The sequence below is a fragment of the Bombilactobacillus sp. ESL1097 genome, from assembly GCF_058107205.1.
The window spans coordinates 1-115343 of record NZ_JBYLUB010000002.1; the positions used below are offsets into that span (position 1 = coordinate 1).

Annotated in this window: 111 protein-coding genes, 1 tRNA gene, 3 rRNA genes, 1 pseudogene and 1 riboswitch (1 of these 117 running past the window's edge); of the genes and pseudogenes, 80 read left to right on the plus strand and 36 right to left on the minus strand. The window is 39.1% G+C overall.

The genetic code is table 11. From position 1 onward, the window contains the following. Together AC3B6D_RS04205 and AC3B6D_RS04210 are read right to left on the minus strand one after the other, a co-directional pair. Nucleotides 1-539, minus strand: a 539-nt coding sequence (locus AC3B6D_RS04205) for an alpha/beta hydrolase (protein ID WP_489775002.1), incomplete at its 3' end; no start/stop codon positions are given. After that, nucleotides 536-1183 carry an HAD hydrolase-like protein gene (locus AC3B6D_RS04210; RefSeq protein ID WP_489775003.1) on the minus strand — a complete coding sequence of 216 codons (648 nt, stop codon included), beginning with the start codon at nt 1181-1183 and terminating at the stop codon, nt 536-538. The genes AC3B6D_RS04205 and AC3B6D_RS04210, both read right to left, overlap by 4 nt. A 73-nt stretch (nt 1184-1256) precedes the next feature. Between AC3B6D_RS04210 and AC3B6D_RS04215 the strand changes: the two genes are divergently transcribed. Genes AC3B6D_RS04215 through AC3B6D_RS04225 form a run of 3 tightly spaced genes read left to right on the plus strand, consistent with a single transcriptional unit; the run spans nt 1257 to nt 3350 of the window. Continuing rightward, nucleotides 1257-2309: an HAD-IC family P-type ATPase gene (locus AC3B6D_RS04215; RefSeq protein WP_489775004.1), complete on the plus strand. Its 1053-nt coding sequence runs from the start codon at nt 1257-1259 to the stop codon at nt 2307-2309. Next, nucleotides 2303-2893 (plus strand): HAD family hydrolase, encoded by a 591-nt coding sequence (locus AC3B6D_RS04220; RefSeq protein ID WP_489775306.1) that lies wholly within the window; start codon nt 2303-2305, stop codon nt 2891-2893. The genes AC3B6D_RS04215 and AC3B6D_RS04220 overlap by 7 nt, the downstream gene beginning before the upstream one ends. Continuing rightward, entirely contained in the window at nt 2883-3350 is a 468-nt protein-coding gene (locus AC3B6D_RS04225; RefSeq protein WP_489775005.1) for a hypothetical protein, read from the plus strand. The genes AC3B6D_RS04220 and AC3B6D_RS04225 overlap by 11 nt, the downstream gene beginning before the upstream one ends. A gap of 383 nt (nt 3351-3733) precedes the next feature. Here AC3B6D_RS04225 and AC3B6D_RS04230 read toward each other — a convergent pair whose 3' ends face one another. Together AC3B6D_RS04230 and AC3B6D_RS04235 are read right to left on the minus strand one after the other, a co-directional pair. Next, entirely contained in the window at nt 3734-4132 is a 399-nt protein-coding gene (locus tag AC3B6D_RS04230; protein ID WP_489775006.1) for a YueI family protein, read from the minus strand. A gap of 17 nt (nt 4133-4149) precedes the next feature. After that, nucleotides 4150-4887: a glycosyltransferase family 2 protein gene (locus AC3B6D_RS04235; protein ID WP_489775007.1), complete on the minus strand. Its 738-nt coding sequence runs from the start codon at nt 4885-4887 to the stop codon at nt 4150-4152. A 59-nt stretch (nt 4888-4946) separates the two neighbouring features. On the opposite strand from AC3B6D_RS04235, the gene AC3B6D_RS04240 reads away from it, so the two are divergent. Continuing rightward, entirely contained in the window at nt 4947-5720 is a 774-nt protein-coding gene (locus tag AC3B6D_RS04240; protein WP_489775008.1) for a tyrosine-protein phosphatase, read from the plus strand. A gap of 55 nt (nt 5721-5775) precedes the next feature. On the opposite strand, the gene AC3B6D_RS04245 is transcribed toward AC3B6D_RS04240, so the two are convergent. From AC3B6D_RS04245 to AC3B6D_RS04260, 4 genes are all read right to left on the minus strand, one after another. Next, nucleotides 5776-6336: a substrate-binding domain-containing protein gene (locus AC3B6D_RS04245; protein WP_489775009.1), complete on the minus strand. Its 561-nt coding sequence runs from the start codon at nt 6334-6336 to the stop codon at nt 5776-5778. Then, a complete protein-coding gene (locus AC3B6D_RS04250) occupies nt 6240-6854 on the minus strand; it encodes a LacI family DNA-binding transcriptional regulator (RefSeq protein WP_489775010.1) in 615 nt (204 codons plus the stop codon). Before AC3B6D_RS04250 ends, AC3B6D_RS04245 begins: the two co-directional genes overlap by 97 nt. A gap of 120 nt (nt 6855-6974) precedes the next feature. After that, on the minus strand, nt 6975-8228 hold the full coding sequence (locus AC3B6D_RS04255) for a glycoside hydrolase family 32 protein (protein ID WP_489775011.1): 1254 nt from the start codon (nt 8226-8228) through the stop codon (nt 6975-6977). Between the two features lie 101 nt (nt 8229-8329). Continuing rightward, the gene (locus AC3B6D_RS04260; protein ID WP_489775012.1) at nt 8330-8464 is read right to left on the minus strand and encodes a hypothetical protein; all 135 of its coding nucleotides are present in this window, start codon (nt 8462-8464) and stop codon (nt 8330-8332) included. 39 nt (nt 8465-8503) lie between these two features. On the opposite strand from AC3B6D_RS04260, the pseudogene AC3B6D_RS04265 reads away from it, so the two are divergent. The 12 genes and pseudogenes from AC3B6D_RS04265 to AC3B6D_RS04320 all read left to right on the plus strand — a co-directional run. Further along, nucleotides 8504-10237 (plus strand): annotated as a pseudogene (locus AC3B6D_RS04265) (DNA gyrase subunit B); the annotation flags it as partial. Nucleotides 10238-10256: 19 nt separating this feature from the next. Then, nucleotides 10257-12728 carry a DNA gyrase subunit A gene (gene gyrA, locus AC3B6D_RS04270; RefSeq protein ID WP_489756885.1) on the plus strand — a complete coding sequence of 824 codons (2472 nt, stop codon included), beginning with the start codon at nt 10257-10259 and terminating at the stop codon, nt 12726-12728. A gap of 184 nt (nt 12729-12912) precedes the next feature. After that, a complete protein-coding gene (rpsF, locus tag AC3B6D_RS04275) occupies nt 12913-13209 on the plus strand; it encodes a 30S ribosomal protein S6 (RefSeq protein ID WP_489756884.1) in 297 nt (98 codons plus the stop codon). Nucleotides 13210-13242: 33 nt separating this feature from the next. Further along, nucleotides 13243-13755 carry a single-stranded DNA-binding protein gene (ssb, locus tag AC3B6D_RS04280; RefSeq protein WP_489756883.1) on the plus strand — a complete coding sequence of 171 codons (513 nt, stop codon included), beginning with the start codon at nt 13243-13245 and terminating at the stop codon, nt 13753-13755. A 31-nt stretch (nt 13756-13786) separates the two neighbouring features. Continuing rightward, nucleotides 13787-14023, plus strand: a complete 237-nt coding sequence (gene rpsR, locus AC3B6D_RS04285) for a 30S ribosomal protein S18 (protein WP_489754979.1) — start codon at nt 13787-13789, stop codon at nt 14021-14023. A 99-nt stretch (nt 14024-14122) separates the two neighbouring features. Then, nucleotides 14123-16156: a DHH family phosphoesterase gene (locus tag AC3B6D_RS04290; RefSeq protein ID WP_489756882.1), complete on the plus strand. Its 2034-nt coding sequence runs from the start codon at nt 14123-14125 to the stop codon at nt 16154-16156. Nucleotides 16157-16169: 13 nt separating this feature from the next. After that, nucleotides 16170-16622 carry a 50S ribosomal protein L9 gene (rplI, locus tag AC3B6D_RS04295; protein WP_489756881.1) on the plus strand — a complete coding sequence of 151 codons (453 nt, stop codon included), beginning with the start codon at nt 16170-16172 and terminating at the stop codon, nt 16620-16622. Nucleotides 16623-16938: 316 nt separating this feature from the next. Further along, nucleotides 16939-17376: a CidA/LrgA family protein gene (locus tag AC3B6D_RS04300; protein WP_489756880.1), complete on the plus strand. Its 438-nt coding sequence runs from the start codon at nt 16939-16941 to the stop codon at nt 17374-17376. Then, nucleotides 17376-18104 carry an LrgB family protein gene (locus AC3B6D_RS04305; RefSeq protein ID WP_489757696.1) on the plus strand — a complete coding sequence of 243 codons (729 nt, stop codon included), beginning with the start codon at nt 17376-17378 and terminating at the stop codon, nt 18102-18104. The genes AC3B6D_RS04300 and AC3B6D_RS04305 overlap by 1 nt, the downstream gene beginning before the upstream one ends. 179 nt (nt 18105-18283) lie before the next feature. Beyond that, nucleotides 18284-19660: a replicative DNA helicase gene (gene dnaB / locus AC3B6D_RS04310; RefSeq protein ID WP_489756879.1), complete on the plus strand. Its 1377-nt coding sequence runs from the start codon at nt 18284-18286 to the stop codon at nt 19658-19660. Between the two features lie 3 nt (nt 19661-19663). Continuing rightward, a complete protein-coding gene (locus AC3B6D_RS04315) occupies nt 19664-20812 on the plus strand; it encodes a hypothetical protein (RefSeq protein WP_489774638.1) in 1149 nt (382 codons plus the stop codon). A 69-nt stretch (nt 20813-20881) separates the two neighbouring features. Next, entirely contained in the window at nt 20882-22165 is a 1284-nt protein-coding gene (locus tag AC3B6D_RS04320; protein ID WP_489775013.1) for an adenylosuccinate synthase, read from the plus strand. A 112-nt stretch (nt 22166-22277) separates the two neighbouring features. On the opposite strand, the gene AC3B6D_RS04325 is transcribed toward AC3B6D_RS04320, so the two are convergent. Further along, nucleotides 22278-23198 carry a hypothetical protein gene (locus AC3B6D_RS04325; protein WP_489756876.1) on the minus strand — a complete coding sequence of 307 codons (921 nt, stop codon included), beginning with the start codon at nt 23196-23198 and terminating at the stop codon, nt 22278-22280. Between the two features lie 45 nt (nt 23199-23243). On the opposite strand from AC3B6D_RS04325, the gene AC3B6D_RS04330 reads away from it, so the two are divergent. Together AC3B6D_RS04330 and AC3B6D_RS04335 are read left to right on the plus strand one after the other, a co-directional pair. Continuing rightward, nucleotides 23244-24509 (plus strand): hypothetical protein, encoded by a 1266-nt coding sequence (locus AC3B6D_RS04330; protein WP_489775014.1) that lies wholly within the window; start codon nt 23244-23246, stop codon nt 24507-24509. 12 nt (nt 24510-24521) lie between these two features. Then, nucleotides 24522-27158 (plus strand): transglycosylase domain-containing protein, encoded by a 2637-nt coding sequence (locus AC3B6D_RS04335; protein WP_489756874.1) that lies wholly within the window; start codon nt 24522-24524, stop codon nt 27156-27158. A gap of 132 nt (nt 27159-27290) precedes the next feature. Here AC3B6D_RS04335 and AC3B6D_RS04340 read toward each other — a convergent pair whose 3' ends face one another. After that, nucleotides 27291-28733 (minus strand): APC family permease, encoded by a 1443-nt coding sequence (locus AC3B6D_RS04340; protein WP_489756873.1) that lies wholly within the window; start codon nt 28731-28733, stop codon nt 27291-27293. A gap of 85 nt (nt 28734-28818) precedes the next feature. Here AC3B6D_RS04340 and AC3B6D_RS04345 point away from each other — a divergent pair, with 85 nt between their 5' ends. Then, nucleotides 28819-29238, plus strand: coding sequence for a GtrA family protein (locus AC3B6D_RS04345; RefSeq protein ID WP_489775307.1), 420 nt, complete (start codon nt 28819-28821; stop codon nt 29236-29238). Nucleotides 29239-29251: 13 nt separating this feature from the next. Here the strand turns inward: AC3B6D_RS04345 and AC3B6D_RS04350 are convergent, their stop codons facing one another. Continuing rightward, a complete protein-coding gene (locus AC3B6D_RS04350; protein WP_489756872.1) occupies nt 29252-29692 on the minus strand; it encodes an 8-oxo-dGTP diphosphatase in 441 nt (146 codons plus the stop codon). A gap of 156 nt (nt 29693-29848) precedes the next feature. On the opposite strand from AC3B6D_RS04350, the gene AC3B6D_RS04355 reads away from it, so the two are divergent. After that, nucleotides 29849-31018 carry a pyridoxal phosphate-dependent aminotransferase gene (locus AC3B6D_RS04355; RefSeq protein ID WP_489775015.1) on the plus strand — a complete coding sequence of 390 codons (1170 nt, stop codon included), beginning with the start codon at nt 29849-29851 and terminating at the stop codon, nt 31016-31018. 78 nt (nt 31019-31096) lie between these two features. Here the strand turns inward: AC3B6D_RS04355 and AC3B6D_RS04360 are convergent, their stop codons facing one another. Next, complete coding sequence (locus tag AC3B6D_RS04360; RefSeq protein WP_489775016.1) at nt 31097-33577, minus strand: glycoside hydrolase family 2 TIM barrel-domain containing protein; 2481 nt, start codon at nt 33575-33577, stop codon at nt 31097-31099. 184 nt (nt 33578-33761) lie between these two features. Next, nucleotides 33762-33834 (minus strand) — tRNA-Lys (locus AC3B6D_RS04365). Between the two features lie 122 nt (nt 33835-33956). On the opposite strand from AC3B6D_RS04365, the gene yycF reads away from it, so the two are divergent. The 11 genes from yycF (at nt 33957) to AC3B6D_RS04420 (ending at nt 45198) form a co-directional block, all read left to right on the plus strand. Further along, nucleotides 33957-34682 carry a response regulator YycF gene (yycF, locus tag AC3B6D_RS04370; RefSeq protein WP_489756869.1) on the plus strand — a complete coding sequence of 242 codons (726 nt, stop codon included), beginning with the start codon at nt 33957-33959 and terminating at the stop codon, nt 34680-34682. A 15-nt stretch (nt 34683-34697) separates the two neighbouring features. After that, nucleotides 34698-36572 carry a cell wall metabolism sensor histidine kinase WalK gene (gene walK, locus AC3B6D_RS04375; RefSeq protein WP_489775017.1) on the plus strand — a complete coding sequence of 625 codons (1875 nt, stop codon included), beginning with the start codon at nt 34698-34700 and terminating at the stop codon, nt 36570-36572. After that, nucleotides 36556-37887 carry a YycH family regulatory protein gene (locus tag AC3B6D_RS04380; protein WP_489775018.1) on the plus strand — a complete coding sequence of 444 codons (1332 nt, stop codon included), beginning with the start codon at nt 36556-36558 and terminating at the stop codon, nt 37885-37887. Before walK ends, AC3B6D_RS04380 begins: the two co-directional genes overlap by 17 nt. Nucleotides 37888-37890: 3 nt before the next feature. Next, nucleotides 37891-38730, plus strand: coding sequence for a two-component system regulatory protein YycI (locus tag AC3B6D_RS04385; RefSeq protein WP_489756866.1), 840 nt, complete (start codon nt 37891-37893; stop codon nt 38728-38730). Next, the gene (locus AC3B6D_RS04390) at nt 38720-39508 is read left to right on the plus strand and encodes an MBL fold metallo-hydrolase (protein WP_489769847.1); all 789 of its coding nucleotides are present in this window, start codon (nt 38720-38722) and stop codon (nt 39506-39508) included. The genes AC3B6D_RS04385 and AC3B6D_RS04390 overlap by 11 nt, the downstream gene beginning before the upstream one ends. Before the next feature lie 187 nt (nt 39509-39695). After that, nucleotides 39696-40955 carry a S1C family serine protease gene (locus tag AC3B6D_RS04395; protein WP_489756865.1) on the plus strand — a complete coding sequence of 420 codons (1260 nt, stop codon included), beginning with the start codon at nt 39696-39698 and terminating at the stop codon, nt 40953-40955. Nucleotides 40956-41282: 327 nt separating this feature from the next. Further along, nucleotides 41283-41762, plus strand: a complete 480-nt coding sequence (gene rlmH / locus AC3B6D_RS04400; RefSeq protein ID WP_489756864.1) for a 23S rRNA (pseudouridine(1915)-N(3))-methyltransferase RlmH — start codon at nt 41283-41285, stop codon at nt 41760-41762. A 367-nt stretch (nt 41763-42129) separates the two neighbouring features. Next, nucleotides 42130-42738: an aggregation-promoting factor gene (gene apf, locus AC3B6D_RS04405; RefSeq protein ID WP_489756863.1), complete on the plus strand. Its 609-nt coding sequence runs from the start codon at nt 42130-42132 to the stop codon at nt 42736-42738. 154 nt (nt 42739-42892) lie between these two features. Beyond that, complete coding sequence (locus AC3B6D_RS04410; RefSeq protein ID WP_489769371.1) at nt 42893-43249, plus strand: arsenate reductase family protein; 357 nt, start codon at nt 42893-42895, stop codon at nt 43247-43249. A gap of 108 nt (nt 43250-43357) precedes the next feature. Further along, a complete protein-coding gene (locus AC3B6D_RS04415; RefSeq protein ID WP_489756861.1) occupies nt 43358-44446 on the plus strand; it encodes a YibE/F family protein in 1089 nt (362 codons plus the stop codon). Further along, the gene (locus tag AC3B6D_RS04420) at nt 44443-45198 is read left to right on the plus strand and encodes a YibE/F family protein (RefSeq protein WP_489756860.1); all 756 of its coding nucleotides are present in this window, start codon (nt 44443-44445) and stop codon (nt 45196-45198) included. The genes AC3B6D_RS04415 and AC3B6D_RS04420 overlap by 4 nt, the downstream gene beginning before the upstream one ends. A gap of 150 nt (nt 45199-45348) precedes the next feature. Here AC3B6D_RS04420 and AC3B6D_RS04425 read toward each other — a convergent pair whose 3' ends face one another. The 4 genes from AC3B6D_RS04425 to AC3B6D_RS04440 form a co-directional block, all read right to left on the minus strand. Beyond that, the gene (locus AC3B6D_RS04425) at nt 45349-46209 is read right to left on the minus strand and encodes a helix-turn-helix domain-containing protein (protein ID WP_489756859.1); all 861 of its coding nucleotides are present in this window, start codon (nt 46207-46209) and stop codon (nt 45349-45351) included. Nucleotides 46210-46475: 266 nt separating this feature from the next. Then, nucleotides 46476-48275 (minus strand): heavy metal translocating P-type ATPase, encoded by a 1800-nt coding sequence (locus AC3B6D_RS04430; protein WP_489775019.1) that lies wholly within the window; start codon nt 48273-48275, stop codon nt 46476-46478. A gap of 142 nt (nt 48276-48417) precedes the next feature. Further along, the gene (locus tag AC3B6D_RS04435) at nt 48418-49359 is read right to left on the minus strand and encodes a nucleoside hydrolase (protein WP_489775020.1); all 942 of its coding nucleotides are present in this window, start codon (nt 49357-49359) and stop codon (nt 48418-48420) included. Then, complete coding sequence (locus tag AC3B6D_RS04440) at nt 49352-49807, minus strand: MarR family winged helix-turn-helix transcriptional regulator (protein ID WP_489756856.1); 456 nt, start codon at nt 49805-49807, stop codon at nt 49352-49354. The genes AC3B6D_RS04435 and AC3B6D_RS04440 overlap by 8 nt, the downstream gene beginning before the upstream one ends. Before the next feature lie 147 nt (nt 49808-49954). Between AC3B6D_RS04440 and AC3B6D_RS04445 the strand changes: the two genes are divergently transcribed. Both AC3B6D_RS04445 and AC3B6D_RS04450 read left to right on the plus strand, forming a co-directional pair. Then, nucleotides 49955-50809: a CAP domain-containing protein gene (locus AC3B6D_RS04445; RefSeq protein ID WP_489769376.1), complete on the plus strand. Its 855-nt coding sequence runs from the start codon at nt 49955-49957 to the stop codon at nt 50807-50809. A gap of 125 nt (nt 50810-50934) precedes the next feature. Then, nucleotides 50935-51087 (plus strand): hypothetical protein, encoded by a 153-nt coding sequence (locus tag AC3B6D_RS04450; protein ID WP_489756854.1) that lies wholly within the window; start codon nt 50935-50937, stop codon nt 51085-51087. A 73-nt stretch (nt 51088-51160) separates the two neighbouring features. Here the strand turns inward: AC3B6D_RS04450 and AC3B6D_RS04455 are convergent, their stop codons facing one another. The 4 genes from AC3B6D_RS04455 to AC3B6D_RS04470 form a co-directional block, all read right to left on the minus strand. Further along, nucleotides 51161-52825: a glycoside hydrolase family 13 protein gene (locus AC3B6D_RS04455; protein WP_489769377.1), complete on the minus strand. Its 1665-nt coding sequence runs from the start codon at nt 52823-52825 to the stop codon at nt 51161-51163. Nucleotides 52826-53315: 490 nt separating this feature from the next. Beyond that, a complete protein-coding gene (locus AC3B6D_RS04460) occupies nt 53316-54311 on the minus strand; it encodes a D-2-hydroxyacid dehydrogenase (RefSeq protein ID WP_489769378.1) in 996 nt (331 codons plus the stop codon). An 89-nt stretch (nt 54312-54400) separates the two neighbouring features. Then, nucleotides 54401-55828, minus strand: coding sequence for a C69 family dipeptidase (locus AC3B6D_RS04465; RefSeq protein WP_489769379.1), 1428 nt, complete (start codon nt 55826-55828; stop codon nt 54401-54403). Nucleotides 55829-56093: 265 nt separating this feature from the next. Beyond that, on the minus strand, nt 56094-56660 hold the full coding sequence (locus AC3B6D_RS04470; protein ID WP_489775021.1) for a hypothetical protein: 567 nt from the start codon (nt 56658-56660) through the stop codon (nt 56094-56096). Between the two features lie 331 nt (nt 56661-56991). Between AC3B6D_RS04470 and AC3B6D_RS04475 the strand changes: the two genes are divergently transcribed. The 3 genes from AC3B6D_RS04475 (at nt 56992) to scrK (ending at nt 60055) form a co-directional block, all read left to right on the plus strand. Beyond that, nucleotides 56992-58320: a GHKL domain-containing protein gene (locus tag AC3B6D_RS04475; protein WP_489775022.1), complete on the plus strand. Its 1329-nt coding sequence runs from the start codon at nt 56992-56994 to the stop codon at nt 58318-58320. Between the two features lie 4 nt (nt 58321-58324). After that, nucleotides 58325-59059: a LytR/AlgR family response regulator transcription factor gene (locus AC3B6D_RS04480; protein ID WP_489775023.1), complete on the plus strand. Its 735-nt coding sequence runs from the start codon at nt 58325-58327 to the stop codon at nt 59057-59059. Nucleotides 59060-59179: 120 nt separating this feature from the next. Beyond that, nucleotides 59180-60055 (plus strand): fructokinase ScrK, encoded by an 876-nt coding sequence (gene scrK / locus AC3B6D_RS04485; protein WP_489775024.1) that lies wholly within the window; start codon nt 59180-59182, stop codon nt 60053-60055. A gap of 76 nt (nt 60056-60131) precedes the next feature. Here scrK and AC3B6D_RS04490 read toward each other — a convergent pair whose 3' ends face one another. Next, complete coding sequence (locus tag AC3B6D_RS04490) at nt 60132-61034, minus strand: LysR family transcriptional regulator (RefSeq protein ID WP_489756846.1); 903 nt, start codon at nt 61032-61034, stop codon at nt 60132-60134. 314 nt (nt 61035-61348) lie between these two features. Here AC3B6D_RS04490 and AC3B6D_RS04495 point away from each other — a divergent pair, with 314 nt between their 5' ends. The 4 genes from AC3B6D_RS04495 to AC3B6D_RS04510 all read left to right on the plus strand — a co-directional run bounded on the left by AC3B6D_RS04495 (nt 61349) and on the right by AC3B6D_RS04510 (nt 65488). Then, nucleotides 61349-61975, plus strand: a complete 627-nt coding sequence (locus AC3B6D_RS04495) for a histidine phosphatase family protein (RefSeq protein ID WP_489769382.1) — start codon at nt 61349-61351, stop codon at nt 61973-61975. Further along, on the plus strand, nt 61962-62534 hold the full coding sequence (locus tag AC3B6D_RS04500) for a DNA-3-methyladenine glycosylase I (protein WP_489775025.1): 573 nt from the start codon (nt 61962-61964) through the stop codon (nt 62532-62534). Before AC3B6D_RS04495 ends, AC3B6D_RS04500 begins: the two co-directional genes overlap by 14 nt. A 227-nt stretch (nt 62535-62761) precedes the next feature. Further along, nucleotides 62762-64168: a DHA2 family efflux MFS transporter permease subunit gene (locus AC3B6D_RS04505; RefSeq protein ID WP_489757693.1), complete on the plus strand. Its 1407-nt coding sequence runs from the start codon at nt 62762-62764 to the stop codon at nt 64166-64168. A gap of 450 nt (nt 64169-64618) precedes the next feature. Next, nucleotides 64619-65488 carry an aldo/keto reductase gene (locus AC3B6D_RS04510; RefSeq protein ID WP_489756843.1) on the plus strand — a complete coding sequence of 290 codons (870 nt, stop codon included), beginning with the start codon at nt 64619-64621 and terminating at the stop codon, nt 65486-65488. Between the two features lie 251 nt (nt 65489-65739). On the opposite strand, the gene AC3B6D_RS04515 is transcribed toward AC3B6D_RS04510, so the two are convergent. The 3 genes from AC3B6D_RS04515 to amaP are packed head-to-tail and all read right to left on the minus strand — an operon-like array spanning nt 65740 to nt 67013. Beyond that, nucleotides 65740-66234, minus strand: coding sequence for an Asp23/Gls24 family envelope stress response protein (locus tag AC3B6D_RS04515; protein ID WP_489756842.1), 495 nt, complete (start codon nt 66232-66234; stop codon nt 65740-65742). Between the two features lie 29 nt (nt 66235-66263). After that, nucleotides 66264-66443: a DUF2273 domain-containing protein gene (locus AC3B6D_RS04520; RefSeq protein ID WP_489756841.1), complete on the minus strand. Its 180-nt coding sequence runs from the start codon at nt 66441-66443 to the stop codon at nt 66264-66266. A gap of 12 nt (nt 66444-66455) precedes the next feature. Beyond that, complete coding sequence (amaP, locus tag AC3B6D_RS04525) at nt 66456-67013, minus strand: alkaline shock response membrane anchor protein AmaP (protein WP_489769384.1); 558 nt, start codon at nt 67011-67013, stop codon at nt 66456-66458. 188 nt (nt 67014-67201) lie between these two features. Here amaP and AC3B6D_RS04530 point away from each other — a divergent pair, with 188 nt between their 5' ends. Beyond that, a complete protein-coding gene (locus AC3B6D_RS04530) occupies nt 67202-67648 on the plus strand; it encodes a pyridoxamine 5'-phosphate oxidase family protein (protein WP_489769385.1) in 447 nt (148 codons plus the stop codon). A 146-nt stretch (nt 67649-67794) separates the two neighbouring features. Here AC3B6D_RS04530 and AC3B6D_RS04535 read toward each other — a convergent pair whose 3' ends face one another. From AC3B6D_RS04535 to AC3B6D_RS04545, 3 genes are read right to left on the minus strand one after another with little or no spacing between them, the layout of a single operon-like run. Beyond that, the gene (locus AC3B6D_RS04535; protein WP_489775026.1) at nt 67795-68937 is read right to left on the minus strand and encodes an ABC transporter permease; all 1143 of its coding nucleotides are present in this window, start codon (nt 68935-68937) and stop codon (nt 67795-67797) included. Continuing rightward, nucleotides 68934-69605: an ABC transporter ATP-binding protein gene (locus tag AC3B6D_RS04540; RefSeq protein ID WP_489756837.1), complete on the minus strand. Its 672-nt coding sequence runs from the start codon at nt 69603-69605 to the stop codon at nt 68934-68936. The genes AC3B6D_RS04535 and AC3B6D_RS04540 overlap by 4 nt, the downstream gene beginning before the upstream one ends. After that, entirely contained in the window at nt 69606-70349 is a 744-nt protein-coding gene (locus AC3B6D_RS04545; protein WP_489775027.1) for a hypothetical protein, read from the minus strand. 523 nt (nt 70350-70872) lie between these two features. On the opposite strand from AC3B6D_RS04545, the gene AC3B6D_RS04550 reads away from it, so the two are divergent. From AC3B6D_RS04550 to AC3B6D_RS04565, 4 genes are all read left to right on the plus strand, one after another. Further along, entirely contained in the window at nt 70873-72312 is a 1440-nt protein-coding gene (locus AC3B6D_RS04550; protein WP_489769386.1) for a 6-phospho-beta-glucosidase, read from the plus strand. A 120-nt stretch (nt 72313-72432) separates the two neighbouring features. Further along, nucleotides 72433-73032: a TetR/AcrR family transcriptional regulator gene (locus AC3B6D_RS04555; RefSeq protein WP_489769387.1), complete on the plus strand. Its 600-nt coding sequence runs from the start codon at nt 72433-72435 to the stop codon at nt 73030-73032. Between the two features lie 64 nt (nt 73033-73096). Next, nucleotides 73097-74254, plus strand: coding sequence for an MFS transporter (locus AC3B6D_RS04560; protein WP_489775028.1), 1158 nt, complete (start codon nt 73097-73099; stop codon nt 74252-74254). A 12-nt stretch (nt 74255-74266) separates the two neighbouring features. Beyond that, nucleotides 74267-74794 carry a flavodoxin gene (locus AC3B6D_RS04565; protein ID WP_489775029.1) on the plus strand — a complete coding sequence of 176 codons (528 nt, stop codon included), beginning with the start codon at nt 74267-74269 and terminating at the stop codon, nt 74792-74794. 112 nt (nt 74795-74906) lie between these two features. Here the strand turns inward: AC3B6D_RS04565 and AC3B6D_RS04570 are convergent, their stop codons facing one another. Continuing rightward, nucleotides 74907-75449 carry a TetR/AcrR family transcriptional regulator gene (locus tag AC3B6D_RS04570; protein ID WP_489769390.1) on the minus strand — a complete coding sequence of 181 codons (543 nt, stop codon included), beginning with the start codon at nt 75447-75449 and terminating at the stop codon, nt 74907-74909. A gap of 122 nt (nt 75450-75571) precedes the next feature. Here AC3B6D_RS04570 and AC3B6D_RS04575 point away from each other — a divergent pair, with 122 nt between their 5' ends. The 5 genes from AC3B6D_RS04575 to AC3B6D_RS04595 all read left to right on the plus strand — a co-directional run bounded on the left by AC3B6D_RS04575 (nt 75572) and on the right by AC3B6D_RS04595 (nt 79208). Then, nucleotides 75572-76360, plus strand: coding sequence for a hypothetical protein (locus AC3B6D_RS04575; RefSeq protein WP_489775030.1), 789 nt, complete (start codon nt 75572-75574; stop codon nt 76358-76360). A 293-nt stretch (nt 76361-76653) separates the two neighbouring features. Beyond that, the gene (locus tag AC3B6D_RS04580; protein ID WP_489775031.1) at nt 76654-77508 is read left to right on the plus strand and encodes an ABC transporter ATP-binding protein; all 855 of its coding nucleotides are present in this window, start codon (nt 76654-76656) and stop codon (nt 77506-77508) included. Next, a complete protein-coding gene (locus AC3B6D_RS04585; RefSeq protein ID WP_489775032.1) occupies nt 77508-78362 on the plus strand; it encodes an ABC transporter permease in 855 nt (284 codons plus the stop codon). The genes AC3B6D_RS04580 and AC3B6D_RS04585 overlap by 1 nt, the downstream gene beginning before the upstream one ends. Before the next feature lie 4 nt (nt 78363-78366). After that, entirely contained in the window at nt 78367-78819 is a 453-nt protein-coding gene (locus AC3B6D_RS04590) for a LytTR family DNA-binding domain-containing protein (RefSeq protein WP_489769394.1), read from the plus strand. Next, nucleotides 78816-79208, plus strand: a complete 393-nt coding sequence (locus AC3B6D_RS04595; RefSeq protein WP_489769395.1) for a DUF3021 family protein — start codon at nt 78816-78818, stop codon at nt 79206-79208. The genes AC3B6D_RS04590 and AC3B6D_RS04595 overlap by 4 nt, the downstream gene beginning before the upstream one ends. 81 nt (nt 79209-79289) lie before the next feature. Here AC3B6D_RS04595 and AC3B6D_RS04600 read toward each other — a convergent pair whose 3' ends face one another. Next, nucleotides 79290-80726, minus strand: coding sequence for a nicotinate phosphoribosyltransferase (locus AC3B6D_RS04600; protein WP_489775308.1), 1437 nt, complete (start codon nt 80724-80726; stop codon nt 79290-79292). Between the two features lie 209 nt (nt 80727-80935). Further along, a riboswitch (M-box (ykoK) riboswitch) is annotated at nt 80936-81098 on the plus strand. 203 nt (nt 81099-81301) lie between these two features. Between AC3B6D_RS04600 and mgtA the strand changes: the two genes are divergently transcribed. Both mgtA and AC3B6D_RS04610 read left to right on the plus strand, forming a co-directional pair. Continuing rightward, nucleotides 81302-83944 (plus strand): magnesium-translocating P-type ATPase, encoded by a 2643-nt coding sequence (mgtA, locus tag AC3B6D_RS04605; RefSeq protein WP_489775033.1) that lies wholly within the window; start codon nt 81302-81304, stop codon nt 83942-83944. After that, nucleotides 83941-84186 (plus strand): hypothetical protein, encoded by a 246-nt coding sequence (locus AC3B6D_RS04610; protein ID WP_489775034.1) that lies wholly within the window; start codon nt 83941-83943, stop codon nt 84184-84186. Before mgtA ends, AC3B6D_RS04610 begins: the two co-directional genes overlap by 4 nt. Before the next feature lie 141 nt (nt 84187-84327). Here AC3B6D_RS04610 and AC3B6D_RS04615 read toward each other — a convergent pair whose 3' ends face one another. After that, entirely contained in the window at nt 84328-84783 is a 456-nt protein-coding gene (locus tag AC3B6D_RS04615; protein WP_489756831.1) for a threonine/serine exporter family protein, read from the minus strand. A gap of 12 nt (nt 84784-84795) precedes the next feature. Then, entirely contained in the window at nt 84796-85545 is a 750-nt protein-coding gene (locus tag AC3B6D_RS04620; RefSeq protein WP_489775035.1) for a threonine/serine exporter family protein, read from the minus strand. 74 nt (nt 85546-85619) lie between these two features. Between AC3B6D_RS04620 and AC3B6D_RS04625 the strand changes: the two genes are divergently transcribed. Continuing rightward, nucleotides 85620-86252, plus strand: a complete 633-nt coding sequence (locus tag AC3B6D_RS04625; protein ID WP_489769400.1) for an NAD-dependent epimerase/dehydratase family protein — start codon at nt 85620-85622, stop codon at nt 86250-86252. 79 nt (nt 86253-86331) lie between these two features. Continuing rightward, a complete protein-coding gene (locus AC3B6D_RS04630) occupies nt 86332-86595 on the plus strand; it encodes a SemiSWEET family transporter (RefSeq protein WP_489756828.1) in 264 nt (87 codons plus the stop codon). Nucleotides 86596-86795: 200 nt separating this feature from the next. Here AC3B6D_RS04630 and AC3B6D_RS04635 read toward each other — a convergent pair whose 3' ends face one another. Continuing rightward, the gene (locus AC3B6D_RS04635) at nt 86796-87551 is read right to left on the minus strand and encodes a biotin--[acetyl-CoA-carboxylase] ligase (protein WP_489769401.1); all 756 of its coding nucleotides are present in this window, start codon (nt 87549-87551) and stop codon (nt 86796-86798) included. 194 nt (nt 87552-87745) lie between these two features. Here AC3B6D_RS04635 and fabZ (AC3B6D_RS04640) point away from each other — a divergent pair, with 194 nt between their 5' ends. The 24 genes from fabZ (AC3B6D_RS04640) to AC3B6D_RS04755 all read left to right on the plus strand — a co-directional run bounded on the left by fabZ (AC3B6D_RS04640) (nt 87746) and on the right by AC3B6D_RS04755 (nt 110754). Continuing rightward, a complete protein-coding gene (gene fabZ, locus AC3B6D_RS04640) occupies nt 87746-88186 on the plus strand; it encodes a 3-hydroxyacyl-ACP dehydratase FabZ (RefSeq protein ID WP_489756826.1) in 441 nt (146 codons plus the stop codon). A 44-nt stretch (nt 88187-88230) separates the two neighbouring features. Next, complete coding sequence (locus AC3B6D_RS04645; protein ID WP_489756825.1) at nt 88231-88692, plus strand: MarR family winged helix-turn-helix transcriptional regulator; 462 nt, start codon at nt 88231-88233, stop codon at nt 88690-88692. A 6-nt stretch (nt 88693-88698) separates the two neighbouring features. Then, the gene (locus AC3B6D_RS04650) at nt 88699-89670 is read left to right on the plus strand and encodes a beta-ketoacyl-ACP synthase III (RefSeq protein WP_489756824.1); all 972 of its coding nucleotides are present in this window, start codon (nt 88699-88701) and stop codon (nt 89668-89670) included. A 26-nt stretch (nt 89671-89696) separates the two neighbouring features. Continuing rightward, the gene (locus tag AC3B6D_RS04655; protein ID WP_489756823.1) at nt 89697-89945 is read left to right on the plus strand and encodes an acyl carrier protein; all 249 of its coding nucleotides are present in this window, start codon (nt 89697-89699) and stop codon (nt 89943-89945) included. Between the two features lie 2 nt (nt 89946-89947). Continuing rightward, nucleotides 89948-90901 (plus strand): enoyl-[acyl-carrier-protein] reductase FabK, encoded by a 954-nt coding sequence (gene fabK / locus AC3B6D_RS04660; RefSeq protein ID WP_489756822.1) that lies wholly within the window; start codon nt 89948-89950, stop codon nt 90899-90901. Nucleotide 90902: 1 nt separating this feature from the next. Continuing rightward, entirely contained in the window at nt 90903-91841 is a 939-nt protein-coding gene (locus AC3B6D_RS04665; RefSeq protein WP_489775036.1) for an ACP S-malonyltransferase, read from the plus strand. Continuing rightward, nucleotides 91841-92575: a 3-oxoacyl-[acyl-carrier-protein] reductase gene (gene fabG / locus AC3B6D_RS04670; RefSeq protein ID WP_489756820.1), complete on the plus strand. Its 735-nt coding sequence runs from the start codon at nt 91841-91843 to the stop codon at nt 92573-92575. The genes AC3B6D_RS04665 and fabG overlap by 1 nt, the downstream gene beginning before the upstream one ends. Before the next feature lie 11 nt (nt 92576-92586). After that, nucleotides 92587-93819, plus strand: coding sequence for a beta-ketoacyl-ACP synthase II (fabF, locus tag AC3B6D_RS04675; protein WP_489769403.1), 1233 nt, complete (start codon nt 92587-92589; stop codon nt 93817-93819). Further along, nucleotides 93820-94245, plus strand: a complete 426-nt coding sequence (locus AC3B6D_RS04680; RefSeq protein WP_489756818.1) for an acetyl-CoA carboxylase biotin carboxyl carrier protein — start codon at nt 93820-93822, stop codon at nt 94243-94245. Nucleotides 94246-94262: 17 nt separating this feature from the next. Then, nucleotides 94263-94709, plus strand: a complete 447-nt coding sequence (gene fabZ / locus AC3B6D_RS04685) for a 3-hydroxyacyl-ACP dehydratase FabZ (protein ID WP_489756817.1) — start codon at nt 94263-94265, stop codon at nt 94707-94709. Between the two features lie 12 nt (nt 94710-94721). Then, on the plus strand, nt 94722-96107 hold the full coding sequence (locus tag AC3B6D_RS04690; RefSeq protein WP_489756816.1) for an acetyl-CoA carboxylase biotin carboxylase subunit: 1386 nt from the start codon (nt 94722-94724) through the stop codon (nt 96105-96107). Continuing rightward, nucleotides 96100-96957, plus strand: a complete 858-nt coding sequence (locus tag AC3B6D_RS04695; RefSeq protein ID WP_489756815.1) for an acetyl-CoA carboxylase carboxyltransferase subunit beta — start codon at nt 96100-96102, stop codon at nt 96955-96957. The genes AC3B6D_RS04690 and AC3B6D_RS04695 overlap by 8 nt, the downstream gene beginning before the upstream one ends. A gap of 16 nt (nt 96958-96973) precedes the next feature. Further along, nucleotides 96974-97717, plus strand: coding sequence for a carboxyltransferase subunit alpha (gene accA / locus AC3B6D_RS04700; RefSeq protein WP_489775309.1), 744 nt, complete (start codon nt 96974-96976; stop codon nt 97715-97717). A 158-nt stretch (nt 97718-97875) separates the two neighbouring features. Next, a complete protein-coding gene (locus AC3B6D_RS04705; RefSeq protein WP_489775037.1) occupies nt 97876-98871 on the plus strand; it encodes a zinc ribbon domain-containing protein in 996 nt (331 codons plus the stop codon). Nucleotides 98872-98941: 70 nt separating this feature from the next. Further along, nucleotides 98942-99628: a response regulator transcription factor gene (locus tag AC3B6D_RS04710; RefSeq protein WP_489769849.1), complete on the plus strand. Its 687-nt coding sequence runs from the start codon at nt 98942-98944 to the stop codon at nt 99626-99628. Nucleotides 99629-99630: 2 nt separating this feature from the next. Beyond that, nucleotides 99631-100674, plus strand: coding sequence for a sensor histidine kinase (locus tag AC3B6D_RS04715; protein WP_489769405.1), 1044 nt, complete (start codon nt 99631-99633; stop codon nt 100672-100674). Further along, the gene (locus AC3B6D_RS04720) at nt 100671-102203 is read left to right on the plus strand and encodes a UDP-N-acetylmuramoyl-L-alanyl-D-glutamate--2,6-diaminopimelate ligase (protein ID WP_489775038.1); all 1533 of its coding nucleotides are present in this window, start codon (nt 100671-100673) and stop codon (nt 102201-102203) included. Before AC3B6D_RS04715 ends, AC3B6D_RS04720 begins: the two co-directional genes overlap by 4 nt. Before the next feature lie 2 nt (nt 102204-102205). Further along, complete coding sequence (locus AC3B6D_RS04725) at nt 102206-102952, plus strand: aspartate/glutamate racemase family protein (protein WP_489775039.1); 747 nt, start codon at nt 102206-102208, stop codon at nt 102950-102952. Nucleotides 102953-103099: 147 nt separating this feature from the next. Beyond that, nucleotides 103100-104227 (plus strand): LCP family protein, encoded by a 1128-nt coding sequence (locus tag AC3B6D_RS04730; protein WP_489756810.1) that lies wholly within the window; start codon nt 103100-103102, stop codon nt 104225-104227. 399 nt (nt 104228-104626) lie between these two features. Then, nucleotides 104627-106193, plus strand: a 16S ribosomal RNA gene (locus AC3B6D_RS04735). A gap of 155 nt (nt 106194-106348) precedes the next feature. Further along, nucleotides 106349-109265, plus strand: a 23S ribosomal RNA gene (locus tag AC3B6D_RS04740). A gap of 73 nt (nt 109266-109338) precedes the next feature. Beyond that, nucleotides 109339-109455, plus strand: a 5S ribosomal RNA gene (gene rrf, locus AC3B6D_RS04745). Together the 16S, 23S and 5S rRNA genes form the textbook arrangement of a ribosomal RNA operon. A gap of 76 nt (nt 109456-109531) precedes the next feature. Then, complete coding sequence (locus tag AC3B6D_RS04750; RefSeq protein WP_489769408.1) at nt 109532-110287, plus strand: threonine/serine exporter family protein; 756 nt, start codon at nt 109532-109534, stop codon at nt 110285-110287. Between the two features lie 17 nt (nt 110288-110304). Then, nucleotides 110305-110754 (plus strand): threonine/serine exporter family protein, encoded by a 450-nt coding sequence (locus tag AC3B6D_RS04755; protein ID WP_489756808.1) that lies wholly within the window; start codon nt 110305-110307, stop codon nt 110752-110754. Nucleotides 110755-110927: 173 nt separating this feature from the next. Here AC3B6D_RS04755 and AC3B6D_RS04760 read toward each other — a convergent pair whose 3' ends face one another. Then, nucleotides 110928-111761, minus strand: coding sequence for an alpha/beta hydrolase (locus AC3B6D_RS04760; RefSeq protein WP_489775040.1), 834 nt, complete (start codon nt 111759-111761; stop codon nt 110928-110930). Beyond that, complete coding sequence (locus AC3B6D_RS04765) at nt 111739-112845, minus strand: hypothetical protein (RefSeq protein ID WP_489775041.1); 1107 nt, start codon at nt 112843-112845, stop codon at nt 111739-111741. The genes AC3B6D_RS04760 and AC3B6D_RS04765 overlap by 23 nt, the downstream gene beginning before the upstream one ends. Nucleotides 112846-112924: 79 nt before the next feature. Between AC3B6D_RS04765 and AC3B6D_RS04770 the strand changes: the two genes are divergently transcribed. Both AC3B6D_RS04770 and AC3B6D_RS04775 read left to right on the plus strand, forming a co-directional pair. After that, the gene (locus tag AC3B6D_RS04770; RefSeq protein ID WP_489775042.1) at nt 112925-114109 is read left to right on the plus strand and encodes an MFS transporter; all 1185 of its coding nucleotides are present in this window, start codon (nt 112925-112927) and stop codon (nt 114107-114109) included. Beyond that, on the plus strand, nt 114110-115051 hold the full coding sequence (locus AC3B6D_RS04775; protein ID WP_489775043.1) for an alpha/beta hydrolase: 942 nt from the start codon (nt 114110-114112) through the stop codon (nt 115049-115051). It begins immediately after the preceding gene. Here the strand turns inward: AC3B6D_RS04775 and AC3B6D_RS04780 are convergent, their stop codons facing one another. Continuing rightward, nucleotides 115052-115343, minus strand: the 3' portion of a protein-coding gene (locus AC3B6D_RS04780) for a GNAT family N-acetyltransferase (protein ID WP_489756803.1). The gene runs 236 nt beyond the window's last position; 292 of the gene's 528 nt are visible here — the last part of the coding sequence; the start codon falls outside the window, past its right edge; it ends in the stop codon at nt 115052-115054.

The window sequence follows — 115343 nt, forward strand, 5'->3', positions numbered from 1 at the left end:
GCAAATTTGACTTGCTGCGGCACGTTTAACCCCAAATAATACATGACCGTGGCCGCACCCATACTAACGCCAAATAAACCAATCTGACTCTGCGTGCCATTTTTACGTAAAATTTGCTGCACCCAGCCTTGATAATCCTTGCGATCTAACCAACCGTAGCCCAAGTATTGGCCACCACTGCGTCCTGAAGCACGATCATCCGGTGCTAAAACATTATAGCCTGCTTGATGGAATAATTTAATATATGCACCCATTGTTAAACTATGAGCCAATAACATCGTTTTCGCAGTCTGAGCAGCTGGATAATAGCGCGCTTTTAAATGAACTCGTGCTTTGTCACTTGTTGTTTGCTGCCAAACTTGCTGCGGCGCTTTTTTGGCCCATAGCTCACTGGTCGTTAATGCTTGACCAGCGTTACGGGCACTGTAGCCCCCCTTTTTAATTGCAAAATTAAACAAATAATAGGCGCCACCCAAATCTGCCGCGAGCAACAACACGACTAAAGTGATCACCAATGCTTTCCAGTGCTTTTTGATCATGCCTGAACCTTCTTCACTAAATCTAACGGTTGCTCAATTAAATCAATGACGCCCGCCTGCTGTAATTCTTGAGCCGTACCAAAACCGTACAATACCCCAATCGTTGCTATTTGATTAGCTTGTGCGCCGAGAACGTCCGTATTACGGTCACCAATCATCAGCGTTTCGGCGGCTGTTAATTGATTATCAGTTAAAGCTTGAGCGATGATCTCTTTTTTAGACATGGTTTCACTCAAATCAGCGCCGTAAATACCATTAAATTGGTCTGTTAAGTTTAATTCTGCTAAAATTTGACGCGCAAAATTCTCCGGTTTGGCTGTTGCCACAAAAAGTTGTTTTCCTAATTGGCGTAATTGTGCTAACATTTCAGTAATCTGCGGATAAAGATTTAATTCTAACCAACCTTTTCGACCATAGTAATCTTGAAAATCTGCAATCAGTTTAGTCGACAATTCACTGTGTGCCGGAATTTGACTGTATTGCGCCAAGCTTTCCATCAAAGGTGGCCCAATGAACTTCCGTAATTGGCTATCAGATGGGACTGCTAAGCCTTCCGTTTGATACGCAAACTTCAAGGAATTCATAATTCCTAAGCCACTATCAACTAGGGTTCCATCTAAATCAAAAAAAATATTTCTTAACAAATTAATTCCTTCTTCACAATTTTTTTACAAAATAAGACTACAATCATTCGTATATCATAATTGAGGTGAACTCATGAAAGGTACTAACGTCCAAACTGGTCTGAGTCAACAACAGGTGCAAGAACAGTGCCAGCATGGCAATACTAATCAGGTCAAAAATCAAAATTCCACACCAATCTCTAAAATTATATCAAAAAATCTGATTACTTTATTTAATCTGGTCAATTTAGTCATTGCCATTTTGATTTTTAGCACTGGTCGTTTCGCTAATCTGTTCTTTTTAGGACCCGTCGTCGCCAATTTTATCATCGGTACATATCAAGAAATCCACGCTAAAAGGCAGTTGGATCATTTAACTTTTTTAAATCGCCAAAAAACCCAAGTTCTCCGTGCTGGACAGCAAACTACGGTCTTTCAAGATGAGTTAGTCTTGCATGATCTCGTAATCTTACAGCGTGGTAACCAAATTCCCGCCGATGGTCGCGTTCGGCAAACCTCCCATTTAGAAGTTGATGAATCTAACCTTACTGGCGAATCAACCCCGGTCATTAAAACCGAAAATGATCAAGTTCTATCCGGCAGTTCCGTTGTTAGTGGCCAGGCCCTGGTTGAATTAACAGCTGTGGGGGAGCAAAGCTTTGCGAATCGCTTAGCCAATTCTGCCAAGCAACAACAACACAATGTTTCACAATTATTAAACATCATCAACCAAATTATCAAAGTTCTCACCTATATCATTGTCCCCTTAGGATTATTGCTCTTTTGGAGCAGTTTTCAGCATTCCCATAATTGGTCAGCGGCCATTTTAGGAACCTCCGCATCCATTATCGGCATGATTCCTCAGGGGCTCGTCTTACTAACTTCTGTGGCCCTGGCCGTTGGCGCGGTTCACTTGAGCCATAAACAAGTCCTGGTCAAATCTATGACGGCGCTCGAATCCTTAGCACGCGTTGATACACTATGCTTAGACAAAACCGGCACCATTACCACGGGCAACCTGCAATTAACTCAAGTAATTGCGGAAAGTTTAACTACGCAACAGTTGTTAGCCATTAGTCAAACTATCGTTCGTGCTACCAATGATTTAACAGCGCAACCACCAATGAAACGGCCCAGGCCATTTTAACAGCGCAAGAACCAGCAGCTGATTTACCAGCCATTGAGAGTATCGTCGCTTTTTCTTCACAACGTAAATGGTCCGCCGTTAATTTAAAACACCAAGGCTCGTTTGCCTTAGGTGCCCCGAATTTTATCTTACATGACACTGACCAAATTAAGCGCGCGCAAACTTATGCGCAACAAGGTTATCGTGTCTTGGCTGTCGTCCATTCACCAAAACTCATTACTGAAACCATTGAACAGCCACAACTCTTAGGCTATCTTTTAATTCAAGATGAAGTGCGACCGACGGCGGCTAATACTTTTCAATATCTTCAAACGCAAGGTGTCGCTTTAAAAATCATTTCTGGCGACGATCCGGCTACCGTTCAAACCATTGCACAACAAGTTAATTTAAGTACCGACATCAAAGCTATTGATATGTCCAGTGTGGCTGTAGACCGTTCCCTCGAAGATTACGGCCAAATTGCCCAAAAATATACTGTTTTCGGGCGTAGGTTTACAACAAAACCAGCACCTTTACCGGAGTCAAAAGCAAAAATTAATCAAAGGTTTACAACAAAACCAGCACCAAATCGCCATGACCGGTGATGGAGTCAACGATGTTTTAGCAATGCGCCAATCGGATTGTGGCATTGCTATTGCGGGCAACAGTGATGCCGCTGAAAGTGCTGCCGACTTTGTTTTATTAAACCAAGATTTTGATTCCATGATTTACGTTCTGAATGAAGGGCGGCGCGTTATTAATAACATTGAACGAGTAGCAGCCTTATATCTGATTAAAACTATGTATTCAGTGCTGTTAACCATTTGTTTTATTGTTATGCGCACCAACTATCCTTTTCATCCGGCACAATTAACGCCGATTAACGCTTTAACCGTAGGAATTCCCACCTTATTTTTAGCCTTGCAGCCCGATTTTCGTCCTCCTGAAGGCCGCTTTTACAAAAATGTTATGCAAGTGGCGTTGCCAGCTGCTTTAGATATTACATTATTTGTAGTCTTACTTGTTTTATTTGGTACTAAGCTGCATTATGGACTTCATTAATCGCGTTAACTCACCCTCCACCTTGGCAGTTTTTGCCGTTAGCATGATCAGTTTTGCTGCATTATGGACTATCTCGCGCCCCATTAATCGCGGTACACTAATTATTTTCACCCTCCTTTTTATCACTAATCTACTCATGTTCATTGGTTGGGGCAAACCTTTTGAGCTGTTGAATTTATTTCACCATCAACAACTTTATTGGAGCTTAATCATCCTGATCACCTTTTATCCGGTATTTAAAATTTTACGTGAATTTCTGGTCCGTTACTGTTTCAAATAATACTGCAACAAAAGTCGCCTAAAAGCTGAGGAACGTTTAAGTAAAAAATTGAAGTTTTACTTTACAAACTGAATGATTAATTTGTTGTTAACCATCATTTAAATTAAATCAGAATTGGGCCTTTAACAGCTTGTTTGGCATCTGCAATCACCAATCCCATTTCTTGATCACCTAATGCTTTAGTGGCGGTTCTCAGATTTTGTTGATTGATAATCGTAAAAGCATAATTTAATTGCACCGCTAGTTTCACTAATGGCTGACGATAACTATGACTCAAACGACCATTAATATACAAACGACCATTAATATACAAATGATACTGCGGATATCTTTGCATGACTTGTTTAACTACTGCCAAATTTTGCACTTGGCGCACTTGTGCTACCGTTAAAGCTAACGCGACTCGCTCTTGAAAATTACCCAAAAATTTACGTTTTTCATCGGGTTTTAGTTGCGGCTTGCCAAAAACATTTTGCTTTAAATAGTCTTCTACACTTGTCATTTCTACACCTAGATTCATCAAAGATGATACTTTTTAACTTGATACAAAGTTTTTAAAATTCGATAATTAGCCTGACCAATACTTTTAACATGCTGCAAGTTATACGTATGGGTTGCACTTTGACCATGTTGCCAGTAATGATACAATGGCGTAGAGTCCACATAAAAGCGACTTGTCAACGCCACGTATTTGATATTAAACACCTGATCTTCCATCAAAGACAAGTCGGGTGCAAAAGTTAAATGATGCTTGCGAATCGTTGTCAGGCGATAAACTTTATTCCAGGTGTAACCCATAACCGAGCCATTTGTCATTTTAGTTATAACTAATTGTGCTTGCGAATAATAAGCTGGGGGCAATGGTTGGATTTTATTGAGGACTTTCTTCGCAGATTCTTTAACAAAACCACACACGGCTAAGTCTAATTGTTGATCCTGAAAGCACGTTAAAAAATAATCGGTAAATTGTGGTTCCAGCCAGTCATCACCATCAATAAAAGTAATTAAGTCCCCCTGTGCTTCTAAGATTCCCCGATTGCGAGCCGCCGAAATGCCTTGATTAGTTGTCTGACTGATTAACCGAAAGTTAGCGTGGTGTTGGACAAACTCTTGGGCAATCGCCACCGTTTGATCAGTGGAAGCATCATTAACCATCAACAATTCAAAATTCTGATTAATTTGTTGAACAATGGACGTTAAACTACGTCGGAGCAATTGTTCTTCGTTATACAAAGGCATCACTAACGTTAATTTCACTATAAACTGTCTCCTAATTTTCAATACCTATATTGTATTAATTTCAGTGAGGATTCTCAATGCAAAGAATTTTTCAATTTTCTAACACTAATAATTTTCGAGAATTGGGCGGTTATCCCACAACCGACCACCGTCACATTCGCTGGCACAAAATTTTGCGCGCCGGTTACTTAAGTGCCTTAACACCGCGTGAATTGCGCTACTTAAAGCATTACGGCTTACGCTACAGTTTTGATTTGCGATCTGAATATGAACGAAAAAATTGGCCGGATCCCGAGACTTCATTTTTAACATTAATTGCCGCACCACTCTATGCAGAACCTTCTAGTACTACTACCGGTGATAAGCTTTATCAAACATTGCCCCCGGACCAACAATTTTCGGGGTTACCCGGCATGTACCAACAAGTTGTCTTAGATCATTATTCCCAACAAGTTTTTTATCATTTTTTCGCGGTTTTATTAGAAAATCATCAGCACCCCAATCAATCCGTTGTCTTCCATTGTTCAGCGGGTAAAGATCGCACAGGCATTTTAGCCATTTTACTACTCCTAGTTTTACAAGTACCCATCGACTATATTACGCAAGATTATCTTCTGACTAATCTCATGTACACCCACGCCACTGATCTAGCTTATTTAGATAATCCTAACGATCAAACTATTCAACAAATGAATTTCACACCCGCGGATCAAGCTGCTGTTGTGGCTATTCAGACGGCCGTAACGGCCGTGTATGGTTCCTGGCCAAAATTTGAACAACAAATTCTGGGTTTAAGCCCTACTAAGAAAGCACTTTTACTTCAGTTATACACTACCAAAGATTCAATATAAAAGAGTCCCTTCATCAAGTTCGTGATCCAGTTACCAATAAATACTGCAACTGTGATCAAATTGAAACTTGTACAAGGGACTCTTTGCCATTGGACGGGCAAAATATATTCCGAATCTGTGGCCTTCCGTGTAATTTTTGGAAACCAGTTTGGCCGGCATGCCATTGGACGGGCAAAATATATTCCGAATCTGTGGCCTGTCCGTGTAATCTTTGCTGTAAAACTTCAACTGCCAGTTGCGCTAATTGAGCAATTGGCTGTACAACAGTCGTTAATTGTGGAAAGAGATTTTGTAATAAAGTAGTGCCATCATAGCCCACTACTAACAAATCGTCAGGTACTCGGCGCCCAAATTCTAAAGCCACTTGGCAAATTAAGATCGCGTCTGTATCATTAGCGGCAAAAATAGCTTCAACATCTGGATGTTCTTGAAAAATCTTTTGAAAAACGCGCCGCTTAGCCGCGGCACTAATATTAAAATCTAGTTCATACGTCACTGGCGTTAACTGATGGTCTTGCATCACTTGTTCATAAGCTCGCCTTCGCTGTTGGGCGGGCGTAGCGAGATCATGGGGACCATTCGTATGAATAATTTTCGTGACGCCTTGATCCAACAAATGTTGGTCTGAAGCAATAATGGGTATGTCGCTAACTGACCGCCGTGAAAGTTGTCTGAAGCAATAATGGGTATGTCATCACTGACAATGCGATCAATCGCCACAATCGGCAAATTTTTTTTCTGATACTGGCTTAAGCCTTGATTATGCGTACCGACAATTAAACCATCCACCTGTTTAATTAATAGTTGATCCAAATAGTCCGCTTCCTTACGCGAATTATTCATCGAATTACCAATTAAAACTTTAAAACCTTGTTGGTATAATTGATTTTCCAAACTCGTAGTCAACTCACCAAAAAAAGGATCCGCCACAGATGGTAATAAAATACCAATCAAGTCCGTTTTATGATGATACAATTGGCGCGCCACAACATTGGGATGATAATCCAATTGATCCATGGCTGCATAAACTTTATCAATCGTCGTTTGACTTAAATAGCCGCGGCGATTCAAGACACGTGAAACCGTCGTTTTTGAAACTCCTGCCAGTTGCGCAACATCCTCTAATTTTGGCACCTAACATTGCTCCCCACTTTTTTAGTTTCATTATAGCTCAACTATTTTGACCAAAAAAGTTGCTATGAAAAAATGGTTAGGATAAAAAGAATGGTTCGTCAATTTCAACAAACAATCTTTTTAATATTGATTCGTGGCTGCTTCCAACTGGTAAACCAAACTATCAGCTACTCCTTGACCGTCAGCTTGCAGTTGAATTACAGGTGCTTGGTTAAAGTAATAACGTTCACTAAAGACCACTTCGCCTTGATTGACAAAAATTTCTAAGGAACTACGATCAACAAAAATTTGTAATTGCAACTGATCACAATTTTGTAATTGACCATAACGAGCCGTTTCGCGGTCGGTGCGACTCACAATTAATTGCTGTTGCTTAACTAAATAAGTGAGCTTTGTTTGGGCAGTAGTGGTGGGATCTTGAAACATAACTTCGATTTTAGTACCCTGAAATTGTACTAGATCTACGTTTAATTGCCATTCCACCGTGGCTTGATCTTGACTAATGATTATTGGCTTTTCACTTAAGGCACAGCTTTGTTGTTGCAATACCTTTTGTCTTAAGGACTGCACTTCTTGAATCGGTCGCATATATAAATGCTCATTTTGCCAAACTAACTCGCGGGGCAAAGTTAACGCTCCCGACCAACCATCAGCTTGTTCTGGCATGTCACTTTCCCACATTGCTAGCCAGCCAACCACAATGCGCCGGCCATCAGGAGCAAGCATCGTTTGCGTCGCATAAAAGTCATGCCCTAAATCTAATTCGTGAAAACCCATCTGGGCAAACTGCGGTGTTTGATAATCTAGCTGACCCGCAAAGTAAACCGTTTGGTGTAAGTTCAAATATTGCTGGTTTTGTGCTTGAATCCCTTGCGGCGAAGTCAACAATAAGTCTTGACCGTTTAAATGAAACAAATCCGGACACTCCCACATATAACCTTCTAGTTGACTATTTTTAGCTTGCGTCAGTGGTCCTAAATAGTCCCAGTCCACTAAATTATCGGAGCGATACAACAATAAGCCAGCCTTAGTTTGCCCACCTAAAATAACATAGTAATGACCGTCATGCTCCCAAACTTTGGGATCGCGAAATTCTTGTGTATTATCGGCTGGCGGTGTAGCAATAACGGGATTATGTTCATATTTGGTAAAATGAATGCCATCAGTGCTATAAGCTAAGTTTTGATTCTGCCAGTAACGATCGGGATCTTTTTCATCATAATAGTTATTACCGGTATAAATTAAATACAAAGTATCATCTTTAACAATCGCACTACCAGAAAAACAACCGTTTTGATCTTCCGCATCGCCTGGTGTTAATGCCACAGGCAAACCAGTGTTTTGATCTTCCGCATCGCCTGGTGTTAATGCCACAGGCAAAGTTTCCCAGTGTAATAAATCCTTACTGCGCGTCCCAAGCGATAACGCTGATTAGTTACTTGTAAAGCTGTCATTTTTTTACCTCAACTTTTAATTTATGAACGAATAAAGGGATCACCGTTAACATCTTGATCATCTTTTTTCAAAACGAAGAATGCATAAATTCCCGCTAACAAAACTGTAATGGCAATCACATGAAAGGTACTACTATAACCAATATGATCGCGCAAGGTTCCTAAGGGGTTGGACAGTAACACTTGACCAATAATGTGGAAGTAGAACCGGATAACAGTATCACGGTCATTGATGATGGTCGGGGGATTCCGGTAGACATTCAACAAAAAACGGGTAAACCCGCTTTGGAAACGGTCTTTAATGTGTTACACGCTGGTGGTAAATTTGGCGGTGGCGGTTATAAAGTCTCGGGTGGTTTGCATGGGGTTGGCGCTTCAGTAGTAAATGCATTAAGTACGCATTTAGATGTTGAAGTGCACCGCAATGGCCAACGCTATTACATGGACTTTGAACGGGGCAAAGTGAAAACGCCAATGAAAGTTTTGGGGGCCATCACTGATGATCGCCCACATGGTACTAAAGTGCATTTTGCACCCGATCCCGACATTTTTACCGAAACGACGGTTTATGATGATCACACCTTAGTGACCCGGATTCGCGAATTAGCCTTTTTGAATAAAGGTTTGAAAATTACGTTTACGGATAAACGGCAAGACACGGCGGAAAAGCTCGAATTCCACTATGAAGGTGGCATTAAGAGTTACGTTGAGTATTTGAACGAAAATAAAGATGTCATTTTTGAAGAACCAATTTATGTCGAAGGCGTTCAAGACGGGATTACTGTGGAGGTTGCTTTACAATATACGGATGATTATCATTCGAATTTAATGACCTTCGCTAACAATATCCATACTTATGAAGGCGGCACACACGAAGCTGGGTTTAAAGCTGCTTTAACCCGGGTGATTAATGATTATGGTCACCGAAATAATTTACTCAAAGACAACGAAAAATTGTCCGGTGATGATGTGCGTGAAGGTATGACAGCCGTGGTCAGCATTAAACATCCGGATCCACAATTTGAAGGCCAAACTAAAACCAAATTGGGCAATTCTGATGCCCGCACAGTTACCGATCGGACTTTTGCTGATCATTTTAATAAGTTTTTGTTGGAACATCCTGCTCAAGCGCGACAAATTATTGATAAAGGAATGTTGGCTTCTAGAGCTCGAGTAGCGGCCAAACGAGCACGTGAAGTAACGCGGAAAAAATCCGGTTTGGAAATTAGTAATCTGCCCGGTAAATTAGCAGACAATACTAGTAAAGATCCAGAAATCTCCGAATTATTTATCGTCGAGGGAGATTCAGCCGGCGGTTCTGCTAAAGAGGGGCGCTCACGCTTAACGCAAGCTATTTTGCCGATTCGCGGTAAAATTTTAAACGTTGAAAAAGCTTCAATGGATCGGATTTTAGCGAATGATGAAATTCGCACTTTGTTTACAGCGATGGGCACGGGTTTTGGTAATGATTTTGATGTTACCAAAGCGCGCTATCATAAATTAATTATCATGACGGATGCCGATGTTGATGGTGCCCATATTCGGACCTTATTGTTGACTTTGTTGTATCGTTATATGCGTCCAATTTTGGAAGCTGGCTATGTCTATATTGCCAAGCCGCCGCTATATCAAGTCAGACAAGGTAAAATGTCGCGTTATATTGATTCAGATGAAGAATTAAAAGATTTTATGGTGACTTTACAGCCAAGTCCTAAACCCGTCATTCAACGGTATAAAGGTCTAGGTGAAATGGATGCTGATCAACTCTGGGAGACGACGATGAATCCCGAAAATCGGCGCTTGGATCGAGTAGCTAGTTCTGATGCAGCTGATGCCGATCGAGTTTTTTCAATGTTGATGGGTAATAAAGTCGAACCACGGCGAGAGTTTATTGAACAAAATGCGCAATATGCAGAGTTAGATTTTTAATTGAGGGAGCTGATAGTGCATGGCAGAAACTGATGATCGCCGTATTCAAACGGTTGACCTATCCAAAACAATGCGGAGTTCATTTTTAGACTACGCAATGAGTGTCATTGTGGCTCGGGCGTTGCCTGATGTCCGTGATGGCTTGAAACCCGTTCACCGGCGAATTCTATATGGAATGAATGAATTAGGTGTTACGCCGGACAAGCCTTATAAAAAATCCGCCCGGATTGTGGGGGATGTAATGGGAAAGTATCATCCCCATGGTGATTCCGCGATTTATGAGTCGATGGTGCGGATGGCGCAAAAATTTAGTTATCGTTATTTGTTAGTGGACGGACACGGTAACTTTGGTTCCGTCGATGGCGATTCTGCGGCCGCAATGCGGTACACCGAAGCAAAAATGAGTAAAATTGCGACCGAAATGTTGCGTGACATTAATAAAGATACCATTGATTTTCAAGAAAATTATGATGGAACTGAACGTGAGCCCGTGGTTTTGCCAGCACGCTTTCCGAACTTATTAGTCAATGGTGCGACGGGGATTGCTGTCGGGATGACAACTAATATTCCGCCTCACAATCTGACTGAGGTTATTAATGGCATTCACATGTTGATGAAAAATCCGGATGTGACTACTGCTGAGTTGATGCAGGCCATTCCTGGACCAGATTTTCCTACTGGCGGTGTGGTAATGGGTAAGTCGGGGATTCGGCATGCCTATGAAACGGGCCGTGGAAATATTGTTTTACGGGCCAAAGTAGAAATTGAAACGCTAAAAAATGGCCGGGAACGATTAATTATCACTGAATTACCCTACATGGTTAATAAAGCTAAGTTAATTGAACGGATAGCTGAATTGGCACGGGATCACCGGATTGAGGGAATTACTAACTTGATCGATGAATCAGATCGCACAGGTATGCGGGTGACGATTGATATTCGTCGCGACATGAGTGCTAATGTTGTTTTAAACAATTTATATAAGATGACCGCCTTACAAACTTCATTTGGTTTTAATATGGTTGCCATTGTCAAAGGTGCGCCGCAAGTCTTATCGTTAAAAGAGATTTTGCAATATTATTTAAAACATCAAGAACAAGTTATTCGTCGGCGTACCCAATTTGAACTCAAGAAAGCGCAAAATCGCGCGCATATTTTAGATGGTTTACGCATTGCGTTAGATCATATTGATGCGGTGATTGAAGTGATCCGCAGTTCTAAAACGGCGGAAATTGCGAAAAGCACTTTGATTACCCAATTTTCTTTGTCTGATAAACAAGCTCAGGCAATTTTAGATATGCGTTTGGTCCGTTTGACTGGCTTAGAACGAGACAAAATTGAAAATGAGTATCAAGATTTGATGACCAAAATTGCTGATTATCAAGATATTTTAGCGAAACCTGAGCGGATTGACGAAATAATTTATCAAGAATTACTGGAAATTCAAAGTAAATATGGTGATGCCCGCCGCACGGAATTATTAGTCGGCGAAGTATTAAGTATTGAAGATGAAGATTTAATTGAAGAAGAAAATGTCTTAATTGTTTTGACTCATAGTGGTTACATCAAGCGGTTGCCCGCCGACGAATTTAAAGTACAAAATCGTGGTGGTCGCGGCATTAAAGGGATGGGCGTCAATGATGATGATTTCATTGAACAATTAATTTATACATCGACGCATGATGTCTTACTCTTCTTCACTGATGCCGGCAAGATTTATCGTTCGAAAGCTTACGAAATTCCTGAATATGGGCGTAGTGCTAAAGGAATTCCGATTATTAATTTACTAGGAATTGATAACGGTGAACAAATTCAGACGGTGGTTCATTTAAAGAAGGATGCTTCTAGTGCGGATCATTATTTATTCTTTGTCACTAAACAAGGAACCGTGAAACGTACAGCTTTAGATGAATTTCAAAATATTCGCAAAAATGGTTTGCGAGCAATTACTTTAAAAGATAATGACTCGTTAGATAATGTAATGCTAACCAATGGTCAGAATAATATTTTGATTGGCACGCATTTAGGCTATGCTGTTGCTTTTGAAGAGAATGCAGTGCGGATCATGGGTCGCACGGCCGCAGGCGTACGGGGTATTCGCTTACGAGAAGAAGATTACGTAGTTGGTTCAGCCATTTTAGCTGAGCAAAGTGATGTATTGGTCATCTCGGAAAATGGTTATGGTAAAAAAACACCGGCCACAGAATATCCAATCAAAGGGCGCGGTGGCAAAGGAATTAAGACTTCGAATGTGACGGCTAAAAATGGTCCGCTAGCAGGAATTACGACCGTTGCTGGAACTGAAGACATGATGGTGGTAACCAATCAAGGCGTCATGATTCGGTTTGCAGTTAATAATGTTTCACAAACCGGCCGGGCCACTTTAGGTGTGCGGTTAATTAAATTGGATGATGGCGCCAAGGTTTCGACAATGACGAAGGTAGATCCTGAACCGGAAGTCACCGAAACTCAGCCAGATTCAGAAAACTAAAAATTCTTAAAGTTTTTAACGTAATCTAAAAGTGCAAGGCGCTTGGAACGTTAAAAACTTTTTTGGTAGTATTTTTTGGTAAATGATGGTAGAATACTATTCTGTGAGTATTACACTTTAAGATAGTTAATACTCCTTGAGAATAATCTATTTATTCTCCATTAGTCCATAAGGAGGTAAAATAATGGCTCAAACACATTATGAAATCACTTATATCATCAAACCGGATATTTCTGAAGAAGATAAGAAGGCCTTGATTGAACGCTTTGATAAGGTTCTCAAAGACAACGGTGCTGATGTATTAGATTCAAAAGATTGGCAAAAACGGCGTTTGGCTTACGAAATTGGTGGTTACAATGAAGGTACTTACCATATCGTTAATGTTAATGCCCAAGACCAAGCAGCGATCAATGAATTTGACCGGTTATCAAAAATTGATGACAGCATCTTACGTCATATGATTATCAAGCGCGAAGATTAATCTGTTGGAGACAGTCAAAAAGGAGACAGGAGTATGATTAATCGTAGTGTATTAGTTGGTCGTTTGACCCGTGACCCTGATTTGCGGTATACAGCTGCAGGAACAGCCGTTGCTACTTTTACCGTTGCTGTTAATCGGCAATTCACCAATTCGAATGGTGAACGGGAAGCTGATTTTATTAATTGTGTGATTTGGCGTAAATCAGCGGAAAATTTTGCTAATTTTACGCATAAGGGCTCATTAGTTGGTATTGATGGGCGCATTCAAACTCGCAATTATGAGAATCAACAAGGACAGCGGGTTTACGTGACCGAAGTTGTAGTGGAGAATTTTGCACTGCTAGAACCGAAATCGGCGAACCACAATAATGGAAATCAAAATCAAACGGTTGAAAATAATACGACTCCTGGACCAAGCAACTCTAATAATAATTTTAATAATTCCAATAATAGAGCTGCCAATAATTCTGCTCCATCAATGGATGAAGATCCATTTGCGGATAATACGCAGTCGATTGATATTTCAGATGATGATTTACCGTTTTAAATTTTGTGAATAATTGAAAGGAGCGTTCAACATGGCACAACAACGTCGTGGTGGCCGTCGTCGCCGGAAGGTTGACTTTATTGCCGCTAACCATATTGAATATATTGATTACAAAGATACAGATTTGCTGAAACGTTTTATTTCGGAACGAGGCAAGATTTTACCTCGTCGAGTAACGGGAACAAGCGCCAAGAATCAACGCCGTTTAACAATTGCGATTAAACGTGCACGAGTAATGGGCTTATTACCATTTGTTGCTGAAGATTAATAAGCTTCAATCCCAAAGAAGTCTACTCAAGGTAGGCTTCTTTTTTAATGTAAACAGTATGTTAAAATATAGCTAAATTCTAGTTACAAGAGGGTAAGTATGAAAAAAAAGAGCGTAGCTAAGAATAGTTTATTAGCTATTAGTCAGCCACTACGTTGGGGGTTAATTGTCGTAGTGGTTTTGGCTTTAATTTTAGTTAGTTTAATTTTTGGAATTAGTCCAGTTTTAGGTTTATTGGTCTTTATTATTTTTACGTTAATTGTCGCCATTGGTTCTTATTTATTACGCAAGTTTGTGGTGCAAACTAATAAATATCTATACGATTTATCATTTCGTGAAAATCGGGGCAAACAAGAAGCTTTGATTAATATTCCCATTGGGATGTTACTGTATGATAACGACAAACAGCGCACGATTGAATGGGTGAATCCTAATTTACAGCGCCATTTTGTTGATAAGGATTTACTAGGACGTAGTTTAAATCAAGTTAATCCAGAATTAATTCAACTGGTCGAAAAAAATGAACAGCAGCAACAAGCTGCGACGTTATTAACTATTGGTCAAACTCAATTTCAAACTTTTGTGCAACCAAATTTTCGCGTAATTTATTTTTTGGATGTTACGCAGTATGTAGCTATTAAGCAAAAGTATGAAGATGAAAAAATTTCGATTGGGCAAGTTTTTATTGATAATTATGATGAGCTTGTGCAAACCATGGCTGATCGGGATCGCTCAGATTTGAATAGTTATTTAACTAATCAATTAACTGATTGGGCTAATCAAAATGAAATGTATTTAAAACGCGTGGCCAGTGACCGTTTTATTGTGGTGGGCTATGTGAATGCGCTAAAGGCCCTGGAAGCTAATAGTTTTTCAATTTTAGATCAAATTCGTAAGACTACTTCGCAGCAAAATGTGCCGTTAACTTTAAGTATTGGCTTTGCCTATGGTAAAGATAACTTGGCCCAACTAGCGTTAGATGCGCAAAAAAATATTGATTTGGCCTTGGGTCGAGGTGGCGATCAAGCAGTTGTACGTGAGGCGGACGAACCGGCACGCTTTTATGGCGGCAACACCAATCCGATGGAAAAAAGGACGCGTGTCCGGGCACGGATGATTAGCCAAGCCTTAAGAGAGTTATTTAACCAAGTTGATGTTATTTATGTGATGGGGCACCAACAACCTGATATGGATTCTTTAGGTGCCTGTTTAGGCATTCATCGAATTGCACAAATGAATAATAAAACTTGTAAAATTGTGATTGATGCTAACGGAGCGCACACAGATGTTGCACGTTTATTGCAATGGATTGAGCAAGACCAGCATTTATCAAATGATTTAATTACGCCGCAACAGGCGTTAGATCAAGCTAATGCGCAAAGTATGTTGATTATGGTCGACTTATCCAAACCATCACGTTCCGCTAGCCCAGAATTGGCGGCGAAGTTAGCCGATCAAACGGTAGTGATTGATCATCATCGGCGTGGTGAAGAATTTCCTGCTAATCCATTACTGGCCTACATTGAGCCTTATGCTTCCTCGGCTAGTGAATTGGTAACTGAAATGATTGAATACCAACCACAAAGCCAACAGTCTTTATCTAAACTAGAAGCGACGGCCATGCTAGCTGGCATTTTTGTCGATACACATTCCTTTTCTTTACGTTCAGGAACACGGACGTTTGATGCGGCCAGTTATTTACGCTCAGTAGGGGCTGACAGCACGAAAATGCAAAATTTACTGAAAGAAAATGTGTCATCCTATATCCAAAGGAACCATTTAATTGATACCGTACAAATGGTGACGCCACAAATTGCCATTTGCACGGGTGAAGAAGATCAAGTTTATGATTCCGTGATTGCGGCACAGGCAGCCGATACTTTATTGACCTTATCAAAAATTGATGCTTCATTTGTGATTACCAAAAGGTCCGATGCCAAAGTAGCAATTTCAGCGCGAAGCTTAGGTGACTTTAATGTGCAAGTCATTATGGAAGAAATGGGTGGTGGCGGTCATTTATCCAATGCGGCAACGCAATTAGCTGATTATACAATTGCTCAGGCTAAGAAAGAATTGATTGCAATTATCCAACAAAAAGTAGAAGATAAACCTAAGCAAGCAGACAATAACTAGGAGGCATGAAAAGATGCGTGTAATTTTCACACAAGATGTTCGCGGTAAGGGTCGACGTGGCGAAGTCAAAGAAGTCGCTGATGGCTACGCGCGCAACTTCTTAATTAAAAACGGTAAAGCTCAAGTCGCCACTGCTAAGGCCATCAGTGAATTGAATGGTAAAAAGCAAGCTGAACAACGAGAAAAAGATGAAGAACAAGCTAGTGCTCAAATGATTAAGACCGTTTTAGAAAAAGATGAAACGGTGGTTGAACTACAATCGAAAGCCGGCAGTGATGGTCGGTTATTTGGGTCAATTCCCAGTAAACAAATTGCGCAAGCTTTAAAACAACAGTACCAAATTGAAATTGATAAGCGCAAAATTGAATTGGCCGAGCCGATTAAAGTTTTAGGTTATATGAATGTACCAGTGAAATTGTATCCAGGGATTGAAGCTTCCATACGGGTGCATGTCAGTGAAAAGTAATATTATTGTTGTAATGTAAATTACAGTATTAGTTGCAGAATTTTTTGAGAAAAATTATAAAGAAACTAGGTTCTTGTGAATTCTAGTTTTTTTAATAGCTCAAAGATGTAAGGGCTTGCAGATTGTGAAGCAATTATCTTGTGAAATACTTGACAAATTCGTGAAAACGTTATAAACCATATGTAGATAGTTTTTAGTTTTGATTAAACTAAAATTTTATCGATTTTGGGAGAAAGAAAGTGATGATGGAACCAATTTATTGTTTAGGTCTCTTAGACAATAAGTGCGATAAATTTTAAGAATAGGTGATGTGAAAATGAAACCAGAAGATAAGAAGCCAAAAGCTGCACCATTATTGATTCAAATGTTAATTTATGCAGCAATTTTGTTTGTATCACAGTGGATTTCTAATATGATGCCAAAATCATTCCCTGTACCAACGCCGGTTATTGGCTTGATTTTGTTATATTTATTATTGACTTGTCATATTATCAAATTAGAGTGGGTTGATTCCTTTGGAAGTGCCATGATTGGTTTAATTGCCTTTTTGTTTGTACCATCCGGAATTTCTCTAGCTGCTAATTTGAACATTATGGCAAATGAAGGTGTCCAATTAGTTATCGTCATTATTTTATCAACAATCGTTTTGTTGGTAGTAACGGCTTATACAACAAGATTGTTATTATGGATCAGTAAAAAGATCAAACATACTGATACAGATACACAAGAACAAGTAGGAGGAGAGAACAAATGATGGCAGAGTTATTATCGAATCCCTTATTTGGTATCTTACTTTCATTGGGAGTTTTTGAAATTGGGCAATACTTATTTAATTTGACTCATGGCTTTTTCTTATTTCAACCGTTGTTTGTAGCGATGGTTTTGGGAATTTTTCTAATTTTCTTGTTAGGAAAAGGCATGGGAATGACGACTGCAGCAGCTTATACGAAATTCTATAAGCCTGGTGGGGATCTAATCTTCTGGTTCTTAACACCTGCCACAATTGCTTTTGCAATTCCGCTTTATAAACGTAATGATGTGTTTAAGAAGAATTGGCTAGTTATTTTATTGAGTTTGTTAATTGGTACCTTTATTTCCTTATTTGTTATTTTGGGAATTTCCAAACTCTTGGGACTCAGTCGGGTCGGCACAGCTTCCATGATGAGTCAATCAGCTACGACTGCGATTGCTTTACCATTGTCAACAGCTATTGGTGGCAACACTGCTGTTACTGCGATGGCATGTATCCTGAACGCCGTTATCATTTATGCTTTAGGTAAATGGTTAGTTAAGTGGTTCAGATTGGAAAGCGACCCCATCGGTGCTGGTTTAGGTATGGGTACTGCTGGACATACCGTTGGTTCTGCTTTTGCCTTGAAATTAGGTTCTGTTCAAGGTGCGATGGCCGCTGTTTCGGTTGTTATCATTGGTATTGTTGATAATATTGCAGTGCCACTGTTTGCACAAATGATGCATCTGTAAACACTAGTTTATAATTTAAATGATAAAACCTTTTCTAGTTAGTTAATTTAAACGTTGGTAACTAGGAAAGGTTTTTTTGTTTACTTTCGATGGTATTTAATGTTATTTTGAATATTTTAAAACATATATTATCCCTATATTATCCGTGGTAAAATTGTAACTAGATATGAGGTTAATTCATGAACGATACAACAATGCAGAGAATTCCACCTAATAATAAAGAGGCTGAACAATCAGTCCTAGGATCGATTCTATTACGTCCAGAAAAAATTGTTGATGCGGCTGAATATTTGACGACTGAGTCTTTCTATTATCATGCGCATCAGTTAATTTTTGCTGTCATGTTGGAATTAAATGAAGCAGACCAGGCAATTGATGTCGTGACTGTTAAAAATCAACTTGAAGCTAAAAATCAGTTAGCAGATATTGGCGGCGTTAATTATTTAGGGGATTTGGCAACAACCGTCCCCACCGCCGCCAATATTGTTTATTATGCCAAAATTGTGGCTGATAAAGCCGTATTACGGCAGTTGATTAATACGGCAACTGATATTGTGGCCCAAAGTTTTGATGAGCAAGATACTGATGTGGCGAACGTCTTGGACAATGCCGAGCGAGCTATTATGGAAGTCGGCGAAAGCCAGAATAATAACGGCTTTAAAAAATTAGCCGATGTTTTAAATGATACGATTGAAAATATTGACCAGTTAGCTCAAGAAGATTCACAAGTGACGGGGTTAGCTACCGGATACAGTGAATTAGATAGTATGACTGCTGGTTTACATGCTGATGAATTAACTATTTTGGCTGCCCGTCCTGGCGTCGGCAAAACGGCTTTTGCACTCAACGTCGCGGAAAATGTGGCAGTTCATAGTCAGCAAACGGTGGCCATTTTTAGTTTGGAAATGGGAGCTGACCAATTAGCTAGCCGATTATTATGTGCTCAAGGGAGCATTGATGCAAATCATTTGCGCACCGGAACTTTGAACGATGACGAATGGCAAAATTTAATTGTGGCCATGGGTATTTTGTCCAAAACCGATATTTATATTGACGATACTCCAGGAATTAAGATGGCAGAAATTCGAGCTAAGTGTCGCCGCTTGGTTAAAGAGACGGGAAATATTGGTTTAATTATTATTGATTATTTACAGCTAATTGAAGGAACTGGTCAAGAGAATCGGCAGCAAGAAGTTTCGACGATTTCACGACAATTAAAAAAACTAGCGAAAGAATTACATGTACCAGTTATTGCTTTATCACAACTATCACGGGGGGTAGAGCAACGACAAGATAAGCGACCGGTTTTATCAGATATTCGTGAATCTGGTTCCATTGAACAAGATGCGGATGTGGTCGCCTTCCTGTATCGTGATGATTATTATAACGATGGTGCTGATGACGAGGAAGGTAGCGAAGCTAGTGATGATACTAACGCTGGTGAAGTGGAAGTGATCATTGGCAAAAATCGCTCCGGTCCGCGTGGTACAGTGAAGTTATTATTTGTGAAATCATATAATAAGTTTGCTGCAATTTCACCACTGACAGAAGGTTAATTCATGAGTAAAGTACAACAACTGCAACAAGCACAACAAAATCAGCAAATTGTCGATCTGTTTATTCGCCAAACGGGTGACATTTATACTGGTTTTGTCACCGCGTTAGATCATAAGTGGGTCATTGTGCATACCTATAATGATTATGGCTTACTTGATGGTTATGTCTTATTAAAGATTAGTGGCATTGCGTCTATAACCACGGAAGGATTGGATTTAAAGCGGCTGAAACGGCGGATTGATTTAACGGCTACTAATAAGATACATTGGGCAAAAGAACTGGCAGTGCCGCAGTTTGCTGCAAATAATTTGATTCAGCAATTATTGGACTTTTTGCAGCGTCAGCAACAAGCTATTTTGGTAATTTTGGCAGGTTCTAATCGTTATTTGCAAGTGAAGTTACAGGACTTTCGGCAACAACAATTGCACTTGCAACTACTAGATTCCTTTAATTTTGCTAAAATTGGGCAAAATTTAACCGTTGATTTAGAGCACGTTGTTGCCTTGGAATTTGTCGGCGCCCAGTTACAATTAGCCAGTACAATGTTTCAAACGCAGCATTTACAACACACACCTTCGGTTTTGGTGAAAAATAATCCGGAACTAAGGCCAATCTTACAACGCTACCAGCAACAGCAACAATTAATTTTGTTGTACTGTTCCAAAAGTGCGGATGTATTTTTTGCTGGACAAATTATGCAACTAGATCAGCAATTTTTGGTCATGAAATTATTAGATCATTTGGGCTGTTTTGGTGGCTATGCTTTAATTAACCTGCAGGATATTGATTTTGTTTCTCCGAATTGCGATTATTTACAAATGCTGATTCTATATTTTAATTATCAGCGCCAGCACAAAACTTTAGTGCAACCTGTTTTAGATGATCAATGGCAATTTGGAGCTGATTTTGTGGAAAGTGCCTTGCAAAGGTTAGTGCAACAGCAAAATATGGTTCGTTTTCGCCAACGCGATCAAATGTTAGATCAATTAGCTTATTGTCAGGCACTAGATAAGCAAACGTTAACTTTAGCAGTTTTTGAAGATTTACCGGATACTAAAACGTCTAGTCAAAGTTTGTCTTATCAACAATTATCGGTCTTAACTTGGGAATATTTAAATACATTTTTTACTAAAGACGAATTAATAGATTGATCATTGCTATTAATGTTCGTAATTGATAGAATATTACTGGACCGAATTTAGTAAAAAGGGATGACATTTATGACAGGTGTTGTAGTAGTTGGAATGCAATGGGGCGACGAAGGAAAAGGTAAAATTACTGATTTTCTTAGTCACGATAGTCAAGTGATTGCACGGTATCAAGGTGGTGATAATGCTGGGCATACGGTGGAAGTTGAGCAAACTGCTTATAAAATGCGCTTAGTGCCCTCCGGTATTTTGTATCCTGATAAAGTGACAATGATTGGTAACGGAGTCGTGATTAATCCCAAATCCTTGGTTGAAGAAATTGCCCGACTTAAGCAGCAACATGTCAGCTTTGAACATTTTTATATTTCTAATCGGGCCCAAATTATTTTACCGTATCACATCCGCATGGATGAATTACAGGAAAAGAGTAAAGGTGCCAACAAAATTGGCACCACTAATCGTGGAATTGGTCCAGCTTATATGGATAAAGCTGCTCGGATTGGCATTCGGATGATTGATTTATTAGAAAAAGATACTTTTGCTGCCAAGTTACGCCAAAACTTAGATTTGAAAAATAAAGAATTTACTCAAGTTTATCAAGGGCAAGCTTTGTCTTTTGATGATATTTTTGCTTCATATTATGATTACGGACAACAATTAAAACCGTATGTGATTGATACTTCAAAAATGTTAAATGAACAAATTGAGCAAGGCGCTAATGTCTTATTTGAAGGTGCGCAGGGCATCATGCTCGATATTGACCATGGTACTTATCCATATGTTACTTCTTCAAATCCTGTGGGTGGTTATACTGTGGGTATTGGTGTAGGTCCCACTAAGATTCAGCATGTGGTTGGGGTCGCTAAAGCCTATACTTCGCGTGTAGGTGACGGCCCGTTTCCAACAGAATTAACTGATCAAACAGGGAACTTTATCCGCGAGGCTGGACATGAATATGGAGTGGTGACGCAGCGGCCCCGTCGAATTGGTTGGTTAGATACGGTGGTGTTACGGCATGCAAAACGAGTTGCGGGAGTCACGGACTTAGCCTTAAATTGTATTGATGTTTTAAGTGGTTTGAAAACTGTTAAAATTTGTGTTGGATATCGTTTGCCTGATGGTTCGACAATTGATGAATATCCAGCCAGTTTACAGCAAATTGCGCAGTGCCAGCCAATCTACGAAGAATTGCCCGGATGGTCCCAAGATTTACGAGGGCAAATAGATTTAGATAAATGGCCGTTGGCCGCTAAGAATTATTTAAAGCGAGTGCAAGAACTAACAGGGTTGCAGCTAATTAGTGTTTCTGTCGGCCCTAAACGGAATGAAACGATTGTTTTAAAAAACATTTGGTAATGATTATTTAATTACTGGAATTAAATAAGTCTTTCCTGGTTAATCTGCTGATTAATCAAGGAAAGACTTTTTTTAATTTGAATAATTGTTTCATGTGAAACAGCCAGTAATTCTAATTTTTTTGAGCTGCTGATTGGATACCATTGAGAAACTGAGTAAAGGCGTTAGTATTACGATTAAAAATCAAGGTGTAATGGTAGTGCTGGTGATTGTTGTATTGCGTAATATAAAATCTTGTTTCACGTGGAACATCACTAAATTCATAAGCGGTAATGGCACTATTTTTTTGATCAGCACCGCCACGATTAATATAATTTTTTAAGCCAGGAGCACTAGTTTGACTTAATCCGATATTTTGAGCTAACTGCTGATACTGTTTCACAGTTGTGGTTGGTTTGGCGGCTACGCCAGAATTTAACATGGTGGAATTAATTTTATCAATAAAATTTGGAACCTTAGAAATACCAGAAATACCGACGCGAGTTGTCCAAGTGATAAATTTGGGTGGTTTATTACTACTAAAATTACCTAAAAAACGAGCTTGTTGTGGCTTTTGCTGGTGATAATAAACGCGGTAACGGTAACTATGAATCTGGTGAGTATCATCGTAGCGATTGACACTGACTGTTACATAATGACCGTGCCGGTTTTGACCGAGGACCAGTGGCGTCACACTATATAAATAGCGGTGCGGCTTTTGTGTAACCCACTGGCGTAATTGGCGGTTTTGTTGTTTAGATAAGAAGCCACAAGATTGTTGTTTACGATTAAAAAGTTTTACAATATGATTAGCATTTTTGAGTTGGTGTTGATAGTCTTGATCGTTGACTTCGTCGAGCGTTAGACTGGTAGGATGCTGACTGTGATTGATAGTTTTAGGATTCACGACGAGTTGAAAAGGAATAGTTTGACTAGATAACCAGTTACTGGTGGCATTAATGATTAATTTCCGGTTATAATAAGTAGGAATTAGTATAACTATCATTAAAATTAGGGTAACTAAACAACCTTTTTTTTTCATATTTCTTTTCACAAGAGCACCTCATTAATTATCTTAATTTAAGAAAGATTAGTTTTTATGAAAATTAATAAACAATCATTATTGCATAATTTAGAATTGACTAGCTGGGCGATGGTGATCATTGGCGTTGTGAGCTTTTTGTTGGAATTGGGCAACGGCTACTTTAATGTTAGTACCCAGCATTTTATTGATTCACAATATCAAGATCGCCAACAGTCGGCTTTAGTTACGCGGGTTAATACGCGTCGGTTAAATTTTACGACCAATTTAGCTAACAGTCCATTGGGGCATTTGACCTTACATCCGACCACGCGGCAAAAACTGACGCGAGTGCAGCAGTTATTAACTTTGCGAGTAGATAATCAGCAACAAATTGCACGTTATTATGACGGATCTTATTACGCTAATCAAGTAACAACGTCACGCTTAAATCAAACAGACCAGAATTTGTTAAAGGAAAAAAATCAAACTATTTATCAAAGAGAAAAAAATCGAATTGATACCATTAGAATTTGGTATGATCAGACCCAAGATGCTAAAACTTATCTAAATAAAAATTTAGCGAAGACTATTAGTCCCAAGCAGTTAACCATGACGAAAGCTTCGACAATTAATACTTATTATAAACTCATCAAAAATCGAGCTCTGAAAAAATATTGGCGCCCGAAAGTTGCTAAAGCTTTAAAGGAATTTAAAGTGGCCCAACAAAATCAAACTCAGGCACAAGTCAAACAGCAGCAAGCGGAACTGAAAGCTTTGAAAAATGCCCCGCTAACACAGAATTATCAACCAGCCAATGTGACTATTATTGATAATGCCAAACAGTTAGACCAGTTTAGTCATAGTTTACAACAAGATGATGTGAGTGCTACTAATGTCTTGTTTTATTCTAATGCGGATCAAACCTTGACGTTATTACAACGTAACGGTACTAAATATTTACCGAAAATGGCCAGCTTAATGGCTACGAATAATGGTTTACCTACGGGAACTTATACTGTTAAAAATTTGATTTCTGATCCCGGAATTAATGCGGGCGTGGTTACCGATTTGAGTAGTAGCTCGTTTGGCGATTATTTAGCAGATGCCACGAGTTTTGCCGACCAAGATAATGATATTAGTGATTTTAATCAAGCCGAAACTATTTTTTGGTTGAAGAATAATGTGGCGTTGAAGAATTCGATGCTAATTGAAAATCAAAATCAAATTGGGTTTATTGCTAGTTCGATGATTAATCTCCATAATACTTTAACTTTAAGTACTAGTGATTTAACGCGATTAATGGCAATTGTAACGCCTGGAACAGTTTTATATGTGCGGTAATTAGGAGAAAGTATGAAAAATTTAGGTAAGCGTTGGTGGCAAAAAGTTTGCGCACATCCAATTAGAAAAGCAATTAAATATCTAATATTACTCGTTTTGGTGCTACTCTTAATTGTCGGCAGTAAAGTTGGACATCAGTATTGGCAAGAATTACAAAAAGATGTGACTGCCGGCTACTTGATTAGTGACGATATTACCACTAAAACTTTTTATCCGAAGCAGCCGACGGTGATCAAAGATCGGCATAATAAGGTGATGAAAACTTTAACGCATAGTCAATCAACGTATGTTCAGCATCAATTAATTAATCCCAAGTTAAAAAAAGGCGTGGTCGCTGTTGAAGACCGCCGCTTTTACCAACATCACGGGGTTGATTTAACGGGAATGCTGCGGGGGGTGGTGTCCTTAGTCTTGAGAAGACAAGTTCAAGGGGGCTCCACTTTGACCCAACAGTTGGTCAAAAATGTGATTTTGAAAGACCAAACGCAGAGCTTTGACCGCAAGATTAAGGAAATGGTGGTGGCGCAAGCCTTAGAACAGAAGTTTTCCAAGCAGCAAATTTTGGAATTTTATTTGAATGATGTTTATTTAGGCCATGGCTGTTATGGGATTGGTAGTGCGGCTCAATATTATTTTTCCAAGTCCCAGCAACAATTAACGTGGGGGCAAGCTGCATTATTAATTGGAATTCCCAATAATCAAGTGTTGTATGATCCGATATTGCATCCGCAACGAGCAATTAATCGGCGGAATACGGTCTTGTATAGCTGGTATCAACAAAAAATGATTTCGAAGAAAACCTATCAACATGCTAGTAAACAATCGTTACATTTAAAAATTCATAACTTTAAGTATGATAATGATATTTCGCAAAATTACGCCTTGAATTATGCGGTGAAATCTGCCGTACAACAATTAATGACGATTCACGGTTTTCAAATGCAGTATTTGTTTAACAATGATCAAGCAAAAAACACTTATAAAAATGAGTATGCGCAAGCTTATGATAAGTACTATGGTGAATTATTAAATGGTGGTTATGTGGTTAAAACGACCATTGATCAAAACTTGCAACAACAGATCGTACAATTGGTGCAACAGCAGTATGCTGCTTACCAACAGCGTGATCAAGATGGCAAATTAGAGCCGCAAGTGGCTAGTACCATCGTTGATAATCGGACTGGCGATGTGTTGGCGATTGTTGGTGGCCGAACGACAGATGGTGATCAATTGAATCGGGCGAGTGATGCTTATCGGCAGCCGGGTTCCACGGCTAAGCCTTTAATTGCTTATGCGCCAGCGTTTGAGCGCGGTTATGCGCCACAATCCAAAGTGGTTGATGGACCCGTCGGCAATGTGAGCAACTGGTACAGTGGCTATCGCGGCGCAGTCACTTTAAGAACGGCCTTAGCAGATTCGATTAATACGGTGGCCTTTAAGTTGGCCTTAGGTGATAAGCAACAAAGCTTTTATCAAGATTTAGGTAAAATGCAATTTCAAGGTTTATACCCTGCTGATCAAAATGCTATTATCGCGGTAGGGGGCTTTACGAAGGGAGTAACGACTACTGAAATGGCTTCGGCATATAGTTCGTTTGCTCGACAAGGTAATTTTATTGCCCCCAGTAATGTCCGCAGTATTTATGATACAAATAATTCACGAATTTTATATGAAAATCCCCACGTACCGGTCAATGTTTATTCGGCAGATGCCAGTTATATGATGCTGAATGCGATGCAAAGTGTGGTCAATAATGGTTTGGGCAAAGATGCCGCTTTAAGTGATTATCCTTATGTCGCTGGTAAAACCGGAACGACGGATAAAAATTTAGATAGTTATTTTGTCGGTATGACACCATATTTTACCATTGCTAATTGGACGGGCTTTGATCACCAACAACCATTAACGGCCGAGCAAGAGGAGTTGTCGATTAAGACGTTTAAAACTGAAGGTGATTATTTAGTTAAAGCGTTGAAAGAACCTAAAAAAGATTTTGTCATGCCGAATACTATTCGGCGTGACGGCGATAATCTTTATGTGCGGCGTGAAGCAACGGGTAAAAGTATTGAACAAGTAATCCATGATAGTTACTTGGCCTTTAATAGTGCCGAAATTAATGCAAATAAAAAACGTCTAACGGATTTAGACTACCGATTAATCTATCATTTAACTAAAAAGCAGGAACTGCAACGGGAACGTAAGGTGCAGCAAGCCATTGAACGTTACCAGCAGGTTCCCTTTGATAAATTAAGTCAGTACGGTCACCAATTGACTAAATTACAAAAAGTCCGTTATCAAAATGAGAATGTTAAACGCATGTCAGCTAAAGCAAACTTCAATCAACAAATTATGCAATTGCAGCGAGAATTAAATTTGACGCAAGCGCAATTAGAAGCTAAGAAAGAAAATGGTCGCTTAGCCAAATTTGAAGCTCAAAAGAATCAAATTGAAACTCAACGGGCCACTAAAAAGCAGGCGATGATTGATAAATTAAGACCGCAATATGAGGAGCAATTAAGTCGTGTGAAGGCGGCTTATCAAAATAATGCTGCTGATAAAGAAGCTCAAAAGCAAAAATTAATTGACTTAATTAATCAAATTCGCAGTTATGGTGGCAATGTCCCAGATCCAGTGATTGATGTTAATTAATGGGGCACAGCGATTAGGAAGTAACAGTAGTTGGATCAATTGGGCCCAATTACTTCTTGTTATTTTGGCTGCATCAAAAAAGTTTGGGTCATTTGTTGAAACCCAAACTTTTTTAGTAGCGTAATTTAAAATTTAGTTGTTAGTTAGTTCGCTTTTTTGGCGCCGGGCAATCATTGGTAGAATAAAGCCTAATGCAATCAAAACGACAGGTGTAATCACATTGAGACTAATTTGGAACCACCAAGCGTGCGGATTACTGCTGTAATTTAATTTGGGAACCATGCCTAAGATGCAGGCAAAAGCTGTAAATAAGAAACACCATAATCCCAAAATAAAGCCAGTTAGTGGTTTTCTAACAAACATGTAATCTGCTTGGTGGTGCTTGAGTTGTTTGCTTAACGCCATAAAAGCGACAAAGACCCATAAATATCGAAATGGATTAATGACAGAATTTAAGTTTAATAGCCACTTGTATAAATCATTCATGCCACCAATGCCGAAAGCAGGTAAAATAATTAAAATGGTGACTAAAATACCGGTTAAATAATAACCATTAATAAAAATATTGTTTTTATTTTTTTTGAGAAGCTTCCGCGGAATATACTGAGGATCACTATCTTCTAATAACATGCGTAACGGTGCGTCAATCGAAATGACAGTAGCGGTGGCGGAACCTAAGACATTAGTGATGGCATACATCCAAACGAATAAGTTACCAACATGGAAATATTTGCCCAGAATCTGAAAGGCATAATAAGCACCGTTAGCCATCAAGTCGTTAGGAATATGATTCGAATCAAAAATCATCCCTAAAGCAAATGATCCTAAAATAGCGGAAACGCTGACCATAACGGCCAAGCAGATCATGCCGATAGGAAATTCATGACTGGGGTTATGTGTTTGTTTGACATAGGGGGCGATTTTTTCACTACCTCCGACTGCAAAAACTAACATCGAAATAGTAGTAAAATAATTAAAATCAAATTTCGGTAAGTAAGTATGCAATTGGTTCATATGCGGTGTTTGAATCGTTAAGTGTGTCATGAAAGGAGCGGCTAGGCCTAAGATGATAAAGAGCATCGACATAATGAAAGCAATAATACCGGCAAAACTACCGAGATTTTTTAAAGTAGTAAACCCGCGGGCGGTCAACCATAAAAAGCCCAAAAAGATGACTAAACAAATAATTTGTAACGGCAGTGCTGGCACGGTATTCACAAAATTACCGTTACCCTGAAACAGCCAACTTAAGCCCACGATAATCATTTGCGGTTTTTGCGCCAAATAAGGAATTTGGACCACCCAATAAGTCCAAGCTGCTAAATAGGCGAGCCGACTACCAGATAATTGTTTAATCCATGAGGCAACCCCTCCGCCGGAATTCTCAAATGTCGAGCCCAATTGACCGACCATTAAGGTGTAAGGAATGAAAAACAATAACATGATTAAAATCCATGAAGTAATAACGACTAAGCCTTGGTTAGCGTAGTTGTTAAACACATTGCCTAAGCCCCAAACGGACGTAAAGGCAATGAAGGCAACGTTATACCAACGGATTTTTTTTGTTTGTTCCATGGTTAAGACCTCCTAATTATAGTAATATGGTTCATAGTGTAACGAATTTTTAAGAAAATAACAATAAAATTTTAATGTGGAGAAAATTATGCAACGTTTAAAACAAATGATAGTTACTTACTGGAGCGTTATTAGCTACTTGATTTTTGGTGGTTTAACGACGCTCATAAATTTAGTAGTTTTTAATTGTTTATATACTTGGTGGCATTTTTGTGGTTACCAAATTGCGAATGTCACAGCGTGGTTATTGTCTGTGATCTTTGCGTATATAACCAATAAACTTTATGTGTTTGATTCACATCAAGATAGTTCTCAAGCCGCGCGCAAAGAAATTGTGTCTTTTTTCTTTTTTCGGATTTTAAGTTTGCTGTTAGATCTGGCCATTATGGCTGTGGGAATTAGTGTTTTACACCAGAATGCTTTTTGGGTAAAAATTATTGACAATGTTTTAGTCGTCATTGCCAATTACTTTTTTAGTAAGATTTTTATTTTTACAGAGCACTAAGTTAGTAACAAATTTAAAAGAAATAGGTTTGTGGTCCTTGATAGAGTACCTCATTGAAACCGGAAGTCATAACATTTAATAGATCATCCATGCCAGAAGCTAGTTGTTTATTTCCTGGGAAATCAGTTAACTTCATCCAAAAGACGGGACCTTCAGTTGATGATTGAATATTACCTTGAAAGTGCGTAGTACGATACAAGAAACAAATAAAGCGTCCATGACTTAAAGGATATTGTTTTAAACCACAGAGTTCTAAATTAGTTACGGTTAAGCCAGTTTCTTCTTGGACTTCACGTTCAGCAGAGCGGGTAATACTTTCGTGAGCTTCAACGTGGCCCCCCGGAAAAGCAATCCCCGGCCAATGAGGATCGCGGCGATATTCAACGAGCACTTGTTGCTTTTGGGCATCTAAAATTAAGACCATATTAGTTAATTCGACTGGTTCAGTGCGCATGTAATTAATCCTTTCCATCGTAAAAAAATATTCTGCTATTATTATATAACGTTTAGTTGTTTGAAAATGAAAAAAGGCTACGTGAAAGAATAAAAAAATGCACTTTTTAGTAGCAAAGTGGTTATAATATGCTTAATAGGTGAGGAGAAGATTAAAATGAAATTTGAAGAATCCAATTTATTGCAACAGCTGCCCCAACAATTTTTTGCCACTTTAGTTCAAAAGGTCAATGCAAAAGTTGCGGCGGGTGTCGACGTGATTAACCTTGGTCAAGGTAATCCAGATCAACCAACGCCTGATTTTATTGTTCAGGCATTAAATACAGCAGCTAAAGATCCCCAAAATCATAAATATTCACCGTTTCGAGGGTTACCAGAATTTAAACAGGCTGCCGCTGAGTTTTACCAACGTGAATATGGAGTGGAAGTGGACCCGGAAACAGAAGTAGCGGTCTTGGGTGGCTCTAAAACAGGTTTAGTCGAATTACCATTAGCTTTATTAAATCCGGGAGAGACTATTCTTTTACCAGACCCCGGTTATCCAGACTATTTGTCCGGAGTAGCTTTAGCACAAGCCAAAACCGCATTAGTGCCTTTGCGAGCAGATAATAATTTCTTACCAGATTATCAGTCCTTAGATCCGAAAGTAGTTGCCGCAGCTAAATACTTATACTTAAACTATCCCAATAATCCTACTGGAGCGACGGCGACCCCCGAATTCTTTCAGGATACGGTGGCCTGGGCGCAACAAAATCAAGTGGGAATTGTGCACGATTTTGCTTATGGTGCTATTGGTTTTGATGACCAGCGCCCCATCAGTTTTTTGCAAACACCGCATGCTAAAGAAGTCGGCATTGAGCTGTATACTTTTTCGAAAACATACAACATGGCGGGCTGGCGCTTAGGTTTTGCAGTGGGGAATAAAGAGATGATTGAAGCAATTAATTTGATTCAAGACCATCTGTTCGTCAGTGTTTTTCCGGCAGTTCAAAAAGCCGGGATTGCGGCATTGAGAAGTGATCAAACATCGGTTAAACAATTAGTGGCGCGCTATCAAAAACGTCACGACGATTTTGAACGGGCGGCACAAGCGATTGGTTGGCAACCAGTGCCCGCAGGTGGAACGTTTTATGCGTGGATGCCGACTCCGCAACAGATGACCAGTCAAGAATTTGCTGATTTGTTGTTAGAGCAAGCTGGGGTTGCGGTAGCTGCAGGAACTGGATTTGGCGCCGCTGGTGAAGGTTATGTGCGGATTGGTTTATTGATTGATGAGCCGCGCTATAGTGAGGCTTGTCAACGCATTGCCAAATTAAATTTATTTTAAACTGAACAATTAAAAAACGGTCATTCTGCAAGTTGATATTCTCAGTCAAGCTTGCCAAGTGACCGTTTTTTTAATGAGTTAAATTTCAATTTGTTGAACCTGGTGGTTAGCTGTTTGCACTGCTAAGACAACTGGTTGCTTCATATCATACTTTTGGACAATTGCTAAAGCTCTGCCGTGAAAAGTTTGAGTTTGTGCTAATGGTTCATCCGCTTGAGGTTTAGGATTACCACTACCAAAAGCTAAGATTTTAGCTTGGCCCTGGATAACTTGCAGTTGGCAAGTTTGTTCTTGAAGAGAACAAACAGTGCCATCTGAGCCCGCCAATTGCACGTTCAGATAATATAAAGCGCCATTGATCGGCAAGGCTTGGTAACTGAGGCGCGTCTTCATTTCTGGTAAATAATTTTGCACATGAACTTGTAATTGCGCATCTTGGACAGCAACAGTCTGGAGGCTGGATTGTCCGATTACTTGGTGGTGTTGATCATAAGCGATGGCTGTTAACTGACCAGGGTGATAAGTAGTTTTGAATAATACGCGACAATGTTCATCAACAGCTTGGCTGGCAATTAATTGTTCATTTAAATATAATGCTACATAAGAAGCATTGCTATAAACTTCAACGATCACGGGCGCATCATCAGCAACATCAAAACTCCAACTGTGAATCGTATCGCTTAACATCCACGGCGTAGTCATGAGTTTCTCACCATAATGCTTGGGGTCTTGCACTGCAAGATAAGGTGTGGTTCGTAAGCCAAAAATGATTTCGCGATAATACGAAAGTGGTCGCCGAAAACCAGTTAAGTCAAAATCACCAACGTAAGCTAATTGTGCAGGAAATTGGGCGCCAAACCCGCCTTCACCAAAGTGATAACCGGGAATGCCCACGCCAGCTTCACCGATATAATCCCAACCCGTCCAAGTGAAATCTCCAATAATTTGGGGATATTTTTGAACTAACGGCCAGTTCTGCCAGATTTGTGGCGGATAAGTTTCGGTGCCGACCATTAAGCGCTGGGGGTGATCTTTTACGTCTTTTTCATAGCGAGCAGTCATATAATTGTAGCCCGCTAAATCTGTGATCGGGAAAATTTGGTCTAATTTTTGGGAAATGCGCCGGTCAACGACGATGCGATCTAAATATTGATCCATGGCTACCATAAAATTATTCACGGTAATTGCTTCATGGTTTTGTTGAGGTTCTTGTTGATCAACCACTTCACTAATAATATTTAACAGTTCGTTACCTACCGAATACAAGCCATTGACCGCCGATAAAGTATACCGAGTCGGATCTAACTGTTTAATCAGTTGCTCCATTTTTGTCAGTAAGCTAATCCCTTGTGGGGTTCCAATTTCAGGAATTTCATTGCCCAGGGAATATAAAATGACACTAGGGTGATTAAAATCTTTTTCGACCATGGCTTGAACGTCTTTGGCCCACCATTCTTGAAAATAAAGGCTGTAATCATAATCAGATTTGGCACGGTTCCACATGTCAAAAGTTTCATCAAGGACATACATTCCTAGTTCATCACAAGCTTTTAAGAGGGCGGGAGCCGCCGGCTGATGAGCCATGCGAATGGCATTAAACCCCGCTTGTTTCAGCAATTTAATTTGCCGATAGGCACTGACATCATAAGTTGCAGCTCCTAGCAAACCACTATCATGATGAATACCCGCGCCACGTAATTTGACACTTTGACCATTGACTAATAAGCCTTGAGTGGCATTGAGAGCTAATTGTCGTACACCGAAAACCAGTTCATCTTGATCAAGCAATTGTTCTGTTTGACTTAATTGCAATAAGCAACGATACAGATGTGGTTCTTGGGCACTCCACAAGCTGGGGTGTGCCCATGATAAACGTAGCTGTAAGGGGCGCTGTTCGTTGGCAGCTAACTGCACGGGATAGTGGTCGGTTAAGATGAGTTGGTGCTGCTCATCATAAATTTGAACTTGCAGTTGCAAAGCAGCGGTTGGATTAATAGTTTGGTTTTGAATGGTCGTCGCTAAATTAATCGTCGCTTGGGCAGAAGTGGCTTGCAAAGTTGTGATTTGCGTAGTGGGCGTTAAATAAGTTTTAGTAGCACTAGTTAATAAGTACACATCGCGAATTAAACCAGAGCCCGAGTACCAGCGACTATTAGGCATGGCCCCAGATTTTACTTGGACGCGAATTTCGTTATTAGCCCCAAAATTTAAAAAGGGATTTAAATCAATGCGAAAAGCGGAATAGCCATACGGACGCTTACCGGCTAATTGACCATTAACGAAGACGAAGGTATTCATATAGGCACCGTCAAATTGTAATTGATAGTTTTTAGTTTGATCTTCTGGTTGAACAAAGAGATTCTTCACGTAAACATAAGTACCACCATCGCGAAAACCAGTGTTGCCGCCGTTCGGACTAGCGCTATAAGCCGGTTGTTCTTGCATAGCGTCATGCGGTAAAGTGACGTTTTGGGCAGTCTTCGGGACATCCCAAATTAAAGCAAAAGAATTATGGTCTTGCCAAAAGAGCCAATCTTGATTCCAGTTAGTTTTTTTCAAAAATAGCACTCCTTTTTTAAAACGATTACATGATTATTATAATGGTTTTATTGACGGAGACAATCACTGATTGACAAAACTACATTTTGCTTGAAGTCAGTAGTCTTGGGGTAAATTTTGAATACAACAAAAAAGCTGTTATACTAACTTTTGAAGTTATAATAACAGCTTTTACTAAGATTGATGGGTGGTCAGGGGATCGAACCCTGGACCCACGGATTAAGAGTCCGTTGCTCTGCCAGCTGAGCTAACCACCCGTAAGCACAGTGAATATATTAGCATATTCTCCAGCTTTTGGCAATAAGATTTAGAGAATTTTGTCATGAATTGCTAAAATCTAGTATACTGGATACGAGAAACCAAGGAGGTATTCTACCTTATGGCTAATAAAGTTTTAATTGTTGATGATGAAAAACCAATTTCTGATATTATCAAATACAATTTAGATAAAGAAGGTTTTCAAACCGTCGTAGCTTTTGATGGTGAGGAAGCATTAGAGCAAGTGGAGAGTGAAGCTCCAGATTTAATTATTTTAGATTTAATGTTGCCGAAAATTGATGGCTTAGAGGTGGCACGGCAAGTGCGCAAGACCAAAGATACGCCAATCATTATGCTGACGGCTAAAGATTCAGAGTTAGATAAGGTTTTAGGCCTAGAAATGGGTGCCGACGATTATGTGACTAAACCTTTTTCTAATCGTGAATTAGTAGCACGGGTTAAGGCTAATTTACGGCGGCAAAAAGTTAATTTGAACAATAGTGATGAACATTCAACTGCCGAAATTGAAGTCGGCTCCTTAACAATCTTGCCAGAAGCTTATACGGTCATGAAGAATGGTCGGGAATTGGAATTAACGCATCGGGAATTTGAATTATTGTATTATCTAGCGCAGCATATTGGCCAGGTAATGACTCGGGAGAATTTGTTACAAACAGTTTGGGGCTATGATTACTTTGGTGATGTGCGCACAGTCGACGTCACAATTCGGCGTTTGCGTGAAAAAGTAGAAGATGATCCTAGTAAGCCTGAATATTTAATTACACGCCGCGGTGTTGGTTACTATTTAAAAGCGGAAACTAGTTCGAAGGATCCTAAAAAAGATTAATAGGGGCTTATGGCCGTGACAAAGCGAACAAAATTTTTTAGTTCTATGCAATTCAAAATTGCATTAGTTTTTATTTTATTGTTGTTGAGTACGATTGAAATTATCGGAGCTTATTTTGTGCATCGTTTAGAGCAGCAAAATGTAGAAACCTTTGAAACGCAGGTACAATTACCTTCATGGTTAACTACGCCTTTAGCAGTTAATTTGACAAGTAATACAGCTAAGGCTCGTAAAAATATTCGAGCAACAGTGCGGGATTTTACGAATATTCAAATTTCTGAGATGGAAGTAATTGATAGTCAAGGGCGGATTGTGGCCATTAAAGGTGACAATAATCAAGCTTCAGTAGGTAAGCGAACGGCGAATTCTCAAATTAAAGATGTGATTTATTCCGGACGAAAATTAACACAGATTTCACATAATGACCGTGATGGTAGTTATTATTTATCCATTACGCCCTTGTTAAACTCTAATGGTGATAACAATTCAACGGTCGGGGCGGTCTATGTCCGCGCTGATATGGATCCAGTTTATAAAAATATTAACCGGATTGTCTTTATCTTCTTTGTAGCGTCGTTAGTTGCCGGGATTTTAGGGGCGGTGATTTCCATCGTAGTAGCGCGTGCCATTACCCGCCCGATTGTTGAAATGCAGCGCCAAGCCTTACGGATGGCCCGCGGGGACTATTCTGGGCAGGTTCGGGTTTATAGTGAAGATGAATTAGGCCAATTAGCGATTGCGGTGAACAATTTATCGGTTAAAGTTGAAGAAGAACAGGAAAATTCCGATGCCGAGCGGCGCCGGTTGGATAGTGTTTTAACCCAGATGTCGGATGGAGTGCTAGCCACAGATCGGCACGGCAAAATTACGATTATTAATGAAACCGCTCAAGAATTTTTGAATGTGGATTCGAATTCAACGCAACCATTAGATTTAATGGAGTTATTAAATTTAGATCAACATTTAGATTTTGAAGATATTTTAGATAATCAGGAAGAACGGATTATTGAACTGCAAGCTGATGGTGATGAATTGATTTTGCAGGCTGACTTTTCTTTAATCAAACGTAATACGGGATTTGTCACGGGGGTCGTTTGTGTCTTACATGATGTGACGGAGCAGCAAAAGATTGATCGCGATCGGCGGGAGTTTGTGTCCAATGTTTCGCACGAATTGCGCACACCGTTGACGAGTTTGCGTAGTTATGTGGAAACTTTAAATGATGGTGCGTGGCAAGATCCGCAATTAGCACCGCAATTTTTAAAAGTGACGCAAGAAGAAACGGAGCGTATGATTCGCATGGTTAACTCCCTGTTGAGTCTTTCGCGCTTAGATCAAGGAACGGCTAAAATCAACGTTGAGTTAGTTAATTTTAACGAAATGTTCAATTATATTTTGGATCGGTTTGACTTGATGCTGCAAAAAGAAGCCGACCATGCGCAAGCTGAACAAAAGAATTTTGTTTCACATCGAATTAAGCGAATCTTTACGAAACGTGACTTATGGGTTGAGATTGATCCTGATAAAATGACGCAAGCTATCGATAATATTATGAATAACGCTTTGAAGTATTCACCTGACGGTGGTACGATCACTTGCCGCTTATTGGATACCAATCATAATGTGATTTTGAGTATTGCCGATCAAGGCTTGGGGATTCCGCGTAAAGATATCAAACGTATTTTTGACCGGTTTTACCGCGTTGATAAGGCACGTTCGCGCAAACAAGGTGGTACGGGTTTGGGCTTAGCCATTTCTAAAGAAGTGATTGAAGCTCAAGGTGGCCATATTTGGGTGAACAGTGCGGAAAATCGGGGTTCCACTTTTTATATTTCCTTACCATATGATCCTAGTGAAAGTGAGGGTGAGTGGGATGAAGCACCTGAATAATTTGTTGTTGCGCGTGAGTTTGGCAGTAGCAGTTTTGATTAGTTTGATTTTGTCATGGTTAATTTGGACGAATAATGCCAAGTATCAGCAGGCCTTACCGCCAAGCAGTAAACAGCAAACAATTAGTCAGCGTAATGCTGGGGTCTCCAAAAAAATGAATGAGATTTTTTTACCAACCAAACTCTTACTCACAAAAAAGCACCAACAGTATGCGGCTAGCAGTAATCAAGCCAATTTGATTACGACAACGATGAATCTTTTCAAGACTGCCAAATTAGATCATGTTAAATTGTTAAGTCAGCATGGTGCGGCTAATTATCAGCATTATTTGCAATTAAATAATACCTTGCAATTAATTTATCCGACGCAATTGAGCATTAATGCGCTGGCGGAATTGATTAATCAACGCGGTATTCAACAGCACGGTGAACAAAAAATTAATCGGATAGTAGTAACTCGACCAACGGGCAAAAAGCGAGTTCAGATTTTTTTATTAGATGATCAAAAGCAATCCGTTTATCAAGTTCAGCAACGGAAGTTACTGCCCCAGCGCTTACGAAAAATTACGCAAGATGCTAGTTTTACAGTACCAGTTACAATTAAACAAAATCGTAAATTTAAAACTGCTAATTTGGATTATCAAAAGCCGTTACGGCTGAGTAAAGTCAGTTATTTAATTGCGAGACAAACCAATAATACCTATGTGTCTAATCTGTTGAATTCGCAACAGGAATCGGATATTTCCACCCACAAGAACGGGACGATGACGACTTATCGTAGTGGCGTTAATCGCAGTTTAGTGGTGGATAATAAAACTAATTTAGTCACCTATAGTGATTATTCTAAAACCACCGTTCCCCAGACTATGGGATCTTTGTTTGATCAATCTTTTCAAATTTTAGCTAAATCTGGAAGTTCCTTGAACGGGCTATACTTCTTTTCTTATAATGATAAAAATAAGCAATTGATCTTTCGCAATTATGTGAATGGCTTTCCTATTTTTTATCCTGAAGATGTGGGCAGTGTGAATGTTAGTTACACGACTAACGCTCAGCGGTTAACTTTTTCGAAGCAATTTTTGCAAGTGCCTTTACCAACTGACCAAGCACCAGTGCAGTTGCCAGATACCAAAACCGTGATTCAAAAGTTGACCCAGGCAGCTTACAATCCGAAAAATATTCAAAAGATTTTAATTGGTTATACCTGGATGGCTGATGATCAAAACAAGCAAATCGTTAACTTAACGCCAGAATATTATGTTTTGATGAATAATCAATGGCGTTCTTTGACGAGTTGGTTGAATCATGGGAGGTAATTAATGGACTTTCGCAGAATTGAAATTATCTTTTTATGTGTCTTTATTGCATTGGATGTTTTTTTATTTACTTCATATACGCAAACGCGCAAACAAGTGGTAATCACTAATAATATTGCCCATTCCACGTTAGAAAAAGAAATGAATCAAGATAATATCACGATTAATGGTAAGTTAAGCACCAAAAATAGTGCTGGCTATTACTTGGCTAGCCAGGATGATCAACATATTTTGCATACAGGGCAAATGAAATTGCGTGGGATTACGTGGAGTTATGACGATATTAAAAAGCAATTAAATTGTTATTTGGACAATCCGCTAACGTTAACGACCCAAAATGCCGTGACTAAATTGAACAATTTTGTTGCGAAGTCCCAAAATGTTACTCATGGCCGCGAATATCAATATGCGAAGCATTTATCGACGGCTAATACGATCGTTTTTGTTCAAAAGGTGAAATTAGGTCAAGTGTACGAACCTACAGGCCGCATTAATTTTAAAATTGTGAATCATCGTTTAGTCAGTTATGAGCAAACTTATGTGAATGCGATGAATGTTTTGCATGAAAAACAAAGCACAATTAGTGAGCAACGCGCGGTTTATAATTTGTATACTAATAACGAAATCCCGAGTAATTCGCAGGTGAAATGGGCGGACTTGGCCTATGCTAAATTATTAAAAGTTAAAAATAGTACGATTTATATTCCCGTTTGGTACGTTGCTTTTGTGCCGAAAGGTGAGCATACACCACAAATTCGCCGAGTTAATGCCTTTAGTGGCGCAATTTTAAAAAAGAATACTACACAAGGAGTGAAAGTTAGTGACTACAGCAATGCAAGTTAGTGTTTTAGCTAGTAGTAGTCAGGGCAATTGTTTATATATTAAAACTCCCAAGCAACACGTCTTAGTTGATGCGGGGCTCTCGGGCAAGAAAATTAAGGCTTTACTAGCAAGTATTGGTGAAGATATTAACCAGATTGATTCTTTATTTGTCACGCATGAACATAGTGATCATATTCAAGGCGTGGGTGTCTTGGCGCGGCGGTACGGTTTAGATGTGTATGCAAACCAAAAGACTTGGCAAAAAATGAGTGCTAAAATAGGACCCATACCGCAACCACAGCAACATATCTTTGCGGCAAACAGTGTACTCAGCTTAGGTGATTTAGACGTCGAAAGTTTTAGCGTGTCTCACGATGCAGTAGATCCGCAATTTTATAATTTTCATTACCAAGATCATAGCTTTGTTGATTTAACCGATACAGGTTATGTGTCAGATCGGGTTAAATATGTGATTCAAAATGCGGATGGTTTTTTAATGGAATGTAATCATGATTTAGAAATGTTACGACAAGGGCAATATCCCTGGCCTTTGAAGCAACGAATTATCAGTGACGAAGGACATTTGTCTAATCGTGATGGCGCCGAAGTTTTGTTAGATGTGCTTGGGAATCGCACGAAGCAAGTCTTTTTAGGTCATTTAAGTCCGCATAATAATTTACCGACTTTGGCTCATCAAACAGTCAGTCAAATTTTAATGCAACATGATTATGGCGTGGATCATGACTTTTGGTTGCATGATACTTTCCCCCAACAAGCCACGAAGTTAACGGTAATTTGAAAGAATATTCATGATTTTTTAACATCTATTGTTTAAAATAAGAACAAGACTAAAGGTAAAGTCGAAGCATGATAGATTGAGAGATTTAATTTTTGCAGCGTGGGATAACTCATTCTTGTAGTTCAGTACAGTAGGAGATTAGGTATCTCAACAAAAATTGCAAACAAATGTAAGGGGGAAACGTAACTTGAAAAATAATTCGCAATTAGGATTATTAAAAGTCGCAATTGTGGCCTTGGTTTCGGCTTTTATCGGTGTGGGACTGGGTTTTTATGGTTTTAGTCATTGGGGTAATTCCGCCAATAATGCTAATCAAAGTGTGATCACAGGCTCCGGTAAAGCAGGCACCACGAAGGTCAGCAATGTGACTGTGAAGTCGAATAACCAAATGACTAATGCTTTTAAAAAGGTCAAAGGTTCGGTCGTTTCAGTGATTAATTATCAACGTGAAGAGCAAAATGATGATAATTCACTGGGAGCTTTATTTGGCAGTCTATATGGTGATGATGGTTCCAATGCCCAAGGTAATACTGATTCCAATAATAAAAGTAAATTACAAGAATCTAGTGAAGGTTCGGGTGTGATTTATGCTAAACAAAATGGTAAAGCTTATGTAGTAACTAATAATCATGTGGTTTCAGGTTCACAAAAGTTGGAAGTTATTTTGAGTGATGGTAGCAAGATTACGGCCAAGAAAGTCGGAACGGATTCGATTACTGACTTAGCAGTGCTCTCGGTTAGTTCTGATAAAATTAAAGGCACCGCTACTTTTGGCAATTCAGATGCTGTCACACCGGGTGAATCGGTCATTGCCATTGGTTCACCTTTAGGCAGTAAATATGCTACTTCAGTTACCGAAGGGATTATTTCTGCCAAAAATCGGACTATTGATACGACGGATGAAAAAACGGGTCAAAAGACGGGCCAAGCCACCGTTTTACAAACAGATACGGCTATTAATCCTGGAAATTCTGGCGGTCCCTTGGTTAATGCCGCGGGGCAAGTCATTGGGATTAATTCAATGAAACTGGCATCTAGTACAGACGGTACCTCCGTTGAAGGCATGGGCTTTGCCATTCCTAGTAATGAAGTTGTCAAAATCATTAATCAGTTAGTGCAAAATGGTAAGATTCAACGGCCGGCTTTAGGCATTAAAGTGGCCGACTTGGATCAAGTGCCGAGTCAGCAACAACGTTCCATCTTAAAATTACCAGACAATGTTAACTCAGGCGTTTTAGTTTACTCAGTGTCCAACGATTCGGTTGCTAAGATGGCTGGTTTAAAGAAGTATGATGTGATTGTTGCTTTAAATGGTAAGAAAATTAATAATATTGCTGATTTGCACACGCAACTTTATAACCATTCCGTCGGGGATACGGTTAAATTGCAATTCTATCGTGATGGCAAAGAACAGAGTGTTGATATGAAATTAACGAAAGCCGATTAAAACGAGCGCTTTAGCAAAATATCGGTGAAATAAATATGAACTGGGACTGAAGTCTGAAATAGACCAACTTTAGTTCCAGTTTTTTTTTGCAAATTAAGTGAAAAAAATTTGGCCGATTAGACAAGTGAGAGCTATTAGGAAAACTTATCCACAAGGAAGTGGATAAGTTTGTTTATAACTGGTAAGATTGGAAGCAGTTATGCAGAAAAGTTATCAACAGAATTGTGTAAATCTTGTTGATAAGTGGATAAATATCCAAATGGGTCTAGCAAAAGCTATTTATAGTGGATTTTGTTTGAGAGAGAAATTTGTGGAAAAGAGAAGAGCATGAAAGTTAAAATTATTGGTGTAGGCAAAATTAAGAAGAAATTTTTTGTACAAGGAATTGATGAATATGCACATCGGCTGCAAAGTTTTTGTGACTTGCAGATTGTCGAAGTGAATGATGAAAAGGCTCCTGAAAATTTAAGTGCGGCGCAAATGCAGCAAGTTAAGGACTTAGAGGGGCAACGGATTTTAGCTAAAATCAAACCCGATGAGTACGTCTTTGCGCTAGCTATTAAAGGAAGAGAATTATCTTCGCCAGAATTAGCAGCTCAGATTGATGAGTTAGTAACTTATGGTCATAGTAAGTTAACTTTCGTGATTGGTGGATCGCTAGGTTTAAGTCCGGCAGTCTTACGACGGGCCCAATTGCAATTGTCGTTTGGCAAATTTACGATGCCCCATCAGTTAATGCGCTTAGTCTTAACGGAACAAATTTATCGTGCATTTATGATTAATGCGGGTAATCCATACCATAAATAAGGAACAAACGACTAGTTTAGAGGAGAATTGTAATATTTAATTGAGAAAATTGGCTGAAGTTTCCGTGGGGAAATTCTCAATCAGCACGTGCTAAAAATAAAATAGCTCCAACTAAAGTCGAATAAAGCCTAATGACAATACTGGTTGGCGCCGATTGTTTTTTTTAAAAGTCTTTCATTTCACATATAAGCTTAATCTAAAAAATTAATTAGATTCTATGTAACACGTTTGTAATATAGCTCGAAATTTATTATTAGTTTGAAACACTTTCGTAATATTTCTCTGTTAGTATATCTCTTGTTGAACGGTACAGCCCGTTTGGTAAATTTATTTTCGTTTTTTTATTTTAAAGGAGAGTATATATTCTATGAAATTTAGACAAGTAGCCGTTGCCACAGTTTTAAGTATTGTCTCATTCTTCGGTGCTTCACAGGTTGCTAAAGCAGACAGCATTTATACAGTTAAACCAGGTGATACTTTATCCGGTATTTCCTTACAGCTTCGTAATGATCTTAGTTTAATTAATCAAGTTGCTGCTGATAACAATATTCAAGATGTTAATATGATTTATGTGGGTCAAAAATTAGTCATCAAAGATGACGGCCAAGTAGCTCAAGCTACTGATAGCCAAGTTCAAAATACCCCAGCTGTTGATTCAGTCCAACAAGCTGTTAATAATAATGCAGCTAGTTACCAACAACCAGCAGTTCAAGCAACAACTCAGACAAGCCAATCTACAAATGCCGCTACTGGTAATTATGACAGTGCTCGTGAATGGATTGCTGGTCGTGAATCTGGTGGTTCTTATACTGCCCAAAACGGTCGTTACTATGGTAAGTATCAATTAGATTCTTCCTATTTAAATGGTGACTATTCACCAGCTAACCAAGAACGGGTTGCCAATAACTACGTAACTTCACGTTACGGTTCATGGGCTGGTGCACAACAATTTTGGATGAGCCACGGCTGGTACTAAACTAAAATTTTAATCAAACAAATAATTTATCCTCGATATTCACGTGTTGAAAAAGGCGGCCAGTTTTGGTCGCCTTTTTTTATGCTGATTGATATTAGAAAAATGATGATTACGCTGATAAGCAATGCTAGTATGATTAAGGGGAGGTCATGATATGAAAAAATTTTACGGTTATAAAAAGTGTTCCACTTCGCGTAAAGCACAAAAATATTTGGATGAACATCATGTCCAATACAAATTTCAAGATTTAGTGGCCCAACCCCCAACGAAAATAGAGTTGGTTCAGTGGTTGAGCGCGCATCAAGATCGTGGGCTGAAATATTTTTTTAATACGCATGGTGTTGATTATCGACAACAAAATTTGAAAGAACAGCTCCCCACAATGTCGATTGATAGAGCAGCCGAATTAATGTCTCACAATGGTAAGTTAATTAAACGTCCCTTAGTAGTCGAAGGTGATCATTTGACTTGTGGTTTTGATGAGGCAACTTATGATGAAACTTGGCTATAAGTTACTTTGGGTGTGGACTTGGATTGTAAGAATGTTAGACTATAATAGTTCGTTATGGAAGATGAAAAATTGCGAGAGCTTAATTAATCAAAGAAAAGAGTATTTTATTTGAAACAAAAGATTCGTCCTAATAAATGGTGGCTATTAATCATTCTGATCGTGGGATTGTTAGGTATCGTTAATTGGCAGAGCTTTAGCCACCAAACGGTGGCGCAAGTTCAGTCAGTGCAAGTGATCAAGCGTCATAATCAAGAAGATTCTTATCAAAATCATGATCAACGTATTACCCAAAAACTGCGTGTCAAAATTTTAAATGGTTCTAAACGGGGGCAAAAGCGGACTTTATCGAACACTTATCTCCAGTCACAGGCCAATACGAATCGCTATTTTGTGCATACGCAGTTATTTATTGGTCAAGATCAAAAAAATCAACATTTTAATATTATCGGTCCCAAACGAGATGGAGTTTTGTGGTGCATGTTACTCATCGTGAGTGTTTTATTAATCGGTTTGCTCAACAAAGCCGGCTGGCAAGCCTTGAGTAGCGCACTAATCAATGTCTTATTCTTTGTGGGAGCTCTGGTTTTAACGACAAAATGGCAGAATCAGCATATCTTAGCCATTAGTTTAGGTTTGACCTTGTTAGTAACTTTAAGCACGTTATGGATTATCTTTGGCTATTCGCGACAAACTTTGATTGCTGTCGTCGCGACTTTAAGTAGTACGCTACTAGCTTTGGGTGTGAGTGCTTTGATCCTACAGTTAAGTCATAACGAAGGCATCCATTTTGAAACATTGAATTATGGAATTCAACCGTTTGAATTAGTCTTTTTTGCAGAAACCTTGTTAGGGGTTTTGGGAGCAGTGATGGATGAAACGACTGATATTACGGCCTCTTTGCATCAGTTACTGCAAGAACAGCCGCAAATTAGTGCGAAAGAAATTTTTCAATCGGGCTTAGTCATTGGTCGTGAAATTATCGGACCGTTAGTGAATATTTTATTTTTTATCTTTATTGCAGAGTTAATTCCAATTGTGGTTTTATATTTGCGTAATGGTAATACACTAGGTTTTGCACTTTCTAGAACAATGACTCTAGGCTACACGCAAACGGTTATTAGTGCGATTGGCATTGTTTTAGCTGTGCCGATTACCACTGTGTTAGCCGGTAAATGGTTACGAGGATATCAAGCATGATTTATTTAACACTCTTTTTATTAGTTCTTTTATTATTAATTTGCGGCTATCAAGGCTGGAAAATATTTTTAAGTTTAGCCAGTAGTTTTATTGTTTTATTGGCGTTAATTATGTTGATTGCCGATGAATTTCCACCAGTCTTAGTGGGAGTGCTCTTAACAATTGGCTTAACTTGTTTGGCGATTTATCCAAATACGAAAAATTCCCAAGTTCAAAAAACGGCGTTAGTCACCACCTTAATTATGTTAGCAGTGGTCTTATTAGTGACCCTAGTGGTGGTACGACTGTCATTTAGTCACGGTTTTTCGGTTGAGGATACTGAAGAAATTGAGCAATTTGTTTTAGGGGTCGGCGTTTCTTTTCCGCAAATTCAAGTGGTCGTGGTCTTAATCAGCGCCTTGGGTGCCATTGCTGAAGCTAGTATTGCTGTGAGTTCCGGCGTCTGGGAAATTGTGCGTTATCAACCGAACATTGAGGAACACCAGCTGTTAAAGGCGGGGTTAGCGATTGGCCAAAAGAATATTGCCACTGCCTTAAATACATTGCTATTTAGTTTTTTTGGGAGTTATTTGACCTTATGGTTATGGTTCGTCCAGCTCAATTATTCTTGGCAAAAAATTGTTAATAATGCTATTTTTATTGCCGCCGTTTTGGAATTATTAATCTCTTTTTTAGGAGTTATTGGCGCAGTTTACTTAACGAATTATTATATTTTATGGCAAAGACGTCACCATAAAGGGTCAACTAATTAATTTATCGATCACAAAAAAAGCCAACCAAAGCAGGCGAGGGTACTAATAACTGTTTATAGTACCTTAAAAATCAGAAGTTTGGGTCTAATTTGTAGTTAGGCTTTAACTTCTGATTTTTGTCTCTCGCTTTTTTAGTTGGCTTTTTTGATATTAATTGTTAAATTCAAAGACTAATTGCTCTGAATCTTTTAATTTATTAGTCCAGCGTTCCATCTGGTAATGCTCTAAGGTGGCAATCGCAGAGTCCATTTGCGGTTGACCGTCTGTAGGGTGACCATGAATATAACTAACGGCACCATTAATATATTGGCGCAACAAGCGTTCCAATAATTGATTAGGTGATAACTTAATTTGATTTAAAGAACCTGTTAGTAATTCTAGTTTTTCAATTTGCTTTTTTTCAATTGCCAAAAAAGCTAAGATCACATGAATCTGCACGACCAAACTCATTTCACTCGGGTAATACATATACTTATTGATGTCTTTCATCAAAACTTGCAAAAACTGATCAATGGCCTTATTACTGAAAGCAAAAATACAGTTTAAAAATAAAGTAATGTCGTACTGTGACCAATACTCTAAGTGGCTAAAATATTTAACTAACGGATCGGCTTTTTCCGAATGAAATTGGTGCAATAAGTAATCAGATGATAGCTCTGCTTGGATGGCTAAATGTTGATACTTGGAGTTTGGATCGGAGCCATGGCGTTGTTTAATTTCTTCGGATAATTGGTGTAATTCGGTGGCTTGATGATTGCTTAATAAATCGGCAATTTTATCTTGATAAAGAAAAAAATCGGAACGTTGAAAATCGTTATTAATATATTGAAATTCTTCGAGTGTAATGTGTAACCGATCTAAAAGTTGAAAAAAAACATCAACTGCTAGTTGAGTTTGTCCGTTAATAAACCGATAATATTCAGACCGTGAGACAATATTATCGATTAATTCAGTAACTTTAATACCTTTCATTTTTTGGATTTTAGCAATAGTTTGACCAATATGCTGCATTTACAACTTCCCTACCTATCACTTCTAAATTCAATGATTTATGAAAAAAATAATTTGCTGAAATCAGAAACAGTAAAAAAATAATTGAGTGACTGATGATCTACAAAAAGTATCTACTACTAACTAGTATACCGCTAAATCACACCAATTATTAATTTTTGACTGCAATTTATCTTTTAATTATAAACTATCTTATCAGGGTAAAGAAAAAGTTACCACTCATTTTTGCATAAATGGTAACTTTTAAGTAATAATAAAGTTGGCTGTTAGTTAAAATTAGTTTTACCATGCCGCGCTTTTAAGGCCCATAAAATAGAAACTGTATCAATTACTTCTTGCAGTAGTGCGCCAATAATTGTTGGAATAATTCCGACCGCCGCGATTAACATCAGGCCAATACAAATGAAGATTCCAATTAAAACAGATTGCTTAGCAATGGTCATCGTTTCGCGCGAAATAATCAGTGCTCGAGTTAAGCGGCTTAAGTCGTCTTTGACAATTACGACATCAGCGGCTTCACTAGCAGCAGTTGAACCTTTGGCGCCCATTGCAATTCCCACATCAGCAACGGCTAAAGAAGGAGCGTCATTCACGCCATCGCCGACCATCGCTAAAGGCCGTTGGGTTGAGGGCGTTTGTTTTAAGGCGTTAATTTTATCTTCGGGTAAGAGATTGGCTTTAACGGTAGGGACACCAACTTCATGAGCAACTGTCTCAGCAGTAGTTTGATTGTCGCCGGTTAACATTTGTAAATTGGTTAAGCCTAATTGCTTGAGTTGGGTCATGGTCGTTGCAGCTTCAGGACGAACTTGATCTAAAAAGGTAATTTTACCAGCGTACTGGTCGGCAACACTGACGTAAATTGTCGGTTGGTCGTTATGATCTGCTGGTAAATTAGGTGCCACGAAGTCGAGTTTACCAGCTTTAATTAATTGCTGCTGAATCTGACCTTGCACCCCTTGAGCAGTGACTTCACTTAATTGGTCAACTTCGAGTAATTGATCATGATAAGAGTTCAGTAAAGAAGTAGCTAAAATATGATTCGATTGTTGTTCGACACTTGCGGCAAACTGGAGTACTTGTTCTTTGGTAAAACCATTCTGAGGTTGTACTTGGTCTAAAGCTAATTGGCCTTGAGTGATGGTTCCGGTTTTATCAAAAGCAATGGTTTTTAAGAGCGCCATTTTTTCAATGGAAGTTCCACTTTTAACAATAATTCCGTTGCGACTAGTGCGACTCATTCCTGAAACTAATGCAATGGGCGCTGCTAAAATTAACGGACATGGCGAAGCAACTACTAAAACCTGGGCAAAACGGTTCGGATCTTTGGTAATAATCCAAGCAATGCCCGAAATAATTAAGGCAATAATTGTAAAAGGTACCGCGTAGCGATCAGCTAAACGAACGAAATGCGCTGGTTGGTCTTGAGATTCTTTAACCAAGCGAATAATTTTTTGATACTGTGAATCGGCAGCTAACTTAGTAGCGCGAAATTCAATCGCCGAAGAACCATTGATAGAACCGGACATGAGTTCACTACCAACACTTTTTTCAACAGGTTTGGATTCCCCAGTTAAAGAAGCTTCATCAAAATTGCCGGTGCCCTTAGTGACGATTCCGTCAACAGGAACTTGTTCGCCAGGCTTGACCAATAGCAGATCATTAATTTGAACTTCCTCTAAAGAAATATCATCAATGTCATCCGACTGCTTGATCCGGTGTGCTTGTTCCGGAGCATGATCTAATAACGCCTTGAGTTCACTACCTGCTCGGTTGGCTGCATAATCTTCCAAAGTATCGCCACCGACTAACATTAATAAAATGATCAAACTAGCCCAATACTGGCCCACCGCTAACGTGGAGATAATGGCCAAAATAGCTAATAAATCAACGCCATACTTGCCAGATCTTAACGTTTTGATCATTTCAACAGTCATGGAAAGAGCTAGGAACAAGCCGACTACAGTAATTAAAATTTGCGCCCATAGATTGAGATGCAATCCAAATTGTAAAACTAAAGCAACTAATGCAATCAAAAAAATAACCAATAATTTCTTGTAGTGCATAATAGACCTTCCTAACTTTCTAGTTTAGAATCATTATAATCTAAAACCAAAAATAGTCAAACTCAAACGAGTTTGACTATTCTTTAGTTTGTTGAGCGACCGGCTTGGTGGCGCAGACTTCTAAGCGCTACTGGTCGCAGTATTATGATAATCTTTGATCTAAAATACTTAAGGAATCACTTAAAAGTTGGATCACACGGGGTCTGTCAACTTGTTGTAAGACTAAGACGTTAGCTGAAGCTTCTTGGTCGGAGTTGACTTGGACTTTGCCACGTAAGTCGCCCCAAGTAGTGTTAACTTTTAAAGCTAATTTTTGACCTTGGAAAATATCAGGTTGTAATAAATAAGAAGCAGTTGATAAATCATGGATCGGAGCCAGATCAAATCCGTGACTTTTTTGTTCAGCGCGGGAATATGGTACTAAAATTTCATAAGCTAATTGACTAGCTGGACCGCGACCTTTTAAAGCTTGGATTTCCGCACTGCTTATTGCTGTGTGATTGGTCACGTCTAGGCCACATAAAACAATATCCAATCCTGAAGTCAAGACGATATTCGCTGCATCGGGATCAACGTAAAAGTTAAATTCAGCATCCTCGGTGACATTACCCCCACTTAAAGCGCCACCCATAATGATGATTTGTTTAATCTTTGCTTGATCTTCAGGAAAAACTTTTAGCAATAAAGCAATATTAGTTAACGGTGCAGTGGCCACAATGGTCATGGGTGTACTACTGTGAGAAATCATTTCGTGCAGTAAAGTCACACCGTTCTGGCTGGCCAATGGGTATTCATCCGCTTCAGGGGGAAAAGTTGGTCCCGCTAGACCATTTTTACCATGGAATTCAGAAGCGTTTTGTAAATTTTTGATAATCGGTTGCGCTTGTCCCGGCGCCATCGGGGTTGTTTGTTTTAAAAACCATAGAATGTGTTGTAAATTGCGAGTGACGTTACTGAGTACTTGATTGCCTCCAACCGTCGTCATCGCTGTCACGTGTAACTTTTCAGGATGTGCAAAAACTTCAAGAATAGCAATGGAATCATCGCTACCTGGATCACAATCAAAAACAATATTTTCAATCATTTTTCTTTTCCTCCTGGTGGTTAAGCTTGGATAATTCTGCCGGCAATTTTTCTAAAGCTTTGATGAAACTATGGCGCTGAAAAGTACTCAAACTACTGAGTAATTGCTCGTTACTTTCTTCTAAAAAGTGACTGATTTGAGGCTGTAAAGCCTCAGCTTTTGGTAAAACAGAAACAATTTTTAAGCGTGAATCAGACGGTGAAATATTGCGAACAATTAATTCATTTTCTTCCATTTTTTGTAAAACACTAGTTGCAGTTGAACGGCGAATATTAAACTCTCGTTCAATATCTTTTTGATAAACGTATTGATTTTGTGGCAAATGATTTAAATAGTCAATAATTTGAATTTGTACACCAGTTAAACCAAATTGTTTAGCAAAATGATTAATTTGTCGTGATAATTGATTAGAAACAATTTTGATCAAGTGCATAACGTTTTCGGTCACTAACGAACCACCCCCATATACCATAATGTTAGCATACTGCCTAAGGAAATTCATTAGTTCCACGTGCAGGATTACACAGAGATTAAATTTAACTATTGGTGATTGGTTAAGTTATAATAAGAAAAAAGGCTTGCGAGGAGGGCGGCAATGAAACTCAAAAGCTATTGGCTGCCAGTGCTTATTTTCGGATGGGTATTATGGATAGCAAGTTATATGAACATGATGCCGGTTGATGCTGCTTCATTAAATTTAAGTGAGTATCACCAAGCTTTGAATCAAGAATTAAATCGATTGCGGCAGCAAAACGATTTGCCAGTGTTACAAGTTGATTCACAGTTGGAAAGTTTTTCACAACAGCGGGCCCAGGATTTGGCGCAACAACGTAGTTTAAGTCATGATAATAACTGGGGAACCTTTCATCCCAATAGTTATACAGGTGAGAATTTAGAACGAATTATGGACACGGGTAATGTGCGGCAAAATGTCGTCAACGCGTTAGCTTTTTTTTATGATGATTACGGTAATCCCGATTTCGGGCACCGCAAGAACATGCTTAATCCGTTATACACGCAAGTAGGTGTGGGAATTGCTCAAAGTGGCGATGGGGTCTTATACTTGGTGCAAACTTTTTGGACACCAGACACCACTAATTGGTCAATAACGCAGCAACAACAAGCGCAAGCTTATTATCAATACACACAAGCTCAGGGTTTAGCTGCTGATTATCCGTCCACTTATGACCTGTCACAAAAAGAAGATTGGTGGCAATATCCGCAAAAAAATGCCACGAGTGCCATGTTTCGCTTACAAGGTGTAGTACAAACTGTGCAAACTACGCCTGTATATAATCATCTGGGGCAAAAAATAGCTCAACGCTTTTTGCCGAGTAATTCGCAGTGGTACACGAATTGTTTTAAAATGATTGCTGGTCAGCCCTTTTACCAAGTCGCTGCTGATGAATGGTTACCTGCTCGCGCAGTTAAGTGTTTGCCGCATCAATAACGGCCAATTTAGGGTGGTTGATTGGAAAAATAATTTATCAGAATTATGACTTGAATCTTGTTGGTTTTTTACGTAAAATAAAATAGTTGAGTTAAATTAATTTTCGAACAGGGAGGAGGATTACGATGGCTAATACACATAAAGGTGTGACCGGACGTCGCCGCCCAGTTTCCAAGTTGAATTCTGCAAAGCGTCGTCAACATACAGACGAAGTACTTGCTTTTTTGCAAAACGGTTTAGATGATATGAAGAAAGATTATCATAAAGCTGATAAGTAATAATAATTAAGAAAAACTCCCGTTGGTTTTGGCTAACGGGAGTTTTTTTACTTTTTAAGTGGTCAACGGCTATTTATAATAAATAAGCTTTACTTTCATAAGGTCGTAGTTGAGTTCCTAAATCATCAGGATAATTGCCAATGATTAATTGCCCAGTTTCTTGGTGATAGTCGCGCTGGAGAGTTTGGTCAGTAAAGTTATTCATGACTAGTAAAGTTTGACCTTGATAATGTCTGAGATAACTAAAGACTTGCTCATCATCAGCATCTAATAACTGATAATCACCATATTTGATTAAATCGGAATCATGCCGTAATTGAATTAATTTTTGGTAATAGTAAAATACGGAGTCTGGATCGGCTAATTCGTTCTCCACATTAATCTGCGGATAATTAGTATTTAATTGATACCAAGGTTGGGCTGTGGTGAAACCGGCATTTTTTTGTGCAGACCATTGCATGGGCGTACGGGCATTGTCGCGGGACTTGTAAGCCAAATAATGCAACATTGTCTGTGAGGGCACGATCTGTTCTTGATCCACTAATTGATGATAAGCATTGATGGATTCAATATCTTCATATTGAGATAATTGGGTAAAATTAGTATTTGTCATGCCCAGTTCTTCACCTTCATAAATGTAAGGCGTACCCTGCAGCAAATGTAAAGTTGTCGCTAGCATTTTGGCAGATAGCTCGCGATATGTTGGATGATCGTTGCCAAAACGGGATACCGCCCGCGGTTGGTCGTGATTGCCCCAGTATAAACTATTCCAAGCCTTGCCTGACAGTGTTTCTTCCCATTTTGAGAGAACACGCTTTAAATCTTTTAATTGCGTTGGTTGGTCGTTCCATTTGCCAAGCCGAGCATCAGGATTAGCACCTAAGTCTACATGTTCAAATTGAAAGACCATATTCAATTCGCGTCCGTCTAAATTCGTATAATTGATCACATCTTCTGGCTTAGAGTTAGGCATTTCACCGACAGTCATAATATCGTATTGTGATAACACTTCTCGGTTCATTTCTTGTAAAAATTCATTCAGTCGTGGCCCATCAGCCACGGTGGCAAAGGTATCACCATACTTAGCACCGTCTTTTTGAAGAGCATCTGGTAAGCCTTGTGGTTTCGAAATAAAGTTGATGACGTCCATTCGAAAACCATCGACACCTTTATCTAGCCAAAACTTCATAAGAGAATATACAGCTTGGCGAACTTGGGGATTTTCCCAATTTAAATCTGGTTGACCTTCAGCAAACAAGTGTAAATAATACTGTTTTCGTTCAGGTACATAAGTCCAAGCAGAACCACTAAAAGCAGAGCCCCAATTGTTTGGCTCGTGACCGTCGACAGGATCGCGCCAAATATAATAGTCAGCATAAGGATTATCTTGTGATTGTTTACTAATTTGAAACCACTGATGCTGATCCGAAGTATGGTTAACCACTAAATCCATCAAAATCTTGAGACCTTGTTGATGTGCTGCTGCCAGCAAAGAATCAAAATCAGCCATCGTCCCAAAAACCGGTTGGATTTTGCGATAATCCGAAATATCGTAACCATTATCAACATCAGGTGATTGATAAATTGGATTGAGCCATAAAACATCCACACCTAATTTTTTTAAATAAGGTAAACGCTGCTTAATACCGTTTAAATCACCAATACCATCATTATTGCTGTCTTGAAAACTGCGGGGGTAAATTTGATAAACTACTGAATCTTTAAACCAATTGGCCATAGATGTTCTCCTCAATCTGTAAATTGACTTGCCACAAAACTAGAAAAAATTCAACACTTGCTAGCTGTGGCAAGCTGATAACACAGGTACTCTAACATATTGTACAAACGTTTACAATGAAAATTGATTAATAAAATGTTGTAGATTAGTGAGCGAAAGATTGGTAAATAAAAAGAAAATGTCCGCATTAATTATTGCAAACATTCTCTTAGCTATGGACCTGTTGAAGTTTTAGTGTGATCTAACGCTCCAAGTGCCAAAAACCTGTGTCTAACTACGAATAAACAATCAAGTTAAAAATCGTAACTTAATTGTTTATCCTAGGTTAGTCCTCGGTTTTTAACCAGCACTTGTCGCAGTGTTAGATCTAGCGCTCCAAAAGCTAAAAGCTTGCGTTTAACTACAACTAAGAACTCAAGTCAAAGCCCGACTTAAGTCCTTAGTCTAGGTTTTAATCCTCAGCTTTAAACCAGCTTTTGTCGCAGTGTGATTAAAGTTTAATAGCATTATCTGGAGTTTGACCTTGAATCATCTTCAGATTTTCATTATGGGCAATTTGTACCATATTTTTCACCGCGGTTTCAGTATAAAAGGCGGTATGGGGGGTAATAATGACATTTTTGCGGTTTAATAAATCGTCTAAAGTAGCGTCTGGAAAAGTTTTGCCCCGCCAATCTTCGTTAAAGATGCCAACTTCATTTTCATAAACATCTAAACCAGCGGCACCAACTTGGCCGGAGTTTAATCCAGCTACTAAGGCATTAGTATCAATTAAATCGCCTCGTGAAACGTTGATAATCATGACGTTTTGTTTCATCTCTTGCAGACTTTGTTCATTGATCAGGTGAATATTTTCTGGAGTCGAAGGAACATGTAAACTGATAATATCAGCTTGTTTGAATAAGTCGTTGAGATCATCGACATAAATTCCTGTTTGTTCCAGTTCTGGATTGCGGTAAGGATCATAAGCAATGACCTTGGCACCAAAGCCCTTTAAGATCTGAATTAAGACGCGCCCAATATGGCCAGTCCCGACAATCCCGACCGTTTGCATTCGCAATTCACGACCGATTTCTGGGGCCCAGCGCAAATCACGTTGGGCAACTTTAGCTGTGGCTTCGGGTTCGCGACGTAACAAACGCCCCATTAACCAAACAGCATGTTCAGCAATGGCGTTGGGGGAATAAACCGGCACATTCGTAATTTGAAAACCAAATTCTTTAGCGGCTGCTTGATCAATATTATCAATCCCAATATTGCGCAAAGACATTTTGTTGACGCCATAATCATGTACGGCTTGTAAAGTGGCTCTAGTGTAAGGTAATTGTTGGTAAGTGACAATCCCATCAGCGCCTTGGACTTTGCTGGCACTTTGGGGAGTTAATAATTCAGTTTCAATTTGGACTTCGACTTCTGGATGTTGCTCCTGCCATTCTTGTAAAGCTGGTCGTTCATCGTCTCGGATACTAAAACTAACAATTTTCATGTTTATCTGTCTCCTTATTAATCAACTAAAAGCTACCACGACAATTTACTAAACATCAAGTTTTATTACGTACCATCAGGTGTTTTGGTTTACAGATTCTTATCCATATTAAAAGTTAATTTAGATAAATTGATACTTTGGGTCATTAAATCACCCATAAAGTCTAAAGTTTGTTGCCGGTTAGTGTGCACCAATGCTTGGTTTTGCTGAGTCAAAAAGGTAGTTAAGTCTGCCCCCGTTAACTGAGTTGCCTGTTGATCACTGTTAGCTAAAGCAGTGCGGAATTGTTGTTTACAATTGGTGAGAAAATCAATATCACTTTGAACAAAATGCGTATAATGACTCTCAACTAAGGCGGACAAGCCATTGTACAGCCAGTAAGCGTCTTTTAAATTAAATTTCATGGCAGTATCGTTAAAGGAAGCATCAGTTTCATTCATGTTGGTGTAAAACGGCAAGTATGGTGCGAAGCTCGGATAACCAAAGCACAGCCACATAACGCCGGCTAAACCAGCTGGAACATCATTTCTAATCTGTAAAATATGGGAATTTTGGGTCCGGTTGAGCCCAATTGGCCGGTAGCGATACTTATCAGCTGATTCACCAGCTTGCAACGGATCAAATGGTGTTTCGTTATAGTGAGAACCAAGGACGTATTCAATATCTTCCACGGAGATTTTATGATCCGTGTAACAAATAAATGGTAATTCACCATCTTCAGGTGCTTGCGCAATTTCTGGATTGAAATATTTTTGGCCGAACCAAACACGGGGATTATTGTAATGACGGTCTTTTTGATTATCAGTTCCAAAAATATGGCGGAAGTTCCAACCAGTTTGGTCGGTATTTAGATGATGCTCACTGACAAATTCTTGAATCTGGTCGGACCACATAAATTCTTGTGGATTGTCAAAATCGACTTGTTGAATGGAAACGCGATTAGCAGCAATGGCGTAGGCATTGTCCGGAATGCGTTGAGCCACCCAATGATGACCAGTAACAATTTCCATATACCAAACATCGTTGTGGTCACTGAATAAAACGGAATTTCCTGCCGGTGAACCGTATTGTTTAATTAATTCGCCCGTGCGTTGGACTGCTTGTTTAGCAGAAGTAACGTAAGGTAAAACCATCCGTACGATACAATCTTCGTCTAAGCCATCCACAACTAGCGGGTCATAAGCTAAGGCCCGTTCGTTACCATAAGTACTTTCAGTGGCGGACATGGCGACATTTTGAGAATTAATCCCACTTTCGTCATAATAGCCTTCGTGTTTGTAATCAACGTTGGGAACTCCTGGCCAACTGAAACTATCTTGAGGCACCGGCGCTTCGAAGTTATTCAACCAAGACTTGACTACTGGTTGGTGGTCTAAGTGTTGTGCTGGATGAAATTCAAACTTGTGTGGTGCTACCGCGTGAAAAGTATCATCATTACGCGCAATCATGGTGGAACCATCTAATGAAGCTTTCTTGCCAACTAAGATCGTGGTACAGGCAGATAAATGTTTTGTCATTTGCTGAACTCCTTTGGTTTTTTAGTTTTAAGTTAAGTCTAACATAAGCTTTCTTAAATTTAAGTTGGATTTCACTAAAATCTTATACGGAGAATTTGGTTGTTAAGACCTTTTTGAACTGCACCGATTTTTATTAGTAACCAACAGCAAAAGCGTCCAGTCCATTTTCGCTGGATTGGACGCTAAATTTGACTAGTGATTAATCAAACACCATTATAAGGGCATTAATTCGGGTCCTGGTTTATTTGTATTGAGTAATTAAGATTTATTCGATATGCAAATTTCCACCATTACTTTTAATTAAAAACTGTTTTCCTAATTGATAGTATTTGGGATTGTGTTGATAAAGTTGACCACCATTAAGATCAGCTTGATATCGTAACTTTTTTGTTGAAGTGTTGTTAAGAGTTATACTTCCACCATCACTATTAACACGAAAATGGGACAATTGATTTAATTGATTTGCTGATAAAGTTAACTTGATATGGGGATTGTTTTTATTAGAGATTAATCCGATTTGATGACTGCTTCTCGAAAAATCAATAATTAAATTATCAGAATTTTGCTTAGACCAATGATTGAGTGGTTGAATCATCTTGACAGGTAAGTAACCTGCTAAATCAATATCATTTACTGATCTTGGTTTTACATTGATTTGTACATCAGCACCGCCCGTTTTAATGACTAAGGAGTTTACCTGTTGTTTCAAGGGAATACTTTGTTGAAAACTTTGGTAAGGATTTTTTAGGAATAAGTTAGTAATTAGCATAATGAAAACTACCATACATAAAATAATAGCTATCCAAATTGTTTTTTTAGTCTTTGCTTGCATTGAACTCACCTCTCTTGTCTGAGTTCATAATAATTTGTTTTTTGAAGAAAATGGTAACAAATCTTAAACGGTTCATTTTCAGCTTTATCGGTTAATTTTTCTTAAAGGTGCTTCGATAGACATTGCGATATTGAAGAAGATCTAGGACTTTGTTCTTGTAGTAAATTGGCGTTGCAAGTGATGCCATAAGGTATGTTAAAATTATTTTAGTTAAATTAGGTGTAAGGGTGACTCTAACAACAAAATTAATTGAATATTAATTTGTTAGTTAATGGTTATTTCCAGCAAAGTCTGATTGCTAATGTCGTTTAGATCAATTTTAGGTTTAATCATGTTAATCATTTTATTATTGTATATTGTGACATATTTAGTGAATTTGCAGTTTTTTCAACTGCAATTTTCCAACAAAGAGTTCTTAATTCTTGTAAGCAGTAACGGTGTGATTTTGACGGGTATTATGCTGATATTGAATAGACTGAAAGTAAACGGAACATTAATTGTTCTATTATTTATGGAAGTTGTCATTGTCGGAATTTATTTACTCTATAAAAAAATCATTCTGCAACAACTGTTTTTCTTATTATTATCTTTTTTAATTTTGCTAACAACTAGCCAGTTGAGTGAAGTACTACTATATAAAGTTTTCAAAATTTCATATTTAATTCAAGAGAATAGTTTAAATTGGATCTGGGTGAATGTTGTAAGTGCTTTAATATCTGATTTAATGATTGTTAAGCTCTTAAATTGGGGTTTTGAAAAGTTACACACTTATCAGGTGCTGCAAAAACATAGATTAACTATGTTAATTACTAGCTTGATGACAATCATAATGATGATTGGTTATTTTTATTTAATGAATCAAGCAGTTACTACCAATCAAACTATTACGCAAATTAGTCTTTTGTTCTTAGGAACTTGTCTTTTATTTATCTTAACGTTTTTGTTATGGAGTCGTGATCGAAATCAACAACGACAATTACAGCTAGAACAGGAAAATCGGCAACAGCTCACTGCTTATTTGAAGACTTTAGAAAATGCGCAGCAAGAATTCCGTAAGTTTAAGCATGATTATCTCAATATTTTGTCAGGTATGGCTGGTTATATTGAAGATCAAGATCTAGCGGGTCTGAAAAAATATTTTTACGGAGTAATTAAAAATAATCAGGTCCAACAAACCACGGATTTATTTAATCTGTCATCTTTGAGTAATTTAAAAATTGTTGAAATTAAAGGTTTATTAGCTGTTAAGTTAGGACAATTGACCACTTTAAAAGACCGCATTCATGTAGAAATTGCTCAGGAAGTGAGACAATTTCCACAGAATGTTTCAATACTGGATTACAATCGTTGTTTGGGGATTTTATTAGATAACGCTCTTGAAGCAATTGAAGATTTAGCCAAAAGCACAGCAGCGCAAAGCTTAATGACTATTGTTATTTATGACGATTCTAGTCAGTTAACGACAATTATCAAGAACCATTATCAAAACTCGATTAATCTCAAACAAATTTATCAAGCTAATTACTCAACTAAAGCTGATCATTCAGGGTTAGGGCTGGCAAATATCAAGGAAATTACCCAGCAATATTCCCATCTGAGTTTACAAACTGAAGTTACTAAGGAAGAATTTATTCAAAAATTAATTATCAAAAAAGAGTAGTAAAATGGATATATACCTGTGTGAAGATGACAACGCGCAATTAAAAAGATTGCAAAAAATAATCAATAATTATTTATTGATTGAAAATTTAGATATGCAAATTGTACAAGCCACTGCTGACCCACAAGAAGTTTTAAAAACTTTACAGTTGAACAATTCGACACCCAACATTTATTTTTTAGATATTGATTTGCAGACACAATTAAATGGTTTGGAATTAGCAGCAGAAATCAGAAAATTTGATAGTTTAGGTACTATTGTTTTGGTGACGACACATGATGAATTAGCTCGGGAAACTTTTAAATACCGAGTTGCGGCGTTAGATTTTATAGTTAAAGATAATCCGCAGCAGTTGCAACATGATGTAATTCAAATCTTGATTAAAGTTCAAGAACAGTTAAAACAACAGCAACAACAACGAAAATTACTGGTCGTAAAAACGACTGATCAAATTTTGTATTTAGATTGTCAACAAATAGAATTTATAGAAACCTTGGGTGACCATAAACTGTTAATTCATGAAATAACTAAACAAGAAACAATAAATAGTGACCTGAAAGATTTGGAGCAGCGCTTGCCCACTAATTTTGTGCGGATTCATAAATCGGTTATTATTAATACTGATTTTCTGTTGCAATTTAATAAAAAGCAAAAGGTAGTTGTTTTACAAAATGGAATTACTTGTCCGGTTGCTCGTCGCAAGGTCAAAACTTTAGAGAATTTGTTAGCTGCTAATTAAGTTGAGTAAGCATGTTGCTAGTTTTAAAGAGTGCGCTAGGTTAGATTGAGAGCTAGGCTAACTTGCAGATGCTTTGAGAAATCGGTATGATTAAGAAAAATTGTAAAGGGGTAGCAAAAGATGTTATTAGGTAGTGTTGAAGCTGGGGGAACCAAATTTGTTTGTGCTGTGGGCAACGAGGATTATCGGATTTTAGATCAGACGCAGTTTCCAACGACTGATCCGCAAACGACAATTCAGCAAATGATTACATATTTTCAGAAGTTTCCTGAATTAGCCGCTATTTCAGTCGCTTCGTTTGGACCCATTGAATTACAAAAAAATAATCAATATTATGGTTATATTACCGATACGCCGAAAGCCAAGTGGCATTATATCGATTTAATTGGCCCGTTAAAGCGCAATTTTGACGTACCTGTTTACTTCACCACGGATGTTAACGGCTCCGCATACGGTGAATATGTGACGGCTAATTTATTTAATGAAAAAATTAATTCTTTAGTTTATTACACTGTCGGTACTGGCGTCGGTGGTGGGGCCGTTTTAGACGGTAAGATTTTGCAAGGTATTGGTCATCCAGAAATGGGACATACATTTGTCAAACGCCATCCTGATGATTTGGATTTTGCGGGTATTTGTCCGTTTCATCATGATTGCTTAGAAGGCTTGGTTTCAGGACCAACCTTTGAAGCACGCTTAAACAAAGCTGGTAAAGATGTGCCGCATGAACATCACGTCTGGGATATTATGGCTTATTATGTAGCACAAGCTGCTGTGCAACAGACCTTAATTTTACGGCCTAATAATATTGTTTTTGGTGGCGGGGTAATTAGCGAAGATTTCTTGGTGAAAGTGCGCCAACAATTTAAAACATTATTGAATGATTATGTACAAGTGCCTGCTTTAGATAAGTATATTACCATGCCGCGAGTGAAGAATAATGGCTCAGCAACTTTAGGCAACTTTGCATTAGCTTACCAAATTCAAAATGCGTAATTAAAATTAAATGTTAAATGTAAAAACTGAGTTTAACCGGCGAAAGATCCGCGGTGGAGACTCAGTTTTTTTGTGATTATTTAATCGTTAAGCATTCTTCGTATAAGGCAGTCTTGAGTTGATTAACAGGGATTGCCAAGTTTGGTTGCTTGAGACTGACAATGCCCATTTGAATGGGCAGAATTTGCGAGATGATGGGGATAACTTGCAATTGTTTTTGTGGTGCTTGTTGTTGCATAAAATATTCGGTCACCATGCCAGCAATTTCATTTTGCTGCACAATTGCGAGACAAGCGGAGTAATCATTAACCTCATATTCAATATTGGCTTTGAGATGATTTTGCAGAAAATATTCGTCTAAGTGTTGCCGCACAACGAATTGGTGCTTGAGGGCTACTAAGGGGTTTAAGAAAAGTTCAGCAAAAGTAATTTGCTTTTTTTGAGCCAACTTACTCCATTTTTTGGGAATTAAGGCAACGGTTTTATCAGTGAACAAAAAAGTGAATTCTAACAAGGGATCTTGCGTGATGCTACGTGCTAGCGGAGTAATGGCCAAGTCTAATTGATTATTTTTTAATTGCGTTAACATTTGGTTGGTGTCTAATTGAACAAATTCAAAAAGAAATTGTTGGCGTAAATGTTTACCTGCTTGCACAATGAGTGGCGTTAAGTAATTACCACTGACGCCAATATGTATCGTTTGTCTGGAAGAAGGATTTTCCTTAACACTAGGAATTGCGCGACTGATAATTTGGGCTTGTTGTAAAATTAATTTTGTATGCCGATAAAGTTCCAAACCAGCTGCTGTCGGGCGCATTGTGCGGCCTTCGCGCACCAGCAATTTGGTCCCTAATTCTTTTTCTAAATGTTTCATTTGAATACTGAGATTCGATTCAACGGTTCCCAGTGACTGCGCAGCTTGACGATAACTATCGTGAGAAATGATCGCGGCAAAATATCGTAACTGTTTGAGTTCCATAATTTCCCCCTGATTTAAAAATGTGTTTTTAGATACCAATAGTTCATGTTGAAACTAGACTTTGAAACTGGTTATCAACCAATAAATCCCTCATAGTTTGCCAAACAACTACAAGGGATGTGAGAAATTAGCTGGCACTAACAATTGGTGCAGCGCTTATTTGAATGTTAAGAATCTCCTTTGTAGCTTCACAGAACTAATTTTCATTAAAGGATCGTTGTAGGTATCATAGTGTGCAAAATTAGAAAAGTCAAGTCGCGGTCAACGGGATTTGTTATAATAGAAGCAAATTAAAATTGTTGAGGATGATCATTGTGTTAAATATTTTTATCGTACGACATGGCCAAACGGATACTAATAAAAGTAATCGAATTAACGGTGCTCAAACCGATTTACCATTAAATTCGGTGGGGATTCAGCAAGTACAAACTTTACATACTAGCTTTGATATTAAACAAATTGATTGTATCTATGCTAGTCCTTTGAAAAGAGCATTCCAAACAGCCGAAATTTTAAGTGCAGACGCTTTGCCGATAAAGACGGATGTTCGTTTGAAAGAAATTGATTATGGTAATTGGGACGGTCAAGCAACGGACTTAATTTATCAGCAATATCCCCAAGTGTTTGACGAATTGGGATATTTAACTGAGGACTATGTAAAGTATTGCACGGGTGAAAGTTACGATCATTTGGCGCAACGCTTACAGAGCTTTTGGCAGGATTTATTAGCTCAGCATCACGATCAACAAATTTTATTAGTATGTCACGGAACTGTGTCACGTGTTTTGATCCAACGCTTATTTCACATTCCCATGGTGAGTGCTGTGGGTGAAGTCAAGAATGCGGGAGTAATTAACGTTGCTGTCAATGAACAGACGGGGGCCACTTATTTGCGCTATTATAACCGCCAAGCGCCAGGAGTCTTTGATGAAGTTAACTAATTCTCCAAATGTTCAGCGTTGTCCGTGGGTGGGCGCTGATTTCTTAATGATACGCTATCATGACTACGAATGGTGTCGACCGACGCATGCTGATCGTAAGTTATTTGAATTTTTAGTACTGGAAATGATGCAAGCAGGCTTAAGTTGGAAAACCGTCTTGCATAAGCGTCGAGCGATGAATCAAGCATTTTGTTATTTTGACGTGCAAAAAATTGCGCAGGCAGATCCCTTAATGCAGGCTGCTTGGTTGCAGAATCCAGCTTTAATTAGGAATAAACGAAAGCTAGCGGCGATGGTTAATAATGCCCAAGTCTTTTTATCAGTACAACAACAATTTGGTACTTTCAACCAATGGGTTTGGACTTTAGCTGGTAATCGGGTGCACAATCACCACTGGCAGTCGCCAGAACAGGTGCCTACCACGTCACCTTTAGCGCAAAAAATGACCCGTGATTTTAAACAAAAAGGTTTTAAATTTGTCGGTCCCACGATTATGTATTCTTACTTGCAGGCTATTGGTGTTGTTAATGATCATTTACAAAGTTGTTCTTTTAAATAGTCTTATTTATAGTGCTTCAAAGATGCCTTTATTATGCAGGGTTGATGGTAATTATCAATTCCTTGGTGATAAGGGTATTTTTAATTATCGCTAGAAATTTGAGTGACAGTAGGAGTGCTGATTTCATTTTTTTACAAAAAAAACTTACATCAAATTTTTTATTTTGCTAAGATAATCAAGTTGCGAAAAAATGAATTGAAATTCAAAGGAGTTTTTACATGGATGAAATGAAAGCTGTTGTAAAAGTGCAAAAACCCTGGCTAGTCATGTCTAGTATGTTAATTGGGGCCTTTGTGGGGATGTTATCGGAAACATCATTAAACATTGCACTACCACAATTAATGAAGGCTTTTAATGTCAGTGCTGCCACTGTGCAGCTCTTAGTCACTGGTTATATGTTAGTTATTGGTATTGTGTTACCATTTTCGAGTTTATTAACGAAATGGTTTACGACACGGCAAATTGTGATTTTTGGGTTAAGTGATTTTATTGTCGGCGCGATTATTGCGGCGCTGGCACCAAACTTTGGTATTTTGTTGTTAGGTCGAGTCATTCAAGGCTTAGGGACGGGTTTAATCTTACCGTTAATGTTTACTGTCGCAATGACGATTTTCCCGCCGTATAAATTAGGCGCAGCGATGGGTGTTTGTGCGTTGGTGATTATGTTAGCACCAGCTGTTGGTCCCACGTTAACGGGTTTAATTTTAGGCAAATTAACTTGGCATTGGGTATTTTGGTTGTTTGTTCCGTTTTTAGCCATTGGTTTAATTTTAGCGATCTTTGGTTTAAAAAATGTTGGGCAAATTTCTAAGCCTCATGTTGATCTTTGGTCAGTTTTAGAATCCGTTGTTGGTTTTTCTGCCTTAGTGTTAGGCGTTAGTTTTGCAAGTGAATGGGGCTGGGGTTCACCTTTAGTCTTAGGTTTATTAGTTGTGGGAATTATTGTCTTAGTTTTGTATGCTTGGCGGCAATTACATTTGACCACTCCAGTATTGAACTTACATGTCTTTAGACATCCAGCGTTCACTTTAGGAGCACTAGGCGTCATGTTAGACTTTGCGATTATTTTGTCGGCAATGTATTTATTACCACAATATTTGCAGCAAGGACTTTCACTACCAGTTGCTCTAACAGGAATGATTATGTTACCTGGAGGGATTATTAACGCGATTGTGTCTGCCGTAGCAGGCCGCTTATACGATACTTTTGGGGCTAAGAAACCGGCTGTGGCTGGCTTTTTAATCGCTGTTTTAGGTGTGGTTATGTTATTATTATCCAATCAACATTCAACGCTGTTTTACATTATTTTGGCGCACGTGATCTTAATGATTGGTTGTCCACTAGCGATGTCACCTGCTCAGACGCATGCTTTGAATTCCTTATCTGGAATTGAGTCCGCGGATGGTAGTACGATTTTAAATACAATGCAACAAGTTGTCGGTGCTGTAGCTACGGCCTTATCAACGAGCTTTTTAAGCTTAGGCCAACATAATATTGCAGGCAATATGGCAACGAAGTTTACCAATGGTGTCCACTATGGCTTGTACTTCACCTTAGCTCTAGCCATTGCTGGGGTCTTAATTGCTTTTAATTTACGCAAGCAAGATCCACAAACACACTTAGAAGAAAAATAAAATGTTTGAAAAACAGAAGTTGGAACAATTTTCTGACTTTTGGTGCATCATAAAGCAAAAATGTTCGTATTAAATACGAGCATTTTTTTGTATCCGCTGCTTTTTTAGACGTTTTGATTGACTTAGAGTTAACTATAAGTATTATGATTAAAACGTAGTTGAGTAGTTTTTCAGCAGTTTGATAGCATTAGCGCTCCAAAGGACAAAAACTTGCGCCTAACTACGCCCAAGTACTAAAGTTAAAACCAACTTTAGTTTTGGTCTAGGTTATTGCTCAGTTTTTAAACGTCCTTTGTCGCAGTATTTGATATTAGCGCTCCAAAAACTAAAAGCTTGCGTTTAACTACAACTAAGCTCTCAAGTCAAAAACCGACTTAAGACCTTAGTTTAGGTTAATCCTCAGCTTTTAAGCGGTTTTTGTCGCAGTATTTTATTAAAGGAGAGATGAAGATGAGTATTTTAACAGAAGACTATACATTAGCTAATGGTGTCAAAATTCCTAAGTTAGCTTTTGGAACATGGTTAATTGATAATGATCAAGTTCAACAACCAGTTCAAACAGCTTTGGCTGCTGGTTATCGTCATATTGATACAGCTCAAGCTTATGGTAATGAAGCCGGCATTGGTCAAGCACTACAAGCTTCAGGAGTTAAGCGTTCAGATATTTTTGTCACTTCAAAATTGGCTGCTGAAATCAAGTCTTATCAAGAAGCAGTGGCTGCCATTGATCAATCACTGCAAACAATGGATTTGGACTATCTGGATTTGATGATTATTCATGCACCACAGCCGTGGTCTGATTTTCGTAATGGTGAACATTATTTTGAAGGTAACTTAGCGGCTTGGCGCGCTTTAGAAGAAGCCTATCAAGCTGGTAAGTTGCGCGCTATTGGCGTTTCCAATTTTGAAAAGGTAGACGTTGATAATATTGTGAAGAATGGCTCGGTTAAACCAATGGTTAATCAAGTGTTAGCTCATATTGCTAATACACCATTTGAGTTAATTGACTACTGCCAAAAGCAGGATATCTTAGTTGAAGCCTATTCACCAGTCGCCCACGGTGAGATTTTACAAAATCCGCTCGTACAACAAATGGCTGCTAAGTACCAAGTTGAGCCCGCACAGTTATGTATTCGTTATTGTCTACAACTCAATTTGTTACCATTACCAAAGTCACAAACACCAGCGCATATTAAGAGTAATACGCAAGTTGATTTTGAAATTTCAGCCGCTGATATGGAGCAATTAAAGACTATTGAACATATCAAGGATTATGGTCAAGCAAACGATTTTCCAGTGTATGATAAATCGGATAAATAAAAGTTAATCAAAAAGGGCAGCTCACTAATTTAGATTGAGCTGTCTTTTTTTGCTTTGAAAGCGAAATGAAAAGATAGTACGCAGATTTGAGTTGTTTTATAAAGGATAGAAACTGGCATTTAACTACAAAAAAATCCTCAAGTTAAAAACTAACTTCAGGATTTCATTTAGGCTATACTCAGTTTCTAAACAAATCTTTTGTCATGACTTTATAATCCTGAGCTTTGACCCGCTCTTTGTCACAAATAAAATTATTGAACTCGTTGTTCATCACGCTTTTGTTGTTGCTTTTGGGATTGCTTTTGTTCAACTTTTTGTTTGGTATCTTTGGCAGAACCACTCAAGCGATCTTGCAAGCTAACGGAATCTTTTTCATGTTGTTGTTGTGTCTTAATGTCTACGACACTGACATTAACTTCCACGACATCTAAATCGGTCATGGATTTAACTTTTTCAAAAATTTGCTTTTTAATTTGATCATATAATTTGGCAATATCAATGCCGTATTCAGCAACAATATCAATATCAACTGCTACTTGTTTTTTACCGACTTCAACATTAATACCGGAAGTAACATCATCATTGTTGACTAGTTTATCCGTTAAATTGGAGAAAAAGCCACCATCAATTGTTAAAAGACCATCAATATCTGATAAAGCAATGCCAATGATTTTTTGAATAACTTTGGAATCATAAGTTAATTCACCTTTAATTTGTTCTGCATTCGTATTTGTTGTTTGTGCCATTTTGATCTTCTCCTTTATCCAAAATTAAATTATTTATCATGCAATTGTTGCAGTAGTGGCCAATAATGACCAACAAGGCCACCGATGATTGCCAGTACTACTAAGAAAATAGTGCTTAAAAAACCTAAAACCAAAAAACAAACTGCTAAAAGTAAACCAATAATCACGCCAATAGTTTCGCCAGCGTGTTGGTCCAACCATTCTTTCATTGGAATGCCTCCTTAATAAACACGCTTTTTCTTCGGATCAGTCTGTGACTCAAAATTGGTAAAACGAATTTCAATCTTGGGCTTTTGTTGGACTCCTAATAACTGACGTAAATTATCTTCTAGTTGCTTTAAGTAGGCCACTAGCTTTTGTTTGACGCTATCACCGGGAGCTAAATCCCCGCTGACTTTAATCCGCAAATGATGGTTGGTTAATTTGGAACTAACTTTGGGATTTTGCAGGTAAGGTAAGTCCGCCAGTGAAGCGTTGATAAAGCCATTAATGGCCTTATTAGTAATTTTGACTTGTCCAGTGGGTTTATGAATTAATTGAAATTTATTGCGTGTCGGCCAGAAAATTAAAATTAATAATAAGACAATTATTAATAAACCACTCAAGGCACTAATAATTACCAGGTACCAAATCCAAAGATCATTTAGTGAGACTAAATCAGGCAATTTTAGTCCTAGATATTGTTGCCACAAATGATTATTGCTCCATAAAATATAGAGCGGTAGCGGTAATAAAAGAATTAAGCTAATAATTAAAAACCATTTTTTGCTTCGTTTCAATTTTTCACTATCCTTTCTCCAACTAATTGTTATGGTAGCACGCGATCTGTTAGCGGTCTAATAATATGATTATTTGGTGAGAAATATTTTAAATCTTGTTAGTTTTTTGTCCAAAGTAAGACTTGAAACGTGTAATTTAACGGTATCAATTGTAGACTAAGGGCAAATAATGGAAATGGGTGGATAACATGAAGCAAACAATTCTGCAAGCTAACCAATACATTAAAAATGCTAAAGTTTGTGAAGTGGCGACGATTGATCGAATGGGTTTTCCCAGTCTTGTTTCGTTAACCCCCTTAACTTATCAACGCAGTGTGGCGACTATCTTGTTTTACACACGGTTTGAAAACTCTACAGTGGTTAATTTGGCCAATTGTGCCAATGCTGCTGTACTTTGCTTTAACGAACAAGATTATTCGTCAGTGATGTTAAAAGGTAGTCTGAAAATTGTGGCCCCCATTTCGGAACAAATGCGGCATAATTTAACAACTTTTCAAAAGCAATTACAATATGAACATCCCATTTTTTTACAGTTTCATACGTTATCAGTTAAACTACGCTCTGCTAATTTAAGTAATGATTTTACCAGCCAGCAGGGCAGTAGCGCGCATAATAAGATGGAAACAAAAAATTAATGCTCACATTGGGTCTTAGATCATCCGAGCATTAATTAATGATTGTGTTTTAAAAGTCAACAGTTTCTACTCCAGCGGATTCAGACTTTAAAATTGAATTCGGTTAGTGCTTTACTGTTAAACGAATTTTGTTTTAGCGATTTGAATTACCTAATTAAGTTAACAATATTGCGTTTAGCAGCGCGGCGGGCGGGAGTATAGCTAAAGATAATGCCTACTAATAAGACAATTACTAAGACGATAATAATGTTGGTGGCTGTAATATCCATGGCAAAATGTTGAATATGCATGGCATTGACAATTGCTTGAATACTCAGGGCTAGTAATAAGGATACCAACCCACCAGCTAAAGTTAATAGGGTTCCTTCCATTAAAAATTGCAACGTAATATCATGTTTGCTGGCACCGATGGAGCGGCGTAAACCAATCTCTTGCGTACGTTCAGCAATATTAGCAGTCATGGTGGTCATAATCCCCATCCCGGCAGTTACTAATGAGATCCCGGCAATAATGGCAATAAAGGCGGCCAGCATTTTAATAATTTTATCCATTTGTTTTTTGGCACCACTTGTATCCGGACAACTATAATCGCCCAAAGTATGATAAAAACCCTTGTTCTCTAACGTTTGTAAAATTTGAGCTTTGGCGTGTTGTTCTTGTTTTGCGGAGAGGTTCTTTTGTAAAGTGACATCCATTTCATCATAATCGTTAGCATGGCGTCCCTTGAGTAAACGATAATCATCTTGACTGATTCTGCCGCCAGCGGGGCCAGAGCCAATGGCAGGCACGGGTTTACTATAAAGTTTCGTAACTTCAAACGGGCGATCTTGGATGAAGAGATATTCCCCCACGCGGATATTACTAAAATTCGTATCTTTGAGTAACGCCTGATTTAATTCAATAACATTAGTTTTATGCGCATTGGGCCCAGATTTAATGGCTTCCAAATCCAATGATTTATTTTGCCCTTGCCAAACGAGATTCTTACTCAAAATGTCGTAAGACGGCAGAGTGACTTTTTGAACATGTGGCAAATTGCGAATTAGTTGTAAATCTGATTTTTGAAAGCTCCCAGTCTCTTCGTTGGGAATATATTCAATCATGAGCTTGTCACCTTCGTAACCTTGGAAAAAGAGGTGACTCACCGTTTTACTTAAACCATTACCGATGCCGAGGACTAATAAAACACTTAATGTGCCCACGATAATGCCCATGACTGACATCAGATTACGGAAGAAGCGTTTGCGTACACTATTAATAGCGATGCGCAGGTTGTTAAAAAATTTCATTGATATAACCGCCCATCTTTGATTTTGATAATCCGATCTGCAAATTGTGCCACCATTTCGCTATGCGTCACCATAATGATGGTTTTGTGTTGCTTAGCGTGCAGGTGTTGCATTAATTCCATGATCTTCAGCGAAGTGGCTGAGTCTAAGGCTCCGGTTGGTTCGTCGGCAATAATTAGTTTGGGGTCATTAACCAAAGCTCGTGCAATTGATACCCGCTGTTGCTGACCACCAGATAATTGCGTGGGGTATTTATTGGTTTGATCACTTAAGCCGACTTGCTCCAAGAGTTCTAAAATTCTGGACCTACGCGAGCGAAACGGATTTTTGCTATAAACATTAGGTAAATTGACATTGTCGAAAATAGTATAGTTGCGCAATAATTTGAAATTTTGAAAGACAAAACCAATGTATTGATTACGCAAATGTGATAAGCGGCGATCACTTTTGATTTGTTTCACGTTGGTCCCGTTGAGTTGATAAGTTCCTTGGTAAGCAGTGTCTAATAAACCGAGAATATTAATTAAAGTGGATTTACCCGAGCCTGAAGGCCCCATGACCGCCACGAACTCGCCCTCAGTAATGGCTAAATCGGGAATACTTAAGACATACTGATTTTTTTGATCATAGGACTTATGAATGTTCGAAAGTTGAATTACATTTGTCATTTATTTATCCTTGTCAATTAATTTAGTTTGTGGTTGTAAATAATTACGGTCAACATAATAGTATTGGGGGTCTTTTTGTTGAATTTGCTCCGGACCTAAAGCTTTTTTAGTCCCGTCTGCTAGTTGCACTTGTTGATGATGAACTAATTTTTTCGGAATTTGTGTGTATTTTGAAGGAATGGAGATAATGACGTGTTGCCCTAAACGATACGTTTGGGGAAGTGATGTTTCAAAATTATAATAAGAAACGCCCGCCGTTTGTTTAACGCTATTTAACTGTAAATAAGTGATCTGAGCCGCTTGAGCTGTTGTGTTGTTACCAGTTAAAGCTTTGACCTGAACATTATCGCCGACTTGAATTTTATTTAAATCATATTCTGAAACGGTTCCTTGAGCTTTAAACGGAGTCGTATAAACAGCGTTTTGGTCGTTACCGAGTTCAAAGACACCGTTGCTCGGAGCTAGTTGACCGGTAGTATCTAATTTTTCACCGCGATAAACACTGGCACCATTTTGAACTAATAATTGCCAATCGTTAACTTTCACGACCGGATATTTTTGTTGGTAAGTGACGTTGGCAGATAATTCTAATTGGCTAGCAGCATGAACAACATAACTATGTTGCGTGTGCTTCGGTTTAGCAGCAGCTTTGGAGTGGGCTTGTTGACCGTGCCACCACAAACCACCACCCAGTACAAGAATAATGACGACAATAATTGTTATCCAAAGGCTTTTCTTTTTCATATTCAACATCCTTTAACTTTGAAGTATGTAACACATCAGTTGTGTACTACCACACTATAACTCTAAAAGGAGAATTTTGCAATTCACTTTTAATCTGACAGACTAAAATTTAATTTAAATAATAATTACCCTGCTAAATCACTGATTAATTGAATTTCCAACGAACTTTTTGGAAAAAGCATTGAAAAGAAAAAAATTAATTGCACTTTCTTGGTGAAATATTTGTTCTATTGCTGTTAGTCAGCCTGTTGACACCAGTTGCCAATTACAGAAATAATATTAAAAAAGTAAAACTTTCTGTGATTTTTCATGTAAGAAAATGATATAGTGTTCTCTATAGATGCGGTTAAAATTGCTGGTCGGATAAAAAGTAGTAGTTTTATGCTGACCTTTCGCTTGTAATTTTCAATCTATACTAAAAAGTAAGCGCTACAGTTGCATCGTTTACAAATGATCGGCAGTAGCGCTAGTCATAGTTGAAAATTAACCGCTCAGAATGACTCAAGATTTAGGAGGAAGTTTAATGAGTTTTCCAAAAAACTTTTTATGGGGTGGCGCTACGGCGGCTAACCAATTAGAAGGTGCTTATCAAGAAGGTGGCAAGGGTTTATCACTACCAGATGCTTTGCCCGGCGGTAAGGATCGCATGGCTATTGTGAATGATCCAGAATTTGATTTTTCGATTGATACTGATAAGTATTTCTATCCCAACCATATTGGTAATGATCATTACCATCACTTTAAAGAAGATATCAAATTATTCGCAGAGATGGGTTTTAAGTGTTACCGGTTTTCCATTGCTTGGTCGCGGATTTTTCCCAATGGTGATGAAGAACAACCCAACGAAGCAGGCTTGAAATTTTATGACGAATTGATTGCTGAATGTTTGAAATATAATATTGAACCAGTCATTACGATTTCACATTATGAAATGCCTTTAAACTTAGTAACCACTTATGGTGGCTGGAAAAATAAAAAGTTAATCGACTTTTACGAACGTTTCGCTAGAACTGTCTTGACTCGTTACCATAAGCAAGTTAAGTATTGGATGACTTTTAACGAAATTAATAGTGCCGCCCATTTTCCAGTGATGGGCCAAGGTTTAGTCGTATCTAATGGTGCCAATGATAAGAAGAATATTTTCCAAGCTTGGCATAATCAATTTGTTTCGAGTTCTAAAGCTGTCAAAATTGGACATGAATTAGATCCTGATTTACAAATTGGTTGCATGATTTTGTATGCTACTAATTACAGCTATGACTCTAATCCGGTCAATCAATTAGCTTCTTTGCAAGATAATCAAGCTAATAACTTCTTCTGTGCGGATGTGCAAGTACGTGGACATTACCCAGCTTATACGAAGAGTTTATTAGCACGCAATGGTGTACAAATTAGTGATTTAGATTATACGGATGAAGAGTTAGACTTGTTGGCTAAATATCCGGTTGATTACATTGGCTTTAGTTACTACATGTCAACAGTGACGGAAGTGACTCGCTCTGATAACAAAACCACTGCTGGTAATTTAATGGGTGGCGTCGAGAATCCGTTCTTGAAGTCTAGTGATTGGGGTTGGCAAATTGACCCTACCGGCTTACGGATTGCCTTAAATGAATTGTCTGATCGCTATCAAAAACCAGTCTTTGTCGTAGAAAATGGTTTAGGTGCGATGGATCAAGCTGATGAGAATCATTACGTGGCTGATGATTACCGGATTGATTATTTACGTGAACATATCAAAGCAATCGATGATGCGATTGATGATGGAGTTGACGTGATGGGCTATACGCCATGGGGGTGCATTGACTTAGTTAGTGCTTCCACCGGTGAAATGGCAAAACGCTATGGCTTTATCTATGTTGATGAAGACAATAATTGTCAAGGAACTTTCAAACGTTACAAGAAGAAGTCCTTTGATTGGTATAAGCAAGTTATTGCCTCTAATGGTGAAAATTTAGATTAAACTAATAAACACTTGGTTCTGATTTTGGAGTCAAGTGTTTTTTTGTTGTCAAAATTTGACAAAATAAAAATCGCTGTTAAAATAATGACCATTAGTCATTTTTATAGCAAGGTGGTTTGAATGGGAAAACGTGAACAGAAGGCTAAGAAAACGCGGGAAAAGATTTTACAAGTATCAGATCAATTAATTGTAAAGCACGGGTATGAAGATGTTTCTGTTGATGACATTGTCAATCAAAGTGGCATTGCGAAAGGAACTTTTTACAATTACTTTGAGAGTAAAGAAGACCTGATATTACAACTTAGTAAATTACACTTTGACAAAGTAGTAGTGCCCAAAGCTGATTTACAACAAATGACGGCGGCAGAGATTATTACGAATTATTTAACGGCTTTCATGCAAGTAATTGTTGATTCGAAGGTACAATTAGCTCGACAATGGGTGCGATATATTTCCCATGGTGATAATCGTAGTGATGTCCATAGCAAATGGATGAATGACTTATTATGGTTGCAAAATATTCTGCAAGATTTGGTTGCATGTCATAAGTTGGCCAGTTCAGCGCCAATTGAAAGAATAACGCAGCTGAGTATGACGCAAATCTATGGCATTATCTTAAGTTGGACCATGAGTCCGAATTCTTTTCACCCTGTTCAAGCAGTTGACGAATTTTGTTTGACCTGTTTAATACCAGCAATTAATGAATATTTAATCGACTAAATTAGTTGATTAATTTTTTTAACAAAAAAATGACTGATAGTCATAAAAAGGAGAAGCATTCAGTATGAAGAACAAGAGTTTATTAAAATTATCTATTTTATTAGTATCCGTCATTACCTCCTCTGCGCCAGCGATTAATGCCGATATTCCGGTTTTGGCGAAATCTTTTTCACATGTTCCGTTATCACAAGTGGAGTTGTTAACGACTATTCCTTCACTATTCTTAATTGTGGGGATTTTATTTAGTAATTTCATTGCCAAACGCATTGGTGTTAAACAAACAGTCATGATTGGTATTTTATTGACCGTGATTGCCGGGTTATCACCGATTTTTATTAATAACTTTACATTATTAATGATTTCGCGCTCCCTTTTAGGGTTAGGTATTGGCCTTTTCAATTCGCTCTTGGTCACCATTATTAGTTACTTTTTTAAAAATAATGAGCGTTCTAAAATGTTAGGTTTTCAAAGTACTTTTGAAGGACTAGGTGGTGTTTTAATCACGTTTATTGCGGGTCAACTTGTTCAGTTTGGTTGGCATATGTCTTTTTGGGCATATATCATTACGATTCCGGCCTTGTTGATGTTTAGTTTGTTTGTACCCAAGCTGCCTAAAGCATCACGCGTACAGTCCAATACAAAAACGCAAAAGCATGCCCGTCTATCCCGTGATATTTATGGATTATTGCTGTTAACTTTTGTAGTGATTACGTTGTATATGATTATGGGCATTAAAGTACCAACTTTGATGGTCAACAAAGGCTATGGTAATCCAACGCAAGCTAGTTTTGTCATTTTGGCATTAAGTCTTGGCGCCATGTTAGGCGGTTTATTGTTTGGTAAAATTTTTCAAATGCTAGGTAATAAAATTCTAGTTTTGGCGTTTTTCTTGGAAGCATTAGCAATGACTTTGATTGCTGTTTCTAATACAACTTGGGTGACAGTGGTTGGTGGTTTTTTAACCGGCTTAGGAATTAGATTGTTTTTCCCTTGGTTATTGAATACAATAAATTCAGAAAATAGTGGTAACACCTTAGCAACATCATTGGTATTAATTGTTTATAATTTGGCTGGTTCATTGTCGCCATATACGGCACTTTTGATTCAGAAAATTGGTCATTTAAGTCAATTAACTAATCTCTTTTGGGTTAGTGCGGTCGTATATTTGATCTTGTTGGTCGCTATGTTGTTAATACGTAAGCCAGAGCACATTACTAAATGAGGAGTTATGAAGATGGTATCAGGGAAAGTTTTGACGGTTTATTACAGTAGAACGGGTAATACAAAAGCGGTGGCACAGATCATTCAACAACTAGTTGGTGGTGATTTATTTGCAATCCAAGGAAAAGATACACCAATCCAAGACTACGAAGAACAAGTGCGACAAAATGTATTGGAACAAAATGAAAATATTTTACCAGCAATTAAAACGAAAATAACGAATTTTGAAGACTATCAAAAAATTTTTGTGGGGGCCCCTACCTGGAATATGGCTTTACCACAAATTGTCATGACATTTCTGAAACAATACGATTTTACTAATAAAATTGTCATTCCCTTTAATACCCATGGTGGCTTTGGTAGTGGTGCGAGCTTTACGCAGATTAAACAAACTGTGCGGGCACAACAAGTGTTGCCAGGCTTTTCGTTTGAAGGCGGACTAGAAAAACGGGGCATTGGCCTGGCTATTCAAGGACGAAAACGTCAAGAAGCCAGTCAAAAAGTGCAAGACTGGTTGCGTAAGATTAACCTAAAAGCTTAAGGACTGTGATAAAAAATAATGAGCTGCAATAAAAAGAACCACTTAATTTGTCGGGCCTAAATCTGACAAATTAAGTGATTTTTTAAATAACTATTTAATTGTGGGGAGAATTTTAGATAAATCCCGTTAAATAATTAGCACAAGTTAGCGCTAGTTGTTGTGGACTTTCCGGGTTAGCACTAGTTAACCAGTGAATTAAAACGTTAAAGCTAGCACCGGATAAAAAGTAGAGTTGATAACGATCAATGGAATTGGCGGGCATATTGCCGATGGATTCTTCAATATAGCGATCTAAAGTTTGTAATAATAGTAATCCGTAACCCTTTTGATAAATCAAAAGTACGTAAGTCCGATTTTCTAAAAAAACGGTGAGTGATTGGGCAAATTTTTGCACGACTTGTTCATAAGAGAAGACATCTTTTAGGTTATTGTATTCGTGTGTTGAAGTTAATTTATCATGTAATTGATCCAAATAAAATTCAATCAGTTGAGCTTTGCTTTGAAAATTACGATAGAAACTACTGCGGGCAGTGTGGGCTTGTTTAGTGAGTTGAGTAATAGTAATTTCATTTGGTTCGTACTTTTTCAAAAGTTGGAAAAATGCAGTTATTAACTGCTGCTTGATGCGCTGATTTTCATTAGTTCCATAATACATGTTGTTTTCTCCCCTTATTTTAGTGACACAAATAAGTTAAAACTGTTGCACTAAATTATATTGTACTACTGCATTGATAACAGTATAGTAATCCTAATTAAAAATAGGAAGTGTCCATTATTATGCAGGAGATCACGATTAAAGTTAATATTGACGGTGACAATTATTCAGAACAACAATTACGATTGCTTCGATTTGAACGCGAAAAACATGTTTTACAGGAACTGTTGCATTTAGGAGCAAACATCAAATATCAAGGACGGGATTTAACCTATGAAGATGTGAATTACCTAAGTTATGAAGAAGCTACTCAGGTTAATTTACAGGCTAAAGCGGACTTAGGAATTGAAAAGATTCGACAATTATATGCAGAGTCTACCAAACGTTCCGAACAAATGTGGCGCGATATTGTTCAGAACTTTGATGAACAAGCTGAAATGATTCCTGCACGAGCCACGTTAGTGGTGACTGGAATGACTTTGGCACAATATCAAGAAAAATTAGCTTCTGTTTTGAGTGGCAGTGACTTATCTGTGATGTCGGAAAATCCCGAACATTTTCAGTTTACTAAAATGACTAACGGTGATGTAACAGAGAATTTGGGTATGGAAACGATGGGAATGTATGGTGGCCCGACCGAAGTTGTTTTGATGAAAGATGATCCCACGATTCAAACTAAAGTGACCGCAGATCCTGGTTTTCCACCAGCTAAGGCAGGTACTTCACGGTTACTGGATGGCACTTTACGGCATGATATTGCACATCATCAAATGCGTGATATACCAAATGGCTTTGAATTACGGACTTGTGTTTATTTTCCTAAAGGAACGCCTAAAGAGATGGTTGAAGGTCATAAAATTCATTTAGCCTTAGAAGCTTATGAAATGATTAAAGCAGCAGCTGAAGCTTAAAATCAAATTTTATTTCAGATGCGATTGAGACAAAAAAGTTTTGTAATCTTTTGTCCCAATTGCATCTTTTTTATTGCAAAAATTGGAATAGTAGTTAGTAGGATAGTCTGTTTCTAAATAATAGTTGCTTTTCAAAATTTGATTGAAAAAGCAAGATACTACTTGATGAGTAAAAAATTTTAAGTACTTCATTGGCTTTTTAATAATCGAGAAATAACCACTTGTGTCCAATGCTGAGACAATTTAACTTTTCTTCGACATACTAACAATAACTGCTAGTAAAGGAGAAAAAAATGTTAATTGAAACTATTGGCTTAACTAAAAAATATGGTTCCAAGGTCGCTTTAAATGCGATTAATCTCCAAATTGCCACTGGACAATTGGTCGCTTATTTAGGAACTAACGGTGCCGGCAAATCGACGACAATAAATATTTTAACAGGTCTGATGAAACCCACGACAGGAATCGTTCGCTATGCTGCCGACTTAAAGATGGGCGTTGTGTTTCAAGACAGTGTTTTAGACAAGAGGTTATCGGTGAAAAGCAATATTTTATCCAGAGCAAAAATGTACAAGCATTATGACAAAGACTGGTTAGCGGAGTTAATTGAAGTTATTGGAATCAAGCAATTTTGGAAGCAGAAATATGGCACTCTATCAGGCGGTCAAAGACGACGCGTAGACATTGCCAGAGCTTTAATTGACCAACCTAACTTGTTGTTTTTAGATGAGCCAACTACAGGTTTGGATCTACAAACTAGGTTAGTAATTTGGGATTTGTTACAGAAATTGCAACGCGAACAAGGTTTAACAATCTTTTTGACCACGCATTATTTGGAAGAAGCAGAAAATGCTGATCAAATGTACATCTTAGAAAATGGTAACCTTTTGGCCAGTGGTTCAACAGCAAGCATTAAAAAACGCTATGCTCCTAATAAATTGAAGATTCAAGCTGATGATGTTCAGAAAATTAAAGCTACCAGTGGTATACAAAAAAGGTCTGAGCATCAAATTGAACTATTGGGGTTGACTAGTAAACAGGCGATAGAGGTTTTACAAAATAATGCCACTATAATCCGTGATTTTGAATACCAGCAAGGTTCCATTGATGATGCTTTTATTAAAATTACGGGAAAGGAGCTGCAATGATGATAGCTTTGGTTCAGCGCAATATTAAAGTTTACTTTAGCAATGTTACAGGTGCTATGATGTCGTGTTTAGGGGCACTAATTGGTTTTTTTATTTATGTTTGTTTCTTACAAAGGTATCTTTTGGGGTCACTACCAGTTGTTTCTAATAAAAAACAGTTACTGGATTTGTGGATGTTGGCGGGATTAATAGTCATTGCGGGTATTACTACTTCTTTTCAAGCATTGAGTCAATTCGTGATCGATCGAGAAACTCATACAGCAGCTGATTTTCAATTGACCCATGTATCACCAGCCAAACGGAGTTTTAGTTATATTTTGGCGGCAACGTTTATTAGCTTCTTAATGCAAATCTTGGTGTTAGTACTAGCAGGTAGTTATTTTAAGTTAGTTGATAAAGTTGATCTACCAGCTGATTTTTATTTACCAGCAGTGGGTGTCATGTTTGTTGGTGGTCTGGCAGCCACTTTAGCTAATCAATTACTAGCGTTATTCGTTAATTCCAGTACAACTTATAGTCACTGGGCTTCCATTATCAGTGCTGCATCCGGCTTTATCGTAGCCACTTATATGCCTTATGGGATGCTCTCCAAAAGTATGCAAACTTTGGTAAAATTAATTCCAAGTAGTTATGAAGCAGCCAGTTTACGTAGCCTTTTACTCAATGATTTGCGGGGAAGCAATCTGGCTTTGCCCTTGCGATTAAAAATGTTGCAGGATTTGGCAATTCATTTGGAAATTAAAGGACAACTTTTGACTAATGCCTTGAATACTTATGTAGAACTGGTGATCATAGCTGTGCTTTTGCTATTAGTTGCGGGTTTATCAATAATGATGAATCAAAGAAAGAAGTAATGATTTGAAAATTAGCGTACACATTGACCCTGGCCTGAATAAAGACGAGATTGCGGTAGAACTTAAGGCGGGTGCTGAGTCACTGGCGGTTGATAACTTATTATCCTACATTAAGCAATATGAGTTACAGGAACAAACTTTATTACCGATTAAAATAGCAGATCGGATTTTGACAATTAAGATGAAAGATTTAATCAAAATTGAAGTACAGGGTAAAAATTTAACCTATTATACTAAAGAAACTGTCATTGAGTCTAAAGGCCATTTATATCAAGTTTTAGAAAAATTAACTGCTGATTTTATTCAAGTTTCACGACATTGTGTCATTAATCTGGATTATCTGGATTCACTGGAAACGGGTTTTGCTGGCAATATGGTGGCTATTTTACAATTTAATTTAAAGACTGATGTTTCGCGGAAGTATTTAATAGAATTAGAAAAGAAGTTGGGCTTATGATAAAAATATTACGTCAAGCTGTCAAACGGTTTATTACAGGGGTCGGATTTGGATCAATGGTTTATTTGCTAGTTTTGGCATGTATTCCTCATGAAATCAATATTTCTTTACTAACCGTTTGCGGCGTTTTCATATTTAGTGGATTAATGGGTGAAGGATCTTTTTTGATGGATACTGACTTTCCATTTTTAATAGCACTAGGATTACACTTCATTTTGATGTTGATTTTATTTTTAATGATGATGCTAGTTTGTCATTGGCCTATTGCTGTTTGGACGATTGTACTTTTTCTAGTGACATATATTATTATTTGGTTAGTGATTTTAACGCTCCGTGAGCAGCAAGTTCAGCGGATTAACTCCCGGCTACAAAAGCGTAAGTCCAAGTGATGGAAAGAAATAAAGTATAGAAATTAAAAAACCACTGAGTAATCAGATTTTTAATCTGGCTTACTCAGTGGTTTTTGTTTCTTAGTTGTTTAAACTTTGTTGAATTAATTCGGTTTGTAAATCAGCCAATTTAGTGGTGATATAAACCGGATAAAAATCAGGATTAACCGTTCTTAATGTGGCTTCAGGTAATTCCGCTAATTTTTGCTGACATTGTTTTTGAATTTTGAACACGTCAGTTTCGCTTTTGACTAAATGACCGTGGTCCAAAATTTGTTGTGATAATTCTTCAGCATCAAAGTTGGCCAGAGTAACCTGCTTTTTAACGGATAACGGATTGGAGTCCACTACTGACAAATTAGTTGGTAAAACTTCATCCGCTAAACTAATCACATCCGCAAAAGCTTGGTGATTTTGTTTGTCGTATAAGCGATAAGTTTTCTTAATGCCCGGTAAAGTTAACTTGTCGCGATTATCACTGACTTTAATCTTTGGAATTAATTGTCCGTCGTCAATGACGGCTGCTAATTTATAGACGCCACTGAGGACGGGGGAAGAAGCACTGGTAATTAATTTTTCCCCGACACCAAAGTTATCAATTTGTGCACCTTCATTGAGTAATGATTGAATGACGCGTTCGTCTAAGGCGTTTGAAACCGTGATTTTAATTTGAGACAATCCGGCATCATTGAGAGCTTGACGGGCTTTTTTGGTTAGTTGTGCAATATCGCCAGAATCAATGCGAATCCCACCTTGAACTTGCTGGCCGCCTTGCTGTAATTCTTGAAAGACAGTAATGGCATTAGGTAAACCCGAATTTAAGACGTCATATGTGTCAATTAAAAAGGAAGCATTGTTAGGGTAAATTTGTGCCCATTGGCGAAAAGCGGTAAGTTCATCTGGGAAAGATTCTACCCAAGCATGTGCCATTGTGCCAGCTGGGGGAATGTTAAACATTTGGGCGGCTAAGACATTTGAAGTACTGGTGCATCCACCAATAACTGCTGCTCGGGCACCGTTAACGGCACTGTCCGGTCCTTGGGCGCGGCGCGCACCAAATTCCATCACGGGTTTGTTGTGTGCGGCAAAAGTAATCCGGCGCGCTTTTGTAGCAATCAAGGATTCATGGTTTAAAATGTTTAAAATTAATGTTTCTAACAATTGCGTTTGAATTAAAGGTCCTTGGACAGTCATAATTGGTTCGCGAGGAAAGACTGGGGTACCTTCGGGGATTGCGGTAATGGAGCAGTCAAATTTAAAATTCTTGAGATAATCTAAAAAACTAGGGCTAAATGTGTTCAATGAAGCGAGATACTTAACATCGTCATCCGTATAGTGGAAATCTGCAACCGCTTCAATAACTTGCTGTAAGCCAGCAGCGATAATAAAGCTACCATTGTCGGGAACTTTGCGAAAGAAGACGTCAAACACGCCTTGTTTGTCTTTGCTAACTGCATCATAACCATTGGCCATGGTAAATTCATATAAATCAGTCAACATTGCTAAATTTTTCATGATATAGTTGTCCTTATTAATTTTTTGACAGAGTTCAACCAACCAATATGGTCTGAATAATCGGTCAAAACTATCACAGCTAGTATAGCATTACTAGGAAAGCATGAGTAGTTTTCACCGGTAATTACTTAATTTCTAATTGATTAAGCAGAATACTTGACTTGTCCGTTATGCTATGTTAACTTATCATTTGTATTATATATAATTGATAACTAACTAAAAGAATAAAAGAGGCTCCTATTCGGACACATGCTACTGTACAGAAACGTTGCGAAACGCCAATGTATAGGACAGAACTTGCCGACCGAAGGCAAGTTCCCAAGTAGCTAGACTAAGTCTTTACGCCGGGTAGTGCTAAACGAAAATTTTAGGAGTCGCGAATAATTTTTTTGCGGCTTCTTTTTTTGACTGTATCAATTGAAATTGTGACTAATGTCAGTTAGGCATGGTATGAAGAAACATTATTTGTATTACTAATATGAAGATTTTCTTTTTATCTCAACTTCAATGAAAGTTTATCAGGCAGTCAATGGGTGTTTATGAGCCTCCTTTGTTTAAAAACAAGGAGGTCTTTTTTGATGTTATCAAATCAAGAATTATTGAAGTTGGCTCAAGCAACTCCGGAAGCGGTGCAACAACAGTTTCACACGCGAACAACCGGTTTGTCGAGTCAAGAAGTGACAGCTCTTCAACAAAAGTACGGGAGTAATCAGTTAATTTATCACCACAAAACTCCCGTGTATCGCCAATTTTTACGAGCTTTTGCTACACCTTTTACACTAGTACTGCTGGTTTTAGCTGTCATTTCTTTTTGGACGGATTATGTTTTAGCCAGTCCAGCTGATAAAAGTTTCACGGCGACTGTAATTATTTTAGTCATGGTTATTGTCAGTGGCACCATGACTTTAATTCAGTCCATTCAATCAAGCAATGCTGCGGAAAAATTGCAATCGTTAGTGCAGGTTAATGTCCAAGTTTTTCGAGATCGACAATTACAAACAATTGCTTTGGCTGATTTAGTACCCGGAGATATTGTTAAATTAGCTGCTGGCGATTTGATTCCTGCAGATTTAAGAGTGCTGCAAGCCCGCGATTTGTTGGTATCACAAACGGCGTTAACGGGTGAAAGTTATCAGGTGGAAAAAGTAGTACAGTCAACGGACACTCATTATGAGCAAATTACTGATTTAAAAACATTAATTTTTATGGGGAGTAATGTGGTTAGTGGTACAGCCTTGGCCTTGGTTGTGGCTACCGGACAGCAGACGCGTTTTGGGGAAGTTACTCAAGGATTAACGAACAAAAAAACCACTGTGACTAATTTTGATGTGGGGATTAGTCAAACATCGTGGCTCTTAATTCGGTTTATGGCAATTATGGCCCCTATTGTTTGTGTTCTCAATGGTTTAACCAAAGGTAATTGGCTACAAGCCCTATTGTTTGGCGTTTCTACGGCCGTTGGCTTGACGCCCGAAATGTTACCCGTGATTGTGACTACTAATTTAGTCCGCGGAGCTTTAACAATGGCCAAACAGCAAACGGTGGTGAAGGACTTAAATGCGATTCAAAACTTTGGCGCCATGGATGTCTTATGTACAGATAAAACGGGGACGTTAACCCAAGATCAAATTATTTTAGAACATTATTTAGACGTGCATCAACAGGTCAATCCTCGCGTTTTACAATATGCCTATTTAAATAGTCAGTTTCAAACGGGGTTAAATAATTTAATGGATCAGGCCATTATCCAAGCTGCGACAACTTTGGATTTAGAAGTTACGAATTATCAAAAAATTGATGAAATACCGTTTGATTTTAAACGGCGCCGTTTAAGTACAGTGGTACAGATGCCCCAGCAAGCTGTCACGATGGTTACCAAAGGGGCGTTTGAAGAAATACTACAAATTTGCTCTTATGTAGAGGACCAAGGACAAGTGGTAGCTTTGACGCCTGAGTGGCAAAAGCAATTGCAACAACAGGTCAGGAATTTGAATCAAGCCGGCTTGCGCGTGTTAGGCTTGGCCTATAAAACCAATCCTCAAGCCTCAACTAATGCTAAATTAACAGTTGCTGATGAACAAGATATGGTCTTTTTAGGCTATTTAACCTTTTTAGATCCTCCGAAACAATCGGTGAAACAAGCGTTGGCTTCTTTGGCAGAGTATGGCACACAAGTCAAAATTATTACGGGTGATAATCAATTAGTAACTTTAGCTGTTTGTCAAAAAATTAATTTTGCAGTACAGAATGTGTTAACGGGACAAGAAGTCAGTCAATTAACTTCTGAACAGTTGCAACGCGCGGTGGAAACAACCAACGTTTTTGTGAAAGTTGGGCCTGAGCAAAAAGCTTTAATTGTGCAAACTTTGCGCAAAAATCAACATGTAGTGGGCTTTTTAGGTGATGGCATTAATGATGCACCGGCCATGAAAGCTGCCGATGTAGGAATTTCCGTAGATAGTGCTGTTGATATTGCCAAGGAGTCGGCAGCAATTATCTTATTACAAAAAGATTTGCAGGTCTTAGAACAAGGAGTTTTAGTCGGGCGCCAAACTTTTGGTAATATTATGAAATATATTAAAGCGACGTGTTCTTCCAATTTTGGCAACATGTTATCCGTTTTGTGTGCTAGTATCTTTTTACCATTTTTGCCCATGCAGCCATTACAATTACTATTTTTAAATTTGACTTATGATTTGTCCTGCTTAGTTATTCCATGGGACAGAATGGATCCCGAGTATTTAAAAGTTCCACGCAAATGGGAGGCACGCTCCATTGGCCGATTTATGGCAATTTTAGGACCGACGAGTTCATTATTTGATATTACGACGTATTTAGCCATGTATTTTGTGATTTGCCCACAAGTACTAGGGCATACTTTTGGACAAGTTCATGGTTTGGCGCAACAAGAATTTATTCAAATATTTAATAGTGGTTGGTTTGTAGAATCTCTCTGGACGCAGACTCTAGTTTTGCACGCTTTGCGAACACAAAAAATTCCTTTTGTGCAAAGTCGTGCTGCTAAGCCAGTACTACTTGTCACAACAGGTGCCGTCCTGGTTGGTTCATTAATTCCGTTTACCGCCATTGGACACTTTTTAAAATTGGCTCCTTTGCCAACTAATTTCTGGTGGTTACTCGGATTAACGGTAGTTTGTTATTTAGTATTAGTAACAATCGTCAAAAGAATTTACGTCCAACGTTATGGAGAATTGTTATGAAATCAAAGTTGAAAACTGAATTACGTTATCCTACCCAATTAATTATTGCCTTAACTTGGTTATGTATCGGAATTGCTTGGCTATTCGTGCGACCTGTAACGTGGACAACAGGGTTATTGGCGGGCTTGTTTATTGTTGGCGCTAGTTTAATGATTGTGGATTGTAGTACTAAAGGACACCGATTTGTAAAACGTATTTGGCAAAAATGTTGTAGCAAATGCCACTTAAAAGCCGAAGACTAACCTAAATTAAGGACTTAAGCATTTTTGCTTGAGTCCTTAATTCTAGTTAGACAGTTAGATACAAGTTCCTATTCGTTGAAACACTACAATGTCTTAATTGAAAGACATTCTTTGGATTTCAAATTTGGCACAATATTTAACTTACTTTGGGTGCCGCAATTTGGCAGCGATATGTTGAAACCAAACTTCCCCAATCAATTGCGCTAGAACGTAGCCTAGAGCAATGGCTCCAGTTAATAAGGTAACATGTAAAACCTGTGTTAAGGCACTGTCACGTTGACCAGCCATGAACTGTTCCAAGGCTTGGTAGGCACTGGCGCCTGGTACCAAGGGAACGAGTCCCGGAATGTTAAAAATGGTACTGGGCTGTTTTTTTACCCGTGCTAAGATTAATCCACTTAACCCGACGACTAGCGCTCCTAAAAAGTTCGCGGCAATTTTACCAACATTAATTTGAACCAACAACCAATAACAGGTCCAGCCTAAGCTGCCAGCAAATCCGGCCCAGCCTAAAGCTTTGACAGGCACTTGAATAAAGAGCCCAAACGCCACTGTGCCGATAAAACTTAACCCGATTTGTACTAATAAGTGATACATGCTAGCACTTCCTTAACTAATTAAATAAAAAGCAATCCCCACGCCGACAGCAATGGCGCCAACGACCATGCTGGACTCAATGCCGCGTTCAATCCCCGCTAACAAATTGCCTTCAAACAAATCTCGTAAAGCATTAGTCATCGGGACGCCGGGCACTAACGGCATAATGGCGCCAATGATAATGTTATTGATACTTTTACCACCAAAGAAATGAACGTCACCCATAGCCAATAAGGCAATTACTAACGCGCCGATTAATTCGCCGACGAACCGCAAACGACTGTGTTGCCCAATTACGATAGCGATCCAATAACCTAAAGCGCCAATGATAAAAGTACTCACAAAATCCGTCCAGTCGTATTTTTGCGTGAAGATAATCATTAAACACGCACTTTCTAAGCCCGCACCAAAGGTTTGCGTTGCTAAGGAAAATAAGGGGCGATCGCGCTTGATTTGCCGTAATTGTTGCTCAAAGGTAGCTAAATCAATTTCTTGAGCTTCGTACTGGCGGGAGAGTGTATTGACTCTGGTAATGTTATTCATATTGATGCCGCGCCGTGAAATTTGTAAAAAACGAGTATATGGCGCTTTTTTAAAGCTGACTAAAACTCCCGTTAAACTGGTGAAAGCGGCATTATCAACTTCTTGACCACAAAAGGCAATGCGGCGCATTGTATCTTCGACACGATACATTTCTGAACCGGCTTCCACTAAAATCTGTCCGGCTAAAAGACACACTTCCATTAATTGATCTTGCTGCATCTAAGCACCTTCTTTGAAACTAATTAATCATTATTATACTATATTCGTTAAATTGTTTGGGGGAGGTGAAAAGAGTGCAAGTTGGAATTATGGGCGGATCCGGTTATTTAGGACAGCAAGTGATTCGCCAGCTGCACAAACATCCGACTTGGCGAATTATTAGTTTTTCTCGTCATGGGCAGCAAAACTTGCCAACAAATATTCAGCAAATGGCTCAATTTGTAAGCACTGATATTTTGCACGATGATCAGTGGCAATATTGGTTAAACCAATGTGATTGGGTAATTGATTTAGTCGGAATTTTACGAGAACAGCCGCGGCAAAATATAACTTATCAAACGATGACTTTCGCTCCAGCCAAGATTGTGACAGATTATATTGTTCAACAACAATTAACCACGAAGATGTTGTATGTGGCGGCCAATTGGGCGCCGTGGGGCTTGAAAAAATATTTATTTTATAAAGATCAAACAGCCCTGTATGTCAAACACCAGTTACAGCAGCAAGCAGTGATTATCTATCCAAATTTAATTTATGATCGACAACGGCTAACTAGTTGGGGCTTGGCGCAATTATTACGACTGAGTAATTTACCAGCCATTGCGCCGATGACCCGCATAGCGTTTAGTCAAGAAATTGATAAAATTTTGCAACAGCAAGTGAGCTTTTTGCAACAGCGCCGTTTCTTGCATGAAAAAAATATGTAATTTTACTGTAAATTAAATCAAGGGTGTTTTAAACTAAAAACATTATTGTTATTTTACTGAACTGGGAGGAGTAAGGTTGATGTCAAAAAAAGAAAGATTTATGACTACTTTAGGCTGGATTGCTACGGGAACAGCGATTTTAATGTATGTTTCCTATATTCCACAAATTATTAGTAATTTACATGGAGCGAAGGGTAATCCAGCGCAGCCACTAGCGACCGTCTTGAATACCTTATTATGGGTTATCTATGCTTTGTTCAAAGATCATCGTGATTATCCATTGGCTGTTAGCAATGGTGCCGGTGTGATTTTTGGGGCTTTGGCAGTATTAACAGCTTTGTAAAAAAGCAAAGAGAAGTGGGGATCAAAAGAATTTTTCGTAAATTTCAACGAATATTTTCTTTTTACCCAACTTCTCTTTTTTAATTTTACCAACAATTTGGTAAGTCACCTAATTGAGGTATTTAATGATGAATGTTGAAAATTAATTATGATAAAATTCTCAAATTTGAGAAGGAAAATAAGCACCACGTCAGTGATTGATTAAATTGTTCGCACCTTCGTGGCATCACCACTAGCAATGACTTGTAAGCCGTGAGCGGTTTGTAAAATTAAACTGGCTTTTTGAGTAACACCGACAATTTGGCCGTAAACGACCTTTGGCCCCATTTGCACTTGCACTGTCTGGTTTTTCCAAGCCAGCTTGTCTTGATAGTCAGGTAAGAAAAAGCCAGTCGCAAAATGATCTTTGAAGTGCCAGATTTGCTGCAATAAATGGATGATCAACTGACAGATTGCTTGCTCAGTCGGTTGTTTGGTCAAAAGATTGGCCCCAATTGCTAAGTGCTCTTGATAAAGATTAAGACCAATGCCAATAATAGCAACTTGGGGACGCGGCTGTTCGACTAAAATGCCAGAAATTTTTTGATCATTGACTAAAAGATCATTGACCCATTTAATTTGGGTTTCGAGTTGCCATTGTTGTTCAATGGCCTGATTTAAACACCAAGCAATACCGGTTGTTAAGAGTCCTTGATTTTGGGCAGTTAACTTGGGTAAAGCTAAACCAAGTGAGAGATAAATGCCACCAGTTTGAGAAATAAAGTTACGCCCTTTTTTACCATAGCCATTCGTTTGTTGATTACTGATCACTAGCTGAGGTGAAAATTTTTTTTGGCGGGCGACTTGTTGCTTTAATAATTGGTTGGTGGAAGTGACTTGATCATACCAGGCAATTTGCTGAGCTAAAAACGGCAGCTGCTGGTTTAATTGTTGTTCTAACAAAGTTAAATGTTGCATAATTAATTAGACCTCACATGAGTAAACTAATTTGAGCTTCAAAATAAAATAATTACGTAAAAAGAGACGAACTAAAAGCTATTCAAATCGGTCTTTATCATAGTCAAATTTGACATTTTAAGCAAGTTGCAATATGATACTGCCATCAAACAGTTTGATGTTTGAAATAAAATAAAGGAGCTGTTGGAATCTTAATGGAACTAAATTCAAGTGAAATACGGGCGTTAATTCCCAATCGATATCCGATCTTTTTCATGGACGGAGTGCAAGACATGCAAGTCGATAAATCAATTCAAGCGGTGAAGAACGTAACCGCTGATGAATCGTTTGTTGACAGTTATCGACCGGGACAATTTGTGATGCCATCAACGTTGATTATTGAAACCTTAGCTCAAGCAGCCTCAATTTTTATTTTGAGCTCACCGAGTTTTAAAAATAAAACAGCTTACTTAGGTGGGATTCCGAAGGCTGAATTTTTGTTTGATGTTCATGCTGGCGATCAGTTGCAGTTAAAAGTGGAATTAAAAAGACAACGTCAAAATATTGGCTTGGTTAGTTGCGTGGCGTCGGTTCATGATAAGCCAGCAGTGACAGCGGAATTAATGTTTATTGTCGAGGATGCGGTTCGTAGTTAACGGATTAGTTGCAGTTATTTTGACATTCTATAGGAGTAATACGAATGAAAGATAAAATGCAACGGATCAACCGGTTATTGACCACGGTTTATACTGATATTATGCGGGTTGAAGAACGGGAATTAAAAAAGAGTGATTTTAAGGACATTTCAGTTAAAGAAATGCACGCCATTGATGCAATTACTATGTATGATCACAAAACCAGTTCGCAATTAGCAGAAGAGTTAATGATTACTCCTGGTACAGTCACGACAATGGTTAATAATTTGGTACGTAAAGGTTATGTCGTCCGGATTCATGGCGATGATGACCGCCGAATTGTGCGTTTGGGTTTGACGAGAAAAGGCCGTTTAGTTTATCGAGCACATGATTTGTTTCATCGACAAATGGTAGCTAAGTTTATTGAAAACTTTGACGAGAACCAAGTTGAGATTATTGAACATGCCTTACTCAATTTACGAGCCTTTTTAGAATTTCCCGCGCATATCGATAAAACAAAGGAGTAATCCAGATTGGGATTGAGAATTAAGCAAACAGCTTATTATGTACCTGACAAGATTGTCAGCAATGATGATCTAACAAAGTTTATGGATACTTCGGATGAGTGGATTGCTTCCAGAACCGGCATTAAGCAACGCCACATTGCGCAAAAGCAACAAACTTCAGATTTAGCGTTGCAAGTAGCACAGCAGTTATTAGCAGCTAGTGATTTACCAGCAACTAGTTTAGATTTTATTATTGTGGCGACGATGTCACCAGATTATCAAACACCATCCACAGCGGCTTTAGTTCAAGGCAAGTTACAAGCCAATCAAGCATTTGCGTTTGATATTAGTGCAGCTTGTTCGGGGTTTATTTACGGCTTAGCTTTGGCTGATAAACTGTTAGCAACTACTTACCAACGTGGTTTAGTGATTGGTGCGGAAACTTTATCTAAATTGGTTGATTGGCAAGATCGTTCAACCGCGGTCTTATTTGGTGATGGTGCTGCAGGCGTTTTGGTGGAAGCTGATGCTAAGCATCCAGGATTGGTGGCTGAGGATTTGCAAACCTTAGGTGCGCAAAGTTCGGCACTCACAGCTGGGTATTTGCCGTTAAATTCGATCTTTAATCAAGATCAAACTGATCCACAACAGCGTTATTTTATGATGGATGGTCATGCTGTTTATCGCTTTGCCACCCATGAAGTACCCAATTCCATTCAACGTGTTTTAGCCAAAGCTAATTGGAACGTGAATGATATTGATTACTTTTTATTGCATCAAGCAAATGGGCGCATTATTAAAAGTATTGCACAACATTTAGATCAACCCGTAACTAAGTTTTTGCAGAATGTTGCAGAATTTGGCAATACTTCGGCAGCTAGTGTACCATTACTATTGGCGCAAAGTGTTGCAAACAAGCAAATTCAACGCGGGCAAAAGTTGATCTTAAGTGGTTTTGGCGGTGGTTTAACCGTCGGTAGTTTAGCGTTAGTTTATTAATTTTAATTATAAGGGAGTTTTATATTATGTCAGATCAAGAAATTTTTAACAAAGTCAAAGAAATTATTGTCGACCAAACAGGTGAAGAAGAAGAAGAAGTTACTTTACAAGCTAATATCAAAGATGATTTAAATGCTGATAGTTTGGATATTTTTGAAGTAATCAACGAATTAGAAGATGAATTTGACATCAAAATTGAAAATGAAGATGGTATTCAAACTGTGCAAGATCTAGTTGATTTTGTGAAGCAACAACTAGAAGCAAAGGAAGATTAAGCATGAAGTTAAGTCCATTTATTCAAAGTCTTGGATTGAAATATCCGATTTTTCAAGGAGGAATGGCCTGGGTCGCTGATGGTAAATTGGCGGCCGCTGTTTCCAATGCTGGTGGTTTAGGAATTATTGGTGCAGGCAATGCACCAGGTTCTGCAATTGCCGAAGAGATTAAAATTGCGCGGTCTTTAACCGATCGACCTTTCGGGGTCAATGTTATGTTATTGTCACCGCATGTTGAAGAAGTGGTGGAAGTTGTCTTGGAATATAAAGACAGCATCGCTTTAGTTACTACGGGTGCTGGTAATCCTGGCGATTACTTTACACGCTTTAAAGCGGCTAATATCAAAGTTATTCCAGTTGTTGGTTCTGTAGCATTAGCCAAAATGATGGAACGTGTTGGTGCAGATGCCGTGATTGCAGAAGGTATGGAATCTGGTGGTCATATTGGAAAGTTAACGACAATGGCCTTAGTTCCTCAAGTGGTTGATGCGGTTAATATTCCTGTCATTGCGGCTGGTGGTATTGGTGATGGCCGTGGTTTGGCAGCGGCTATGATGCTGGGTGCGCAAGGTGTCCAAATGGGAACCCGCTTTTTAGTAGCTACCGAATCTAAAGTTCATCCCACTTATAAAAAAGCGGTTTTGAAGGCTAATGATGCCAGCACAATGGTTACCGGTGACTTTGCAGGTCATCCATCTAGAGTTTTGAAAAACAAAATGGCTAAGACTTATGTGAAGTTAGAAAAAGCTGAAGCCGCTAAAGAGCATCCTAATTATAGTGATATTGAAGAATTAGGTAATGGTAGTTTGCGGCGTGCAGTTTTAGATGGTGATGCCAAGACCGGTGCTTATATGGCTGGTGAAATCTCTGGTTTGGTTAAAAAAGAACAACCAGCAGCTGAGATCTTGGAAGATGTTTATTCCCGGGCAGATCGGCTTTTAGGCGGTGACTATTAAGATGTTGGGATTACTGTTTAGCGGTCAAGGTGCCCAAAAAACAGGAATTACACAGGACCTGTACGAAAGTTTGCCAAGTTTTAAGCAGCATATTGATCAAGCAGCCGAAATTTTACAGTTAGACTTGCCAAGTATTTTATATGATGCAGCTTTGTCTGATCAGTTAGCACAAACGCGCTTGGCGCAACCGGCTATTTTGGCCATGAGTTGGAGCTTATATCAGGAATTAAAAGACTATTTAACTACTAAAGATTGCTTTGGCTTAGGACTAAGCTTAGGCGAATATAGTGCTTTAACTAGCAGTGGTTACGTTGATTTTGCTACCGGTTTGCAATTGATTAAGCGGCGTGGCGAATTAATGCAACAAGCTAGTGAGCAAACGGCCAGTGAAATGGTCGCCATTATGAAAGCCGATTTAGCTAGTGTTGAACAAGCAGTTCAGCAAGCTAGTCAATTCGGTGCTATTGGTGTGGCCAATGTTAATACACCACAACAGATTGTCATTGGTGGCGTCCCTACAGCAGTAGAGCGGGCTGTTGATTTATTAAAGCAGCAGCAGGAAAAACTGCGGGTTGTTCCATTAAAAGTTAGTGGGGCTTTTCATACGCCGTTGATGCAACCAATTCAGGCACAATTAAATGCGGCCTTAACGAAAGTTAATTGGCAGACCGGAACATTTCCAGTGTTTAGTACGACCACTAAACAAGAATTTGCTCCGCAAACTTTAAGTGATAATCTTACGCAACAGTTAGTTTCGACCACTTATTTTGCAGCTACTTTACAACAGCAAGCATCAGATTTAACGGCAGTTCTGGAGTTGGGACCTGGGAAAACCTTATTAGGCTTTGCTAAAAAGATTGTGCGGAAGATTCCTACTTATCAAGTTGATAGTTATGATGGACTGCAACAGACAATTACAGCGTTGGAGGCAATGGATTAATGGAACTCAAAGACAAAGTAGTTTTAATAACCGGTAGCTCACGAGGTATTGGTTTAGCAATTGCCAAAGCTTTTGCACAGCAAGGAGCGAATATCGTTTTAAATGCGCGGCATCCCATTAGTGCCGACGTGCAAGCTCAAATTACCGCTTTTGGGGTTCAATGTTTTGATATTAGTGCTGACGTGACGCAGATGGACTCTGCAGAACAATTAATTAAGCAAACATTGGCTGCAGCGGGCCACATTGATGTTGTAGTTAATAATGCAGGAATTACTCGCGATGGTTTATTGAACCGGATGTCACAAGAAGACTTTGACAGTGTCTTACAAACTAATTTAGTGGGAACTTTTAATGTTATTCGTCAGGCATTACGGCCAATGTACAAACAACGTTCGGGATGTTTTATTAATTTAGCCAGTGTTGTTGGCTTGACTGGTAATATTGGTCAGGCTAATTATGCTGCCAGTAAAGCCGGCATCATTGGGTTAACGAAATCAGTTGCGAAAGAAGTGGCTTTGCGTAATTTACGTTGTAATGCAATTGCTCCCGGAATGATTGATACCCAAATGACGCAGCAATTAAGTGATAAACGGCAACAAGAAATTATTAAACAAATTCCACTACAGCGCTTTGGTCAAGTTGAAGAAATTGCCCAAACTGCTGTCTTTTTGGCTCAAAATAATTATATTACTGGCCAAACATTGACGGTCGATGGCGGCTTAACAATGCAGTAAGGAGAATCATTATGACAAGAGTAGTAATAACAGGACTAGGGGCTGTTACCCCTATCGGTAACGATGTTGCTAGTTTTCAAGCAGGTTTAAATTCACAAAAGATTGGTTTTGAACCAATTACTTATTTTGATGCAACTAGTACAGGAGTTACAGTTGCTGGACAGTTAGATGATTTTGATGCGTTACAGCATTTAACAAAAAAAGATACGAAGCGCATGGATGCTTTTACCCAATATGCGGTTTATGCTAGCGATGAAGCCATGGCGCAAGCCCAAATCAATGCTGAGAATACTGATGCCGATCGTTTAGGCGTAATCTGGGGTTCTGGTATTGGCGGTTTAACGACAATTCAACAACAAGTGATCAAAATGCATGATAAGGGTGCGGATCGGGTTTCACCAATGTTTGTGCCCACTGCGATTGCTAATATGGCAGCTGGTAATTTGTCTATGCGTTACCAGGCCCATAATATTAGTACGACAATTGTGACCGCTTGTGCTTCCAGTACGAATGCGATCGGTGAAGCTTACCGTCAAATTAAAGATGGACGTAGTGACGTTATGATTACTGGTGGTTCAGAAGCTTCCATTAATCAGATTGGGATTGCAGGTTTTGCGTCTTTGTCAACCTTGTCTAAGGCCACTGATCCGACCAAAGCTAGCCTACCATTTGACGAAAGTCGTTCAGGCTTTGTGATGGGCGAAGGTGCCGGAACGTTAATTTTGGAATCTTTAGAACATGCTCAAGCGCGTGGTGCTGAAATTTTGGGTGAAATTGTTGGTTATGGAACAACATCTGATGCTTACCATATTACTTCTCCAGACCCGAAAGGTACCCAAGCAGCGCGGGCAATGAGTTTGGCTATGCAAGAAGCCCAAATCACGCCGCAACAAGTGGGCTATATTAATGCTCATGGCACGGGAACTAAAGGCAATGACTCGGCAGAATCAAAGGCTATTAATCAAGTTTTTGGTGCTGATAGTTCAGTTTTGGTCTCCAGTACGAAGAGTATGACTGGTCATTTATTGGGCGCTGCGGGTGCAGTCGAAGCAGTTGCCACAACCTTGGCATTACAATCTGGACAATTGCCAGTGAATGTTGGAATTATGAATCAAGATGCAGACTGTGATGTGAACCTAGTAACAACTAACAATAACCAACGGACAATTGATTATGCACTCAGCAACTCCTTTGGTTTTGGTGGTCATAATGCAGTTCTAGCAATGAAAAGGTGGCAAGCTTAAATGACTTTTGAAGAAATTCAAGCTCTCATGAAGCAAGTTAATCAAAGTAACATTAATGAATTAGATTTGGATTTTGATGGTGGACATTTGTATTTGAGCAAGCAAAGTCAAACTGCTCCAGCCACCGTAACTCCTAGTTCAGTAGTACCAGATAATCAAGCTACTGTGGTAGAAGATACAGCACAATTGCCGCAAATCAAGTCGCCTTTAGTTGGGATTGTTTATCTCCAATCTTCTCCTGACCAACCACAATTTAAAAAAGTTGGGGATCAAGTAGAAGTGGGCGATGTTGTTTGTGTCATTGAAGCAATGAAGATGATGACAGAAGTTAAGAGTGAGATTAAGGGAACTATTAGTGAAATCTTAGTTTCTGATGAAGAGGTTGTGGAATATGATCAACCCCTATTTACTGTCACACCCAATTAGGAGGGCTCAGAAGATTAATGGAAGCAAATGAAAATAAACAAAGTTTAGATGTTGTCCAAATTCAAGAAATTTTACCACATCGTTACCCAATGTTATTAGTCGATCGAGTACTAGATTATCAACCTGGTCAATATGCAATTGGTCGCAAGAATGTTTCTGTCAATGAAAGTTATTTCCAGGGACATTTTCCGGGTAACCCCGTGATGCCTGGAGCTTTAATCTTGGAAGCTTTGGCACAAACAGGGGCAATTGCTTTATTAACGATGCCTGAATTTAAAGGCAAGACCGCTTATTTCGGTGGTGTTAAGAAAGTTAAATTCCGGCAAATGGTACGTCCCGGCGATAGTTTACGTTTGGAAGTTAAATTAGATAAATTACGTGGAAATATTGGTATTGGTAAAGCGACTGCTTATGTTGATGACCAAATTGCTTGTTCTGGTGAATTAACATTTGCCGTACAGTAGGTGAGAGTTGAAATGTTGGAAAAAGTTTTAATTGCCAACCGTGGGGAAATTGCTGTGCGGATTATTCGCGCTTTACGCGAATTAAATATTACCTCAGTAGCAGTTTATTCAACGGCTGATAAAAATGCACAACATGTGAAAGAAGCCGATGAAGCAGTTTGCATTGGTGGCCCACAACCAGCTGATTCCTATTTGAATATGCAAAACATTGTGAGTGCTGCTTTATTAACAGGAGCGCAAGCAATCCACCCAGGTTATGGCTTTTTATCCGAAAGTCCGGAATTTGCACAATTGTGTGAAGAATGTCAGTTGACTTTTATTGGTCCTAAGGCCAAAACCATTGCGTTGATGGGTAATAAGGCTAATGCGCGGATTACCATGCAACAAAATGAGGTGCCGGTTATTCCGGGTAGTGAAGGTTTTGTCGCTAATGCGCAAGAAGCATTAGCAATTGCCCAAAAAGTCGGTTATCCAGTCATGCTCAAAGCCGCTGCTGGTGGTGGCGGTAAAGGAATTCGTAAAGTTTTTAAACCAGAAGAATTAAGTGATTCTTTTGTGCAAGCGCAAGAAGAAGCAAAGTTATCTTTTGGTGATGACCGCATGTATTTGGAAAAGATTATCTCTCCTGCTAAGCATATTGAAGTTCAGATTATGGCTGATCAAGCAGGGCACGTGGTGGCCTTGCCTGAACGAGACTGTTCCTTACAACGACGGCAACAAAAAGTTTTGGAAGAAACGCCTTGCGTAGAGATTAATGAGCAAGAACGGCAACATTTGCAGCAGTTAGCCATTCGCGCAGTCAAAGCAATTGACTATCAAAATGTAGGGACGATTGAATTTTTAATGGATCCGCAACATCATTTTTATTTCATGGAAATGAATACGCGGATTCAGGTAGAACATTCTATTACTGAAGAAGTAGCGCAAGTTGATTTGGTGCAAGAGCAATTAAAAATTGCTGCAGGCGCTGATTTGTCCATGACGCAAGCGGATGTGCAGATCCATGGTGCAGCTATCGAAGCGAGAATTAATGCGGAAGATCCGAAAAAAAATTTTCAACCGCAGGCTGGTCAGATTAAGCAAATGTCCTGGCCCGGTGGGCTAGGGGTTCGCGTTGAAAGTGGCGTGAACAGTGGTGATCAGATATCACCATTTTATGATTCAATGATTATTAAGATTATTGCTTTTGGTTCACAGCGCCCGGTCGTTTTGCGCCGTTTGATTAATTCATTGCGAGAATTCAAAATTGATGGTGTCACGACGAACGATGATTTCTTGATTCAATTATTACAACAAGAGGAAGTTCGCCAAGGTCATTATTTGACCACATATATTGATCAAAAGTTTTTACCGCAATATATGGCACAATCCTCAAAGGGGGCTAGTGACGATGAGTGAAAATCATTTTGCGCCTCATCCGATTCAAGCCTTAAATAGTTATTATCATAATGTTCCACAAGGAATTTTTCGTTATTGTCCTCATTGTGGCAGTAAGTTTTATTTTCGGCGGGCCGGTAAATTTCAAGTTTGTCCGGAATGTGGTTATGGTTTTCGGGTGAATGCTCGCCAACGCTTGAAGATGTTAACGAAAGATTTTCAAGAATGGGATGCTGAGTTAGCCACGACTGATCCTTTAAAGTTTCCAGATTATCAAGAGAAATTGCATAAGGCTCAGACGAAGACAAAATTGTTGGATTCAGTTTTAACTGGACAAGCCAAGTTGGCTCAACATGATGTGGCTTTAGGAATTATGGATCCTAACTTCATTATGGGAAGTTTAGGAACAGCTACTGGTGAAAAAATTACCCGTTTATTTGAGCAAGCAACAGAACGAAAATTACCAGTTGTTATGTTCACTGCTTCTGGTGGTGCTCGGATGCAAGAAGGAATTCATTCCTTAATGCAGATGGCGAAAATCTCGCAAGCAATTAATGAACATCGCCAAGCTGGATTATTGTATGTGGCAGTGATCATGGATCCTACTACCGGAGGCGTAACAGCTAGCTTTGCCTCACAGGCTGATATTACGCTAGCAGAACCCCAAGCGTTGTTAGGTTTTGCTGGGCGGCGCGTCATTGAGCAAACCATCAATAAGAAATTGCCTTCAGATTTTCAAAGTGTAGAAAACGCTTATCAGCATGGTTTTATTGATGAAATTGTGGCGCGACCACAACAACTACAGAAATTAGATCAAATCTTGACAATTTTTGCTGGTCAAAAGTGGAAGGGAGCTGCGCAAAGTGAGTAAACAAGTTAGTACGATCATGGAAGGTGCGCGAAGTGATAGGAAAGCTGACTTGCAACCGCTGATTGATCAATTATTTACGGACTTTTTTGCTGTACATGGCGATCAAGTGGATAGTGATGATCCGGCGATTATTGCCGGCTTTGCTAAGCTCAAGCAACGGACGGTGGCGGTAGTAGCCACGAATAAAGGTCAGGAATTAGAGGAACGCCTAGCCACTCATTTTGGTAGTCCAACCCCGCAAGGTTATCGGAAAGCTTTACGCGTAATGAAATTAGCGCAAAAAATGGGTGCACCAATTGTCACGTTGATTAATACTCCAGGTGCTTATCCGGGTGAAGAGGCTGAAGTGAAAGGTCAAGGCCAAATATTGGCTAAGAGCATCAGTGAAATGTTGCAACTGCAAGTTCCCATTTTAACTATTATTATTGGCGAAGCAGGTTCGGGTGGCGCGTTAGCTTTGGCCTGTTCTGATCAAGTGTGGATGCTAGAACACAGTATGTATACTGTTCTTTCGCCAGAAGGCTTTGCTTCTATTATGTGGAAAGATTCCAAGCTGGCTAATAAAGCAGCGGAAATGATGCATATTGAACCCGCTTGGTTGAAACAAAATCAAATTATTGAACAAGTTTTACCCGAGACGGTTTTAGATGATCAAGCCAAACAATTACAGACCTTGATTGATCAACAATTGGCTCAATTCGATCAGTTAAGTTTGTCTGATTTATTGCAACAGCGCAAAGAACGATTTCGTAAATTTTAATAAAATGTCTGATTAAGCGCAGCCAGCACCTATTTTGTTGGTTGCGCTTAATTTGTTTAAAAATTTAGTTGATAAAATTTGGTAATTCTTCATAATTATCCTTTAAGATAAAACTATAATTATCAATTAATATAACTGAAATTGAAAGGATGATTTTGATGCAATATTGTCCCAACTGTGGTGCCAAAATCAAAGCTAATGCCAAAAAATGTCCGACCTGTGGTTATCAATTAGTGGCGGAGCCGCAAAGAGCGCACGCTGATGCTGATGGTAGAGATCAAACTTATTCGCGGGCACAGCGTTATCATCAATCTTCGACTAATTCTATGGTTAGTTTTTTGCTCTGGCTCAAGAATAATCCCATTATGGATGTTTTAGCCGTTATTTTTGTTATTTTGACTTATGTTTATATTGGTAAATGGTTGAGCTTAGTGGTCGCATTAGGGTTGATTGTGGCTGGTTATTGGCACGCTAATCGGCGGCAAACTAATCTGGATCAAAAAATCCGGAATGCTTTTCGCCGCAAACAGCCGGCAACTTCTGCGGCTATTAAACGGCGTCCAATGGTTAAAGCGCGCGTTGATCACTATCAACAACCGAATTTTACCAAACCCTTACAACCACAAACTCAAGCGGGAGTAACAGAAGTGTCAACGGTTGTGCCAACAACCAAGTCAAAAAGTCAGCGCTCGTGGCTGTTATTAATTATTGCAGGTATTTTATTGAGTAGCAGCTACTGGCCAAACTTTTTTAGTAATAACTTTTTTGGCAGCAATGTGGTGACCAATTTCTCTTTAGCGCAGACTATTAAACAAGCACTTAACTTGTTAAATTATTACTTACATTTTCAAATTAATCCGGATCTAGGATTATGGATTATTGCCGCCGGACCACTATTGATTATCTTGGGCGCCTTGATGCCGAATCATTTTGGTAAAAAGTTAATTAAGTGGGGTAATTTTTGGAACTTACTGTGGTACTTTGGTGGTTGGTTAATCTTACATGTGAGTTTGAGCTTTGCCGCCAAAAGTGGTGTCATGCAACCACTAAGTCTCGGTGCTAGTGGCAAATCAGCTTTAACATTGAGTATTTTATTATTAATTTTGACAATTTGGGATTGGCATCAATTTAAACAGAGTAATGTGCGGCAATAAGCGTTTCTTAAGATATGGTATGATATGTTTAAGTTTGGGAGATAGAAGTTAACTTGTGAGGCGATAATTGTTGAAAATTTTAGTGGTAGACGATGACCAAGATATTGTGGAACTGCTCAGCATTTATTTAAAAAATGAAGGCTATCAACCAGTTGTTGCTAATTCTGGTGTACAAGCGCTCGATCAATTAAAAGCTAATCCGGATATTGCACTCTTAATATTAGACATTATGATGCCCGGCATGTCAGGAATTGAAGTGATTAAAAAATTACGTAAGGATTCACAAATTCCCATTATTGTAGTTTCTGCCAAAACTAGTGATTTGGATAAAATCCAAGGACTAATTACGGGTGCTGATGACTATGTGGTTAAACCCTTTAATCCGTTAGAGGTGATGGCCCGGGTGAAATCTTTGTTGCGCCGGACCCATGCTCAAGGTCACGAAATTTTACCAGATAAATTAGAAATTGGACCAATTACCATCGATAAAAGCTCCCACGAAGTCGTGACCAATGCGGGAGTGAAAGTGCAACTCACAGCATTGGAATTTGGCATTTTATATTTACTAGCCAGTCATCCTAATCGCGTCTTTTCTGCGGATGAGATCTTTGAGCGTGTCTGGAAGCAAGAAAGTGTGATTTCTGCCAAAACAGTGATGGTTCATGTGAGTCATTTGCGTGATAAATTAGAAGAAGCAACTAATGGTGAACAAGTCATCGAAACCGTTTGGGGTGTTGGCTACAAAGTGGAGGCTTAAACATGAAGGCAATGCTATCCCGTCGGTGGGTAGTTTATATAACGACCATTATTTTCGTATTGGCCGTCGGCGGTGAACTCAAATGGGCCACGATGATTAATCAAACGCCCCAGTTATGGTGGCTGATAGGATTGTTAGACGGGTTAATAATAATTCTTTTAGCCTATCAATATTTGTATCAACGCCAATTACATCGTACACAGTATTATCTGCAACATTTGGCGCGTGGCGAAGCGACTAGTGCTGATGGCATTACTATTTTGGAACTGCAACAATTAATTCAGCAAATGGATAAAGTGATGCAAACCGCCAGTGAATCCATGAAAAATCAAGTGGCTGCGGAACAAAGTAAAGACGAATTGATTACTAATGTGAGTCATGATTTACGGACGCCATTGACGTCAATTATTGGCTTTTTAGGTTTAATTGAACAAAATCCGCAAACGTCAACGGCCGATGTGCAAAAATACGTGCATATTGCTTATCAAAAATCGTTACAGTTACGTTCGCTAGTGAATGATTTATTTGAATATGTTCGTGCTAATAACTCGAACACTAAATTAAATATTCAAACATTCGATATGATTCAAATGCTGGAACAGATTGATGCAGATTTTGAATTAGAAGCTAAAAAACAGCATATTCAAATGGAAGTGGTCAGTGATGTTCCGCAGTTAATCATGCAAGCTGATAGTCAAAAGCTTGGGCGAGTTTTTAATAATTTAGTAATTAATGCCATCAAGTATGGTCAAGGTGCCGATCATATTTGGTTGTGCGCTAAAGAACAACAAGATCACGTAATTTTACAGGTGATTAATAATGGCCAAGCTATTGCTCCAGAAAATCAGCAACACTTGTTTGATCGTTTTTATCGTGTCGATCAGTCTCGTTCGAGTAAAACGGGGGGAACAGGCTTAGGGTTGGCCATTGCCAAAAGCTTGGTGCAAATGCAACATGGACAGATTACAGTCCACTCTGATGCACAACAAACTTGTTTTCAGATTGACTTACCGAAAAATTTAACCAGTGAAGGAGATAAATCATGACTTTGATTTTAAATGGTTGTACTTTATTATTGCAGGAACATAAGTTGCTAAAACAGGCTGATATTGTGTTTGACAATGAAATTACCGCCGTAACTTACGATTCACGGCAGGCACAAAAGGATGGTATGTTCTTTTGCAAAGGAACACATTTTAAAGAAAGTTATTTAAAGCAGGCTCAGGCTAATGGAGCAACAACTTATGTTTCTGAAGTAGCATATCCAGATATCAAGGGCATGAATGCCTTAATTGTAACCGACGTACAGAAAGCGATGGCGTTATTAGGGGCAGCTTTTTATGGTTACCCGCAGAATGATCTGTTTATTATTGCTTTTACAGGAACTAAAGGGAAAACGACTTCGGCCTATTTTACACGTGGAATCTTGCAAAATTATTCGAATCAAAAGACCGCCTTATTTTCGACGATTGATCGGATTTTAGGACCGAAGCCCAGTCAGAAATTTAAGTCCAATTTAACTACTCCAGAATCACTGGATTTGTTTCATGATATGCGTGAAGCCGTAGATAGTGGGATGACGCATTTGGTGATGGAAGTCTCATCACAGGCTTATAAGCGTAACCGTGTTTATGGTTTAACATATGATGTTGGCTTCTTTTTAAACATCTCACCTGATCATATTGGTCCCAATGAACATCCCGATTTTGCCGATTATCTTCATTGCAAATTACAGCTCTTAGTAAATTCAAAGAGTTGTGTGATTAATGGGGATACTGACTATTTTGACGAAGTATATTTAGCAGCTAAAGCGACAACTCCTAGTTCTAAACTGTATGTTTTTTCACGCCAAGGTGGCAATGAACAAGTGGCAGACTTTGTTTATCAGAGTAAAGAAAGTACATTGGCAGAAAGTGAATTTACGATCAGGGCCCAAAGTGCTAAAGCTCAGCAACTGAATATTGCTGGTGATTATCAATTAAGTTTGATTGGTGACTTTAACGAAGCTAATGCGACTGCCGCAATTATTGGTGCTGGGATTGCGGGGGCCCCTTATGAATTGGCTCAAACATCTATTATGGATGTTCATATTCCGGGACGGATGGAATCAATTAAGACCAAGCAACACGGCACAATTTACGTTGATTATGCGCATAATTACGCTAGCATGTCGGCGTTGTTACATTTTTTAAAAACGAAAAATCCACAATCCAAAATTATCGTGGTAGTTGGTAGTACTGGCGACAAGGGCGTTTCGCGGCGTTCAGGTTTTGCTAAAGCTCTAAGTAAATACGCTAATCAGGCGTATTTAACGACTGATGATCCGGGATTTGAAGATCCTCAAGCTATTTGTGAAGAAATCAATCAGTTAATTGATCATACGAAAGTGCAAGTGGCAATTATTCTAGATCGTCAGCAGGCGATTCAAGCGGCGATTACTACTAGTCAACCGCAAGATATTGTCGTGTTAGCTGGTAAAGGTGAAGATAAGTACCAAAAAATTCGTGGTGTGAATGTGGATTATCCCAATGACTTAAATGTGGCACAACAGATAGTTCAAGAAATTGAGGGATAGCGATGAAAGACTTTTTTACAATTATTGGCGGCATGGGCACGGCAGCCACGGAAAGTTTTGTGCGTCTGTTAAATGCAAGAACCCCTGCAATTAAGGATCAAGAATATTTAAATTATTTATTAGTCAATCATGCTAGTATTCCTGATCGAACCGATTATATTTTGGATCATCAAAAACCGAATTTTTATCCCGATTTGTTAGAAGATATTCAACAACAATCACTCTTACAGCCCGCTTTTATGGTGATTATTTGCAATACTGCGCATTATTTCTATGAACAATTACAACAAGAGACGTCAATTCCATTATTGCATATGCCCCGGAGTGCTGTTAGCTATTTGAAACAGCACTATCCCCGAGCGCAAAAAGTGGGATTAATTGCCACGAAAGGTACTTTAGCGGATCAAGTCTATCAACAAGAATTACAACAACAGGGATTAGATTATACGTTGGGTGATGAACAGCTGCAGGCGGATGTGATGGCTTTGATCTATGATTGTATCAAAGAACAAGGGGTAGTTGATGCACAGTTATATCATCAGATTCTCAAGCGAATGGTGCATGATTTTGGAGCCGACGTGGTTATTTTAGGTTGTACAGAACTTTCTTTGGCCCAAGAGAAAGCACCGCAACATAATTATTCAGTAGTTGATGCGCAAAGTATTATGGTTGATACTTGTGTCAATTTAGGTCAAAGGCTACAGCAAGGCTTACCCGTAATGATTCAAGCTGGAGTAGCGCAGTCCTAGACTGAAAATTATTTTATATTAGAATTGCATTATTGCTTTGATAATGTATAATTAATAATCTAAATTGTGAAAAGCTTATTTAGCTTAGCGCTAAATCAAAATTCACAGTTGAGTAAATCATTTAGAATTTTGAGGTTAATTGAAGTAATGAATAATTCAGAACCAAATAAATCCTTATTGAAACGCAATCAAAAAGTTTCGATGCAATCACAGCACCAAATGGGAAGTCATCGTTTTTTGAAGAGCATTTTGCTCTTTTTAATTATGGCTATTTTTATCGTCGGGGCTTACGGCTTTCGTATTTACTCGCAAGCTAGTAATGCTTTAGGCAATGCTTATCGGCCGAGTACCGCAATTCGACCTTCCAAAACGATCGCGCAAAAAAAGCCAGTTACTATTCTATTGTTAGGAGTAGATACAGGCGATGAAGGACGCACTGATCGTGGTAATTCAGATACTATGATTTTGGCAACGATCAATCCACAAACTAAAAAAACAGTGTTAATGAGTATTCCACGGGATACTTTATCGGAAATTTATGGGATAAAAAGCGGCCAGCATGTGATTCAGAAAATTAATTCCGCTTATAATTTAGGAGAGTCTGAGGCAGCGGTGAAAACTGTGCAAAAATTAGTTAATATCAAGATTGATAATTATATTACTTTGGACTTTCATTCACTGCCTAAAATAGTAGACGCAGTCGGTGGAGTTGAAGTAGATGCACCGTTTGCGTTCAGTTACGATGGCAGTAGTTTTCATAAAGGTAAGCAAGTCATTAACGGCAAACAAAGTCTGTCTTACGCACGAATGCGTTACGACGATCCGCAAGGCGATTATGGTCGGCAAATGCGACAACGTCAGGTTATTATGGCAATTGTCAAAAAAGCAACTTCTCTAAGTACGTTACCTAATCTTCAAAAAGTGTTGAATAGCATTTCTAATTCGATGAGTACTAATCTATCATTGGATGATATTACTGCGTTAATTCAATATTATCGAGGAGCGTCTAAAAACATGGACTCTGATCATTTGCAAGGGCACGGCACCCTAATTGACGGAATTTCTTATGAAGTAGCGCCAACTAAAGAATTACAGCGCGTATCGGATAAATTAAGAACCAGTGTTGGCCAAGATAAAGAAAAGATTAATAACGTCGAGACACGACAAAATAAAATGAATGTGACGAAAAATGGTTTTGATTTTAAGGAAAAAGTAAATCAAAATTATGTAATTTATGGCGAAAATGTTAATAGTAATTACTTGATTGATAACTAAAAAGCAATTTATTTTAAAAATAAATTGCTTTTTTTATATCGTAAAAAAGCAGTCATACCAAGGGATAGAGCAATAAGTAGCAAAAAAGAATAAAAAAAGATGGGCAAAGGGGTTGCAAAAGGGTAAAAAAGTTGATAATATATTTTCTGTTGTCAATGAGTCATGCGCGTCACTGTTAAGCAAATAAAAAAAACAGTTGACAAGCTCATGATAAGATGATAAACTAAATGAGCCGCTTAATCAAGTGGTAATCAACAAAAAGTTAAGTAGATCTTTGAAAACTGAACAAAGTTTCTTTAAAAGCCAAGTGCTGGGTTCTTGAAAAAGAACCTGTCAATTTAAAAGTAATAAAGAAGACAAAGAACGTTAGAGTTCTAAGTCTGAGTCAACAAACTAACAAAAAATGAGAGTTTGATCCTGGCTCAGGACGAACGCTGGCGGCGTGCCTAATACATGCAAGTCGAGCGAGCAGAAGTAACGGAATACCTTCGGGTAGGAAGATATGGACGCGAGCGGCGGATGGGTGAGTAACACGTAGGTAACCTGCCCTTTAGCGGGGGATAACAATTGGAAACAGTTGCTAATACCGCATAAAGTGCTTAATCACATGATTAAGGAATGAAAGACGGTTTCGGCTGTCACTAAAGGATGGACCTGCGGCGTATTAGCTAGTTGGTGAGGTAAAGGCCCACCAAGGCGATGATACGTAGCCGACCTGAGAGGGTAATCGGCCACATTGGGACTGAGACACGGCCCAAACTCCTACGGGAGGCAGCAGTAGGGAATCTTCCACAATGGACGAAAGTCTGATGGAGCAACGCCGCGTGGATGAAGAAGGTTTTCGGATCGTAAAATCCTGTTGTTGAAGAAGAACGTGCTTGAGAGTAACTGCTCAAGTAGTGACGGTATTCAACCAGAAAGTCACGGCTAACTACGTGCCAGCAGCCGCGGTAATACGTAGGTGGCAAGCGTTGTCCGGATTTATTGGGCGTAAAGGGAGCGCAGGCGGTTTGAAAAGTCTGAATGTGAAAGCCCTCAGCTTAACTGAGGAAGTGCATCGGAAACTGTCAAACTTGAGTGCAGAAGAGGAGAGTGGAACTCCATGTGTAGCGGTGAAATGCGTAGATATATGGAAGAACACCAGTGGCGAAGGCGGCTCTCTGGTCTGTAACTGACGCTGAGGCTCGAAAGCATGGGTAGCGAACAGGATTAGATACCCTGGTAGTCCATGCCGTAAACGATGAGTGCTAAGTGTTGGGAGGTTTCCGCCTCTCAGTGCTGCAGCTAACGCATTAAGCACTCCGCCTGGGGAGTACGACCGCAAGGTTGAAACTCAAAGGAATTGACGGGGGCCCGCACAAGCGGTGGAGCATGTGGTTTAATTCGAAGCAACGCGAAGAACCTTACCAGGTCTTGACATCTCCTGAAAGCTGTAGAGATACAGGGTTCCCTTCGGGGACAGGAAGACAGGTGGTGCATGGTTGTCGTCAGCTCGTGTCGTGAGATGTTGGGTTAAGTCCCGCAACGAGCGCAACCCTTGTTACTAGTTGCCAGCATTAAGTTGGGCACTCTAGTGAGACTGCCGGTGACAAACCGGAGGAAGGTGGGGACGACGTCAAATCATCATGCCCCTTATGACCTGGGCTACACACGTGCTACAATGGATGGTACAACGAGAAGCGAACTCGTGAGGGCAAGCAGAACTCTAAAAACCATTCTCAGTTCGGATTGCAGGCTGCAACTCGCCTGTATGAAGTTGGAATCGCTAGTAATCGTGGATCAGCATGCCACGGTGAATACGTTCTCGGGCCTTGTACACACCGCCCGTCACACCATGAGAGTTTGTAATACCCAAAGCCGGTGGGGTAACCCTTCGGGGAGCTAGCCGTCTAAGGTAGGACAAATGATTAGGGTGAAGTCGTAACAAGGTAGCCGTAGGAGAACCTGCGGCTGGATCACCTCCTTTCTAAGGAAAAATAAACGGAAAGCAGTTGGCAAGAAACTTTGTTTAGTTTTGAGAGGTCTACTCTCAAACATTAGTACTTTGAAAACTGAATATTATGAGAAGAAAGACACCGAGAATCGAGAGATTCGAAGAAAGTAAGAAACAGTAGTAATTAAGGTTAAGATAATAAGGGCGCACGGTGGATGCCTAGGTACTAGGAGCCGAAGAAGGACGCAACGAACAGCGAAATGCTCCGGGGAGTTGTAAGTAAACGAAGATCCGGAGATATCCGAATGGGGGAACCCGGCTAAGGTAAAGCTTAGTCACACTGCGACGAAAGTTGTAAGTGAGGAAGACGTGGTGAACTGAAACATCTAAGTAGCCATAGGAAGAGAAAGAAAAATCGATTTCCTGAGTAGCGGCGAGCGAAACGGAAAGAGCCCAAACCAGAGAGCATGCTCTTTGGGGTTGTAGGACTGGGACGTGAGATAGTCGAAGATAGCTGAATCAGTTGGGAAGCTGAACCAGAGATAGTGATAGTCTAGTAGGCGAAATCAGAGACACTCTACCAGTATCCTGAGTACGGCGGGGCACGTGAAACCCCGTCGGAAGCAGGGAGGACCATCTCCCAAGGCTAAATACTCCCTAGTGACCGATAGAGAACAAGTACCGTGAGGGAAAGGTGAAAAGCACCCCGGAAGGGGAGTGAAATAGATCCTGAAACCGTGTGCCTACAAGTAGTCAGAGCTCGTTAAAGAGTGATGGCGTGCCTTTTGTAGAATGAACCGGCGAGTTACGATTGCGTGCGAGGTTAAGTTGAGAAGACGGAGCCGAAGCGAAAGCGAGTCTGAATAGGGCGAAAGAGAGTACGTAGTCGTAGACCCGAAACCAAGTGACCTACCCATGTCCAGGTTGAAGGTGCGGTAAAACGCACTGGAGGACCGAACCCACGTAAGTTGAAAATTGCGGGGATGAGGTGTGGGTAGCGGTGAAATTCCAAACGAACTTGGAGATAGCTGGTTCTCTCCGAAATAGCTTTAGGGCTAGCCTCGGAGAAGAGGATCTTGGAGGTAGAGCACTGTTTGGACTAGGGGCCCAACATGGGTTACTGAATTCAGATAAACTCCGAATGCCAAAGATCTTTCTCCGGGAGTCAGACGGTGAGTGATAAGATCCATCGTCGAAAGGGGAACAGCCCAGATCACCAGTTAAGGTCCCAAAATCCATACTAAGTGGAAAAGGAAGTGGAACTGCACAGACAACTAGGATGTTGGCTTAGAAGCAGCAACTCATTTAAAGAGTGCGTAATAGCTCACTAGTCGAGTGGTTCTGCGCCGAAAATGTACCGGGGCTAAGTATGGTACCGAAACTGTGGATGTGCATCGAAAGATGTACGTGGTAGGAGAGCGTTGTAAGCACGAAGAAGCCAGATCGAGAGGACTGGTGGAGAGCTTAGAAGTGAGAATGCCGGTATGAGTAGCGAAAGACCAGTGAGAATCTGGTCCACCGGATGACTAAGGTTTCCTGGGGAAGGCTCGTCCGCCCAGGGTTAGTCGGGACCTAAGATGAGGCCGAGAGGCGTAATCGATGGAAAACAGGTTGAGATTCCTGTACTGTTCAGTGTTGTTTGAACGATGGAGGGACGCAGGAGATGAATTGTGAGCATGCAGCTGGAAAAGCATGTCTAAGCAGCGAGTCTGGATATGAGTCAAATGCTTATAACCGCGAAGGATGAGTTGTGATAGGGAGCGAAATTAAAGTAGCGAAGCACAATAGTCACACTGCCGAGAAAAGCTTCTAGTGAGACACTGAATACCCGTACCGCAAACCGACACAGGTAGTCAAGGAGAGAATCCTAAGGTGAGCGAGAGAACTATCGTTAAGGAACTCGGCAAAATAGCCCCGTAACTTTGGAAGAAGGGGTGCTGGTGTAAGAGCCAGCCGCAGTGAAAAGGCCCAAACAACTGTTTATCAAAAACACAGGTCTCTGCAAAATCGTAAGATGACGTATAGGGGCTGACGCCTGCCCGGTGCTGGAAGGTTAAGAGGATGAGTTAGACTTCGGTCGAAGCCCAGAATTGAAGCCCCAGTAAACGGCGGCCGTAACTATAACGGTCCTAAGGTAGCGAAATTCCTTGTCGGGTAAGTTCCGACCCGCACGAAAGGCGTAATGATTTGGGCACTGTCTCAACGATAGACTCGGTGAAATTATAATACCCGTGAAGATGCAGGTTACCCGCGACAGGACGGAAAGACCCCATGGAGCTTTACTGTAGCTTGATATTGAGTTTTTGTGTAACATGTACAGGATAGGTAGGAGCCGTAGAGATCGGTACGCTAGTATCGAAGGAGGCGCTGGTGGGATACTACCCTTGTTATATGAAAGCTCTAACCCGCGCCGTTGAAGCACGGCGGGAGACAGTGTCAGGTGGGCAGTTTGACTGGGGCGGTCGCCTCCTAAACAGTAACGGAGGCGCCCAAAGGTTCCCTCAGAATGGTTGGAAATCATTCGTAGAGTGTAAAGGTAGAAGGGAGCTTGACTGCGAGACAGACAAGTCGAGCAGGGACGAAAGTCGGGCTTAATGATCCGGTGGCACCGTATGGAAGGGCCATCGCTCAACGGACAAAAGCTACCCTGGGGATAACAGGCTTATCTCCCCCAAGAGTTCACATCGACGGGGAGGTTTGGCACCTCGATGTCGGCTCATCGCATCCTGGGGCTGTAGTCGGTCCCAAGGGTTGGGCTGTTCGCCCATTAAAGCGGTACGCGAGCTGGGTTCAGAACGTCGTGAGACAGTTCGGTCCCTATCCGTCGCGGGCGTAGGAAATTTGAGAGGATCTGTCCTTAGTACGAGAGGACCGGGATGGACATACCACTGGTGTACCAGTTGTCTTGCCAAAGGCATAGCTGGGTAGCTAAGTATGGAAGGGATAAACGCTGAAAGCATCTAAGTGTGAAACCCACCTCAAGATGAGATTTCCCATTCAGTAATGAAGTAAGACCCCTCAAAGAAGATGAGGTAGATAGGTTGCGAGTGGAAGTGTAGTGATACATGGAGCTGAGCAATACTAATCGGTCGAGGGCTTAACCAAGGGTGTCGAGTAAGAACATAATATTCAGTTTTGAGAGGACTAAGGTTCTTTCAGAAGGTAAGAAGAGAGCAAGTGTGGTGGCGATAGCGAGGAGGAAACACCTGGAATCATGCCGAACACAGAAGTTAAGCTTCTCAGCGCCGAAAGTAGTTGGTGGGAAACTACCTGCGAGGATAGGTCGTTGCCATGCTGTTTATAAAAGATTATCATTTTAATAATGATAATCTTTTTTTGTGTCTTTAAAAAGAATGGGATGAGTACTGATTATGGCTTACAAACAACAACGACGAATAGTTGACGTCGGATTATTAGCGGGAAAAATTATGATTGAATCCGGAGCAGAAATGCATCGTGCCCAGGATACAATGCAACGAATTTTGCTAAAGGGTGGAATTGAACACCCGGAGATTTATACGACGCCGACGGGAATTTTTTTAAGCGCTGATCGTTTGACTAATACAAGAATGGTGCAAATTAACCACGAAACGACTAATTTATATAAAGTGACGGAAGTTAATTCATTATCACGTCAATTTGTGGCTGAACAATTAACTTTAGAGCAATTAGAACAAGGGTTACAGCAAATTGAGCGGTCGATGTTAGATTTTCCATTGTGGTTAAAAGCGGCTGGTGCTTTTTTGTTGAGTTGCACCTTGATGATTTTATTTGTGGGCGAATATGATTGGGTTGATTTTGTGCCTGCAGGAATTGTAGGAATGATTGGTTATTTAATTGATTATTTTGTCAAACAATGGATTGATATTAGTTTTATCAGTACTTTTTTAGCAGCAACCACTATTGCGCTTTTAGCCGTTGTGCTTCAAAAAATTCACTGTGTAAATAATTTAAACTACTTAATTATTGGTGCTGTGATGCCCTTAGTGCCAGGAGTATCGTTAACGAATGCACTGCGCGACCTGATGGCACGGCACTTAATATCAGGGTTAGCTCGAATGGGTTCGGCGATTTTGAGTGCAATGGCGATTGGCGGCGGTATCGCAATGGTACTGAGATTCTTTTAAAGAAGGGAGTTTCGTATATGATACTAAATGCGATTCAAATTATTATTCAAATTACATTTAGCTTTGTCGGCACCATTGGATATGCACTCTGTATTAATATTCCGCGCACAGCGCTCATTACTAGTGGTGTTTGTGGATCATTAGGCTGGATGATTTATTGGATTTTAAGTAATTTTGTGAAATCAGGTAAAGTATTCGCTAACTTAATTGCGGCACTAATGATTGGAATTGTTAGTTATTTATGTGCGCGTTATAAAAAGATGCCCGTGAGTCTATTTAATATACCAGCGTTGGTGCCACTAGTTCCTGGAGCAACCGCATATCAAGCTGTACGAGCACTGGTTTTTGGACAAATCTTCGAAGGGCTGCATTTAACAGTGCTAGTCATTTTAATTATTGGGGCAATTGCAATGGGCTATATCTTAGCCCAATTAATTGTAGATCTTGCATTTCGGCGTTATTCATGATAGATTGATGATATGCGATGAGTCGAGTGATCACTTTTTAGTGATGATTCTGGGAATGTCGATTGTTATTAATAACAATAGCCAGCGGATATGGTGACATTTTTATCATTAGATGTGAACTGATGATAAATATTACTTGAAGTAATATCCCTTTAAAAAAGCCATAACAAAAGTTATGGCTTTTTTTCATTATTAAAATTAAATTGGTTCAAGATGTTTTCACGAATAATGGTTCGAACTTGTTGGTTAGCTAATAAACTGGAATGCTCACTATCGTCACCAGTGACGGTGGCCTGTGTGTATTTAGCGACCGTATTTTGAAAAATATATTTACCCGCTTCGACACTTTGATAAGGTACAGTGCCATCATCTTGATAATTTTTAGTGCCCGCAATGGAATCGACAATTAAATTCTTGGGTAATTGTTGGCGGTGCTGGTGTAATTGGTGAAAAATTGCGGTTTGATTTTTGATATTGGATTCTAAAGAATTGTAGGGCGTACCAATGGTAATTAAATGATTGATACGCAAAGCGTTTTGATTAAAATATTTTTCTAAATACCACGTCCAAATTAAGCCGCCGTTAGAGTGACCGACGGCAGAGAAGTTGTTAAAGTTATAATTAGCAGTTAAATAATTGATAGCTAATTTGAGCCAGTAAGTTTGCTTTTTAATATTCTGGTATCCGTCAGCGTTATTTTGAAAAGCAATCACAATAAAAGGTTGTTTATCATGAGCAGTAATTTTTCCCGTCACATGCAAGTGATTGTTCGTCCGCACCGTAATTTTGACAATACTATGTCTTTTTTTAGGGGTATTATATTGCTTTAATAAATCATCAAAGCGATTTTGTGAAGCAGAACTGCCAGGGATAAAGATCACCGGGGATAGTGTTGAATTGTGGAACGCTTTTTCACTATAAACAGCCTGCTTCATTTGAAAATAGGCAGGAATACTGCTGAGGACAAAGATCAAGAGAATAATTTTAATCCACAGTGATTTTTTCATGGGCAACCTCCGCTTTCACAAATGGCAAATAAATTAAAGTGGAACTAAGGATGGCTAAAAGAGTCGCGAACAAAGCTGCCCAGTTGCCATTGGTTCCTAAAAAGTTCCAAAGAAAAGTTGGGGTGCCGGCAAAAATTTGGTAAATGGCAGGTGACGCCCATTTCAAATTAATGAAACAGTAACCAATCAGCATGCTGACTAAGGGGCTCACAATAAAGGGAATTAGGAAGCGATAATTGAATAAGACTGGTAGTTTAATGAGTAATGGGGCGTTCAGTCCAAACATGCTGGGAATCAAATTTTCGAGCACGATTTGGTAGCGATGATAATACAAAAGCGCAAAAATTAACCCCAAACAGCACCCGATTCCTCCTAAAAAGGCATAGCTAGTATAAAGCGAATGGGTATTCAATGGATAAGGCAAACTTTGATGTGATAAAGCAGCACTCAAATTGGCAGTAGCTGCGGGTGAGTTGATGGCTTGACTTTTAGCATTAAAGGGATTGATGAGCCCGAGCCAACTGCCCAGACAACGAATAATTGTCAGAAAAAATAAACTGAGTGGTTGAATTTTTTGAACATTAGTGGAAATACCAGGAATATTATTGAACCAACTCAAGGGGTTTAACCAATTTAAGCTATAGCCTAAAATAATAGCCACAGTAATAATCAAGGTGGGACAGTGGAGACGACTTAAAATTAAGGAACTCATCAAACTAATAATAATCACCAATAAAATCGGTGGTTGATTCAGATAAAGATTGGTATCATGGTTTAAACAAGTTAAAATAATTACTAAGCAAGTGCAGCAATGTGTGACTAAAGATGCTTGCGACTGGAATTTTTGTGAAATAAGATAGCTAAGTAGTAATAAAATACCGAACTCCAATAAATTATTTAAATTTAGGAATAAGGGTAAATAGTGACTGAGGTTCGGTAAATGTAAGAGATGACGTAAAAAACCATTCGGGTTTATAACGCTACTAGTGATGAGATGTGAATAAGCATCAACTAGGACAAAAGGATAGAGCCAAGTTAAGATTTGTTGTCCTTGTTGTTTAATATTTGATAAATGAATGTTCAATCTAAATGCTCCTCTTCAAAAGATTGTGGCTAGATGTTAGTAACTATGACTTAATCCAAAAACGGAAAGGAATTCTTCGATGGCAAATGAACAGCAACGGTGGTTATTAATTATGAATGTAATTTTTAATCTCGTTATGGGCTTTATTTTACCAGTGAATACTATTTTTATAACGAAATATTTACACGAATCAATGATTACTGCTGGTTGGGTCCTAATGATCTATTCTTTAGTGATGATGCTGGGTAATGCGTTGGGCGGTTATTTGTTTGATCGGTTTTCGCATACGAAAACGTTGTGCTGTGGCTATTTATTATCAGCACTCGGTTTTGTGATTATGGCGGTTAATCATCAGTGGCCCTTGTATCCCATTTGGTTAGTGATCGTAGGCTTAGGCATGGGCATTAGTTATACGGCGGTGAACTCATATACGGCGGTGGCAGCTCAGCAAAGTCATACGCCCCAAAAGGTTTTCAATGCAATGTATCTGGCAGCTAATGTCGGGATTGCCATTGGCTCCATGCTGGTGAGTGTCATTTTTCAAAGTAGTATTTTTTTAACTTTCTTTTTGCCAGCATTGTGTTTTGGCTTGTGTTTGGTAATTGTGTTTTGGCGTGGTTCGATCTTGGATGGCGTTCAACAGGTCCAGCATGCAAACTACCACGCTCCTTCAACTAATAATGGGCACACTAACCAGTTAAAGTCCCAACATTTGAGGTTGAATTTGATACTTTTATGCTTAGCCACTTTAATTGTCTGGTTAGGTTACTCACAGTGGGATAGCAATATGTCCTTATATATGTTAGATCGGCATTTAACAATGCACCAGTATAGTTTATTATTTAGTATTAACGCGGCGTCACTGATTATTATTCAGCCCTTGATGAATCAAATCATGACGCATTTGTTTCAATCCTTAAAATTTCAGATTGGTACGGGATTATTGATTATGGCGGGGTCATTTTTATTGTTACCTAATGCGACACATTATAGTCAATATGTGTGGAGCATGTTATTACTAACCATTGGAGAATCAGTTACGTTCCCCACCATTCCTGCCTTACTCAATAAATTTGCGAACGCGGATAACCAAGGACGCTATCAAAGCTTTTATGTCATCTTTGGTTCATTAGGACGGGCTGTCGGTCCTTATTTAGGCAGTCTATTGGCAACTCAATGGACTTTTAATAATCTATTTTTATTGATTTTTATTACGATTACATTAGCTGCCATGGGCGTTTTTTTAGTAAAGGAGGTCCGATAAATGTTTAAGAAAAAATTAGCCGGTGTAACAGTTTTAGGAACAGTTCCTTTACTAATCGGAAAAGTCTTGTTTGAATATGTACAGCGTCGTGACAGTTCAGCGTTAAAAACGCAACCACCACAATACTCATCCACCAACCAGGCCATGAAATGGGCCCAACAGTTTGAACAATTACCACATCGCACAGTCCAGTTAGTAGCCCATGATGGCTGGACGTTAACGGGCTTTTTGACCAGTAATCCCCAAAACTTAGGAACGGTTTTAATTGTTCATGGTTTTGGGGTGGATCATCATTCATTAGATAAAATTGGTGGTTTATTTTATCAATTGGGCTATAACGTTTTACAACCTGATAATCGCGCTGCGGGTTTAAGTGGAGGTGATTATTTAAGTTATGGTTATTTGGAAAAATACGATGTGCAGTTGTGGCTGCAGTGGCTACAACAACAATCTCAATTACAGGCACCTTTGATTTTATTTGGGGCGTCGATGGGAGCAGCGACTGTTTTACAGAGTTTGGCTTTATCTTTGCCGCCACAATTAGCTGGCGTGATTGCTGATTCTAGTTACACTAATGCCCAGTCTATTAGTGAGTATACTATTCATCGTCAGTTTAAGTTGCCTAGTAAAGCCATAACCCAGTTGATTTCATTATGGTCGAAAGTTAAGTTTGGTGCCAGTTATGCGCAAATTGATGTCCGACCAGCATTGCAGCAAACGAAAGTCCCGGTTTTGTTAATTCGTGGTTTAAAAGATACGACGGTGCCGCCACAAATGTCAGCTCAATTAATGCAAGGAGCAACCTCAGTAGTGCAATTGGTGGACTTTGTTGATGGGAGTCATATTCGTTCCATTGAAAGTGATCCGCAGCGTTACGCACAAGTGATTCAACAATTCTGTGCACAGTTCACGGTCAAAAATAAGTTTGAAGCTGGTCAGTGATTAATGACCAGCTTTTTTACTGCAAAAATCTTGAAAGTGGCGGCCCCAAATATCTAAGTCCAAAACTTTGCCTTGATTATTGGCTACGGCCGGTAAGTGACCCCAACGTTGGAAATTATTTTTACTAAATAAATGTTCACTGGCTAAGTTGGCACTAAAAATATAGGCAACAACTGTTTTTATATGCAAACTTTTTAATTGCGGAAAAATAAAATCTAGGGTGGCTTGGCCGAGACCTTGATGTTGTGCATTCTTATCTAAATAAATACTGATTTCACTGGTAGTTTGATAA

Bases quoted from the DNA above. Each gene is read 5' to 3' on its own strand.
- AC3B6D_RS04215 (WP_489775004.1), top strand. From the start codon at position 1,257: ATGAAAGGTACTAACGTCCAAACTGGTCTGAGTCAACAACAGGTGCAA.
- AC3B6D_RS04225 (WP_489775005.1), top strand. From the start codon at position 2,883: ATGACCGGTGATGGAGTCAACGATGTTTTAGCAATGCGCCAATCGGAT.
- AC3B6D_RS04230 (WP_489775006.1), bottom strand. From the start codon at position 4,132: ATGACAAGTGTAGAAGACTATTTAAAGCAAAATGTTTTTGGCAAGCCG.
- AC3B6D_RS04240 (WP_489775008.1), top strand. From the start codon at position 4,947: ATGCAAAGAATTTTTCAATTTTCTAACACTAATAATTTTCGAGAATTG.
- gyrA (WP_489756885.1), top strand. From the start codon at position 10,257: ATGGCAGAAACTGATGATCGCCGTATTCAAACGGTTGACCTATCCAAA.
- rpsF (WP_489756884.1), top strand. From the start codon at position 12,913: ATGGCTCAAACACATTATGAAATCACTTATATCATCAAACCGGATATT.
- ssb (WP_489756883.1), top strand. From the start codon at position 13,243: ATGATTAATCGTAGTGTATTAGTTGGTCGTTTGACCCGTGACCCTGAT.
- rpsR (WP_489754979.1), top strand. From the start codon at position 13,787: ATGGCACAACAACGTCGTGGTGGCCGTCGTCGCCGGAAGGTTGACTTT.
- AC3B6D_RS04290 (WP_489756882.1), top strand. From the start codon at position 14,123: ATGAAAAAAAAGAGCGTAGCTAAGAATAGTTTATTAGCTATTAGTCAG.
- rplI (WP_489756881.1), top strand. From the start codon at position 16,170: ATGCGTGTAATTTTCACACAAGATGTTCGCGGTAAGGGTCGACGTGGC.
- AC3B6D_RS04300 (WP_489756880.1), top strand. From the start codon at position 16,939: ATGAAACCAGAAGATAAGAAGCCAAAAGCTGCACCATTATTGATTCAA.
- AC3B6D_RS04305 (WP_489757696.1), top strand. From the start codon at position 17,376: ATGGCAGAGTTATTATCGAATCCCTTATTTGGTATCTTACTTTCATTG.
- dnaB (WP_489756879.1), top strand. From the start codon at position 18,284: ATGAACGATACAACAATGCAGAGAATTCCACCTAATAATAAAGAGGCT.
- AC3B6D_RS04315 (WP_489774638.1), top strand. From the start codon at position 19,664: ATGAGTAAAGTACAACAACTGCAACAAGCACAACAAAATCAGCAAATT.
- AC3B6D_RS04320 (WP_489775013.1), top strand. From the start codon at position 20,882: ATGACAGGTGTTGTAGTAGTTGGAATGCAATGGGGCGACGAAGGAAAA.
- AC3B6D_RS04330 (WP_489775014.1), top strand. From the start codon at position 23,244: ATGAAAATTAATAAACAATCATTATTGCATAATTTAGAATTGACTAGC.
- AC3B6D_RS04335 (WP_489756874.1), top strand. From the start codon at position 24,522: ATGAAAAATTTAGGTAAGCGTTGGTGGCAAAAAGTTTGCGCACATCCA.
- AC3B6D_RS04340 (WP_489756873.1), bottom strand. From the start codon at position 28,733: ATGGAACAAACAAAAAAAATCCGTTGGTATAACGTTGCCTTCATTGCC.
- AC3B6D_RS04350 (WP_489756872.1), bottom strand. From the start codon at position 29,692: ATGCGCACTGAACCAGTCGAATTAACTAATATGGTCTTAATTTTAGAT.
- AC3B6D_RS04355 (WP_489775015.1), top strand. From the start codon at position 29,849: ATGAAATTTGAAGAATCCAATTTATTGCAACAGCTGCCCCAACAATTT.
- yycF (WP_489756869.1), top strand. From the start codon at position 33,957: ATGGCTAATAAAGTTTTAATTGTTGATGATGAAAAACCAATTTCTGAT.
- AC3B6D_RS04380 (WP_489775018.1), top strand. From the start codon at position 36,556: ATGAAGCACCTGAATAATTTGTTGTTGCGCGTGAGTTTGGCAGTAGCA.
- AC3B6D_RS04385 (WP_489756866.1), top strand. From the start codon at position 37,891: ATGGACTTTCGCAGAATTGAAATTATCTTTTTATGTGTCTTTATTGCA.
- AC3B6D_RS04390 (WP_489769847.1), top strand. From the start codon at position 38,720: ATGCAAGTTAGTGTTTTAGCTAGTAGTAGTCAGGGCAATTGTTTATAT.
- rlmH (WP_489756864.1), top strand. From the start codon at position 41,283: ATGAAAGTTAAAATTATTGGTGTAGGCAAAATTAAGAAGAAATTTTTT.
- apf (WP_489756863.1), top strand. From the start codon at position 42,130: ATGAAATTTAGACAAGTAGCCGTTGCCACAGTTTTAAGTATTGTCTCA.
- AC3B6D_RS04410 (WP_489769371.1), top strand. From the start codon at position 42,893: ATGAAAAAATTTTACGGTTATAAAAAGTGTTCCACTTCGCGTAAAGCA.
- AC3B6D_RS04420 (WP_489756860.1), top strand. From the start codon at position 44,443: ATGATTTATTTAACACTCTTTTTATTAGTTCTTTTATTATTAATTTGC.
- AC3B6D_RS04425 (WP_489756859.1), bottom strand. From the start codon at position 46,209: ATGCAGCATATTGGTCAAACTATTGCTAAAATCCAAAAAATGAAAGGT.
- AC3B6D_RS04430 (WP_489775019.1), bottom strand. From the start codon at position 48,275: ATGCACTACAAGAAATTATTGGTTATTTTTTTGATTGCATTAGTTGCT.
- AC3B6D_RS04435 (WP_489775020.1), bottom strand. From the start codon at position 49,359: ATGATTGAAAATATTGTTTTTGATTGTGATCCAGGTAGCGATGATTCC.
- AC3B6D_RS04445 (WP_489769376.1), top strand. From the start codon at position 49,955: ATGAAACTCAAAAGCTATTGGCTGCCAGTGCTTATTTTCGGATGGGTA.
- AC3B6D_RS04450 (WP_489756854.1), top strand. From the start codon at position 50,935: ATGGCTAATACACATAAAGGTGTGACCGGACGTCGCCGCCCAGTTTCC.
- AC3B6D_RS04455 (WP_489769377.1), bottom strand. From the start codon at position 52,825: ATGGCCAATTGGTTTAAAGATTCAGTAGTTTATCAAATTTACCCCCGC.
- AC3B6D_RS04460 (WP_489769378.1), bottom strand. From the start codon at position 54,311: ATGAAAATTGTTAGTTTTAGTATCCGAGACGATGAACGACCAGCTTTA.
- AC3B6D_RS04465 (WP_489769379.1), bottom strand. From the start codon at position 55,828: ATGACAAAACATTTATCTGCCTGTACCACGATCTTAGTTGGCAAGAAA.
- AC3B6D_RS04470 (WP_489775021.1), bottom strand. From the start codon at position 56,660: ATGCAAGCAAAGACTAAAAAAACAATTTGGATAGCTATTATTTTATGT.
- AC3B6D_RS04475 (WP_489775022.1), top strand. From the start codon at position 56,992: ATGTTAATCATTTTATTATTGTATATTGTGACATATTTAGTGAATTTG.
- AC3B6D_RS04480 (WP_489775023.1), top strand. From the start codon at position 58,325: ATGGATATATACCTGTGTGAAGATGACAACGCGCAATTAAAAAGATTG.
- scrK (WP_489775024.1), top strand. From the start codon at position 59,180: ATGTTATTAGGTAGTGTTGAAGCTGGGGGAACCAAATTTGTTTGTGCT.
- AC3B6D_RS04490 (WP_489756846.1), bottom strand. From the start codon at position 61,034: ATGGAACTCAAACAGTTACGATATTTTGCCGCGATCATTTCTCACGAT.
- AC3B6D_RS04500 (WP_489775025.1), top strand. From the start codon at position 61,962: ATGAAGTTAACTAATTCTCCAAATGTTCAGCGTTGTCCGTGGGTGGGC.
- AC3B6D_RS04505 (WP_489757693.1), top strand. From the start codon at position 62,762: ATGAAAGCTGTTGTAAAAGTGCAAAAACCCTGGCTAGTCATGTCTAGT.
- AC3B6D_RS04510 (WP_489756843.1), top strand. From the start codon at position 64,619: ATGAGTATTTTAACAGAAGACTATACATTAGCTAATGGTGTCAAAATT.
- AC3B6D_RS04515 (WP_489756842.1), bottom strand. From the start codon at position 66,234: ATGGCACAAACAACAAATACGAATGCAGAACAAATTAAAGGTGAATTA.
- AC3B6D_RS04520 (WP_489756841.1), bottom strand. From the start codon at position 66,443: ATGAAAGAATGGTTGGACCAACACGCTGGCGAAACTATTGGCGTGATT.
- AC3B6D_RS04530 (WP_489769385.1), top strand. From the start codon at position 67,202: ATGAAGCAAACAATTCTGCAAGCTAACCAATACATTAAAAATGCTAAA.
- AC3B6D_RS04535 (WP_489775026.1), bottom strand. From the start codon at position 68,937: ATGAAATTTTTTAACAACCTGCGCATCGCTATTAATAGTGTACGCAAA.
- AC3B6D_RS04540 (WP_489756837.1), bottom strand. From the start codon at position 69,605: ATGACAAATGTAATTCAACTTTCGAACATTCATAAGTCCTATGATCAA.
- AC3B6D_RS04545 (WP_489775027.1), bottom strand. From the start codon at position 70,349: ATGAAAAAGAAAAGCCTTTGGATAACAATTATTGTCGTCATTATTCTT.
- AC3B6D_RS04550 (WP_489769386.1), top strand. From the start codon at position 70,873: ATGAGTTTTCCAAAAAACTTTTTATGGGGTGGCGCTACGGCGGCTAAC.
- AC3B6D_RS04555 (WP_489769387.1), top strand. From the start codon at position 72,433: ATGGGAAAACGTGAACAGAAGGCTAAGAAAACGCGGGAAAAGATTTTA.
- AC3B6D_RS04560 (WP_489775028.1), top strand. From the start codon at position 73,097: ATGAAGAACAAGAGTTTATTAAAATTATCTATTTTATTAGTATCCGTC.
- AC3B6D_RS04565 (WP_489775029.1), top strand. From the start codon at position 74,267: ATGGTATCAGGGAAAGTTTTGACGGTTTATTACAGTAGAACGGGTAAT.
- AC3B6D_RS04570 (WP_489769390.1), bottom strand. From the start codon at position 75,449: ATGTATTATGGAACTAATGAAAATCAGCGCATCAAGCAGCAGTTAATA.
- AC3B6D_RS04575 (WP_489775030.1), top strand. From the start codon at position 75,572: ATGCAGGAGATCACGATTAAAGTTAATATTGACGGTGACAATTATTCA.
- AC3B6D_RS04580 (WP_489775031.1), top strand. From the start codon at position 76,654: ATGTTAATTGAAACTATTGGCTTAACTAAAAAATATGGTTCCAAGGTC.
- AC3B6D_RS04585 (WP_489775032.1), top strand. From the start codon at position 77,508: ATGATAGCTTTGGTTCAGCGCAATATTAAAGTTTACTTTAGCAATGTT.
- AC3B6D_RS04595 (WP_489769395.1), top strand. From the start codon at position 78,816: ATGATAAAAATATTACGTCAAGCTGTCAAACGGTTTATTACAGGGGTC.
- mgtA (WP_489775033.1), top strand. From the start codon at position 81,302: ATGTTATCAAATCAAGAATTATTGAAGTTGGCTCAAGCAACTCCGGAA.
- AC3B6D_RS04610 (WP_489775034.1), top strand. From the start codon at position 83,941: ATGAAATCAAAGTTGAAAACTGAATTACGTTATCCTACCCAATTAATT.
- AC3B6D_RS04615 (WP_489756831.1), bottom strand. From the start codon at position 84,783: ATGTATCACTTATTAGTACAAATCGGGTTAAGTTTTATCGGCACAGTG.
- AC3B6D_RS04620 (WP_489775035.1), bottom strand. From the start codon at position 85,545: ATGCAGCAAGATCAATTAATGGAAGTGTGTCTTTTAGCCGGACAGATT.
- AC3B6D_RS04630 (WP_489756828.1), top strand. From the start codon at position 86,332: ATGTCAAAAAAAGAAAGATTTATGACTACTTTAGGCTGGATTGCTACG.
- AC3B6D_RS04635 (WP_489769401.1), bottom strand. From the start codon at position 87,551: ATGCAACATTTAACTTTGTTAGAACAACAATTAAACCAGCAGCTGCCG.
- fabZ (WP_489756826.1), top strand. From the start codon at position 87,746: ATGGAACTAAATTCAAGTGAAATACGGGCGTTAATTCCCAATCGATAT.
- AC3B6D_RS04645 (WP_489756825.1), top strand. From the start codon at position 88,231: ATGAAAGATAAAATGCAACGGATCAACCGGTTATTGACCACGGTTTAT.
- AC3B6D_RS04655 (WP_489756823.1), top strand. From the start codon at position 89,697: ATGTCAGATCAAGAAATTTTTAACAAAGTCAAAGAAATTATTGTCGAC.
- fabK (WP_489756822.1), top strand. From the start codon at position 89,948: ATGAAGTTAAGTCCATTTATTCAAAGTCTTGGATTGAAATATCCGATT.
- AC3B6D_RS04665 (WP_489775036.1), top strand. From the start codon at position 90,903: ATGTTGGGATTACTGTTTAGCGGTCAAGGTGCCCAAAAAACAGGAATT.
- fabG (WP_489756820.1), top strand. From the start codon at position 91,841: ATGGAACTCAAAGACAAAGTAGTTTTAATAACCGGTAGCTCACGAGGT.
- fabF (WP_489769403.1), top strand. From the start codon at position 92,587: ATGACAAGAGTAGTAATAACAGGACTAGGGGCTGTTACCCCTATCGGT.
- AC3B6D_RS04680 (WP_489756818.1), top strand. From the start codon at position 93,820: ATGACTTTTGAAGAAATTCAAGCTCTCATGAAGCAAGTTAATCAAAGT.
- fabZ (WP_489756817.1), top strand. From the start codon at position 94,263: ATGGAAGCAAATGAAAATAAACAAAGTTTAGATGTTGTCCAAATTCAA.
- AC3B6D_RS04690 (WP_489756816.1), top strand. From the start codon at position 94,722: ATGTTGGAAAAAGTTTTAATTGCCAACCGTGGGGAAATTGCTGTGCGG.
- AC3B6D_RS04695 (WP_489756815.1), top strand. From the start codon at position 96,100: ATGAGTGAAAATCATTTTGCGCCTCATCCGATTCAAGCCTTAAATAGT.
- accA (WP_489775309.1), top strand. From the start codon at position 96,974: ATGGAAGGTGCGCGAAGTGATAGGAAAGCTGACTTGCAACCGCTGATT.
- AC3B6D_RS04705 (WP_489775037.1), top strand. From the start codon at position 97,876: ATGCAATATTGTCCCAACTGTGGTGCCAAAATCAAAGCTAATGCCAAA.
- AC3B6D_RS04715 (WP_489769405.1), top strand. From the start codon at position 99,631: ATGAAGGCAATGCTATCCCGTCGGTGGGTAGTTTATATAACGACCATT.
- AC3B6D_RS04720 (WP_489775038.1), top strand. From the start codon at position 100,671: ATGACTTTGATTTTAAATGGTTGTACTTTATTATTGCAGGAACATAAG.
- AC3B6D_RS04725 (WP_489775039.1), top strand. From the start codon at position 102,206: ATGAAAGACTTTTTTACAATTATTGGCGGCATGGGCACGGCAGCCACG.
- AC3B6D_RS04730 (WP_489756810.1), top strand. From the start codon at position 103,100: ATGAATAATTCAGAACCAAATAAATCCTTATTGAAACGCAATCAAAAA.
- AC3B6D_RS04750 (WP_489769408.1), top strand. From the start codon at position 109,532: ATGGCTTACAAACAACAACGACGAATAGTTGACGTCGGATTATTAGCG.
- AC3B6D_RS04755 (WP_489756808.1), top strand. From the start codon at position 110,305: ATGATACTAAATGCGATTCAAATTATTATTCAAATTACATTTAGCTTT.
- AC3B6D_RS04760 (WP_489775040.1), bottom strand. From the start codon at position 111,761: ATGAAAAAATCACTGTGGATTAAAATTATTCTCTTGATCTTTGTCCTC.
- AC3B6D_RS04770 (WP_489775042.1), top strand. From the start codon at position 112,925: ATGGCAAATGAACAGCAACGGTGGTTATTAATTATGAATGTAATTTTT.
- AC3B6D_RS04775 (WP_489775043.1), top strand. From the start codon at position 114,110: ATGTTTAAGAAAAAATTAGCCGGTGTAACAGTTTTAGGAACAGTTCCT.